Below are 115,343 nucleotides of genomic sequence, written 5' to 3'. Positions count from 1 at the left end.
GCGGTACGGCTCGGCTCCAGGGAGGACCGGCACCTTCGGTCTCCTGTTCGTGAAAAGGGGGCTGGGCACGTCGATTGCAGGTACTTCACCGTACGCGACCCCACCGACACCGGCCAGGGCCGCAGGCCTCTCCACGGGCGGACCGCCCGGGTTAAGGTCTGTGCGACGCATACGGGAGGCACGGGTTGTTGTACGGCGCGATGAAGGTATTCATCGGAGGGTCGCTGAAGCTTGTCTTCAGGCCCTGGGTGGAGGGCCTGGAGAACATTCCCGCCGAGGGTCCCGCGATCCTGGCGAGCAATCATCTGTCGTTCTCGGACTCGTTCTTCCTGCCCGCGGTCCTCGACCGCAAGGTGACCTTCATTGCCAAGGCCGAGTACTTCACCACGCCGGGATTGAAGGGCCGGCTGACCGCCGCGTTCTTCAAGGGCGTCGGCCAGCTCCCGGTGGACCGCTCCGGAGTGCGCGGCGCGGGTGAGGCCGCCATCAGGAGCGGCATCGAGGTGGTGGAGCGGGGCGAACTCTTCGGCATCTATCCGGAGGGCACCCGCTCCCCCGACGGCCGCCTCTACCGGGGCAAGCCCGGCGGTCTGGCGCGGGTGGCGCTCGCCACCGGCGCACCCGTGATCCCGGTCGCCATGATCGACACGGAGAAGATCCAGCCGCCGGGGAAGGTCGTGCCCAAGCTGATGCGCCCGGGCATCCGCATCGGCAAGCCGCTCGACTTCAGCCGCTACCGGGACATGGAGAACGACCGCTTCGTCCTGCGCGCGGTGACCGACGAGGTCATCTACGAGATCATGAAGCTCTCCGGCCAGGAGTACGTCGACATCTACGCGACCGCCGCCAAACGGCAGATCGCGGACGCGGCGAAGGCGGAGAAGGCCGAGCAGCAGGCACAGAAGGCAGCCGGACAGGCGTAGCGGGACGGGGAGGGAACGGGGGCCGGGTTCCCGGGGGACTTCCCGGACCGCCCAGGACCCAGGACGCCTTCCGTCCGACCGGGGTGGGGGACATGGTCAGGCGCGAGCGAGTCATCAGGATGTCGGTGGAGCAGCCGTTGTGGCGTGCGCTCACCGCGTACCGCGTACTGACGCTGCTGTATGCGATCGGGCTCTTCGCCACCGCCTACGAGGCCTTCGACCGGCCCGGCGTGGCGATCGCGTACTACGTCGTGCTGAGCGTGTGGACCCTGGCCACGCTCCCCAGGGTCGCGAACGCCGCGCGCTGCACCCGGCCGTTCCTGGCGGTCGACCTCCTCGTCGCGCTCACGGGCATTCTGCTCACCCCCCTCGCCGACTCCCACGAGCGGATCCTCTCGGGCGGCCCGACCCTGCCGTCGATCTGGACCGCCGGGTCCGTCCTCGCCTTCGCGGTCAAGGGCGGCTGGCGCTGGGCGGCCTTCGCCTCCTCCGCGGTCGCCCTGGCCAACCTGGTCGAACGCGGCGTACCGACCCGCGACACCGTCCACAACGTGGTGCTGGTCTGGGTCGCCGCCATCGCGATCGGTTATGTCGTCGAGGTCGCCCGCGCCTCCGAACGCACCCTCGCCCGCGCCCTGGAGATCGAGGCCGCCACCCGCGAACGGGAGCGGCTGGCCCGGGACATCCACGACGGTGTGCTCCAGGTGCTCGCCATGGTGCAGCGGCGCGGATCCGCCCTCGGCGGCGAGGCGGCCGAACTGGGCCGGCTGGCCGGGGAGCAGGAGGTCGCCCTGCGCACCCTGGTCTCCGGCGGCACCCCGCCCCCGGCACGGGTCCCGGAGGACGCGGCGCTCGGCGCGGTGGTCCGCGCGGCCGAGGAACCGTACGCCGAGGAGGGGCCCCTCGACCTGTGTGTGCTGCTCGCCCCGTACGCCGGTGCCCGGGTCACCCTCTCCGGGCCCGGCTCCCCGGTGCCGCTCGCCCCGGCCGTGGCGCGCGAACTGGCCGCCGCCGTCGGCGCCGCCCTGGACAATGTGCGCAGGCACGCGGGGGACGGGGCGAGCGCGTGGATCCTGGTCGAGGACGAACCGGACGGGATCCTGGTGACCGTGCGGGACGACGGACCCGGCATCCCGGAGGGGCGGCTCGCCCAGGCCGAGAGCGAGGGCCGGCTGGGGGTGGCCCAGTCGATCCGCGGCCGGCTGCGGGACATCGGCGGCACCGCTGAGCTGATCTCGGTGCCGGGCCAGGGCACGGAAGTGGAACTGAAGATTCCGAACGAGGGGAAGGGCCCGAAGGCCCCGAGGCCCTCACGGGGGAAGGCGGAGAGACGATGACGGCGGACCCGATCGAGGGGCGGCAGGACCCGATCAAGGTGATGGTCGTCGACGACCATCCCATGTGGCGGGACGCCGTCGCACGCGATCTGACCGAGTCCGGTTTCGCGGTGGTCGCCACCGCGGGCGACGGCGAGCAGGCGGTGCGCCGCGCCCGGGCCGCCGCACCGGACGTCCTCGTCCTGGACCTGAACCTGCCCCTGAAGCCGGGCGTGCGGGTCTGCAGGGAGCTCGTCGGCGCCGACCCGTCGCTGCGGGTGCTGGTGCTGTCCGCGAGCGGAGAGCACGCGGATGTGCTGGAGGCGGTGAAGTCGGGCGCCACGGGGTATCTGCTGAAGTCGGCCTCCACCGGGGAACTGGTCGACGCGGTGCGCCGCACGGCGGCCGGCGACCCGGTGTTCACCCCCGGTCTCGCGGGCCTGGTCCTCGGCGAGTACCGCCGGCTGGCCTCCGAACCCGCCCCCGCCGCGGGCACCGGCGAGCCGGACGCGCCCCGACTGACCGACCGTGAGACCGAGGTGCTGAGGCTGGTCGCCAAGGGCCTGAGCTACAAGCAGATCGCCGAACGCCTGGTCATCTCGCACCGCACCGTGCAGAACCACGTCCAGAACACCCTGGGCAAGCTCCAGCTGCACAACAGGGTGGAACTGGTGCGGTACGCGATCGAGCGGGGACTCGACGGGGAGTAGGACGGGGTGGCGGAGTGGGCCCGACCGGCGACTTCACACTTTCGAGTGGATTCGCGGTGATCAACTACCCGGCATTTCACCGGAATTGACCTGTCGTGGCATGCCGAAGTGACGTGGGTCACCATTAGCGTGACCCGCATCAGGCAACCGCGGCGAAGGGACATTTCCATGCGGGTCGGAGTATTGACCGGAGGCGGTGACTGCCCCGGGCTCAACGCCGTCATCCGGGGCGTCGTACGCAAGGGCGTGCAGGAGTACGGCTATGACTTCGTCGGTTTCCGGGACGGCTGGCGGGGCCCCCTCGAAGGCGACACCGTCCAGCTCGACATCCCCGCCGTCCGTGGCATCCTGCCGCGCGGCGGCACGATCCTCGGCTCCTCGCGCACCAATCCGCTCAAGCAGGAGAACGGCATCCGGCGCATCAAGGAGAATCTCGCCAAGGAGGAGGTCGACGCGCTGATCGCGATCGGCGGCGAGGACACCCTCGGGGTCGCGGCCCGTCTCGCCGACGAGTACGGCGTCCGGGTCGTGGGGGTGCCCAAGACCATCGACAACGACCTCTCCGCCACGGACTACACCTTCGGCTTCGACACCGCCGTCAACATCGCGACCGAGGCGATCGACCGCCTGCACACCACGGCGGAGTCGCACATGCGGGTGCTGGTCGTCGAGGTGATGGGCCGGCACGCGGGCTGGATCGCCCTCCATGCGGGCCTGGCCGGCGGGGCCAATGTCATCCTCATCCCCGAGCAGCGCTTCGAGGTGGACCGGGTCTGCGCATGGGTGACGTCCCGTTTCAAGGCGTCGTACGCGCCGATCGTGGTGGTGGCCGAGGGCGCGATGCCCAGGGACGGCGACATGGTGCTCAAGGACGGGTCGCTCGACTCGTTCGGGCATGTCCGCCTCTCGGGCGTCGGCGAGTGGCTGGCGAAGGAGATCGAGAGGCGGACCGGCAAGGAGGCCCGGACGACGGTCCTCGGCCATGTCCAGCGCGGCGGCACGCCCAGCGCCTTCGACCGCTGGCTCGCCACCCGCTTCGGTCTGCACGCCATCGAGGCGGTCCGCGACGGCGACTTCGGTAAGATGGTCGCCCTGCGCGGCACCGATGTCGTCCGGGTCCCGATCGCGGAGGCCACGGCCAGGCTGAAGACGGTCGACCCCGCGCTCTACGACGAGGTCGGCGTGTTCTTCGGCTGACCCCGGCCCGGCGTTCCGGCCCGGCTCCCGTTCCTCCCGAGTGCTTCCCGAACGGCCTTGCCCTGGGGGCGCGCACCGGTCCTGCGCGCGCCCCCAGGTATGCACCCGCACGTCGGTTCTAGGAGACCGACTGCTGCTCCGCGACCGGGTCGGTGCCCACCGCGGTGAGCCGGCCGAGCAGTTCCCGTACGACTGCGGCGCCGCCCACCGACAGCACCGACTCCGGGTGGAACTGGACGCCCGCGAACCCCGGTCCGCGCAGCGCGTGCACCTCCCCGTTGCCGGCGCGGCAGACCTCGACGCCCCGGGCGGCCAGTCCGGTCGTCGTTTCGTCGTCGCAGCGCGCCACGAAGCTGTTGTAGAAGCCGACGGTCTCCCGCCGCCCGAACAGATCGATCTCGCTCTGCGCGCCCTGGTGGGGCACCTCCTTGCGCACGATGTCCAGACCCAGTTCGGCCGCGATCAGCTCATGGCCCAGACAGACGCCCAGCACCCCGTGCCGGTGGCCCCGGAGGAGCTCGGCCGTCAGCTCCCGCAGCAGCCGCACCCTGGGGTCCTTCAGCTCCGAGGGATCGCCCGGTCCTGGCCCGAGGACCACCGGCCCCTCATGGGCCGTCACCGCCTCCCGAAGCCCCGGCTCGTCATAGCGGCGCACCGTCACCTCCAGACCCGTGGACCGCAGCACATGCGCCAGCATCGCGGTGAAGGTGTCCTCGCCGTCGACCACCAAGGCATGCCCGGTGAGGTCGCCGGCCCGCTCCTGCATCCGCAGCCAGAACGGCGCGAGTTTCTCCCGCCGCCCGTCCAGCGCCGCCCGCACCCGCGGGTCGTCCGCGAGAACCGGCCGTTCCCGCTCCTCGCGCGGCCGTGCCGGACGCACCCCCAGCGCCGCGAGCACCCCGGCCGCCTTGGCATGGGTCTCCGCGACCTCGCCCGCAGGGTCCGAGCCGCGCACCAGGGTGGCGCCGACCGGTACCCGCAGCCGCCCGTCCGCGTCGATGTCGGCGGTGCGGATGAGGATGGGGGAGTCGAGGGTCTGAGCGCCTCCCGCGTCCCGCCCGAGCAGCGCGAGCGCCCCCGCGTAGTAGCCGCGTCCGCCGGACTCGTGCCGTTCGATCACCCGGCAGGCGTTCTGCACCGGTGAGCCGGTGACGGTCGCCGCGAACATGGTCCGCCTCAGCACCTCGCGCACATCCAGCGTGGACCGGCCGCGCAACTCGTACTCGGTGTGGGCGAGATGGGCCATCTCCTTCAGTCGCGGCCCGATCACCACCCCGCCCATGTCACCGACCGTGCACATCATCTTGAGCTCCTCGTCGACCACCATCGAGAGCTCCTCGGTCTCCTTGGCGTCGGCGAGGAAGGCGAGCAGGTCCTCGGGGGTGGGGCCGCCGGAGGGATAGCGGTACGTCCCGCTGATCGGATTCATCACGACGGTGCCCGCCCCTCGCCCGTCACCGCCCTCGGCCGGGAGCGCCTCGCGCCCGCCCCTACCGCCGGACATCCGTACATGCACCTCGGGGCTGGCCCCCACCAGGGTCCGTCCGGTTCCGGTGTGCACGAGGAAGGTCCAGTAGGCGCCCCGCTCCCCGAACAGCAGCCGCCGGAACAGCGCCAGGGCGTCGGCCCGGCCGAAGCCCGGGATCATGCCCTCATAGGTGCGCCGGATCACGAAGTTCGCGCCTTCGCCCCGCCCGATCTCCTCGCGCAGCACCCGGCCGACGATCCCGGCGTACTCCTCGTCGGTGACGTCGAAGCCGCCGTCCTCGACCCGGACGTCATGCCGTGGCAGCTGCGCCAGGGCCTGCTCGAGGGGAAGCTCGTACGACTCCTCGGGCCGCAGGGCCAGCAGCGGTGTGCCGTCGTCGCGGACGTCGAAACCACGCTCACGGATCTGGCGGTACGGCACCAGGGCCAGCCCCTCGTCGGGGAGGTCGGCGAGACGTTCACAGGGGTGGACCGGGCCGATCAGCACCTCGACGGTGTCCTGGTCCCGCCCGGGAGTACGGCGGCGGAGCAGGGCGAACGGGCGGGGATCGTCCAGCAGGGCGAGCAGATTCATACGACGGGTTCCTTCTCTGCGGAGGAACGGCCGGTCACGAGAACGCCGAAGGCCGCCCCTCGGGCGGCCTTCGCGAAGTGATGCGTACGCGCAGTCAGTGGGCCGCCGGATGAGCGGTCCACCACCAGTTCTGGTTCTGGGTCGAGTGCGCGAACATGGGCGGCACCCTACCGGACACCGGCCGGACCGTGCAGCGGCCCACGCCCGTGCGCCTGGACGCCCGTCCCGGATGGCGAGACACCCGCTCCCGGCCCGCGCGGGGACGGCACCGGGCGCAGGACGCCGCTCCGGACGGGCGCAGGGGCTCCCCACGGCCGCGGGATCCGCCGTGGGCGCGGCGCGTCCCGGCCCACGGCTCGTCTCAGCAGTCGGGCAATGCGGCGGATCACTCGACCCGACCCCGTAGTGTTGACCACGTGACCGTGAACGCTGATTCCCAAGCCGTCGCCGCCAAGGCGACCTGGCGAGACCTGCCCGCGGCGCAGCAGCCCGAGTACCCCGACCCCGAGGCTCTGCGCGCAGTGATCGCGGAGCTCCAGTCGTATCCGCCGCTCGTCTTCGCGGGCGAGTGCGACCAGCTGCGCGCCCGGATGGGAGCCGTCGCCAGGGGCGAGGCGTTCCTGCTCCAGGGCGGCGACTGCGCGGAGTCCTTCGACGCCGTCGGCGCGGATCAGATTCGCGCCAAGCTCAAGACCCTGCTCCAGATGGGCGCCGTGCTCACCTACGCGGCCTCGGTGCCCGTGGTGAAGGTCGGTCGTATCGCCGGCCAGTACTCCAAGCCGCGCTCCAAGCCCATGGAGACCCGCGACGGTGTGACCCTGCCGGTCTACCGGGGCGACTCGGTCAACGGCTTCGCGTTCACCGAGGCGGAGCGGATCCCCGACCCCGAGCGGCTGAAGCGGATGTACCACGCGTCCTCCTCCACGCTCAACCTGGTGCGCGCCTTCACCACCGGCGGCTACGCCGACCTGCGCCAGGTGCACGCCTGGAACCAGGACTTCGTGCGGTCCTCGCCGTCCGGGCAGCGCTACGAGCAGCTGGCCCGGGAGATCGACAACGCGCTGAACTTCATGCGTGCCTGCGGGACCGACCCGGAGGAGTTCAAGACCGTCGAGTTCTTCTCCTCGCACGAGGCGCTGCTGCTCGACTACGAGTCGGCGCTGACCCGGGTCGACTCGCGCACCGGCCGGCTGTACGACGTCTCCGGGCACATGGTGTGGATCGGCGAGCGCACCCGTCAGATGGACGGCGCGCACATCGAGTTCGCCTCCCGGATCAGCAACCCGATCGGCATCAAGCTCGGCCCGACCACCACGGCCGCGGAGGCGCTGCAGTACATCGAGCGGCTCGACCCGGAGCGTGATCCCGGCCGGCTGACCTTCATCGTCCGGATGGGCGCCGACAAGATCCGCGACCGGCTCCCCGAGCTGGTCGAGAAGGTCACGGCGTCGGGTGCGGTGGTGGCCTGGGTGACCGACCCGATGCACGGCAACACCTTCGAGGCGGCCTCCGGCCACAAGACCCGCCGCTTCGACGACGTGCTCGACGAGGTCAAGGGCTTCTTCGAGGTCCACAAGGCGCTGGGCACCCACCCGGGCGGTATCCATGTGGAGCTGACCGGCGACGATGTCACCGAGTGCGTGGGCGGCGGCGACGAGATCTTCGTCGACGATCTGCACCAGCGCTATGAGACGGCGTGCGACCCGCGCCTGAACCGCAGCCAGTCCCTGGACCTGGCCTTCCTGGTCGCCGAGATGTACCGGGACCAGTAGCCGCCGAGGCGGTCGCAGACGCAGCAAGCCGGAATGGGGCGCGGATCACATACGATCCGCGCCCCGTCCCGCTTCCACGGGTTCCCGCGGGAAGGTAAGGTTAGGTTTGCCTTACCGATCATCGGAAGGCTGTGGCCAGGAATCCCGCCGGGAGGTGAACCGCATGTACGTCTGCAGTTGCTTCGGTGTCACGGAGCAGCAGGTCCAGCAGCATGCGGAGAACGGCGCCCGCACCCCCCGGCAGATCGCGTCGGCCTGCAAGGCGGGCACGGACTGCGGCTCCTGTGTGCGGCGGATCCAGGCGCTGCTCGGCCGTGGGGCGTGCCCCCGCCACACCCCGTCCGGTCCGGGAGAGCCGGTGCTCGCCGAGCTGGTTGGCCGGCAGGGCCCGCAGGCGCGAGGTCTGGACGAGGCCGCCTGAGCCCGTTCAGGCCGAGTCCGAGTCGTCCGGCTGCTCGATGAACTGGGCGATGTAGAGCGCCTCGCCGAGCTTGTCCACCAGTTCCAGCTGGGTGTCCAGATAGTCGATGTGGTGCTCCTCGTCCTCCAGGATCCGCTCGAAGATGTTCGCGGACGTGATGTCGCCCTTCTCCCGCATGATCCGGATGCCGCGCCTGAGCCGGTCGATCGCCTCCACCTCGATCTGCCGGTCGGACTCGAACATCTCCTTGAGGCTCTGTCCCACCCGCACATGGAAGAGCCGCTGGTAGTTCGGCAGTCCCTCCAGCAGGAGGATGCGGTCGGTGAGGACCTCGGCGTGCCGCATCTCGTCGAAGGACTCGCGCCGGGTGTACTCGGCGAGCTTGTACCAGCCCCGGTGCTCCTGCATCTTCGCGTGCAGGAAGTACTGGTTGATCGCGGTCAGCTCGCCGGTGAGCTGCTCGTTGAGGAATTCGATGACCTCCGGGTCGCCCTGCATCGCGCGGGCTCCTTCCAGGCGGGGACGGGAGGGTTGCGCCGCATGATCGCACCGGGGTCACACGGTGTCCAGTAAGTCCATGCTTAGTGGGATTTGCCTGATTCGGGTCCGAGCTGGTCATGTGCACCCTCTGTGGTCTGTCAGGATGGGAGTCATGAGTCAGCCGGTGGAGCACGAATCAGGAGAAGCGGCACGGTTCGAGCTCCCGCCGGGACAGCGACTGCAGCGGGGCTGGCCGGTCACGCACTACGGTCCGGTGCCCAAGTTCCGGGCCGAGCGTTGGGAGTTCAGGGTCTTCGGCCTCACCGCGGACGGCGAGAAGCACTGCTGGAACCATGAGGAGTTCACGGCCCTGCCCTATGCCACCGTGGTGGCCGATCTGCACTGTGTGACGAAGTTCAGCATGATCGGGGCGGAATGGGGTGGTATTCCCGCCCGTACGATCCTGGAGATCGCCCCGCCCGCGCCCTCCGCCACGCATGTCATGGTCTGGGCCGAGTACGGCTACAGCGCCAATCTGCGCCTCGCCGACTTCACCTCGGAGCGCACGATCTTCGCCACCCACAGGGACGGCGAACTGCTCACCGCGGAGCACGGTTTTCCGCTGCGCCTGGTCGTCCCCCATCTGTACGCCTGGAAGGGCCCCAAGTGGGTCCGCGGCGTCGAGTACATGACCGCCGACCGCCGTGGCTTCTGGGAGGAGCGCGGCTACCACAACATCGGCGACCCGTGGAAGCAGCAGCGCTACTCCTACCAGGAGGAGCCCGGGGACGGCCCCGAGCTCTGACTCCCGGCGGGCGCGCTCCCGGCGGGCGACGCTCCGCCCTCCGACGCCCCCCGGAGCGCGCCGGTCCGGGCGGTCAGCCGTCGCGGAGTTTCTTCAGCCGTTCCACATCCGCCGTGTGCCCCTCCTTGCCACCGGGTGTCTCGATGACCAGCGGAACGCCCTCGGTCGCCGGATGGGTCATCAGCGCGCGGAACGGGTCCTCCCCGATGTGGCCGGAGCCGATGTTGGCGTGCCGGTCCTTGTGGGCGCCCACCACGTCCTGGGAGTCATTGGCATGGATCAGCTTCAGCCGTCCCGTGCCGACGGTGTCCACCAGCAGATCCAGCGTCCGGTGCATCCCGTTCGGCCCGGTCAGGTCGTGCCCGGCGGCGAAGACATGGCAGGTGTCCAGGCAGACGCCCAGCTTGGGATGCGCGTCCAGGGCCTCGAAGTACGGCCCGAGGTCCGGGACGCGCGAGCACAGGGAGGCGCCCTGCCCCGCCGTCGGCTCCAGCAGCAGATACGGGTCGTCGTCATGCGTCAGCTCGTCCAGCAGCGGGAGCATCCGCTCGCGCACCTGCTCCAGCGCGACGGCCCGCTCCCGCCCGCCGGTGGCGCTGCCGGTGTGCACGACGACGCCCAGCGCCCCGATCGCACGGCCCCGGCGCAGCGAGTGCCGCAGGGACGCCACGGACTTCTCCACGGTCGCCTCGGTGTGCGAACCGAAGTTGATCAGATACGGCGCATGCACATAGGCCGGTACGGCCCCGTCGGCGCACGCCGCGCGGAACGCCTCGTCCTGCCGGGGATCGCCGGCCGGGGTCGCCCAGCCGCGCGGATTGGCCACAAAGACCTGTACGGTCTCGGCGCCGAGGTCATGTGCGTAGGCGAGCCCGACGGAGTTCAGCCCGCCGGCCACGGGCACATGCCCGCCGATGGGATTGCGGGGCACACCGAGGGAGCCGAGAGGGCCACGGGACTGCTGAGTTCTCACCCCTCAAGGGTGTCATGCGCCCCCACGGAGGCGACAGGTCAGCGGATCTTGAGGGTGATGGTCGTCCCCTTCGGCGCCTTCTGCCCGCCCTCGACCGACTGGCTCTTGACCGTGTCGCCGAACAGACCCAGCAGTCCGCGGTCCTCCTCCACCTTGAAGCCCGCCGCCTCCAGGGTCTTCCGGGCCTCGTCGACATTGCGGCCGACCACGTCCGGCACCTCGACCCGCTCGGGGCCCTTGGAGATCGTCAGGGTGACGGTGTCGCCCTTGCCGGTCCGCGCTCCGGCGTCCGGCGACTGCCGGACGACCTGTCCGGCGTCGAGGTCCGAGGTCACCGGGGTGTCGGAGATCTTCACCTGAAGACCCGCGTCCTGGAGTTCCGCCGTGGCGTCGTCGACGGACTCACCGGTCACATCGGGCACCTCCACCGGGCTGCCCTTGCTGACCTTCAGCGCGATCGCCGATCCACCACGGCGCTCGGTGCCGGCCGCCGGGTCCGTGCCGGTCACGGAACCCTTGGGCACGTCCTCGCTGAACTCCTCGGTGACCATGCCGGGGACCAGGCCGCTCTTCTTGAGCAGGTCCTGCGCCTCGGCCAGCGGCCGGCCCTTCACATCGGGCACCGCGACCGTCCGGGGGCCGTCCGAGACGGTCAGCGTCACCGCGTCATGGGTGCGGATCCGCGCGCCCGTCTCCGGGTCGCTGCTGATCACCGTGCCGCGCTTCACGGTGTCGCTGTAGGCGTGCTCGACCTGCTTGACCTCCAGCCCGGCCTTCTTCAGCCGGGTCCGCGCCTCGGCCTCGGTCTTCGCCAGCAGCGGGGGGACCTTGGTGAACTGACCGGTGTTGATGTACCAGACGCCGGCCCCCGCGCCGACCAGCACCAGCGCGGCGACCACCAGGGCGATCAGCCCGCCCCGGGGACGGCGGAAGCGGCCCGCGGGCTCGTCCGGCCGAGTCTCCAGCCGGCTCGTCCGGTTCAGCGCCGGACCGTCGTCCTCATGGACCGGGGCCGCCGGGAGCAGCCGAGGGATCACGCTGGTCCGGTCCTCGGCGTTGTCGTGCTCCTGGGCCACGGCGCCCGGCGGCACGGCGTCCAGCTGCTCCTCGGTGAGCGCGGCACGCACCCGGAGGACCTGGCCGAGCAGCGCCACCGCGTCGTCCGGGCGCAGCTCGGGGTTGCGCGCGGTCGCCGAGGCGACCAGTTCGTCCAGTTCCACGGACAGCCCCGGCGCGGCGGCCGACGGCGCCGGCACGTCCTCGTGCAGATGCTGGTACAGGACCTGGGCGGGCGACTCGCCCGCCCGGGGCTTGGCGCCGGTGAGCATCTCGTAGAGAACGACCCCGCACGCGTACACGTCCACCCGGGGGTCGGCGGTGCCGTTCTCGATCTGCTCCGGCGCGAGATAGGAGACCGTGCCGAGGACCGCACCCGTGGTGTCGGTGACCGTGTTCACGGCCCTGACCAGGCCGAAGTCGGCCACCTTGACCCTGCCGTCGTCCCCTATGAGGACGTTCTCCGGCTTCATGTCGCGGTGCACGAACCCGGCGCGGTGCGCGGCGCCCAGGGCGGCCAGCACCGGCTCCAGGATGTCCAGGGCGGCGCGCGGCTGCAGCGCCCCGCGCTCGCGCAGCACATCGCGCAGGGTGCACCCGGCGATGTACTCCATGGCGAGATAGACGTACGACCTGTCGGTGCCCTGGTCGAAGACCTGCACCACATTCGGGTGGGCGAGGTGTGCGGCCGACTTGGCCTCGCGTATGAAGCGCTCCACGAACGAGCGGTCGGCGGCCAGCGTCGGGTGCATCACCTTGAGCGCGAGGACGCGGTCGAGGCGGGTGTCCACGGCCCGGTAGACCGTGGCCATCCCGCCGGCGGCGATCCGCGCCTCGACGCGGTAGCGGCCGTCGAGCACCTGCCCGACGAGGGGGTCCTGAAGGGTCGTATCCACGCGGTTGAGTCTACGAGGGCACACCGACGGGCCCGGCCCCGACGGCCGCCCCGGCGCGGGACTGCAGCCGAGCTGTGACGCGCCCCGCCCGCGCCGGCGCGCGGGCGGCGTACGCCGGCCCGTCGCGCCGGGGGCTCGCGCCCTGGCACCCGGTGGGCGCGGGCTCAGAAGGCGGGCCGCTCCGGGTCGAGCCGGGCGATGCCCTCCGTGGGGGACGAGGCCTCCGCGAAGTGCCGGCGCGGGATACGCCCCGCCCGCCGCGCGAGCCGGCCCGCCTCCACCGCGTGCCGCATCGCCTCCGCCATCAGCACCGGTTCCTGCGCCCGGGTCACCGCCGAGGCCAGCATCACGCCCGCGCACCCCAGCTCCATCGCGAGGGCCGCGTCCGAGGCCGTGCCCGCGCCGGCGTCCAGGATCACCGGCACCCGCGCATGCTCGACGATCAGCTGGAAGTTGTGCGGGTTGCGGATGCCGAGCCCGGAGCCGATCGGTGAGCCGAGCGGCATGATCGCCGCACAGCCGACGTCCTCCAGCCTGCGCGCGAGGACGGGGTCGTCATTGGTGTACGGCAGCACCGTGAACCCGTCGTCCACCAGGGTCTCGGCCGCGTCCAGCGTCTCGACCGGGTCCGGCAGCAGGGTCCGTTCGTCGGCGATGACCTCCAGTTTGACCAGGGCGGTGCCGAGCGCCTCGCGCGCCAGCCGGGCGGTGAGCACGGCCTCGCCCGCGGTGAAGCAGCCCGCCGTGTTGGGCAGCACCCGGATGCCCAGCCGGTCGAGCACGGACAGCACCGAGCCGTGCACCGAGGCGTCGACGCGCCGCATCGCGACCGTCGTCAGCTCCGTGCCGGAGGCCACCAGGGCCCGCTCCAGCACATCGAGGCTCGGCGCGCCGCCCGTGCCCATGATCAGCCGGGAGGAAAGGGAGATGCCGCCGAGGACGAGGGGATCGTCGGCCATGGTCAGCCTCCCTGGACGGCGGTGAGGATCTCGACACGGTCCCCCTCGGCGAGGGAGGTCGACGACCAACGGGTGCGCGGGACGACGGTCTCGTTGAGGGCGGCGGCCACCCCCGAGGGCGCCGCGGTGAGGGTGCGGACGACGTCGTCGAGCGGGGTGCCGGGAGCCACCTGACGCGGCTCCCCGTTGACCGAGATGTTCATGCTGGTCGCTCCGTGGTGTGCGGACGGGCCGACGGCCGTACGACCCGATGGCCGTACGAGGGGCCCGGCGGTGTTCGGCGGTGTGCCTGCGGGCTGCTCCGTGGTGTTCACGCCGGCTGCTCCGCGAGGGCGGCGGCGGTGAAGCGCCCGGGGGCGAAGGGCCGGGCCTCCTCCGGGAGCTCCCCGGTGGTCAGCACATGTGCCATGACGTCGCCGGTCACCGGGGTGAGCAGCACGCCGTTGCGGTGGTGGCCGGTGGCCAGCAGCAGACCGTCCAGCTCCGTCGGACCGAGCAGCGGCGCGTTGTCCGGGGAGCCCGGGCGCAGCCCGGCGCGGGTCTCGGTGAGCGGCAGTTCGGTGATCCCGGGAACCAGCTCGTGCGCGTCCCGCAGCAGCTCGTACACCCCGCCCGCGGTGACCGTGGTGTCCCAGCCCAGTTCCTCGCTGGTGGCGCCGACCACCAGCTCGCCGTTCTCGCGCGGCACCAGATACAGCTGGCCGCCGCGGACCACGGCGCGCACGGTACGGCTCAGGAACGGCGCGTACCGCTCCGGCACGGCCAGCCGCAGCACCTGTCCCTTCACGGGGCGCACGGGCGGCCGCACCTGCTCCGGGAGGCCCGCGAGGCGCCCGCTGAGGCTGCCCGCGGCGAGGACGACCCGTCCCGCGGCGAGTTCGGTGCCGTCGGCGGTCCGCACCCCGGCGGCCCGCTCCCGCACCACCGTCAGCCGCTCCGCCCACGCCCGGTGGAAGACGACCCCGGCGCGTTCGCACGCGGTGACCAGGGCCGAGGCGAGCCGGCGCGGGTCCACCTGGTGGTCGCCGTCGACACGGAGCCCCCCGCGCACCCCCGGCGCCAGCATCGGCTCCAGCCGGCGGCACTCGCGTCCGCTCAGCCACTGGGAGGCGAGCCCCGACCGCTGTTGCAGGGCGTGCAGCTCCCGCAGATGCGTGCGGTCGTCGGCGTCCAGCGCGACGGCGAGCGTGCCGCACCGGCGGTAGCCGAGGTCCTGGCCGGTGACCTCGGTCAGCTCGGCGGCGAAGTCCGGATAACGCCGCGCCGAACGGAGGTTGAGGCCGAGCAGCGTCTGCTCCCCGTAGTGCAGTTCGGTGACGGCGGCGAGCATCCCGGCGGCCACCCGGGCCGCCCCTCCGCCCGGTTCGGGATCCACCACGGCGGTGGCGAGACCGCGCTGCGCCGCCCGCCAGGCGGTCACCAGTCCGATGACGCCGCCCCCGACGACGAGGACATCTGATGTGGGTGTGGGCGACATGGGCGTCCAGCCCCCTCCCTTCGCCGGCATGACCCGGATCAGGTTCGTACGGTCGGAGGCCGCCAGCCTCCCTCTCAGCCCGGTGCGCCGGGCTCCCGCGAGTGCTTTACGGGGGCCACCCTAGCCCGTCCCGTTCGCCTCGGTAAGGCAGCCTCCGTCCGGAGCGGGACGCCCGGCGGCCCGCTGCTCGCCCCGGCATCGGACCGCAGGAGGACCGCCGCGCAACGCTGTGGAACAGCTCACTCAGCACGCCCGCTGACTGACGAACCGTCAGTTGTCTATGGTGATCAGGTGAGCGAGCAGAGGCAGACACGGGGTGACCGGGCACGGCGCGTCGTCGTGGTGGGCGCGGGCATGGCAGGGGTGCAGACCGCGGTCGCCCTGCGGGAACAGGGCTTCACCGGCGGGGTGACGCTGATCGGCGCGGAGCCGCACCAGCCGTACGACAGACCGCCGCTGTCCAAGGCGGTCCTGCTCGGCAAGGCCGAGGGCTCCGCGCTCGACGTCGACTTCGAGGCGCTGGGCATCGAGCTCCGGCTGGGCCGCGAGGTGCTCCGGGTCCGCCCCGGCGACCATGAGCTGGACACCGCCGAGGGCCCGGTGCCCTACGACGTGCTGGTCGTCGCGACCGGCGCCGAGCCGATCCGGCTGCCGGGCGCCGAGGGCGTGCCCGGGGTGCATCTGCTGCGCACGCTGGACGACGCCGAGCGACTGCGGCCGGTCCTCGCCGAGCAGCACGACATCGTGGTGGTGGGCGCCGGCTGGATCGGCGCCGAGTTCGCCACCGCCGCCCGGGAGGCGGGGTGCGCGGTCACCGTGGTGGAGGCCGCGGACCGGCCGCTCGCCGGGGCGCTGCCCGCGGAGGTGGCCGAACCCATGACGGCCTGGTACGCGGACAGCGGCGCCGAGCTGCGCACCCGGGCACGGGTGGAACGCGTCGAGGCGGGGGCCGTGGTGCTCGACGACGGCACCCGGGTGCGGGCGGACGCGGTGGTCGTGGGCATCGGGGCGCGCCCGGCCACGGCCTGGCTCGCCGGATCGGGCATCGCCCTCGGCGCCCAGAGCGAGGTGCTGGCCGACGACCATCTGCGCGCCTCGGTCCCCGATGTGTACGCGGTCGGGGACTGCGCCTCCTTCCCGTCGGGGCGCTACGAGCAGCGTCTGCTGGTCCACCACTGGGACAACGCCCTCCAGGGGCCGCGCACGGTGGCCGCGAACATCGTCGGGGAGACGCCGGTGGCGTACGACCCGGTGCCGTACTTCTGGTCGGAGCAGTTCGGCCGTTTCGTCCAGTACGTGGGCCACCACGGGGCCGCCGACTCCACGGTGTGGCGCGGTGACCCGGAGGGCGCGGCCTGGTCGGTGTGCTGGCTGCGGTCGGGCCGGCTGGTGGCCCTTCTGGCGGTGGGCCGCCCCCGGGACCTGGCCCAGGGCCGTCGGCTGATCGAGGCGGGCACCCCGATGGACCCGGACCTGCTGTCGGACCCGTCGCGCCCGCTCAAGGAGGCGACGGCCTGACGGCCCGCGGGCGGGCGCGGACGGGGGCCGGGCCACGGCCCTGACGGCGGTCCCGCGTGCTCCGCCGGAGGCAACCCTGACCCCCGGCCGGAGGTGCCCCGCTTCCGACTGTCGGTCCGGGATGGCACGCTTGATCCCGTGACCGAGATTGACACAAAGATCGACGCTCTCGTCCCCGGCTGGCTCACCCTCCCCGACATCGCCGAATCGTTCGGCGTCGAGGTGACTCGCGTGCGGCAGCTGGTCAAGGACGGCCAGCTCATCGCCGTACGCCGTGGTGAGAACCGGGCGCTGCACGTCCCCGCCGCCTTCATCGACGGGGACAAGGTGGTCAAGGGCCTGTCCGGGACCCTGACGCTGCTGCGGGACGACGGCTTCACGGTCGAAGAGATGCTGGAGTGGCTCTTCACCCCCGACCCGACCCTGCCCGGCACCCCTGCACAGGCCCTCAGCGAGAATCGCGGTACGGAGGTGAAGCGCCGCGCGCAGGCGCTCGCCGTCTGATCCGATCCTGAGAACGACCGTCCGGCGTACGGGCCGCGGCCCCCGGGCCACGACCCACGGCCCACCACGGCCCGTACGCCATCGACCACGGGGGACCCCGACGTGCCCGACTCCGCCCGCACCGCCCGTCTCGCGGACGCCCGCCTCTATCTGTGCACGGACGCCCGCAGACGCCAGGGCGACCTCGCCGAGTTCCTCGACGCGGTCCTGGCCGGCGGGGTCGACATCGTGCAGCTGCGGGACAAGGGCATGGAGGCCGCCGAGGAGCTGGAGCACCTCCAGGTCCTCGCCGACGCCTGCGCCCGCCACGGCAAGCTGCTGGCGGTCAACGACCGCGCGGACGTCGCCCACGCCGCCGCCTCGGACGTCCTGCACCTGGGCCAGGGCGACCTCCCCGTTCCCGCGGCCCGCGCCCTTCTCGGCGAGGACGTGCTCATAGGCCGCTCCACGCACTCCGAGGCGGAGGCCGAGGCCGCCGCCGTCCAGGAGGGCGTGGACTACTTCTGCACGGGCCCCTGCTGGCCCACCCCCACCAAGCCCGGCCGCCCCGCCCCCGGTCTCGGCCTGGTCCGGCACACCGCCGCCCTCGGCACCGACCGCCCCTGGTTCGCCATCGGCGGCATCGACCTGGACAACCTCGACCAGGTGCTGGAGGCCGGGGCCCGCCGTGCGGTCGTCGTCCGGGCGATCACCGAGGCGGACGACCCGGGCGCGGCCGCGGCGGAATTCGACCGGCGGCTGCGGTCCGCCGGGGCGCCGCACACGGGGTGATCCGGACGACACTGTCCGACAGGTGGACAAGGAGTCGACAATTCGGGCAAATTCCCTGCGTCCGGTTGGGGGACGGCCGTCCCCTGGCTAACCTGCGACTATGGCCCTCGGAACCGCATCGACCAGGACCGACCGCGCACGGACGGTGCGCGACATCCTGGCCTCCGGCAGGACGACCTACTCCTTCGAGTTCTCGGCGCCGAAGACCCCCAAGGGGGAGCGGAACCTGTGGGGCGCGCTGAGAAGGGTCGAGGCGGTCGCCCCGGACTTCGTCTCCGTGACCTACGGCGCGGGAGGTTCCACCCGCGCGGGCACGGTCAAGGAGACCGAGCAGATCGTCGAGGACACGACGCTCACCCCGGTCGCCCACCTCACCGCGGTCAACCACTCCGTCGCGGAACTGCGCAACATCATCGGCCAGTACGCGGACGCCGGGATCCGCAACATGCTCGCCGTGCGCGGGGACCCGCCCGGCGACCCCATGGGCAGCTGGGTCCCGCACCCCCGGGGTCTGACCTATGCGGCCGAACTCGTCCGGCTCATCAAGGAGTCGGGTGACTTCTGTGTGGGCGTCGCCGCCTTCCCCGAGAGGCACCCGCGTTCCCCCGACTGGGACAGTGACGTCGCGCACTTCGTCGACAAGTGCCGGGCCGGCGCCGACTATGCGATCACCCAGATGTTCTTCCGGCCGGAGTCCTATCTGCGGCTGCGCGACCGGGTCGCCGCCGCGGGTTGCACGACCCCCGTCATCCCCGAGATCATGCCGGTCACCAGCGTCCGCCTGCTGGAGCGGCTGCCTCAGCTCAGCAACGCCGCCATCCCCGCGGATCTGAAAGAGCGGATCCTCGGCGCGAAGGACGATCCGGCGGCTGTACGCTCGGTCGGGATCGAGTTCGCCACGGAGTTCTGCGCGAGACTACTGGCCGAGGGCGTCCCCGGACTGCACTTCATTACACTGAACAACTCCACGGCGACGCTGGAAATCTACGAAAATCTGGGTCTGCACCATTCTCAGCGGACCTAGACCGGCCGCACCGGCGTACGACACACTGCCTAGCGGTCACTGGGAGAGGGGCGTACATGGGCTGGACGGTCCTCTACATCGCGTTCGGCATCGTCGCGTTGTGGCTGCTCGGTGAGGTGCTGCTGCAGTACAAGGCACGTCTGCGCTGGCGACTGCTCGCGTTCGGCGGCTTCCTCGGCGTCGTGTTCGGCGTTCTGATCCCCTCCGTGGTGGTCATCGGGCTGGGCGCGATCGCGTTCGCGGTCGGACAGACCTATGTCACCCTGTCGTTCCGTCAGGGCTTCGCCGCAGGCTGGGCGGTCGGCAACCGCCAGCGCGAGAACGAGGGCGGCGGCAGTAAGCGCCGCCGGGGCGAGGAGGCCCCTCCGGAGGAGGCGGCGCAGGCCGCGCCGGACGTCTCCGCCTTCGAGGCGACCGTCACCGCGGCCTACCACCTGGACGGGACCTACGACGACCACGACGACGTCTTCACCCGGCCCTCCGCCCCGGGCGGGGAGGCCCCCGGGAAGTCCGTGGACGGCATGGAGCACGCGGGGGCCACGGCCGAGGCGACCGCGGTGTACGAACCGCAGCCCCTGCCCGAGGAGACCGGCTCCTACGGCGTCTACACCGACAAGGCGTTCGCCGCCTCCGCCGCCGACGCCGCCGAGGGCTCCTACCCCGGCGCCGGTCAGCCCGCGGACCAGCAGACCGACGCCTCCTACGCCGGAGCCGGCCAGCCTCAGCCCCAGGACCAGGGCGCCTACGCCTACGACGGGTACTCCGGCTACGACCAGCAGCAGTACGGCTATGACAACGGCCAGCAGCAGTACGCCGGTTACTCCGACCCGTACGCCGGCACGCAGAACTACGGCGGCGGCTCCTACGACCCCTCGTACGGGGACCAGCAGCAGTACGGACAACAGCAGTACGGCCAGGACCAGTACGCGGGCGGCGGCTACGGCGAGACCCCGGCCGGCGGTGCCTGGGTCCCTCAGCAGCGCACCGACGAGAACACCTACGGCGGTGAACTGCCGCCGGAGCAGCCGTATCCGTACCAGGACACCGGCGCCTCACAGGGCAACGGGGCAGCGCAGAGCAACGGCGGCGCGCACGGGCACGGTTACGACGAGCAGTACCGCTTCTGAACGGCCGGAAGCTCACGGGGGAAGTCTCGGCGCGTCCCGGTGAGCCCCGGAGTCACTGCGAGCCCCGGAAGTCCGGTCCCTCCACGATCAGCCCGGCCACCAGGGCGCCCGACATGCCGGCATGGGGGAGACCGCCACCGGGGTGGGACCAGCCGCCGACCGTGAACAGTCCCGGTATCCGGGTGCTGTTGGACGGGTGCAGCAGACGGCCGCCGGCCGCGGCCAGGGCCGGAGCCGGGACCGCACCGCCGACCGCACCGGTCTCCTCGGCGACATCGGCCGGGGTGCGCGCCTCGCGCCACAGCACACGCTCCCCGAGGCCCGGCACCGCACGCTCCGCGGCATCGAGGATCCGGTCCACACCGGACGCGGACACGGCCTGTCCCGAGGGCACCGTGACCGTCAGCGTCACGGCCTCGTGTCCGGAGTCGGGCACCAGCGCGGGGTCGTCGGGGCGCAGCACGGTCACCGTGGGGACGGAGGGGATCCCGGGGGCCGGGCCGAAGAGCCGGTCCAGCTCGCCCTCGCGGTCGGTCGTATGGACCACCGTCCGGTGCGCGGTGCCCTCCGGCCGGCCGCCGCGCAGCGCCAGCAGCACCGTCAGCCGGCTGGGCATCGCGCCCTGCGGTGCGACCTCGCCCGCCGCCCGCACGGCCGCCGCGCCCGGGACCAGACGGTCCAGGACGGCGGGCGCGACCCCGGCCACCACATGGTCCGCCGCCATCACCGTGCCCTCGCCGTCGCCCCCGGACAGCTCCACCCCGGCCGCCCGGCCGTCCTTCTCGACGATCCCGGTGACCTCGGCGCCGAAGACGAACTCCACCCTCCGGGCCAGGCACCGCTCATAGAGGGCCCGCGCCAGCTCCCGCATCCCGCCGCGCACGTACCAGGTGCCGAAGGCATGCTCCAGATACGGCAGCACGGCCGCGCTCGCCGGAGTGGTCCGCGGGTCCAGGCCGTGTGCCAGGGCATCGCTCTCCAGCAGCGCCGCCAGACGCGGATCCCGCAGCTCCCAGGCGCCGATCTCGGCGAGCGTGCCGGCCCGCCGCGTGCGCAGCAGCCGCTTGTGCGGCACCGCCGGATAGGGCTCGCGCTCCCCGAGCACGGGCCAGTCGGGCCACAGCGGCTCCTCCAGCAGCGGTCGGCGGGCGCGGTCCCAGGTCTCCCGGGCCCGCACCAGGAAGTCCCCCCAGCGCCCGCCCGCGCCCGCGCCGAGCGCCGCGTCCAGCGCGGAGACGACACCGGCACGTGACGCGTTCGGCAGCGGGGCCTCGGTGCCGTCCGCGAAGAGATGCCGAGCCGACGGGTCCACCTGGACCAGATCGACACAGGCCTCCAGCGGCTCCTTGCCGGTCTTGACGAACAGGTCGCGGTACACCGCGGGCAGCGGCAGCAGGCCCGGTCCCGTGTCGAAGGAGAATCCGTCCCGGGTGAAACGGCGCACCGCGCCGCCATATGTCTCCGTCCGTTCGTACACCACCACCCGGTGGCCCGCGACGGCCAGCCGGGCGGCGGCCGCCATCGCGCCCGTCCCGGCGCCGATCACCGCGATCCGTGCCATGCCGGTGACTTTATCGGCCGCCGCCGACAGCCCGGCGGCGGGCCTGTGACCAGCACGTTCCCGAGGGGCGGCGGGGCGTCGTGGGGGCGGGTGCGCAGACCTGAGTATCCGTACCTAGAGGAGGAGATGAGTAGCTGCGCGGATGGGGCCCGACCTGCGTGGACGAGAGAGTGGGGACACGGGAAGGGGTGCGGCACCGGCACCGCCGGCACGGGGCGGCGGAGCGGGTGCCCTCCCCTGGCCGCTCCTTCCGTCGGCGGGACCGGCGGAAGCGAGGCACGTGGGCCCGGGGGAAGGACCGGACGAGGGGCCTGCGGGGGAAACACGGGGGTACGGGGGTACGGAACGGGGGAACACGGCGAAGCGCCGGTTCGGGCGGCCCGCGGAGACGCGGCCGACCGCGGACCGGCGCTTCCTCCGTCCGCCACCAGGACCGTGACGGACGGCGCGACCGCCGTACGGCCGAGGCGAAAGACCAGGTCGGACCGGATTGTCAGTGGCATGTCCCACGATGGGCGCATACGGCCCCAGTGCCGTCACCCGGACGACAGGAGGTTCGTCATGGCCGGCCACCCCACAGCCGCCGCACGTCGGCGACGCGTCACCGGACCAGCCCCCTACCCCTCATCGACCGGACCGGCGAGCGATGTGCACCCCGTGCCTCGCCGGACCACGGCCCCGCCCGCCGCGCTCGGCCTGCTCGCCCAGGCCCGCGCCGGACTGGACGAGGCGTCCACCCTCGGGACGCCCAACGAGCGCTATGCCACGGCCCATCTGGCGGCCCTGCGCACCGCCGCCGCCGTGCTCGCGGCGCGCGGGCGCCCGGAGCCCACGGCGCGACGCCGCGCCAGGATCCGGAGCGCCTGGGAGGTGCTTCCGGAGATGGCGCCCGAACTCGCCGAGTGGAGTGCCCTGTTCGCCTCCGGTGCCGCCCGCAGGGCCCGCGCCGAGGCCGGCATACCGGGGGCGGCCGGTCCCCGTGACGCCGACGACCTGATCCGCGATGTGGGGATGTTCCTGAGGCTGGTGGAGCGGATGCTGGTGCTCCAGCCGTCGCTGCCGCCCCCGCGGCGGAAGGGGAGCAGGGAGCTGCCGGACACGGGCTGAACCCCGCGCACGGACCGGCCGGGTCCCGGCGGGCGAGTCCGGGGGGAGAAGGCCTCGACCGCTCGCCGGGGCGGCGCGCTGTTCGGCGGGTGGACGGGGCCGCCGGGCATGGTGCGCAGGCAATAGGGTGGAGAGGTCTGAAGCCTTTCGCCCTGGTACCGGGGCGAAAGGCCGTCCGATCGCTCCGCCCGCACCGGGTGGTGCCGCGCCGAGGAGTCAACTGCCGTGTCGGACCCGATGCGCCCCCGCGCCTCTCTCCGTACCGCCGTGGTCTGGGAGGTTCTCAAGGACGCCCTCGACCGCCGCGTCAAGGCCACGGGGCGGGACGTGCTGGACGTCCTCGACACCGGTGGCGGCAGCGGCAACTTCGCCGTGCCCGTCGCCCGCCTCGGTCACCGTGTCACCGTCGTCGACCCCAGCCCCAACGCCCTGTTCGCCCTGGAGCGCCGGGCCGGCGAGGCCGGGGTCGCCGACCGGGTCCAGGGCGTCCAGGGCGACGCCCATGGACTCTTCGACGTGGTCGAGCGCGGCGGCTACGACGCGGTGTTGTGCCACGGCGTCCTGGAGTATGTGGACGAGCCCGCCGAAGGCGTCCGCAACGTGGTCGCCGCGCTGCGCCCCGACGGCGTTCTCAGCCTGCTCGCCGCGGGGCTCGGTGGCGCCGTGCTCGCGCGGGCACTCGCCGGGCACTTCAAGGAGGCCAAGCACGCGCTCCAGGACCCGAACGGCCGCTGGGGACAGAGCGACCCCGTGCCGCACCGCTTCAGCGCCGAGCAGCTCACCGGGCTCGTCGAGGACGCGGGTCTGCGTGTCGCGGCCGTGCACGGCGTCCGGGTCTTCTCGGACCTGGTGCCCGGGGTCCTGGTGGACACCGAACCGGGCGCGCTGGAGGCGCTGCTCAGGCTGGAGGCCGCGGCGGCCGAGGCCCCCGCCTTCCACTCCGTGGCCACCCAGCTCCATGTGCTCGGCGAGCCCCGGGACGCGGCCGGGGCGTGAGCGGCCCGCAGGGTCCCGGGACGCCCCTGCTGATCAGGGGCTTGGCGGCGGATGGAGTACGCCACAGGTCCCCCGATCGGCCGCGTGGCGCCGTATGATCGAGGGAGACCATCCGGCATGACGGGTCGGCCACCGGGGAATGGAAGCCTCAGTGAGCCCGGACGGCCATGGCGGGTTCCGGTTGGCCAATTGGCGTAGAGGGGCGGGTTTCAAGGGGGCGATTCCCTGCCTATCCTGAAGGGGACCCCCGGTCGCCCCGGCGACTGCACGATGAGGAGGACTCCGTGCCGCTCTCGGAGCACGAGCAGCGCATGCTCGAGCAGATGGAGCGAGCGCTGTACGCCGAAGATCCCAAGTTCGCGACAGCGCTTGAGGGAAGCGGGCTGCGTACCTACACCCGACGGCGGGTGTACCAGGCAGCCGTGGGCTTCCTGGTGGGTATTGCGCTGCTCATGGCCGGAATGGTCGCCAAGCAGATCTGGATCAGCGTGGTGGGATTCCTCGTCATGCTGGGGTGTGCGGTCCTCGTCGTGACGGGATGGCGCAAGGCTCCCAAGCCGGGTGAGCAGCCGGCGCCCGGCGCCCAGCCGGGACCTCGTCGACAGGTCCGGCAGCGGCGGTCGATGATGGACCGCATCGAAGAGCGCTGGCAGCGGCGCCGGGACGAACAGGGCCACTAGGGGCTCCACCCGGGTTCCCGCGCCCGAACGCAACGTACAGGGGCGATCACCGTGAGGTGGTCGCCCCTTTGTCGTGCCCCGTGCCCCGTGCCCCCGTGCCCTCGTTTCCCCGGGGCACTGAGGGTCGGCTTCGCGCCGTTCTCGGGACGCACCGCGGGTCTGCCGTCCCCTCGGCGGCCCCGGTGGTCGGGGACGCACGGGAGAGGGCCCCGTCGGCCCCGGAAGCGGGGCCGACGGGGACGGACGTCAGCCTGGGCCGGACGTCAGCCGCCTCGCTGGTCCGACGGTCGTGGTACCAGGCGCCGTACCAGGGCGGCCCGGCGTTCCGACCAGCGAGCCGTGAAGGCCGCCCAGCGCTCTCCGGCGGCCCAGACCGCGCGCAGCGCCGACCGCGGTGCCAGGACCGCGCGCACCCGGGTCCGGCGGTCCGCCGTGGACCGCAGCGCCGCCCGCACCGTGCGGACATCGTCGGCCAGCCGGTCCTGGGCGCGCGGCTGCGGGGCGAACAGCACCTGTTCCACCGCGTCGGCGACCCGGTGCACCGCCGCGGTGGCCGGTGCGTCCAGCCGGCCGAGCCGCGCGATCCGCGCGGCGGCCTTCCGCGGGGTCAGCGCGTCATCGGGTGCGATGCCGTAGTCCCACGCCGTGTCCGTGAGCTCGTGCCACACGGCCAGGGTGTGGTCCACGGCCGCCTCGGTCACCGCGGCCGGGGGAGCCTCGCCCGGCAGGACCGCCATCTCGATCCCGGCGGACCGCCCGCCGTCCCCACGCTCCCGGCGGCGTACCCACGGCTGCGGCGAGGCGGACGGCGCGTGCCGGGCGGAGGACAGCCGTCTCGCCCGGCTCCGCAGCCGCCACAGCATCGGCACCAGGGGCACCGCGACCAGCACCAGCCCCAGCAGGGTCCACCCCAGGGTCTGGTACCAGGGCGGACCGCCGCCCCCGGAGACCGTCAGGGAGTTCGAGGACTGGCTCGGACACGCCTCCAGCTTGCGCGCGACGGCCGAGCAGCTCTCACCCACCGACGGGGCCGCGGACGGTGCCGTGGAGGAGGACCCCGACGGTTCCGTGGCGGCCGGGTTCTCCGTGCTCGGCGTGTCCGACCGGGCGTACGCCGGGGTCGTGCCGCGGTTCGGGGTCGGCTCGAAACGGGTCCAGCCCACACCCTCGAAGTACAGCTCGGGCCAGGCGTGCGCGTCCCGCAGGCCCACCGCCATCGAACCGTCCGCCTGCGGCGAACCCGGGGTGAAGCCCACCGCGACCCGGGCCGGTATGCCGAGGGTTCGCGCCATGGCGGCCATCGCGAAGGAGAAGTGGACGCAGAAGCCCTCCTTGTTCTCCAGGAACCGGCTGATCGCGCTCGGTCCCTTGCCGACCTTCACCTGGGTGCTGTAGGTGAAGCCGCCGTCGAAGGCGAAGTAGTCCTGGAGCCTGACGGCCTGCTCGTAGCGGTTGGAGGCACCCTTCGTCACCTTGCGGGCCGTCCGGGCCACGTCCTCCGGCAGGGACGACGGCACCTTGGTGAACTCGCGCTTCAGCGTCGGCGGCGGCTCCGGAGCCGTGGCCAGCTGCTCCGCGGTCGGCTGCACGATCAGGCTCTTGACGTCGTACTGCAGACCACGGGTGTTCTGCCCGCGGTCGCCCACCAGCGTCCGGCCCACCGGCTCGTACCGCCAGCTGCCCTTGAGCTTCACGCCCGTCGCCGGATACGGCATCGGCAGCCAGTTCTGGGCGTACCAGTCCGCCGCCGAGATCCGCGTCTCGATCTCGGCCCGTCGCACGTCGCCCGCGAGGCCGCTCGGGGTGGGGAACGTGCGGGGCACGCTGGTGACATGACGCTGGGCGGGTTTCCAGGTGGTGCCGTCGAAGTCGTCCAGGGCCACGATCCGCAGATACATGTCCCGGGTGTTGTCCGTGTCGGTGCGGTACACCATGACCTGGCGGTCCTCGTTGACATTGAGGCTGTCGCGCAGCGACACCAGGGGGTTCACCGCCCGGATGGTGCCGCCGTCGCCGATGCCGCCGACGCGGCCCTCGGAGTCCAGCAGGCCGTTCGGGAGCGAGGGCAGGGCGACCGGCACCGCCAGAGCGAGGCCCAGCGCGACCACACCGATGCGCCGCCCGGCGCGGACGGGGGCGACGGCGCCGCCGGATTCCACGCCCGGGGAGCGGGAGGCACCGCCGAAGACCCGGCCCCACTGGGAGAGCCGGTCGCGGCCCTCGGCCAGCAGCAGCATCAGATAGCCGGCCCCGGCGACCAGGAACCACAGCCAGTCCTCGCCGCCGTCCGAGAGGCCCGCGGCCACCGAGTACAGCGCGAGCAGCGGCAGCCCGGCCGGGGCCGCCGCGCGGAACGTCACCGCCAGCGCGTCCACCAGCAGCCCGATCACCAGCACCCCGCCGACGACCATCAGCCGGATCCCCGGTGTCAGCGGCGCCGGGGCCGCATAGTGCCCCACGTCGTCCACGCCCGACTGCAGCAGTTCCCCGAAGCGGGCGAAGGCGTCGGGCCCCGGGACGAACCCGGCGATGGACTCGTCATGGACGAACAGCGCGGTGAGCAGCACCAGGGAGACCAGCGCCTGACATCCGAGGGCCAGCACCCGAGCCGACGGCATCCGCCGGGCCAGTACGCCCACCCCGGACTGCACCGCCACCAGGAAAGCCGCCTGGAGGATCCAGGTCGCGGGGGTCACCAGCGGGATCAGGGCGCACGCCGCCATCAGCGTCGCCGTCGCGGCGCACAGCGCCAGCCGGGCCCGCCCGCTCATGACCACCCCTGCGCACCGCTCAGGGCGCCCGGGCGGGTGCGCTGCCGGTCGGCGGTCCGCCACAGCTCCGTCAACGAGGCGCCCGGGGGCACCGCCAGGGCGGTCCAGCCCGCCTCACGCAGCATCCGCAACCGCTCCTCGCCCGTCTCCGACAACTCCGGCCCCTCGGCCGGTTCACCTCCCCAGGCCCGCGGGTCCAGCACAAAGGCGAGCGCGCCCCCGCTGCGCCTGCTCATCTTCGCGGCCACCGCGGCCTGTTCCTCGTCGAGATCGCCGAAGAAGGCCACCAGCAGCCCCTCGTGCCCGCCGCGCAGCACGTCATAGGCGGGGGACAGGCGCGTGCCGTCCGAGTGGTCGATCACCGCGAGCGTGTCCATCATCAGCCCCGCCGCGTCCGCGGTCTCCTGGCTGGCGCCGGCGAACCCGTCCGAGCCCGCTCCCGGAACCGAACTGCCCGTATCGGTCAACAGTCTTACGGAGAAGCCGCGTTCGAGCATGTGCACCAGCGTGGACGCCGCGCCCGACACCGCCCACTCGAAGGCCGAGTCGGGTCCCGACCCCGGGTAGGCGGTGCCCCGGGCGTCGAGCAGTACCGTGCACCGGGCCCGCTGCGGCTGTTCCTCGCGGCGCACCATCAGCTCGCCGTGGCGCGCGGTGGAGCGCCAGTGCACCCGGCGCAGATCGTCGCCGTGCCGGTAGCCGCGCGGGATCACATCGTCGTCACCGGCCAGTGCCAGCGAGCGTTCCCTCCCGTCGCCGTATCCCCTCGCCTCGCCCGTGAGCCGCACCGGGGGCAACGGCTCCACCCGCGGGACGACCGTCAGGGTGTCGTAGGTGGAGAAGGAACGGGTCAGTTCGCACATGCCGAACGGATCGGTCAGACGCAGCTGGAGCGGGCCCAGCGGGTAGCGGCCGCGCAGATCGGAGCGGACGCGGTAGGACACCTCGCGTCGTCCGCCCGCCTCCATCCGGTCCAGGACGAAACGCGGGCGCGGCCCGAGCACATACGGCACCCGGTCCTGGAGCATCAGCAGCCCGGTGGGCAGCCGCGAGACATTGTCCATCCGCAGATGGACCCGGGCCTCGGAGCCCGCGGGCACATGCGCGGGGGAGAGCCTGCGGCTGCTCGCGACCCGGTAGCGGGTGCGGTGCAGCACCGTGGCGCACACCAGGGGCAGCGCCGCCAGCAGCAGACCGACCCGCAGCAGATCGCTCTGGCCGAGGACATAGGCGCAGATCGCGGCCGCGACACCGGCGGCCAGGAACGAGCGTCCGCGCGTGGTCAGCCCGGCGAGCGTGGTGCGCAGCCCGCCCCCGCCCTCCGCCGGGGCGCGCGCCGTCCCCCCGTGCGTCATCACGGCCTCCGGAACTGCTGCCGGCCGTAACCGCCGCCCACGGCGAGGCCGGACTGCTGTCCGGCGACCGTCGGCACCGGGGTGCCCTGGAGGATCTCCTCCACGACCTGCTCCGCCGTACGGCGGTTGAGCTGGGCCTGGGCGGTGGGCAGCAGACGGTGGGCCAGGATCGCCACGGCCAGGGCCTGCACATCGTCGGGCAGCGCGTACTCCCGGCCGTTCAGCGCGGCGGCGGCCCGGGCCGCGCGCAGCAGGTGCAGCGTGGCACGCGGGGAGGCGCCGAGCCTGAGGTCGGGGTGGGTGCGGGTGGCGGCGACCAGGTCCACCGCATAGCGCCGGACCGACTCCGCGACATGGACGTTCCGGACGGCCTCCACCAGCTTCAGGATGTCGTGGGCGTGCGCCACCGGCTGGAGATCGTCCAGCGGGTTCACCCCGCCGTGGATGTCCAGCATCTGCAGCTCGGCGTCCGCGCTCGGGTAGCCGATGGAGACACGGGCCATGAAACGGTCGCGCTGCGCCTCGGGCAGCGGATAGGTGCCCTCCATCTCCACCGGGTTCTGGGTGGCGACCACCATGAAGGGGCTGGGCAGTTCATAGGTGGTGCCGTCGATGGTGACCTGGCGCTCCTCCAGGGACTCCAGGAGCGCGGACTGGGTCTTGGGCGAGGCGCGGTTGATCTCGTCACCGATCACGATCTGGGCGAAGATCGCGCCGGGCTTGAACTCGAAGTCCCGGCGCTGCTGGTCCCAGATGGAGACGCCGGTGATGTCCGAGGGCAGCAGATCGGGCGTGAACTGGATGCGCCGCACCGAGCAGTCGATGGAGCGGGCCAGCGCCTTGGCGAGCATCGTCTTGCCGACGCCGGGAACATCCTCGATCAGAAGATGTCCCTCGGCGAGCAGCACCGTCAGCGAAAGCCGCACGACCTCGGGTTTGCCCTCGATCACTGCTTCCACCGAACTGCGGACGCGCTCCATGGTGGCGGTCAGATCATCGCCCACCCTCGGCTCCGCTCGAGCGGGGGAATTCCCCAGGCTCGCCCGATCGTCATAGGTCGTCACCGGCCCTCCTCGGCCCGTTTTTGCTCCTGGGCCGACGCTCGACGTCGCGGACCGGCCCACCCCGAAACACGGACACCACGCGAAAGGCTCCGCGTGACGTCACCCCCGCATTCTTGTTGCCGTTACCGGTTCGTGTCACTCGCCTGTGGACAACTGGCGGTGACATGTCGGTCTTGCGGTCTTTCCGGCGGGCGAGAGCTGGGACACATGTCCGAAAGGATGGCTGAGGGCAGTGCGGTGTGCGGCCCGGCGGGCGGGCCGCACAACGTCAGGCGGGGTCGATCTCCCGCAGCAGGCCCGTCTTCACATCGAAGACAAAACCCCGCACATCGCCGGTGTGCAGCAGGAAGGGGGAGGTGCGCACCCGCTGCATCGACTGCCGCACGTCCTGTTCGACGTCGCGGAAGGCCTCGACCGCCCAGGCGGGCCGCTGGCCGACCTCCATCTCCAGGTCGTGCCGGAAATCCTCGGTCAGGGACTCAAGACCGCAGCCGGTGTGGTGGATGAGGACGATGCTGCTGGTGCCCAGCGCCCGCTGGCTGATGGTCAGGGAGCGGATCACGTCGTCGGTGACGACGCCGCCCGCGTTGCGGATGGTGTGGCAGTCGCCCAGCTCGAGGCCGAGCGCGGCGTGCAGGTCGAGCCGGGCGTCCATGCAGGCCACCACAGCGACGCGGAGAACGGGGCGGGCGTCCATCCCGGGATCGCTGAACGCGGCGGCGTACCGCCCGTTGGCCTCCACGAGGCGATCGGTGACGGTGCCGACCACGGCGCTCTCGGTGCCGGCGGGAACGGATGCGGATGTCGTCATACCGATGACGTTACTGGCCGCCGCCGGACCCGGCCTGCTGTGAGAGCGGACAAAGAACGCCACCGCCGCTTGTTGTGACGCACCCCACACGCGCTGTGAAACCTCCGCCCGTACGGGTGAATCCCACGGCCTCGAACCGCGCCCCGGCCCGGGCACGCGACGCGCAGGCCGGTTGATTGACCGCGGGACGGGGTCGACTAAAGTGACGCGAAGCGGGAGGCGAGAAACTTCCCCGCGGACTGTTCACCCGAAGAGCCGGCGGTGCGCCGGTTTCTCCCCACGTGCGCGGCGCGTACGTACGGCTCGGCTTCCTCCCCGCTCCCGGCCGGCTGACGCTTCCGGCGCCGGCAGGCCTCCCCCCGAGAGCAGCGGGGGATCCGGCGGTGCGGACCGGCGTGCCGGATCTGAGAGGCCCCCTTGAGCAAGAGCCGACACGTGCCCGTCATGCTCCAGGCATGTCTGGACATGCTGGCCCCGGCCCTCGCCGAGCCGGGGGCCGTGGTCGTCGACTGCACCCTGGGCCTCGGCGGCCACAGCGAGGCGCTGCTGACCCGCTTCCCCGACGCCCGGCTCGTGGCGCTCGACCGCGACAAGGAAGCGCTGCGGCTGTCCGGCCGGCGGCTCGCCCCTTTCGGGGAGCGCGCCACCCTGGTGCACGCGGTCTACGACGAACTGCCCGCCGTGCTCGACCGGCTGGGCCTGCCACGCGTCCAGGGCGTGCTCTTCGACCTCGGCGTCTCCTCCATGCAACTCGACGAGGCGGACCGGGGTTTCGCCTATGCGCAGGACGCCCCGCTGGACATGCGCATGGACCAGACGACGGGCCTGAGCGCCGCCGAGGTCCTCAACACCTATCCGGCGGGCGAACTCGTGCGGATCCTGCGGGCCTACGGCGAGGAGAAGCAGGCCAAGCGGATCGTGTCCGCGATCGTGCGGGAGCGCGAGAAGGAGCCCTTCACCAACAGCGCGCGGCTCGTGACGCTGATCCGCGACGCGCTGCCGCAGGCGGCCAAGCGCACCGGGGGCAACCCGGCCAAGCGCACCTTCCAGGCGCTGCGCATCGAGGTCAACGGGGAACTCGCCGTCCTGGAAAGGGCGATCCCCGCGGCCGTGAAGGCGCTGGCGGTCGGCGGCCGGATCGCCGTCCTCTCCTATCACTCGCTCGAGGACCGGCTGGTCAAGCAGGTACTCGCGGCCGGTGCCGCGACCACCGCGCCCCCCGGTCTGCCGGTCGTCCCCGAGCGCTATCAGCCCCGGCTCAAGCTTCTGACCCGCGGTGCCGAACTTCCCACCGAGGAGGAGGTCGCCGCGAACCGCCGAGCGGCCCCGGCACGCCTGCGCGGCGCCGAACGCATCCGCGAGGACGCCGAGTGAGTCGGACGAAGGGGGTGGGCGCGTGACCAGAACACCGAAGCTCAGAGGGCGGGCCGCCCGGCTCGCCCGGCTGATCCCCGCCGCCCGCGGCGGCGGCGCCGCCCGCACCCCCTTCGTCCTGCTGGTCGTCCTGTTGCTGGGCGGCGGACTCATCGGGCTCCTCATGCTGAACTCCGCGCTCAGCGAGGGCGCGTTCAAGATCGGTGACCTGCAGCGCGGGACCAAGAGCCTCACCGACGAGGAGCAGGCCCTCCAGCGGGACGTGGACGCCTACTCGGCCCCCGACGCCCTGCAGCGCCGCGCCCATGAACTCGGCATGGTCCCCGGCGGCGACCCCGCCTTCCTCGACCCCGACGGCAGCGTCAAGGGCGTCCCCTCGGCAGCCGCCGAGCCCGCCTCGGACAGCACCGCCGCCGACCCGTCGGCGGCCGGTCCCGCGTCGCTGCGCCCGCCCGAGGTGCCCGGCCCCTCCCCGACCGCGCCGGCGGCGCCGTCACCCGCGGGAGGCGCCGGACCGACGGCCGGCTCCCCGGTCCCGCCCTCCGCCACGCCCTCCGCCACGCACTCCCCGGCGCCCTCCGCCACGCACTCCCCGGCGGCCTCCGCCGCGCCCACGGTCACGCCCTCCCCGAGGGCCCCCGCCGTGCCCAGGACCATCGCCACCACCCCGCCCGTACATCCCTCCACGACCCCCGGCAGGTGACGGAAGTGTCCACCAGGGAACCGCCACGCCGCCGCGTGCCCGGCCCTGCCCGGCCCGCGCGCCCCGACGCCCGGCGCCGCCCGGCCCCCGGCCCCCGTCCATCCGCGCGCCGCCCGGCCCCGCCCCGGGCAGCCGCGGGACGCACCATCCGCCTCGGCAGCCCCCGCCCCCGGCTGCGTCTGGTCAGCCTCGGCCTGACCCTGGTGCTGCTCGCCTTCGTGGTCCGTCTGGTCCAGGTGCAGGGAGTGGACGCGCACGCCTACGCGGCCAAGGCCGACCTGAACCGCTATGTCGGCCGCACCTTGTCGGCCGTACGCGGTGAGATCACGGACCGCAACGGCGTCGAGCTGGCCTCCAGCGTGGACGCCTACGACATCACGGCCGACCCGACGCTGTTCACCCCCGAGGCCACCGAGGTGCGGGACGCGCCCGCGCAGGCCGCCGCGCTGCTCGCCCCGATCATCGGCCAGGACGTCGCCGTGGTCACCCGCCAGCTCAAGACCCCGAACACCCGCTATGTCCTGCTGGCACGCCGGCAGACCCCGCAGGTCTGGAACCAGATCAAGGATCTGAAGAGCACCCTGGCGGCCAAGGCCCTGTCCGACCGGAGCACGGTCAACGTCCTGGCCGGTGTCCTGGCCGAGCCCACCAGCAAGCGGGTCTACCCGAACGGCGACCTCGCCGCCGGCACACTGGGCTGGGTCAACGCCGAGGGGCGGGGCGGCGGCGGCATCGAGCAGCAGCTCGACGAGGCGCTGGCGGGCAAGGACGGCAAGATCCGCTATGCCCAGTCGGGCGGCCGACTGGTGCCCACCGCGGCCTCCACCGAGACGCCCGCCGTGGCCGGCTCGGACGTGGAGCTGACCCTCGACCGCGACATCCAGTGGGCCGCGCAGAGCGCCATCACCGAGCAGGTGAAGAAGTCCCACGCGGACCGCGGATACGTGGTGGTGACGGACACCGGGACCGGTCAGATCCTGGCCATGGCGAACTCGCCCGGCTTCAACCCCAACGACCTCTCCAGGGCCAACCCGGCGGACCTGGGCAACGCGGCCCTCCAGGACGCCTACGAGCCCGGTTCCACCGCCAAGGTCATGTCGATGGCGGCGGTGCTGGAGGAGAACGCCGCCACCCCGATGACGCATGTCACCGTGCCCAACCGGCTGCACCGCGGCGACCGCCTCTTCCAGGACGACGTGGACCACGCCACCTGGTATCTGACACTGAACGGGGTCCTCGCCAAGTCCAGCAACATCGGCACCATCCTGGCGACCGGCCAGCTGGGCAAGACCCAGGCGGAGGCCAACCAGGTCCTCTACTCGTATCTGCGCAAGTTCGGCATCGGCAGTTCCACCGGACTGGGGTTCCCCGGCGAGACCAAGGGCATCCTGGCACCGCCCGACACCTGGTCGACCTCGCAGCAGTACACCATTCCCTTCGGTCAGGGCGTCTCGATCAGCGCGCTGCAGGCCGCGTCCGTCTACTCCACCATCGCCAACGGCGGGGTCCGCGTGGAACCCACCCTGGTGCGCGGCACCAAGGGCCCGGACGGTCGCTTCACACCGGCCCCGAAGCCCGAGCGGACCAGGGTCGTCAGCGAGAAGACGGCCAGGACCCTTGCCGAGATGCTGGAGTCGGTGGTGGACGACGAACAGGGCACCGGCGCCGCGGCACGGATCCCCGGTTACCGGGTCGCGGGCAAGACGGGCACGGCCAACCGCGTGGATCCGGCCACCGGCAAGTACCGCGGCTACACCTCCTCCTTCGCCGGGTTCGCCCCCGCCGACAAGCCCCGGGTCACCGTCTACTGCGCCATCCAGAACGCCACCAAGGGCAGCTACTTCGGCGGACAGATCTGCGGACCCGTCTTCAAGCAGGTCATGGAGTTCGCCCTCAAGACCCTCCAGGTCCCGCCCACCGGGGCCGCCGCCGCGAACCTGCCCGTCACTTTCACGCCATGATCAGCACTACGGGAAAGACCGACCAGGAACACGCTCGTGACAACGATCACTCCCGATCCCGGGAACCAGGCCCAGCCTCCGTCCTCGCCCGCCCGGTCACCCCTGCCGGACCACACAGCCCCCGGGCGCTCTTTTAGCTCCGGCGGGGGTGAGCCCGGTACGCTCACCGCCGTGTCGCACGCTGATCAGTCCCAAACCGCCCGGAAGGGCGCCCCCGTGAACCCTCAGGGGCCGCCGCGACCGGTTCATGTCTCCGCCACACCTCTCGCGGAGCTCGCCGGTCAGCTGGGTGTCGCCGCCCCGCAGGGCACCGCCCGGGTGACGGGCATCACCCATGACTCCCGCGCCGTCCGCCCCGGCGACCTGTACGCCGCGCTGCCCGGCGCCCGACTGCACGGCGCCGACTTCGCCGCCCAGGCCGCCGGCCTCGGCGCCGTCGCCGTGCTCACCGACCCCACCGGTGCCGAGCGCGCCGCCGCCACCGGGCTGCCGGTGCTGGTGGCCGACGACCCGCGCGGGCGGATGGGCGAGCTGGCGGCCGCGATCTACGGTCACCCGGGCCGCGATCTGCTCCAGATCGGCATCACCGGCACCTCCGGCAAGACCACCACCGCCTATCTCGTCGAGGGCGGCCTCAGGGCCGCCCGGAGCGCGGACACCGCTGCCGCCGACGAGGCGGCGCGCGAGGGGCGCGGCGCCGGGTCCGCCGAGCACGGCGGGCCACGGGTGGGACTGATCGGCACCGTCGAGACCCGCATCGGCGACGAGCGCATCAAGTCCGAGCGCACCACTCCCGAAGCCACCGATCTTCAGGCGCTGTTCGCGGTCATGCGGGAGCGCGGGGTCGAGGCGGTGGCCATGGAGGTCTCCAGCCATGCGCTGGTCCTCGGCCGCGTCGACGGCTGCGTCTTCGACATCGCCGTCTTCACCAACCTCAGCCCGGAACACATGGAGTTCCACTCCGACATGGAGGACTACTACCGGGCCAAGGCACAGCTGTTCACCGACCGGCGCAGCAGGCTCGGCGTCGTCAACCACGACGACGAGTACGGACGCAGACTCGCCGCGGAGGCCGGCGTCCCGGTCGTCACCTACTCCGCCGAGGGCGCACCCGACGCCGACTGGCGCGCCGTGGACGTCCGGATCGGCCCGCTGGACTCCACCTTCACCGTGCTCGGCCCCGAGGGCCTGAGGATCTCCGCGAGGTCGCCGCTGCCGGGCTCCTTCAACGTGGCGAACACCCTCGCCGCGATCGTCGCGCTCGCCGCGGCCGGGGCCGACCCTCAGACCGCGGCCGACGGCATCGCCGCCGTGCCGGGCGTCCCGGGCCGGCTGGAGCGCGTGGACGCCGGGCAGCCCTATCTCGCGGTCGTGGACTACGCCCACAAGACCGACGCCGTGGAATCGGTGCTGCGCGCCCTGCGTAAGATCACCAAGGGCAGACTGCACGTCGTGCTCGGCTGCGGCGGGGACCGGGACACCACCAAACGCGCCCCGATGGGCGCCGCCGCGGCCCGGCTCGCCGACACCGCCCTGCTGACCTCCGACAACCCCCGCTCCGAGGACCCCCTCGCGATCCTCGCCACCATGCTCCAGGGTGCGGCCTCCGTGCCCGCGGACCAGCGCGGTGAGGTGCAGGTCTTCGAGGACCGGGCCGCGGCCATCGCCGCGGCCGTCGCTCTCGCGCGGCCCGGGGACACCGTGCTGGTCGCGGGCAAGGGCCACGAACAGGGTCAGGACATCGCCTCGGTGGTCCGTCCCTTCGACGACCGCCAGGTGCTTCGCGAAGCTATCCAGAAAACCCAGGGATGAACTTGTGATCGCCCTCTCCCTCGCCGAGATCGCAGAAGTCGTCGGCGGGCAGACGCATGACATACCGGACCCGTCCGTCCAAGTCACCGGGCCGGTCGTCCGGGACTCCCGAGAGGTGGAGCCCGGCGGCCTCTTCGTCGCCTTCGTCGGCGAACGCGTGGACGGACACGACTTCGCCCCGGCGGTCGTCGAGGCGGGCGCCGTGGCCGTGCTGGCGTCCCGCCCCGTCGGCGTGCCCGCGATCGTCGTGGACGATGTGCAGGCCGCCCTCGGCGCCCTGGCGCGCCATGTCGTCCGGCGGCTCGGGGCGACCCTGGTGGCCCTCACCGGCTCCGCCGGCAAGACCAGCACCAAGGACCTGATCGCCCAGGTGCTCCAGCGCAAGGCGCCCACCGTCTGGACGCCCGGCTCGCTCAACAACGAGATCGGGCTGCCGCTGACCGCCCTCGCCGCCACCGAGCGGACGCGGTTCCTGGTCCTGGAGATGGGCGCGCGTGGCATCGGCCACATCCGCCACCTCACCGGACTGACCCCGCCGAGGATCGGCCTGGTGCTCAATGTCGGCACCGCCCACATCGGCGAGTTCGGCGGCCGGGAGCAGATCGCACAGGCGAAGGGCGAGCTGGTCGAGAGCCTCCCCGGTGGGGACGAGGGCGGCGTCGCGATCCTCAACGCCGACGACCCGTTGGTACGGGCCATGGCGTCCCGAACGAAGGCGAAGGTGCTTCTTTTCGGAGAGTCCGACGAAGCGGACGTACGCGCCGAGAACGTGAGACTCACGGACACCGGACAGCCCGCCTTCAGACTTCACACACCCTCCGGTGCAAGCGATGTGACCATGCGCCTGTACGGTGAGCACCACGTGTCGAACGCGCTCGCCGCGGCCGCCGTCGCCCATGAGCTGGGCATGTCCGCAGACGAGATCGCCCTCGCGCTCTCCGAGGCGGGCACCCTCTCCCGTTGGCGGATGGAGGTCACCGAGCGCCCGGACGGCGTGACGGTCGTCAACGACGCCTACAACGCGAACCCCGAGTCCATGCGAGCCGCCCTGCGCGCGCTCGCGGCGATGGGCGAGGGACGGCGCACGTGGGCGGTGCTCGGCAAGATGGCCGAGCTCGGGGACGAGGCGCTCGCCGAGCACGACGCGGTCGGACGGCTCGCCGTCCGGCTCAACGTCAGCAAGCTCGTCGCGGTCGGGGGCAGGGAAGCGTCCTGGCTGCAACTGGGCGCATATAACGAGGGTTCGTGGGGTGAGGAGTCGGTGCACGTGTCCGACGCACAGGCGGCGATCGACCTGTTGCGCAGCGAGTTGCGCCCGGGAGACGTCGTACTCGTGAAGGCGTCCCGGTCGGTCGGTCTGGAGAGCGTGGCGCAGGCGCTGCTCGAGACCGGTGCCGAGGGTGAGGTTGCCGTCCGATGATGAAACAGATCCTGTTCGCAGGAGTCATTGGTCTGTTCCTCACCCTGATCGGCACCCCGCTGCTGATCAAGCTGCTGGCCCGCAAGGGCTACGGCCAGTACATCCGGGACGACGGTCCCCGTGAGCACGCCAGCAAGCGCGGTACCCCCACCATGGGTGGTATCGCGTTCATCCTGGCGACCATCGCCGCGTACTTCCTGTCCAAGGTGATCACGGGTAAACCGCCGACCTTCTCCGGGCTGCTGGTGCTCGGCCTGATGGGCGGCATGGGCCTGGTCGGCTTCCTGGACGACTACATCAAGATCGTCAAGCGGCGCTCGCTGGGCCTGCGGGCCAAGGCGAAGATGGCCGGCCAGCTGATCGGCGGTATCGCCTTCGCGGTGCTGGCCCTGCAGTTCGCGGATGCCCGGGGCAACACCCCGGCCTCCACCAAGCTCTCCTTCGTGCAGGACTTCGGCTGGACCATCGGCCCGGTGCTGTTCGTGGTCTGGGCGCTGTTCATGATCCTCGCCATGTCGAACGGCGTGAACCTCACCGACGGACTCGACGGCCTCGCCACCGGCGCCTCCGTGCTGGTCTTCGGTGCCTACACGTTCATCGGCGTCTGGCAGTGGCAGGAGTCCTGTGCCAACGCCCAGACCCTGATCAACCCGGCCGCCTGCTACGAGGTGCGAGATCCGCTCGACCTCGCCGTGGTCTCCTCCGCGCTCATGGGCGCCTGCCTCGGCTTCCTGTGGTGGAACACCTCGCCCGCCAAGATCTTCATGGGTGACACCGGCTCGCTGGCCCTGGGCGGCGCGCTCGCGGGTCTGGCCATCTGCTCCCGCACCGAGCTGCTGCTCGCGCTGCTGGGCGGTCTCTTCGTCCTGATCACCATGTCGGTGGTCATCCAGGTCGGCTCGTTCCGCCTCACCGGGAAGCGCGTCTTCCGGATGGCTCCGCTCCAGCACCACTTCGAGCTCAAGGGCTGGTCCGAAGTGCTGGTCGTGGTCCGCTTCTGGATCATTCAGGGCATTTGCGTCATCGTGGGCCTTGGCATCTTCTACGCGGGATGGGCAGCCGAAAAGTGACCGACTGGCAGGGGAAGCACGTCACCGTCGCGGGACTCGGGGTCTCCGGCCTCCCGGCGGCGAAGGCGCTGCACGGGCTCGGCGCCGTCGTGACCGTCGTCAACGACGGTGACGACGAGCGGGCCCGGCAGCAGGCCGCGGAGCTGGAGGCGCTCGGGATCGCCGTCCGCCTCGGTGACACCACCCTGCCCGAAGGCACCGAGCTGATCGTCACCGCACCCGGCTGGAAGCCGGACAAGCCGCTGTTCGCCGCCGCGGCCGAGGCGGGCGTCCCGGTCTGGGGCGACGTCGAACTGGCCTGGCGGCTGCGCGGCCCCGACGCGGCCCCCTGGCTCGCCGTCACGGGGACCAACGGCAAGACCACGACCGTGCAGATGCTCGCCTCGATCCTCGAGGCCGCGGGCCTGCGCACGGCCGCGGTCGGCAACATCGGGGTCTCGCTGCTGGACGTCGTGCTCGGCGAGGAGCGGTACGACGTCCTGGCGGTGGAGCTGTCGAGCTACCAGCTCCACTGGGCTCCCTCGCTGCGCGCCCACTCGGCGGCCGTGCTCAACCTGGCGCCCGATCACCTCGACTGGCACGGCTCCATGGAGGCGTACGCCGCCGACAAGGGCCGTGTCTACGAGGGCAATCGGGTCGCCTGCGTCTACAACGCCGCCGACAAGGCCACCGAGGACCTGGTGCGCGCGGCGGACGTCGAGGAGGGCTGCCGGGCCGTCGGTTTCACGCTCGGCACGCCCGCCCCGTCCCAATTCGGCGTGGTGGACGGCATCCTGGTCGACCGCGCCTTCGTGGCGGACCGGCAGAAGAACGCACAGGAGCTGGCGGAGGTCTCCGACGTCCACCCGCCGGCCCCGCACAACATCGCCAACGCCCTTGCCGCGGCGGCCCTCGCACGAGCCTTCGGGGTGCCCGCCGAGGCCGTACGGGACGGCCTGCGGGCCTTCACCCCGGACGCCCACCGCATCGCGCATGTGGCGGACGTGGACGGCGTCGCCTACATCGACGACTCCAAGGCCACCAACACCCACGCGGCCCAGGCCTCGTTGGCGGCCTACGGGTCGATCGTGTGGATCGCCGGCGGGCTCGCCAAGGGCGCGTCCTTCGACGAGTTGGTCGCGGAGTCGGCCGAGCGGCTCCGGGGCGTGGTGCTGATCGGCGCGGATCGTGCCCTGATCCGCGAAGCCCTTGCGCGACACGCGCCGGAAGTACCCGTCGTCGACCTCGAACGGACCGACACTGGGGCGATGCGTGCGGCTGTACGGGAGGCACAGGGACTCGCACACACCGGGGACACGGTGCTGCTGGCTCCCGCCTGCGCCTCCATGGACATGTTTGCGAACTACAACAAGCGCGGGGACGCGTTCGCGGAGGCCGTCCGCGAACTCGGCTCCGCGGACGCCTGACGGCGCGTCCGGGGCCGTTCCGGGCGCGCCCGGAACCCTTGGGAGGGACGCGTGACAGGGATGTGGTCGGGGTCTCGTCGGCGGTTCTCGGCCGCCGGTACGGCGGCGCGCCGGCCCGTCCTGCCGCCAGGGCCCGCGCCGTGCGGGAGAACGCCCCACGGCGACGGCGGGAGCCGGTGATGGCCGGCAGCGGTACGGTCCGGCGCGCGCCGGGGCGGCGGCCCTCCCGCGTTTCGCGCGACAACCCCGTGATCCGGTTCCAGACGCGGGTGCGACGCGCTCTGGACCGGCCCCTCACCGCCTACTATCTGGTCCTCGGTGCCAGCCCGCTGATCACCGTGCTGGGCCTGGTGATGGTCTACTCGGCCTCGCAGATCACCGCGCTGCAGATGTCGCTGCCCGGCTCCTACTTCTTCCGGAAGCAGTTCCTGGCGGCCTCGATCGGCGCCCTGCTGCTGCTCGTCGCCGCCCGGATTCCCGTGAAGCTCCACCGGGCGTTCGCCTACCCGATCCTGGCCGGATCCGTCGTCCTGCTGGTCCTCGTCCAGGTGCCCGGGATCGGGATCACGGTCAACGGGAACCAGAACTGGATCTCCCTCGGCGGTTCCTTCATGATCCAGCCCAGCGAGTTCGGCAAGCTCGCGCTGGTGCTCTGGGGCGCGGACCTGATCGCCCGCAAGCAGGAGAGGCGGCTGCTCACACAGTGGAAGCACATGCTGGTGCCGCTGGTCCCGATGACCCTCCTGCTGCTCGGGCTGATCATGCTCGGCGGCGACATGGGAACGGCGATCATCCTGACCGCGATCCTGTTCGGGCTGCTGTGGACCGCGGGGGCGCCCACCCGGCTGTTCGCCGGGGTGCTGAGCGTCGCCGTGGTGCTCTCCGCCATCGCCATCAGGACCAGCCCCCACCGGCTGGCGCGCCTGGAGTGCATCGGCGCCACCGATCCCGGTCCCCGTGATCAGTGCTGGCAGGCCGTGCACGGCATCTACGCCCTGGCATCCGGCGGGATCTTCGGGTCCGGACTGGGGGCCAGTGTGGAGAAATGGGGGCAACTCCCCGAAGCCCACACCGACTTCATCTTCGCTGTCACCGGTGAGGAACTGGGCCTTGTGGGGACGCTGTCGGTACTCGCCCTCTTCGCGGCTCTAGGCTATGCGGGTATCCGCGTGGCCGGACGCACGGAGGACCCCTTCGTGAGGTATGCCGCGGGAGGCGTGACGACCTGGATCACCGCTCAGGCGGTGATCAACATCGGTGCGGTGCTCGGCCTGCTGCCGATCGCCGGCGTCCCTCTCCCGCTGTTCTCCTACGGAGGGTCCGCCCTGCTGCCGACCATGTTCGCCATCGGGCTGCTGATCGCTTTCGCGCGTGACGAGCCCGCTGCGCGGGCGGCGCTTGCGATGCGGCAACCCCGCTTTGGTAGAAAGCGGGCGGGAGGCCCTCCGGGACCTCGGAGATGGAACACGATGCGACGGCGTGCCCCAGTGGTGCGTTCGTCCGGAGAGCGGTGAATTTCGGTGCATGTCGTACTCGCCGGTGGGGGGACCGCCGGCCACATCGAGCCCGCGCTCGCCCTCGCGGACGCCCTGCGGCGGCAGGACCCGTCCGTGGGGGTCACGGCACTGGGCACGGAACGCGGCCTGGAGACCCGGCTCGTCCCCGAGCGGGGCTATGAACTGGCTCTGATCCCCGCCGTGCCCCTGCCGCGCAAGCCCACCCCCGAGCTGATCACCGTCCCCGGGCGGCTGCGCGGCACGATCAAGGCGGCCGAGCAGATTCTGGAGCGCACCAAGGCGGACGTCGTCGTCGGCTTCGGCGGCTATGTCGCCCTGCCCGGCTATCTGGCCGCCAAGCGGCTCGGCGTGCCGATCGTCATCCACGAAGCCAACGCGCGCCCCGGGCTGGCCAACAAGATCGGCTCGCGGTACGCCGCCCAGGTGGCCGTCTCCACCCCGGACAGCAAGCTGCGGGGCGCCCGGTACATCGGCATCCCGCTGCGCCGCTCCATCGCCACCCTGGACCGTGCCGCGGTGCGTCCCGAGGCGCGGGCCGCGTTCGGTCTCGACCCGAACCTGCCGACGCTGCTGGTCTCCGGTGGCTCGCAGGGCGCCCGTCGGCTCAACGAGGTGGTGCAGCAGGCCGCTCCCTACCTCCAGCAGTCCGGCGTCCAGATCCTGCACGCGGTCGGCCCGAAGAACGAACTGCCGCAGGTGCACCGGATGCGGGGTATGCCCCCCTACATCCCGGTATCGTATGTGGACCGGATGGACCTCGCGTATGCCGCGGCCGACATGATGCTCTGCCGCGCGGGTGCGATGACCGTCGCCGAGCTCTCCGCCGTCGGACTGCCGGCCGCCTATGTCCCGCTGCCCATCGGCAACGGCGAACAGCGGCTGAACGCCCAGCCGCTGGTCAAGGCCGGCGGTGGACTGCTGGTCGACGACGCGGAGCTGACATTGGAGTGGCTCCAGCAGAACGTGCTGCCCGTGCTCACCGATCAGCACCGGCTGTACGAGATGTCCCGTGCCGCCGCGGAGTTCGGCCGCCGGGACGCCGACGAGCTGCTCGTCGGGATGGTGTACGAGGCGATCGCCTCGCGCCGGCAGTAGGGCCCGACGGCACCAGGTACGCATGACGGAAGGCAGGGAGCGTGGCCGGACCGACGACCGCCGAGCGCGGTGCACGGCAGAAGCCCGAGTCCGGCTCGCTCCGGCCGCCCCGTGCGGCACGGCTGTTCCGTCTCCGTATGCTCATCATCCTTTTCTTGGTGGTGATGGCGACGGGCGGTTCGGTCTGGCTGCTGTACGGCTCCTCATGGTTGCGCCTGACCCGTGTGTCCGTCTCCGGGACGCGGGTCATGACCGACGCTCAGGTGCGCGAGGCCGCCGGTGTGCGGCTCGGAACACCCCTGATCTCTCTGGACACCGATGAGATCGAGGCGCGTCTGCGCCGGGAATTGCCCCGGATCGACTCGGTGGAGGTCGTACGCTCCTGGCCGCACGGAATCGGGCTGAACGTGACTGAACGTACTCCCGTTCTGATTCTCGCAAGCGGTGGGAAGTTCATCGAAGTGGACAAGGGGGGCGTGCGGTACGCCACGATCCCCCAGCGTCCGAAGTCCGTTCCCGCGCTGGAACTGACGGTGACCCGGTCCGCCTCGCTGAGCCGCTTCGGCACCACGCGGCTGGTCCGTGAGGCGGCCCGTGTCACCCGGGACCTTCCCGCCGACGTCGCCCGTGACCTGCGCACCGTCAAGGTCCGTTCCTACGACGCCGTCTCGCTGGAGCTGAGCGGCGGCCGGACCGTCGTCTGGGGCAGCTCCGAGCGGGGCCGGGCGAAGGCGGCCACACTGGCCGCGCTGATGAAAACCGCGCCCCGGGCACGGCACTTCGACGTCAGCGTGCCCACCGCCCCGGCGTCATCGGGCAGTTGACGCACAGTCGCACGAGCTCGTCCCTGGTTGGGCGGGGCCATGGCTGATCACATAGGGTGAAAAGAAAAACGGGAGGTTCGGCGTGTTCGTTGAACGGGCGCCAGGTGTCGACTTAGTGTCCTGTTCGGAAGAGTCCAGGGAACAGACACACTGGTAACTCTAAACTTCAGGGTTAGGGTTCGGGCCGGCGTTCGGACCGTCCCCATCGGCATCTGCCGCCGCACCGCGGGCCACCCGCGGGACGACGGCAACGTAATTCGAGGCGAGAGGCCTTCGACGTGGCAGCACCGCAGAACTACCTCGCAGTCATCAAGGTCATCGGTGTCGGCGGCGGTGGTGTCAATGCCATCAACCGGATGATCGAAGTCGGTCTCAAAGGCGTCGAGTTCATCGCCATCAACACCGACGCGCAAGCTCTGTTGATGAGCGACGCCGACGTCAAGCTGGACGTCGGCCGCGAACTCACCCGCGGACTCGGGGCCGGGGCCAACCCGGCCGTCGGCCGCAAGGCCGCCGAGGACCACCGCGAGGAGATCGAGGAGGTTCTCAAGGGGGCCGACATGGTCTTCGTGACGGCCGGCGAGGGCGGCGGCACCGGCACCGGCGGCGCACCCGTCGTGGCCAACATCGCACGCTCCCTCGGCGCCCTCACCATCGGCGTGGTCACCCGGCCGTTCACCTTCGAGGGGCGGCGCCGCGCCAACCAGGCCGAGGACGGCATCGCCGAGCTCCGCGAAGAGGTCGACACCCTCATCGTCATCCCCAACGACCGGCTGCTGTCGATCTCCGACCGTCAGGTCTCCGTCCTGGACGCCTTCAAGTCGGCCGACCAGGTCCTGCTCTCCGGTGTCCAGGGCATCACGGACCTCATCACCACCCCCGGCCTGATCAACCTGGACTTCGCCGACGTCAAGTCCGTGATGTCCGAGGCCGGTTCGGCCCTCATGGGCATCGGCTCGGCGCGCGGCGACGACCGCGCGGTGGCCGCGGCCGAGATGGCGATCTCCTCACCGCTGCTCGAGGCGTCCATCGACGGCGCCCGCGGAGTGCTGCTGTCCATCTCCGGCGGGTCCGACCTCGGTCTCTTCGAGATCAACGAGGCCGCCCAGCTGGTGAGCGAGGCCGCGCACCCCGAGGCCAACATCATCTTCGGTGCGGTGATCGACGACGCGCTGGGCGACGAGGTGCGGGTCACCGTGATCGCCGCCGGCTTCGACGGCGGCCAGCCCCCGGCCAAGCGGGAGAACGTGCTCGGCTCGTCCGCGGCCAAGCGTGAGGAGCCGGTGGTCAGGCCGGCGGAGAGCCGTCCGACCTTCGGCGCGCTCGGCAGCGTCACACCGAAGGAGGCGCCGGAGCCCGCCCCCGAGCCGGTGGCCGAACTCCCCATCGCCCCGCCGATCCCGCCGTCGCGGACCTACTCGGACAGCGCGGCCGAGGAGCTGGACGTGCCGGACTTCCTCAAGTGATAGGTCAGCTCGACACCGTCAGCGGCGCGCATTTCGCCTTCACCGACCGGTGGGGCGGAGTGAGCGCCGCTCCGTACGAGGAGTTCAATCTCGGCGGCGCGGTCGGGGACGACCCCGACGCGGTCCGTACCAACAGGGAACGGGCGGCGCGGTCGCTGGGGCTCGACCCCGACCTGGTGGTGTGGATGAACCAGGTGCACGGGCCGGATGTGGCCGTGGTCGACGCTCCTTGGGGTGAAAGGCCGGTGCCCGAGGTGGACGCGATCGTCACCGTCCGGCGCGGCCTGGCACTCGCCGTGCTCACCGCCGACTGCACACCTGTTCTGCTCGCCGACCCGGTCGCCGGTGTGGTGGCCGCGGCCCACGCCGGCCGGCCCGGCATGGTCGCCGGGGTCGTGCCCGCCGCCGTGCGAGCGATGATGGAACTGGGCGCCGAGCCGTCCCGTGTGGTCGCGCGCACGGGCCCCGCGGTCTGCGGCCGGTGCTACGAGGTGCCGGAGGCGATGCGCGCCGAGGTGTCCGCCGTCGAGCCGGCGGCGCACTCCGAGACCAGCTGGGGCACCCCGGCGGTCGATGTGACCGCCGGGGTGCATGCCCAGCTCGAACGGCTCGGGGTGCCCGACCGGGAGCAGTCGCCGGTGTGCACGCGTGAGTCGGCCGATCACTTCTCGTACCGCCGCGACCGCACCACCGGGCGGCTCGCGGGTTATGTCTGGCTGGACTGATGAGGCATGAAGGACCGTAAGGAATACATCACCGCGAATCTCGCCGAGGTCGAGGAGCGCATCGTGGCCGCGTGCGCGGCCGCCGGGCGCAGGCGGGAAGAGGTGACCCTGATCGTGGTCACCAAGACCTATCCCGCCGACGATGTGCGGATTCTGTCGGAGCTCGGTGTGCGTCATGTGGCCGAGAACCGCGATCAGGACGCGGCGCCCAAGGCGGCGGCATGTTCGGATCTTTCGCTCACATGGCATTTTGTCGGTCAATTGCAGACCAATAAGGTGCGATCCGTGGTCGGTTACGCGGGTGTGGTGCAGTCGATCGATCGTTCCCGGCTGGTCGCGGCCCTGTCGAAGGAGGCGGTGCGGGCCGGTCGCGAGCTGGGGTGTCTCCTCCAGGTCGCGCTCGACGCGGGCGAAGGCGGGCGGGGAGAGCGCGGAGGTGTGGCCCCCGAGGGGGTCGAAGAGTTGGGCGACCTCGTCGCCGAGGCTCCGGGGCTGAGGCTGGACGGCCTCATGACCGTCGCTCCGCTCGCCGGGGAGTATGCGGGGCGTCAACAGGCGGCCTTCGAGCGGTTGATGGATTTGTCGACCGACCTGCGCCGGGCTCATCCGGCTGCAACCATGGTCTCGGCGGGGATGAGTTCGGACCTCGAACAGGCCGTGGCCGCCGGGGCGACACATGTGCGCGTCGGTACTGCGGTACTCGGAGTCCGCCCCCGGCTCGGGTAACGTCGCCAAGAAGTCGGACCACAGCAGAAAATATGGTCATTGCAGCCGATAGCGGGCGTAACGACCTTGTGGATCGCGGGCACTTGGCGGTCGTCGCGGATCCACCACAGAGCGGAGGACTCAGAGCATGGCCGGCGCGATGCGCAAGATGGCGGTCTACCTCGGCCTCGTGGAGGACGATGGGTACGACGGCCGGGGATTCGACCCCGACGACGACTTCGAGCCCGAACTCGACCCGGAGCCCGAGCGGGATCGCAGACGGCATGAGCCGTCACATCAGTCACACCAGGCACTTCAGTCCCAAAGGGATGAATCGGTGCGCATGGTCCAGCCTCCGGCGCAGCGCGACCCGGTTCCCCAACCCGCTTCGCTCCCGGCGGAATCGGGGCGTCCGGCTCGCATCGCGCCCGTGGCATCCATCACACAAGAACGCCAGAGCCTGGAAAAGAATGCGCCGGTGATCATGCCCAAGGTCGTGTCCGAGCGAGAGCCCTACCGGATCACCACGCTGCACCCGCGGACCTACAACGAGGCCCGTACCATCGGGGAACACTTCCGCGAGGGCACGCCGGTGATCATGAATCTGACCGAGATGGATGACACGGACGCGAAGCGACTTGTCGACTTTGCGGCCGGTTTGGTGTTTGGTCTTCACGGCAGTATCGAACGAGTGACGCAGAAGGTGTTCCTCCTCTCGCCTGCTAACGTCGATGTCACGGCGGAGGACAAGGCCCGCATCGCAGAGGGCGGGTTCTTCAACCAGAGCTGAGACGCATCACCGGAGAGCGCGGGAACAAGGGGAGAGGGAAGCACAGATCATGGGTGTGTTCCTGGAGGTTGTCTACATCGTCCTGATGTGCTTCCTCGTCGTGCTGATTTTCCGGTTGGTCATGGACTATGTGTTCCAGTTCGCCCGCTCATGGCAACCCGGCAAGGCGATGGTGGTCGTTCTGGAGGCCACCTACACTGTCACCGATCCACCGCTGAAGCTTCTGCGGCGGTTCATCCCGCCGCTGCGTCTCGGGGGCGTGGCGCTCGACCTGTCCTTCTTCGTGCTGATGATCATCGTCTACATCCTGCTGTCCATCGTGGGGAATCTCGCGAGGTGAACGTGGACGATACGGTCTTGCCGACTGCCGATGACTACGTTGAGGTGAAGAGATGCCGTTGACCCCCGAGGACGTGCGGAACAAGCAGTTCACGACCGTCCGCCTCCGAGAAGGCTATGACGAGGACGAGGTCGATGCCTTCCTCGACGAGGTCGAAGCCGAACTGACCCGCCTGCTGCGGGAGAACGAGGATCTGCGCGCCAAGCTGGCCGCCGCCACTCGTGCCGCCGCGCAGAACCAGCAGAACATGCGCAAGCCCCCGGAGGGGCAGGACCAGCAGCAGCCGCCGCAGGGTATGCGAGGTCCGGGTGCTCCCGTGCCCGCCGGCATATCGGGCCCGCCGCAGCAGCCGATGGGTGGCCCCATGGGTGGCCCGCCCCAGCTGCCGAGCGGTGCACCGCAGCTGCCTGCCGGCCCCGGCGGCGGTCAGGGCGGTCCGCAGGGACCCGGTCCTATGGGCCAGGGTCCGGGTCCCATGGGTCAGGGACAGGGTCCTATGGGTCAGGGGCAGGGCCCGATGGGTCAGGGGCAGGGCCCGATGGGTCAGGGCCAGGGGCCGATGGGCCAGGGTCAAGGTCCTATGGGCCAGGGCCCCGGTCCTATGGGGCAGGGTCCTATGGGTCAGGGTCCGGGTCCGATGGGACAGGGCCCGATGGGCCAGGGTCCTATGGGTCAGGGCCCGATGGGCCAGGGTCCGATGGGGCAGGGGCCTGGTCCTATGGGTCAGGGTCCCGGCCCGATGGGTCAGCCTCCGATGCAGCAGCCCATGGGTGGCCCCATGGGCGGACCGATGGGTGGCCCCATGGGCGGCCCGGGTGGTCCCGGTGGTCCGGGCATGCCCGGCCAGGGTCCCGGTGGCGACAGCGCCGCGCGTGTCCTCTCGCTGGCCCAGCAGACCGCCGACCAGGCGATCGCCGAGGCCCGCTCCGAGGCCAACAAGATCGTCGGCGAGGCCCGCAGCCGCGCCGAGGGTCTGGAGCGCGACGCCCGGGCCAAGGCCGACGCCCTGGAGCGGGACGCGCAGGAGAAGCACCGTGTCGCGATGGGCTCCCTGGAGTCCGCCCGCGCCACGCTGGAGCGCAAGGTCGAGGACCTGCGCGGCTTCGAGCGCGAGTACCGCACGCGGCTGAAGTCGTACCTGGAGTCGCAGCTGCGTCAGCTGGAGACCCAGGCCGACGACTCGCTGGCCCCGCCGCGCACCCCGGCAGCGCCCTCCCTGCCTTCGCCGGCCACGCCGTCGATGGCTCCGGCAGGTGCGGGTGCCCCGTCGTACGGTGGCGGCCAGCCGATGGGCGGCCCTCCGGCACCGCCCCCGCCGTCCTTCGGCGGTCAGCAGCAGATGTCCCCGGCGATGACCCAGCCGATGGCGCCGGTCCGTCCGCAGGGCCCCTCGCCGATGGGCCAGGCACCCTCGCCGATGCGCGGGTTCCTCATCGACGAGGACGACAACTGACAGCAGTGAGTACGACGTAGGCGTCGGCAGCCTTCAGGGCGGGGCCCCGGATCGATCCGGGGCCCCGCCCTTGTGCTACGCGCGTCCGGAACTCCTGCCTCAGGTGTTCGGGTGGGGGAGCGGGTGTGCGTGCGCACGCAACGCCGAAGGCCCGGGCCGCCGGAGAACATCCGGCGGCCCGGGCCTTCGGTGCGAGCGTCAGGCCTTGTGCAGGCGGAACGTCAGGGTGAGGGACTCGTCGGTGAACGGCTCCCCGTAGGTGCCGTCCGCCTCGCCCTGGGCGAAGTCCGTCGCGAGGACCTCGTCGGCGATCAGACCGGAGTGCTCGCTCAGGGCCGCGATGACCGCCGGGTCCGTCGCGGTCCAGCGGAGCGCGATGCGGTCGGCGACGTCCAGGCCGCTGTTCTTGCGGGCCTCCTGGATCAGCCGGATCGCGTCCCGGGCGAGGCCCGCCTGCCGCAGCTCCTCGGTGATCTCCAGGTCCAGGGCCACCGTGGCCCCCGAGTCGGAGGCCACCGACCAGCCCTCGCGCGGGGTCTCCGTGATGATCACCTCGTCGGGGGCCAGGCTGATCGTCTCGCCGTCGACCTCCACCGATGCCGTGCCCTCGCGCAGCGCCAGGGACAGCGCCGCCGCGTCGGCGCCGGCGACGGCCTTCGCCACGTCCTGGACGCGCTTGCCGAAGCGCTTGCCCAGCGCACGGAAGTTCGCCTTGGCCGTGGTGTCGACGAGCGAGCCGCCGACCTCGGAGAGCGACGCCAGCGAGGAGACGTTCAGCTCCTCGGTGATCTGTGCGTGCAGCTCCGGGTCCAGCGACTCGAAGCCGGCCACCGCGATCAGCGCCCGGGACAGCGGCTGGCGGGTCTTGACGCCCGACTCCGCGCGGGTGGCGCGGCCCAGTTCGACCAGGCGGCGCACCAGCGTCATCTGCTTCGACAGTTCCGGGTCGACGGCGGAGAGGTCCGCCTCCGGCCAGGACGACAGGTGCACCGACTCGGGGGCGCCGGGAGTCACCGGTACGACCAGGTCCTGCCAGACCCGCTCGGTGATGAACGGGGTGATCGGCGCCATCAGCCGGGTGACCGTCTCCAGGACCTCGTGCAGGGTGCGCAGCGCGGCCTTGTCGCCCTGCCAGAAGCGGCGACGAGAGCGGCGGACGTACCAGTTCGACAGGTCGTCGACGAAGGCCGACAGGAGCTTGCCGGCGCGCTGGGTGTCGTAGGCCTCCAGCGCCTCCGTCATCTGGTCGGTGAGCGCGTGCAGCTCGGACAGCAGCCAGCGGTCCAGGACCGGGCGGTCCGCCGGGGCCGGGTCGGCCTCGCTCGGCGCCCAGTGGGAGGTACGGGCGTACAGGGCCTGGAAGGCGACCGTGTTCCAGTAGGTCAGCAGGGTCTTGCGGACGACCTCCTGGATGGTGCCGTGGCCCACCCGGCGGGCCGCCCAGGGGGAGCCGCCGGCCGCCATGAACCAGCGCACCGCGTCGGCGCCGTGCTGGTCCATCAGCGGGATCGGCTGGAGGATGTTGCCCAGGTGCTTGGACATCTTGCGGCCGTCCTCGGCGAGGATGTGGCCCAGACAGACCACGTTCTCGTACGACGACTTGTCGAAGACCAGGGTGCCGACCGCCATCAGTGTGTAGAACCAGCCGCGGGTCTGGTCGATGGCCTCGGAGATGAACTGCGCCGGGTAGCGGCTCTCGAACAGCTCCTTGTTCTTGTACGGGTAGCCCCACTGTGCGAACGGCATCGAACCCGAGTCGTACCAGGCGTCGATGACCTCCGGCACCCGGGTGGCCGTTCCCTCGCACTGCGGGCAGGCGAAGGTGACCTCGTCGATGTAGGGGCGGTGCGGGTCCAGCTGCGACTGGTCGGTGCCGGTCAGCTCGGTCAGCTCCGCGCGGGAGCCGACGCAGGTCAGATGGCCCTCCTCGCAGCGCCAGATCGGCAGCGGGGTGCCCCAGTAGCGGTTGCGGGACAGCGCCCAGTCGATGTTGTTGGTCAGCCAGTCGCCGTACCGGCCGTGCTTGACGGTCTCCGGGAACCAGTTGGTCTTCTCGTTCTCCCGCAGGAGACGGTCCTTGATGGCCGTGGTGCGGATGTACCACGACGGCTGCGCGTAGTAGAGGAGCGCGGTGTGGCAGCGCCAGCAGTGCGGGTAGCTGTGCTCGTAGGGGAGGTGCCTGAAGAGCAGGCCGCGCTGCTGGAGGTCCTCGGTGAGCTTTTCGTCCGCCTTCTTGAAGAAGACGCCCCCGACCAGCGGGACCTCCTCCTCGAAGGTGCCGTCGGGGCGTACCGGGTTGACCACGGGCAGGCCGTAGGCGCGGCACACCTTGAGGTCGTCCTCACCGAAGGCGGGGGACTGGTGGACCAGACCCGTGCCGTCCTCGGTGGTGACGTACTCCGCGTTCACCACGTAGTGGGCGGGCTCCGGGAACGGAACGAGCTCGAACGGGCGCTGATAGGTCCAGCGCTCCATCTCGGCGCCGGTGAAGGTCTCGCCGGTCGGCTCCCAGCCCTCGCCCAGTGCCTTGGCGAGGAGCGGTTCGGCGACGACGAGCTGCTCCGCGCCGTCCGTCGCGACCACATAGGTGACCTCGGGGTGCGCGGCGACCGCGGTGTTGGAGACCAGCGTCCAGGGGGTCGTCGTCCACACCAGGAGCGAGGCCCGGCCGGCCAGCGGACCGGAGGTGAGCGGGAAGCGGACGTAGACCGAGGGGTCCACGACCGTCTCGTAGCCCTGTGCCAGCTCGTGGTCGGAGAGGCCGGTGCCGCAGCGGGGGCACCAGGGGGCGACGCGGTGGTCCTGCACCAGCAGGCCCTTGCCGAAGATCTCCTTGAGCGACCACCAGACCGATTCGACGTACTCGGGGTCCATGGTCCAGTAGGCGTCGTCGAGGTCGACCCAGTAGCCCATGCGGGTCGTCAGCTCGGCGAAGGCGTCGGTGTGGCGGCCCACGGACTCGCGGCACCTGGCGTTGAACTCGGCGATGCCGTACGCCTCGATGTCCTGCTTGCCGTTGAAGCCGAGCTCCTTCTCGACCGCCAGCTCCACCGGGAGGCCGTGGCAGTCCCAGCCGGCCTTGCGGCCCACGTGGTAGCCGCGCATGGTGCGGAAGCGCGGGAAGACGTCCTTGAAGACGCGCGCCTCGATGTGGTGGGCGCCCGGCATGCCGTTGGCGGTGGGCGGGCCCTCGTAGAAGACCCACTCGGGGCGGCCCTCGGACTGCTCCAGGCTCTTGGCGAAGATCTTCTGCTCGCGCCAGAAGTCGAGCACGGCGTGCTCGAGCGCGGGCAGGTCGACCTGGGCGGGCACCTGGCGGTACTGCGGCTCTGTGTTCAACGAGCTTCCTCCGGCGGACGTGCTGCCTTCCGTCGGAGGGACGAGAGCCGGGGGATTCGTGCATTCCCCGCACGCCGTGTGCGGCGCGCTCCCGCGGTACCACCCTCCTTGGCTCCCCGGTGGCGTCGTACGCTCCGGTGAGCCCCCTCATTGGGTTCGCGATGCCGGTTCTACGGCCCCTGGCTCGGTGCTGGGGGCTTTCTTCCGGCGGCTCCGGGGTGATCTTCACATCGCGCTGGCCCCCGGGCTCACACCGTCCCCGGGTCGCTCATGGCTGCGTACGGCGCTACTCGTCCCCATCCACGCTTCTCGCTCCGCCCAGTGTACGGCGCCCCGTGGATCGCGGCGGACCGGTTTTCTTCGTCCAGGTCATCCCGGGGGCGCCGGGCCGGGGTGACCCGAATGGCGCGGTGCCGGTGTCGGCGTCCCTGGAAGCGGGGTGCGACGGATTACCGGGCGGAGAGCTGGGCACAACGGAGGGAGGCTCGCCGTGCGGCACGCGTGTGGCGGGCGAATCGTAGGCGTGCCCCGTTGCCGCGGGCCGGAAGTCGATTTATCGTCCCAGCACGATTCGCGCGCGAGTTCACAGAGGGTGAAGGGGCCGCGGCCATGAGGGCGAAGAAGATCGCCGTACAGCAGTCGGCGTCCGGAGGATCCGCGGGTGCGGGTGCCGCCGGCGGTATGGCGGCCGGAGACGTCAACGGGGCGCGGACGGCCCACGCCGCCGCGCGGCCCACCGTGGGGTCGGTGCGGACGCGGGGCACGGCCTCGGCGACGGCCCGGAAGGGCAGGCCGGGGGCCGCCCGGAAGGGGACGGCCGTGCCGGCTGCCGCACGGCGGAGAAGCGCGAGATCGGAGGCCGCCCCGACGGCAGAGGCGGCCCGCGGGAAGACCTCCGGCACAGGGAAGACGGCGGAGAGGTCTCGCCCCGGCAGGGCGACGGCGAAGAAGGCCTCAGCCACGGCAGCGGAGCGTGAGTCTGCCCTGACAGGGAAGAAGGCCGGCGCCGGGACGGCGAAGAAGGCGGTCGCCGACAGGACGGCGGCGAAGGAGAGCCCCTCCGGGAGCGCGGCAGGAAAGAACGCCCGGAAGGGGAAGACCACGGGCCGGAAGGCCGCTGCCGAGAGGCCGGCGGGCAAGGGTCTCTCGGTGGGGCCAGCCGCTGGGGAAAGGGCTGCCGTCGAGGAGACGACGGTGGGGAACCCTGCCGCCGGGAGGGCGGCGGGGAAGAAGAGCTCCGGCGGGAAGACGGCGGTCGGGAAGCCTCTGCCCGAGAAGCCGACGGCGAAGAAGGCTGTTGCCGAGAAGACGGCCGAGAAGAAGCCTTCCGCCAGGAAGGCCGTGGCCGGGACGGCCTCGCCTCGAAGGGCGTCCGGGAAGAAGACCTCTGCCGAGGAGCCAGTGGCTCGCGAGGCTGCCGCCGGCGCGGCGGGTGTCGAGGCTTCGCCGCGCAAGGCGGCGGGGAAGAAGGCCGTCGGTGAGAAGGCGGTGGCGGGAAAGTCTTCCCCCGGGAAGGTGGCGGCCAAGAAGGTCGCGGCCGGGAAGAAGTCATCTGCCACGGGGACGGTGACTGAGGAGGCCGGGGCGGGGCGGCCTCGTAAGGCGGTCGGGAAGGAGCCTTCTGCCGGGGAGGAAGTGTCTGGCGAGGCTGTCGTCGAGGCGGGTGCTGAGGCTTCGCCGCGCAAGGCGGCCGGGAAGAAGACCTCTGCCGGGGATGCAGTGGCTCGCGGGGCTGTCGCCCGGGCGGCGGGTGCTGAGGCTTCGCCTCGTAAGGCGGCGGGGAAGAAGGCCTCTGGCCGGGAGATAGCGGCGGGGAAGGTTTCGTCGCGCGAGGCGGTGGCGAAGAAGGCGGCGGGGAAGAAGAGTTCCGCCGGGAAGCCGGCTTCGGCCGAGGCGGCTGCCGGACCGAGCGGTGCCGCGAAGGGCGGCACCACGAGAAGCACCCTCACCCAGCGTGCGGCCGGGAAGCGCCCCGCCGAGAAGGCGGGCGCGCGACGGGCCGCGAAAAAGACGGGAGCCACGACGGTGGTTGCGAAGAAGACTCCTGGCACGGCCACGGCGGCGAAGGACTCCGGCACGGTCCCCCAGACACGGCTGGTCGCGGCGGGGCCCGGCGAACTGGCGGTGCGCCCCGGCGAGACCCCCTGGACCCCCGAGGAGGTGTCCGAGGCGCGCGCGGAGCTCCAGTCCGAGGCGACTCGGCTGCGCGGTGAGATCGACGCGTCCGAGCAGGCGCTGGTCGGTCTGATGCGTGACTCCGGGGACGGGGCCGGCGACGACCAGGCCGACACCGGCACCAAGAACATCACGCGCGAGCACGAGATGGCGCTCGCCGCCAATGCGCGCGAGATGCTCGAACAGACCGAACGTGCCCTGGGGCGCCTCGACGCCGGCACCTACGGACTGTGCGAGAGCTGCGGCAATCCCATCGGAAAGGCGCGAATGCAGGCCTTTCCGCGCGCCACCCTGTGCGTGGAGTGCAAACAGAAGCAGGAACGCCGTCAGTGATCCCGTCCTGGACACCGGACAGGGACATGCGGTGTCGTAGTCTCGTCCTCAGTCAGGCACCTAGGTTGAGGGACTCACGTTGACAGAGGCGGAGCGCATCATCGGTACGCCGGATATCCCGGACGCGTCCGGGCCCGGACCGGAGCAGTCCGACGAGCGGGTCCCGGCCGAGGGCCCCGGCGCGGCGGGGACGGGAGCCGTCACCGCCGAGCGCCCCCGGGGCAAGCGCCGGATCGCGGTGCTGTTCGCGGTCGCCGTCTTCGCCTACGCCCTCGACCTGGTCAGCAAGCTGGTCGTGGTGGCGAGGCTGGAGCACCACACGCCGATCCGGATCATCGGGGACTGGCTGAAGCTCGAGGCGATCCGCAACCCGGGTGCGGCCTTCGGCTTCGGAGAGGCCTTCACCGTGATCTTCACGATGATCGCCGCCACCGTGATCGTGGTGATCGCCCGGCTCGCCCGCAAGCTCTACAGTCTGCCCTGGGCGATCGCGCTCGGTCTGCTGCTCGGCGGCGCCCTGGGCAACCTCACCGACCGGATCTTCCGCTCGCCGGGCGTCTTCCAGGGCGCGGTGGTCGACTTCATCGCGCCCAAGGGCTTCGCCGTCTTCAACCTGGCGGACTCGGCGATCGTCTGCGGCGGTGCCCTGATCGTGCTGCTCTCCTTCCGCGGTCTCGACCCGGACGGGACGATCCACAAGGACTGAGGGGCCGGGAGGCTCGTACGGCGCTGTCTCACCCGTCCGGCATACTCGACGGGTGAGCACCCTTCCCGAGATCCGTACCCTGCCCGTGCCCGACGGCCTGGAGGGCGAGCGCGTCGACGCCGCCATCTCCCGCATGTTCGGCTTCTCCCGTACGAAGGCGGCGGAGCTGGCCGCCGCGGGCAAGGTGCTGGTCGACGGCACGGCCGTGGGCAAGTCGGAGCGGGTGCACGGCGGCGCCTGGCTCGAGGTGGAGATGCCGCCGGCGCCCGCCCCGGTGCAGGTGGTCGCCGAGCCGGTCGAGGGCATGGAGATCGTGCACGACGACGAGGACGTGCTCGTGATCGTCAAGCCGGTCGGCGTCGCCGCCCATCCGTCGCCCGGCTGGTCGGGCCCGACCGTGATCGGCGGTCTCGCCGCCGCCGGATACCGCATCTCGACCTCCGGTGCCGCCGAGCGTCAGGGCATCGTGCACCGTCTGGACGTCGGCACCTCGGGACTGATGGTGGTCGCCAAGTCGGAGCGCGCCTACACCTCGCTCAAGCGGCAGTTCAAGGAGCGCACGGTCGACAAGCGCTACCACACCCTGGTCCAGGGTCACCCCGATCCGACCAGCGGCACCATCGACGCGCCCATCGGCCGCCACCCCACCCATGACTACAAGTGGGCGGTCACGGCCGAGGGCAAGCCCTCCGTCACGCACTACGACCTCATCGAGGCGTTCCGTTCGGCCTCCCTGCTCGACGTCAAGTTGGAGACCGGGCGCACCCATCAGATCCGGGTCCATATGGCCGCCCACCGGCACCCCTGCGTCGGCGATCTCACCTATGGCGCGGACCCGACGATCGCCAGGCGGCTCGGCCTGACCCGGCAGTGGCTGCACGCCGTACGGCTGGGCTTCGAGCACCCCGGCGACGCGCAGTGGGTGGAGTTCGAGAGCGCCTACCCCGCCGACCTGCAGAAGGCGCTGGACACGGTGCGTGAGGAGAGCTGGTCATGAGCGCCCCGTACCGCGTGCGGGTCGCGGCGGACCTCGCCGACCGTGAGGCGTGCTTCCGGGTCCGCAAGGAGGTCTTCGTCGGCGAGCAGGGTGTTCCCGAGGACATCGAGTACGACGCCCATGACGCCGACGCCGTGCATGTGCTGGCCCTGCGGGAGGACGGCGTACCGCTCGGCACCGGCCGGCTGCTGTCCGGGGAGGCCGCCGCGGCCAGGAACGGCGGGGACCCCTCCGTGGGCTCCCTGGGCCGGCTCGCGGTGACCCGGGAGGCACGCGGCCTCGGTATCGGCGCGGCGCTCGTACGGGCGATCGAGGACGCGGCACGTGACCAGGGTCTTTCGGCGGTGGACCTGCACGCCCAGACACATGCGCTGGGGTTCTACGAGTGCTTGGGCTACCGGGCGTACGGGCCGGAGTTCCCCGACGCGGGGATACCGCACCGGTCGATGCGCCGCGCTCTGTGACCCGCCCCGGGGCCCTGTGACCGGGAGGGTGACGCTGCCCCGCTCATGACCGGGGCGGAGGCGTTCGCGGTGACCGGAGGCGCCGGAGGCCCGTCGGCGGGGTGGCATGGCAGGCTGGAAACCGCCCGTGTCGAACGCCGAACCCTCCGGAGCGCTGACCGTGGAACAGCTGGCCCTGTTGCTCGTGCTGTTGCTCGGGGCCCTGGTGAGCGTCCCGATCGGGGACCGGTTCGGGGTACCGGCACCGGTGTTGATGACCCTGCTCGGTATCGCGCTGGCCCTGCTCGACTTCGTGCCCCAGGTGAACATCCCACCCGGGCTGATCCTGCCCGCGCTGCTGCCGCCCCTGCTGTACGCCGCGGTGCGCCGCACCTCCTGGCGGCAGTTCACGGCCAACAGACGGCCGATCTTCCTGCTCGCCGTGGCCCTGGTGTTCGTCACCACCGTCTGTGTGGCCGCCGTCGCCCACACCGTGGTGCCGGGACTGACGCTCGCGGCGGCGGTCGCGCTCGGCGCGCTGGTCGCGCCGCCCGACCCGATCGCGGCCACCGCCGTCGCGGGACAGCTCGGGCTGCCCCGGCGGCTGGTGTCGATCCTGGAGGGTGAAGGCCTGTTCAACGATGTGACGGCGATCGTGCTCTACCACATCGCGATCGCCGCCGTGGTCACCGGGACGTTCTCGCTGCCCGGGGCCGTGCTGGAATTCCTGCTCTCCGCGGTCGTCGCCCTGGTCGTCGGGGTCGCGCTCGGCTGGGTCGCCGACAAGCTGATGGACCTGCTCGCCGACGCCACCCTGCAGGTCGGTCTGACGCTGCTGGTGCCCTATGTGTCCTATGTCCTGGCGGAGCGGCTGCACGGCTCCGGGGTGCTGGCGGTGCTCGTCACCGCGCTGTTCCTGGCCGAGTACGCCACCGACCCGGACGATGTGCTGATGCGGCTCGCCGGACACACCTTCTGGGACGTGGTGGACACCCTGGTCACCGGGGTCGCGTTCGGGCTGATCGGGCTGGAACTGCACCATGCGATCCGGACGGCGTCCGGGCGCTGGGGCGAGATGCTCGGCTGGGCCGCCGCGGTCGTGGCCGTCGTGGTGCTCGTCCGGCTGGTGTATCTGCTGCCCGCGACCTGGCTGACCAAGCGGCTGCACGCCCGGCGGGACCACGACGAGGACATCCCGATGACCTGGCGGGAGACCGTCGTGATGTGGTGGTCCGGGATGCGGGGTGTGGCCTCGGTGGCGCTGGTCCTGGCCATCCCGCTCAGGACGCAGGACGGGGCGCCCTTCCCCGACCGGGACGAGATCGTCTTCATCGCGTTCGGGGTGATCATGGCGACCCTGGTGCTCCAGGGCCTGACGCTGCCCTGGCTGGTGAAGCGGCTGGGGGTGCAGGCCGACACGGAGGTCGAGCAGGAATTCGAGCGGGCGCTGGCGATCCGCGCGGCCAGGGCGGCGAAACAGCGGCTGAAGGAGATCGAGGCGGCCGAGGAACTGCCGGAGGAACTGTCCGAGCAGTTGGTGCGGCGGGCCTTCGACATCGGGGTGCGTATCAGCCCCGAACTGGGGGACGAGGAGCGGCGCGAGGCACACCGGCAGCGCGTCACCCGGCTGAAACGGCTCCGCCGGATCCAGGGGGAGATGCTCAGCGCGGCACGGCAGGAGGTGCTGGCCGCGCGCAGCGAGGCGGGGGCGGACCCGGAGATCGTCGACCGGGTGCTGCGCCATCTGGATGTGCGCAGCCTGCGCTGAGCCGCCGTCCCTCCCACAGGCCCGGGAGCCCGCCGGTTCACCCGCTCGGAAAGGCCCGCCGAGCCAACCGTCCCGCCGGCCGCCGCCTTTGTACGATGCGGATCATGGCGCGCAATGTGGTGATCAGCGGCGGCGGTACGGGCATCGGGCTCGCGACGGCGCGGGTCTTCGCCGCGGACGGCGACCGGGTGCTGCTCCTCGGCCGGCGGGCGGAGGTGCTGGAGCGGGCCGAGGTGCCGGGAGCGCTCACCCATGCGGCCGACCTGAGCGATCCGCACGCCGTGCACGGAGTAGCCCGCCATGTGGCCGACACCTTCGGCACCGTGGACGTCCTGGTCAACGCCGCGGGCGGGGCCATGGGTCCGGCACCCGCGACCGGCGCCGAGGACCGGCTGGAAGCCGTCGCCCGGACCTGGACCGCCGCCTTCGGGCGCAACACGCTGACCGCGGCCCTGCTGACGGAGGCGGTGCGCGACCGGCTCGCCTCCCCCGGCGGGCGGGTGCTGTTCCTCAGTTCCGTCGCCGCCCTTCGCGGCTCGGGCAGCGGGGCGTACGGGGCGTCCAAGGCCGCACTGCACCCGTACGCCTTCGACCTGGCCCGGGAGCTGGGCCCGCGCGGGGTCACGGTGAATGTGGTCGCCCCCGGCACTGTCGAGGACACCGGGTTCCCCGGTGCGGGGACGGACCCCGCGCGGCGCGACCGGCCGGCCGCCGAGACCTCGACCGGCCGCGCCGGCACTCCCGGAGACATCGCCCAGACCCTGCACTGGCTGGCCTCCCCGGGAGCCCGACACATCACCGCACAGGTCATCCGGGTCGACGGCGGTGCGGAGCAGGAACGCTGAAGGACCGGCGGCTCAGCCCCGGCCCGCCCGCCGCGGCTGGAACGGCCGGCGGGCCGCGCCGTCGGGCGACAGCTGTCCGTTCCCGTTCCCGTTCACCGGCAGCGCCGCGTCCGCCGTGTTGACCCTCGGCAGCGCATAAGGGTGCTCCTCGGCCAGCCAGCGGATCATCTGCTCGCGGACCGTGACCCGGACCGTCCAGATGTCGCTCGCGTCCTTCGCGGTCACCAGCGCCCGCACCTCCATGGTGCTGGGCGTGGTGTCGGTGACGGCGAGCGTGTAGTCACGGCCGTCCCACGCCGGGCACTCACGCAGGATGTCGCGGAGCTTGTCGCGCATCTCCCCCAGGGGCGCCGAGTGGTCGAGATGGAAGAAGACGGTGCCGCTCATCTGCGGGCTGCCGCGCGACCAGTTCTCGAACGGTTTCGAGGTGAAGTACGACACCGGCATGGTGATCCGGCGCTCGTCCCAGGTCCGTACCGTCAGAAACGTCAGCGTGATCTCCTCGATGGTGCCCCATTCCCCGTCCACCACGACCGTGTCGCCGAGCCGCACCATGTCGCCGAAGGCGATCTGCAGTCCGGCGAAGAGATTGCCGAGGGTGGACTGCGCGGCGACACCGGCGACGATGCCGAGGATGCCGGCCGAGGCCAGCAGCGAGGCGCCGGCCGCCCGCATCGCGGGGAACGTCAGCAGCATGGCGGCCACCGCGACCACGCCGACGACCGCTGCCACCACCCGTGTGATCAGCGAGACCTGGGTGCGCACCCGCCGGACCCGGGCCTGATCGTGATGGGCGCGGGCATAGCGGCTGTACGAGGCCTCGACGACCGCGGAGGCGATATGGATCACCGTCCAGGCGGTGGAGCCGATCAGCACCAGCGTCAGGGCCCGTCCGACGCCGACCCGATGGGCCTCGATCAGCTGGGCCTGGTCGTAGGAGCCTCGCAACAAGCCCGCGCACAGGACGAGTTGATAGGGGACACGGCCACGGCGAAGCAGCTGCCACAGGGGCGTCTCCGGGTCCCGCTGATGCGCCTTGCGCAGCAGGAGGTCCGTGACCCACCCGAGGACCAGGGTGAGCACGACCGAGCCGCCGACGACGATCACCGGGCGCAGGACGTTCTCCATGCCCTCGAACGTAACCGGCTGACGCCGTCATGAACATGTGACCTGGATCCCCCGGGGAACCCGCTGCCCACGGCGCTGTCGGTGCCGGCTGGCACCATGGCCCCATGAACATCATGCTCTTCCACTCGACATACGGACTGCGGCCCGCCGTCCGGGCGGCCGCCGACCGGCTGCGCGCCGCCGGGCACGAGGTGTGGACGCCCGACCTGTTCGACGGCCGCACCTTCGAGACCGTGGAGGAAGGCAGGGCGCTCAAGGAGGAGATCGGGAAGGACGAGATGCTCAGACGGGCCGTTCTGGCCTCCGCGCCGTACTCGGGGCGCGGGCTGGTCTATGCGGGGTTCTCGTTCGGCGCCGCCACCGCGCAGACCCTGGCGCTCGGCGACCGGCACGCGCGCGGACTTCTGCTGCTGCACGGCACCTCGGACCTCGCCTCGAACGCCTCGGTGGACGGGCTGCCGGTCCAGCTGCATGTCGCCGAGCCGGACCCGTTCGAGCCGGACGACTGGCTGAGCGCCTGGTATCTGCAGATGGGCAGAGCGGGCGCGGATGTGGAGGTCTACCGGTACCCGGGAGCCGGGCACCTCTACACCGACCCCGAGCTGCCGGACTACGACGAGGAGGCGGCCGAGGCGACCTGGCGGGTGGCGCTCGGCTTCCTCGACAGCCTGTAGCCGGTCGCACGGATACCGGGCAAGAGCGGGCGAACGCATCCACGTTCGCCCGCTCCGGTGGCCGGTGGCCGATGGCGGGCGGTCGCCTAGGGCGCCCGCCCGCCGGGATCAGGCCTTGAGCGCCGCGTCGATGGCCGCGGTGTACTCGTCCACCGACATCGGTGCGTTCTGGCTGCCGGGCGCGGTCACCTTCTTGCCGTCCATGACCAGGCTCGGGGTGCCCGTGACATCGTCCTTGTTGGTGTCGAAGGCCTTCGACATCGCCATCGCCCAGGCGTCATAGGTGCCGTTCTTCACGTCCTTCTGGAACGAGGCGTTCTTCTTGAGGGCGGGAACCGTGTCGGCGACCTTGATCAGGTAGGCGGTGTCCTTGAAGGTGTCCTCGGTCTCCTCGGGGTGCCACTTGGCCGAGTACAGCGCGCCCTTGTAGTCGAGGAACGCCTCCGGGCTGACGTTCAGCGCGGCGCCCAGGGCGCTCAGCGCCGTCCTGGAGCCCTCGCCCCGGGTGTTGGTGTCGATGAACGTGCCGCCGACGAACTGGAGGTTGAACTTGCCGTCGTCGATGTCCTTCTTCACGCTGGGGCCGACCACCTGCTCGAACTGGGCGCAGATCGGGCAGCGCAGGTCCTCGTAGACCTTGAGGGTCTTCTTGGCGCTGCTCTCGCCGATGACGACGGTGGTGCCGTCCTTGCCCGTGGTGTGGGCCGGGGCGACGACCTTGTCGCTCTTGGCGGCCTCCCAGTGGTCCGGCTTGTTGTTCTGCACGACGGCGTAGCCGATGCCGCCGGCTATGGCGAGGGCGGCCACGACCGAACCGGCGACCACCAGCTGCCGCTTGACCTTGTCGCGCTTGGCCTGCCGCTCGCGTTCCAGACGCAGCCGCTCACGGGCTGCCGTCTTCGAGACCTGGTTGTTCCGCTTGCTCATGGGTGATCTCCATGGGGACGCACGCACACGTGGTGCGCGGGGGTGAAGGGGGTCCGTGCTCAAAGGGCGCGTCTTCGGCCGAAGGCGATCCTCAGCCGAAGGCCGGCGAGCACGGCGGACCCCGCCGCCCCAGGGAGTGCACCAACAGGCGGGTGCGGGAGGCGATGACATGAGGGACCGGGCGCGGGGCCCGGCGCACCGGAGCGATCCGCACCGTCACCGCGGCGACCGCCACCAGCAGCGGCCGGAAGGTGGTCGCGGCCACCGCGCGCAGCAGCTGGGCCAGTGCCCGCTCGCCGCGGCGCAGCCAGGCGGCGGCGAGGAGCCCCACGCTCACATGGGCGGCCAGCAGCAGCCAGGCGGTCGAGGGGCCGGCGTGCGTCAGGAGCACCGCGACCCGGTCGGTGTCGGTGCCGGCGGCCCGGGCGAGCGGGGTGCCCACACCGCCGCCGCTGCACAGGACGTCCAGGCCGACCGAGCGCAGCGGACCGGCCACCGGGCCGCCGGCCGCGCCGTAACAGGCGTGCTGGCCCGTGGTGAACACCGTGTCCGCCGCCAGCTCCAGCGGAACCAGCAGGACGGCGATCCTGCCGAAGCCGCGCTCGCCGTCGGCCAGCGCATAGGCGACGACGAAGACGGCGGCGGCCACCGCGGCCACCGTCCCCATCGGCAGCGGGACCTCGGACAGCAGCACATGCGACGCGGTGCTGAGCGTCACGACCAGCGCCGTGAACAGCGCCGCGCGTACGGCTCTGAGCTGGGTCCCGGATATGTCCATGGCGTGGAGAGTGTCCCATGCGCTCCCGTAAGGGGCCCTTAAAGGGTCGCCAGGTGTGACGGGAACGTTGTGGGAGCGCGGTCGGGGACGGACCGGAGGCCGGGGATCCGTCCGGAACGGAACAGATCCACGAAGATCCGGTGATCGGCGCGCGCCCGGGCCCCGTAGGCGTGGGCGAAGTCCACCAGCACCTCCGCGAAGCCGTCCTCGTCGGCGGCGATCGCCGCGTCGATGGCCCGCTCGGTGGAGAAGGGGACCAGGGACTCGCCGGACCGGTCCTCCGCCGCCGCGTGCATCGCGGCCGTGGCGCGGCCCAGGTCGGCGACGACCGCCGCGATCTCCTCCGGGTCGTCGATGTCGCTCCAGTCCAGGTCGACGGCGTACGGCGAGACCTCGGCCACCAGTTGGCCCGAGCCGTCCAGCTCGGTCCAGCCCAGCCAGGGGTCGGCGTGCGCCTGGAGGGCGCGCTGGGAGACCACCGTGCGGTGGCCCTGGTGCTGGAAGCGGTCGCGGATCGCCGCATCGGTGATGTGCCGGGAGACGGCCGGGGTCCTGGCCCGTCTGATGGAGATCACCACATCGTCCTCCAGGGCGTCGCTGGGACCTTCGAGGAGGATGTCGTACGAGGGCAGGCCCGCGGAGTCGAGAGCGATGCCTCGGCGGCCGACGACGTCCTTGACGCGGTAGGAGTCCGGGCGGGTCAGGGACGACTCGGGCAGCGTCTCCAGATAGCCGTCGAAGGCCGCGAGCACCTTGTAGCGGCCCGCCGCGTCCAGCTCCACGGAGCCGCCGCCCGGGGCGAAGCGGCGTTCGAAGTCACGGATCTCGGTCAGGGAGTCCAGCAGCCCGGAGCGGGTCCCCGAGCGGGCGTCGCGCAGCGTGTCCAGGAGCGGGCCCTGGGCGGTGTCCAGGGTGAAGGGAGGCACCTCGTCGCTCTTGGCGCCGGTCGCCAGCGCATGGATGCGCTCGCGGTACGCCGTCGCATAGAGGCCGACCAGCTCGCCGATCTGTTCGTCGCTGAGCGCCTTCTCGTATCCGAGCAGCGCCAGCGAGGCGGCGAAGCGCTTCAGGTCCCAGGTGAAGGGGCCCACATAGGCCTCGTCGAAGCCGGTCGCCCGGAAGACCAGCCGGCCCGTGGCGTCCATGGAGGTGCCGAAGCTCTCCACATGCAGGTCGCCGTGGATCCACACCCGCGAGGTGCGGTCGTCCAGATAGGGACCGCCGCGCTTCTCGCCGGCCAGGTCGTGGAAGAAGAGGCACGGCGTGCCCCGGTAGAACGCGGAGGCGGAGGCGGCCATCCTGCGGAACGTCACGAGGACCGCGGCCGGGTCGGCGGCGAGCAGTTCGCCGAAGCCGGTGTCGAGGACGGAGAGGATCTCCTGGCCGCGTTGCTCGGCGCTGAGCTGCGGAACCGACATCGCTGGGTGCCTCCAGGTGCAGGTGGTGCGTCAGAGTGGAACGATCTTCCGTGCTGTTCCAACGGACGACGGTACGCGGGAGTGCCCGGGGGGCCCGTACGGAGACACGGGCGCCGGGGGCGTCCCCGGTCCGTCCCTCCGTCACCCGGCCGCTCCTTCCCGGACGTGTCTCAAAGGCATGGTGTCCGGGCGTCCGACCGTGCCGGGGGCATAGACTTCGACGCTGTCCCCCGGGCTGCGCGCAGCCCTCCGGACCCCCCTCGGCGCCCGCCTCTCGAGGAGGCGCCGGGCACCCCGCCCACTCGCCCATGGAGGCCGCAACCGTGTCCAAGCCGCCGTTCACGCACCTGCACGTCCACACCCAGTACTCGCTGCTGGACGGTGCCGCGCGGCTGAAGGACATGTTCAACGCCTGCAACGAGATGGGCATGACGCACATCGCCATGTCCGACCACGGCAACCTGCACGGGGCGTACGACTTCTTCCATACCGCGAAGAAGGCCGGGGTCACCCCGATCATCGGGATCGAGGCGTATGTCGCCCCCGAGTCCCGGCGCAACAAGCGCAAGATCCAGTGGGGCCAGCCGCACCAGAAGCGGGACGACGTCTCCGGTTCCGGCGGTTACACCCACAAGACGATGTGGGCGGTGAACAGCACCGGGCTGCACAACATCTTCCGTCTCTCCTCGGACGCCTACGCCGAGGGCTGGCTCCAGAAGTGGCCCCGGATGGACAAGGAGACGATCGCCCAGTGGTCCGAGGGCATCGTCGCCTCCACCGGCTGCCCGTCCGGGGAGCTCCAGACCCGGCTGCGTCTCGGCCAGTACGACGAGGCCCTGAAGGCGGCCGCCGACTACCAGGACATCTTCGGCAAGGACCGCTACTTCCTGGAGCTGATGGACCACGGCATCGACATCGAGCGCAAGGTCCGCGACGGACTGCTGGAGATCGGCCGGAAGCTGGGCATCCCGCCGCTGGTCACCAATGACTCGCACTACACCTACGCGCACGAGGCGACCGCCCATGACGCCCTGCTGTGCATCCAGACCGGCAAGAACCTCTCCGACCCGGACCGCTTCAAGTTCGACGGCACCGGCTACTACCTGAAGTCCACCGAGGAGATGTACGCCATCGACTCCTCGGACGCCTGGCAGGAGGGCTGCGCCAACACGCTCCTCGTCGCCGAGATGGTCGACACCACGGGCATGTTCGTCGAGAAGAACCTGATGCCGAAGTTCGACATCCCCGACGGCTACACGGAGATCACCTGGTTCAAGGAGGAGGTCCGCCGCGGCATGGAGCGCCGCTTCCCCGGCGGCATCCCCGAGGACCGCCAGAAGCAGGCCGAGTACGAGATGGACGTCATCATCTCGATGGGCTTCCCCGGCTACTTCCTGGTGGTCGCCGACTTCATCATGTGGGCCAAGAACAACGGCATCGCGGTCGGTCCCGGCCGCGGCTCCGCGGCCGGCTCGATCGTCGCCTACGCCATGGGCATCACCGACCTCGATCCGATCCCGCACGGCCTGATCTTCGAGCGGTTCCTCAACCCCGAGCGCATCTCGATGCCCGACGTCGACATCGACTTCGACGAGCGCAGGCGCGTCGAGGTGATCAGGTATGTGACGGAGAAGTACGGCGCCGACAAGGTCGCCATGATCGGCACGTACGGCAAGATCAAGGCCAAGAACGCGATCAAGGACTCCGCGCGTGTGCTGGGCTACCCGTACGCGATGGGCGACCGGCTCACCAAGGCGATGCCCGCCGATGTCCTCGGCAAGGGCATCGATCTGGACGGCATCACCAACCCCTCGCACCCGCGCTACAACGAGGCGGGCGAGATCCGGGGGATGTACGAGAACGAGCCGGACGTGAAGAAGGTCATCGACACCGCCAAGGGCGTCGAGGGCCTGGTCCGGCAGATGGGCGTGCATGCCGCCGGCGTGATCATGTCCAGCGAGACCATCACCGAGCATGTGCCCGTCTGGGTCCGGCACACCGACGGCGTGACCATCACGCAGTGGGACTACCCGAGCTGCGAGTCGCTCGGCCTGCTGAAGATGGACTTCCTCGGCCTGCGCAACCTGACGATCATGGATGACGCCGTCAAGATGGTGAAGTCCAACAAGGGGATCGACATCGATCTCCTCAGCCTCCCGCTGGACGACCCCAAGACCTTCGAACTGCTCCAGCGCGGCGACACACTCGGTGTGTTCCAGTTCGACGGCGGCCCCATGCGCTCGCTGCTGCGCCTGATGAAGCCCGACAACTTCGAAGACATCTCGGCCGTGTCGGCGCTCTACCGTCCCGGCCCGATGGGCATGGACTCGCACACCAACTACGCGCTGCGCAAGAACAAGCTCCAGGAGATCACGCCGATCCACAAGGAGCTCGAGGAGCCCCTCGAGGAGGTCCTCGCGGTCACCTACGGCCTGATCGTCTACCAGGAGCAGGTGCAGAAGGCCGCCCAGATCATCGCGGGCTACTCGCTCGGCGAGGCCGACATCCTCCGCCGCGTGATGGGCAAGAAGAAGCCCGAGGAGCTGGCGAAGAACTTCACCATCTTCCAGGCCGGTGCCCAGAAGAACGGCTACAGCGACGAGGCCATCCAGGCCCTGTGGGACGTGCTGGTCCCCTTCGCCGGCTACGCGTTCAACAAGGCCCACTCGGCCGCGTACGGCCTGGTGTCGTACTGGACCGCCTATCTGAAGGCCAACCACCCCGCCGAGTACATGGCCGGACTGCTCACCTCGGTCAAGGACGACAAGGACAAGTCGGCGGTCTACCTCAACGAGTGCCGCCGCATGGGCATCCGGGTGCTCCCGCCCAACGTCAACGAGTCCCAGTCCAACTTCGCCGCCCAGGGCGACGACGTGATCCTCTTCGGGCTCTCCGCGGTGCGCAACGTCGGTACCAACGTCGTCGAGTCGATCATCAAGTCCCGCAAGGCCAAGGGGAAGTACGCCTCCTTCCCCGACTACCTCGACAAGGTCGAGGCGGTGGTCTGCAACAAGCGCACCACCGAATCGCTGATCAAGGCCGGCGCCTTCGACGAGATGGGGCACACCCGCAAGGGCCTCACCGCGCAGTACGAACCGATGATCGACAATGTGGTCGCGGTCAAGCGCAAGGAGGCCGAGGGGCAGTTCGACCTCTTCGGCGGCATGGGCGAGGAGGAGAACAGCGAGCCCGGCTTCGGCCTCGACGTCGTCTTCACCGACGAGGAGTGGGACAAGACCTATCTGCTCGCCCAGGAGCGGGAGATGCTCGGTCTGTATGTCTCCGACCATCCGCTCTTCGGGCTGGAGCATGTCCTGTCCGACAAGGCCGACGCGGGCATCTCCCAGCTCACCGGCGGTGAGCACGCGGACGGCGCGGTGGTCACCATCGGCGGCATCATCTCGGGCCTCCAGCGCAAGATGACCAAGCAGGGCAACGCCTGGGCGATCGCCACCGTCGAGGACCTCGCGGGCTCGATCGAGTGCATGTTCTTCCCGGCGACCTACCAGTTGGTGTCGACCCAACTCGTCGAGGACGCGGTGGTGTTCGTCAAGGGCCGCCTCGACAAGCGGGAGGACGTGCCGCGGCTGGTCGCCATGGAGCTTCAGGTGCCGGACCTCTCGGCCGCGGGCACCAACGCGCCGGTGGTGCTCACCATCCCGGCGATGAAGGTCACCCCGCCGATGGTGAGCCGTCTCGGTGAGATCCTCAGCCAGCACAAGGGCGACAGCGAGGTGCGGATCAAGCTCCAGGGGCCGAGCAGGACCACCGTGCTCCGGCTGGACCGGCACCGGGTCAAGCCGGACCCCGCGCTCTACGGCGACCTGAAGGTCCTGCTCGGCCCGTCCTGCCTGGCCGGCTGAGCACGCGCGGACGACGATCACGCGAGGGGCGCACCCACCATGCGGGTGCGCCCCTCGGTGCGTACCCGGGCTCAAGGAGCCTGGTACGGGCCTCAGTTGTGGCCGAAACGCTTCTGCTGTCTACGAGCAGCACCGGAAGAGCCGCCCTGGGACTGCGGCATCGGGGACTGGTGCGTCTCCTGTGCGGTCCGCTGCTCCTGCGCCTCTTCGGGCTGCGCGGAGCGGTTCTGCGAGCTGCCCTGCTGCTTGCGGTTCTTGTTCTTGGCCATGGTGATGCCTCCTGTGGGGGATCTAGGGGCCAGGGCCGGGACCAGATTCACATAGGCTGATAAAGAACGCATTTCGTGCAATCACGTTGCGTGACAAAGGCAGTGGGAGGGCTGTACGGTGCCTCGCCACGCCGAAGATCGAGTCCGGGCCGTTAACCTCCCCGCGGTCGGGCAGACTCGAAGGAAGCCCGAAGCAAACCTCCCGGGAAGAGGGTGGATCGCGTGGACCGCTGCATCGTCCTGGTGGACGCCGGGTACCTGCTCGGGGCAGCCGCCAGTCTGCTCGCCGGGGAGCCTTCGCGGTCCCGGATCACCGTCGACCACACCGCCCTCGTCCAGGGGCTGCGCGAGCGCGCCGAGGCGGACACCGAACGGCCGCTGCTGCGCATCTACTGGTTCGACGGCGCCCCCGACCGGGTGCCGCAGCCGGAGCACCGGCGGCTGCGGGTGATGCCCCGGGTGACCGTGCGGCTGGGCGCGCTGACCCGCAGCGACGGGCGGTGGGCGCAGAAGGGCGTCGACGCCGCGATGCACGCCGAACTGACCGAACTGGCCCGCAACCGGGCCTGCTCGGACGTGGTGCTGGTCACCGGGGACGGGGACCTGCTGCCGGGCATGATGGCCGCCAAGGAGCACGGGGTCGCCGTGCATCTGTGGGCCGTGCAGGCCGCGGACGGCGACTACAACCAGTCCGAGGACCTGGTGGCCGAGGCCGACGAGCGGCGGGTGCTGGACCGGACGTGGATCACCCAGGCCGTCCGCGCCAAGGAGCCGGGCGGGGTGTGCGCGCCCCCGCCGGTGCCCCGGCCGGAGATCGCCGCGATCCTGTCGGCGCCGCTGCCCGAGCCGTCGCTCCCGGCCGCGACCGATGTGCCCGCCGCGGAGCCGGAGCAGGTCCCGGGCGCCGTCGCACGGGGTGGGCCCCAGGAGCGGGGGCAGGCCCCCAAGGGCGTACCGACACCGAAGGACGTGGCGGCGCTACGGGCCCCCGGGGCGCAGTCCGTGCACCAGCCCGCCGGGGCGACGCTGCGGTGGTCCTCCGACAAGGGCTGGGTCGACCGGCCCGTCGCGGCCGAGACCACGGAGGCCGCCTCGCTGCCGACGCTGGCGCAGTTGACCACCGCGGAGCAGCGGTGGGCCGACCGGGAGGAGGACATCACCACGGTCGGCGGCGACCCCTACGAGGTGGGGGAGGTGTTCGCACGGCGCTGGACCGGCCGGCTCACCGATCCCGCGCACTTGCAGCGGCTGTCGGGCATGTATCCACGGGTGCCGCACCGCATCGACGGGGAACTGCTGCGTTACGCCGCGCGCTTCGGGCTGCTCGCGCACAAGGACGACCAGATCGACGAGCAGGACCGCTATGCGATCCGGGCCGGATTCTGGCGCGAGATCGACCAGCGGACGGCGACACCGCACACCCCGGTGGGAAACTGACAGCTCGGGCATCGCCCGACCGGGGGACCCCGGTCGGGCGGAAGAGCCCCGCGCGGTGCCGTGGGCCGGCGGGGGCCGGCCGGGCCCCGGGAGCCGCCCGGCGGGCGGCCTCCCGTACCCTCGTCCCTTGTGAATACGCGCACCGCACAGGCACAACCGCAGGGTGGGCGCGTCGTGTGCGCCGTGCGCGGGCTGACCAAGACCTATCCGGCGGTGCGAGGCCGGCGTGGTACGCCCGGGACGCCCGAGGTGCGGGCCACCGACGACGTACGGCTGGACATCCGACGGGGTGAGATCTTCGGGCTGCTGGGCCCCAACGGGGCCGGCAAGTCCACCCTGGTACGCCAGCTCACCGGGCTGATGCGGCCCGACCGGGGCAGCGTGGAGATCCACGGGCACGACATCGTGCGCCATCCCGAACGGGCCGCCCGGATCCTGGCCTATCTGGGGCAGGAGTCCACCGCCCTCGACGAGCTGACCGTCTCCCTCGCCGCAGAGACCACCGGGCGGCTGCGCGGCCTCGGTCTGCGGCAGGCGCGCGAGGAGAGGGACGCCGTCCTCGACGAACTGGGGCTCACCCCGATCGCCGCACGGCCGCTCAGAAGGCTCTCCGGCGGTCAGCGCCGGCTCGCCTGTGTCGCGGCCGCGCTGGTGGGGGAGCGGCCGCTGCTGGTGCTGGACGAGCCGACCACCGGGATGGACCCGGTCGCGCGGCGGGCCGTGTGGGCCGCGGTGGACCGGCGGCGGGCCGAGCGCGGGACGACCGTGCTGCTGGTCACCCACAACGTCATCGAGGCGGAGACCGTCCTCGACCGGGTCGCCGTCCTCGACCGGGGGCGTGTGATCGCCTGTGACACCCCCGCCGGGCTCAAGGAACGGGTCGCGGGCGAGGTACGGGTCGAACTGGTGTGGCGTGAGCGGGCACCGCTGGAGGTCCCCGAGGTCGCGGCGCTGCGCGCCCGGGCCGTGGAGTCCGGGCGCCGCTGGTCGCTGCGGATGGGCCCCGAGGAGGCACGCGCCGCCGTCGCCACCGTGACCGGCGGTGCCGCCTTCGCCGCTCTCGACGACTTCACCCTGGCCACCCCCAGCCTGGAGGACGTCTATCTGGCGCTCGGCGGCAGCACCCAGGGGCTGGTGAAGGCATGACGGCGCGAGGCACCGGGCTTGTGGAGGAGCCCGGGGGCGACGCAGGAGGCGCCGTGTCCGTGCGGGGCGGGCCGACGGCAGGGACGAAGAGGAGCAGCACGACGTGAGTGTCGTACCCGCCGGGGTTCTGCCCGGCGCCGGGGCGGCGGACGACGGTGTGGCGGACCGGGCCGCCCTCGGCCCGAAGGCGCGGCTGTGGCCGTCGCTCGCCGCCGTGTACCGGGCGCAGCTGTCCCGGGCGCGGGTGGCACGGATCCCGCTGCTGTTCGTGGCGACCTTCCAGTCGATCGGCATCATGATCATGATGCGCGGCGTGGTGAGCGGCGGTGCCGACGCCCGGTCCGTGGTGGCCGGCTCGTCCGTCCTGGTGGTCGCCTATGTCGGGCTGAACCTGCTGGCGCAGTACTTCGGCCAGCTGCGCGGCAGTGGCGGGCTCGACCACTACGCCACCCTGCCGGTGCCCGCGGCCGCGGTTGTGCTGGGGGCGGCGGGGGCCTATGCGTCCTTCACCGTGCCCGGGACGGTGGTGACCGCCGTCTTCGGATGTGTGCTGTTCGGGCTGCCGCTCTCCCATCTGTGGGTGCTGGCGGCCGTGATCCCGCTCGCCGGGGCCGCGCTGGCCGGGCTCGGCGCCGCCCTCGGACTGCTCGCGCCGCGGCCCGAACTGGCCACCCTGCTCGGACAGCTGGGCATGTCGGCGGCGCTGCTGCTGGGGGTGCTCCCGGCCCACAGGATGCCGGAGGGCGTGCGGTTCGCCCGGGATCTGCTGCCCTCCACCTATGGTGTCGAGGCGTTCGCGAAGACCTTCGGGGAGCACCCGGACTGGATGTCCGTGCTCGGCGACCTGGGGGTGTGCGCGGCCGTCGGTGCGGCCTCGCTGGCCGTGGCCGCCTGGGCGTACCGACGGGCGGCCGTCCGATGACGCTCTGGACCCGCTCGACTGGCAGGATGTGAAGGTGACCGCTCCGTTGACTCCGCCTCCGCCGCCGCATGAACAGTCGCCGCACTCCTCGCAGGGCGACGCATGGCAGGCTCTCCCCGCTCCCGCGGTGCACGGGCCCGCTCCGCACGGTGCCACCTCCTTGTACGGGGTGGACGGGCCCGGGATGAAGACCGAGGTGCGGGAGGCGGCCCTGGTCATGGTGGGCGTCGCGATCGCCGGAGCGCTGCTCGGGGTGGTGTGGCAGTGGCTGGCGCCGAGGGTGCCGCTGGTGGCGGACGTGGTCGACCAGAACTGGGTCGTCTATCTGAAGGACACCGAGGGTGAGCAGGCCATCGGCGTGGACGGAACGTTCACCCTTCTCGCGCTCGGGTTCGGTGTGCTCAGCGGGCTGGCCGTCTTTCTGCTGCGCAGGCGGGGCGGGGTCCCGCTGGTGCTGGGGCTGCTGCTGGGCGGGCTGCTCGGATCGCTGCTCGCCTGGCGTGTCGGGGTCTGGCTCGGGCCCACACAGAATGTGATCGCGCACGCCCGGGCCGTGGGCAAGGGCGTGACCTTCTCCGCACCCCTGAAGCTGGGGGCGAAGGGGGCGCTGCTGGCCTGGCCGGTGGCCGCGTTGCTGGTGCACCTCGGGCTCACGGCGCTGTTCGGTCCGCGTGACCCGGACCCGTACATCACGGTGTACGAACCGGTCGCGCCGCCGCCGGCGTGAGCCGTCGCGCGCGGGGCGGCCTCTGACCCCGTACGGGTGTGCGGGCGCCGGAGCAGCCGAGGGGCCGTCCGGCGCCGGGATCGAGGCGTGAGGGTCACGCCGGGCGGTGGCCGTGATTGGCACGGCCCTTCTTCTTGCGCCACAGGCGCTTGCGCGTCCTCTTCGACATATTTCCGTACTAACTCAGGACGGAGCGTTCGTCGAGTGGTCAGGCGCGCGCGATCGGCGCCAGCGTCGCCTCCGTGAGACGGGCCAGGTCGCCGGCGGCCAGCTCCACCTCCAGGCCCCGGCGGCCCGCCGAGACACAGATCGTGGGGTGCGAGGACGCCGACGCGTCGAGCACCGTACGGAGCCTCTTGCGCTGGCCCAGGGGCGAGATGCCGCCCCGCACATAGCCGGTGGTGCGCTCCGCCAGCGCCGGGTCCGCCATCGCCGCCCGCTTGCCGCCCACCGCCGTGGCCAGCGCCTTCAGATCCAGCGAGCCCGCGACCGGCACGACCCCGACCACCAGCGCCCCGTCGACGTCCGCCACCAGGGTCTTGAAGACCCGGTCGGGGGAGACGCCCATCGCCTCGGCGGCCTCCTCACCGTAGGAGGGGTGTGACGGATCGTGGTCGTAGGAGTGGACCGTGAACTCCACCCCGGCGCTCGTCAGCGCCACCGTGGCCGGGGTGCCCCCCGACTGCTGCTTCTTCGATTTCTTCGCCATCCGGTCCTGCTCCCCCATGGCTCGTGTGTCAGTTGAGGCTCGTCGGACCCCGCGTCAGGTCCGACGCGGGCAACGACGGCAGACTACGGATGATCGCGGTCTCCGAGCGAAGCAGCGCCAGCTCGTCACGGAGCCGGGAGGAGGTGTCCGGGGCCTGGAGCAGCCGCTGTCTGGTGGGCGTGTCCAGCATCACCGCGGCCGCCACCAGATATGACACCACCGCCGGTTCGTCGGGCAGCTCGGTGCCCGCGGCCAGCGACCGCTCCCGCGCGCCCGCCAGCCGCTTCTGGTACTGGCGGAACGCCCGCAGCACGCCCTCGGCCAGTGCCCCCGCCTCGTCGCCCGGTTCCTCCGGCAACTCCTCCAACTCGGCCGTCAGATACGGACCCGAGGAGTCCACCGAGCGCACCCGGACCCGTGTGGTGCCCGTGGCCAGCACCTCGAACGCGCCGTCGGCCCGCTCCCGGATCGTCGCCGCGTCCGCCACACAGCCCACCCCGTGGAACGCCGTGGCCGGATCGGGGCCGAAGCCCGCGGCGGGGCCCTGCGCGGGCAGCGCCGTCGGGTCCGGCATGCCCGGAGCGCTGGGCGCCACCTCGTGTCCGTCGCGGATCGCGACGACGGCGAACCGGCGCGGTTCGTCCTCGGGGGTCTTCAGGAGATCGCGCATCATGGCGCGATAGCGCTCCTCGAAGATGTTCAGCGGGAGTACGAGCCCCGGGAACAGCACCGAGTTCAGCGGAAAGAGCGGCAGTCGGGCGGTGGTCACGTCCGGCAAGCCTAATAGCCTCCGGAGCGCATGCGTCCGGTGCGCTCGAAGCGAGGCCGCGGCGGACCCGTCGGCGGCAGGCGCCACGCGGACGTCACCTCCCGCCCGATCCGGTCCCGCAGCTCCAGGAATCCGCCGAGGGGATCGTCGCCGGCACGGTCCCAGGGGAACGAGGTGACATAGGGGCCGATCAGGCGCAGTTGGGTGAGCGCGTCCTCCCGGCGCTCCAGTGCGGCCAGCACATAGGCGAGCAGATTGCGCACCTCCGCGGGCCGGGGGTCGGCCGCCGGGTGGCGGGACGACAGCGCGATCGCCCGGTCCGCGGCCGCGTCCAGCCGGTCGCGGCCCACCACGGCCCCGCCACCGTCCGTCAGATACGCGAAGGCCGCGCGCAGCGGCAGCGCCTGCATCAGGGAGCCGTGCGGAGTGTCCTGCGCGGCGGTCTCGGCGAAGTCGAAGCACTCGCGGTGCGAGCCGTGCCAGGCGGAGGAGAGGTAGTGCAGGGCGGCCACATGGCAGCCGTAGTGGTGCGGGGAGCGGCGCACCGCCTCGCCCCACAGCCGCTCGAACACACGGTGGCCCGCGCCGGTGCCGCGGGCCTGGTCGAGCGCCACCCGCCAGGGCACCGGGTCGAGCGGGTCGCCCCCGGTGGCCGCCGCGATCAACGGGGCCGCCCGGTGCAGGAGTTCGGCACGGGCGGGTGACTCCCAGGCGTGGAGGAGAGCCAGCTCCGCCCGCACCAGCAGCGCGTCCGGATCGTCCGGGGCGGCGGCGCACCAGCGCGCGAGCCACTCGTGGCGCGCGCGGGCGAAGGCCGCCAGCCGCGTCACATAGCGGTCGCGGTCCTCCCAGTCGGCCGCCTTCCGGGTGGCCGCGAGCAGCGCGGACGCCGGGCCGTGGTCACCGCGGCCCGCCGCGACCAGGGCGGGGGCGAGAGGCTCGTCGGGCGCGTCGAGCAGGACCTCGTCGTCCGCGGGGAGCCCCGCGGGGAGGTGGAGGGGGTGACGGCTCATCCGTGCCCTGCGGATGAACACGCGCAGCATTGCCATGGTGCCGACCATTGAAAGCCGCTGGTCGGGGACACGCCAGCCGGTATGCCACATCCGTGCTTGGTTGTACCGTCGATGGTCAAGAGTGGGCAAAGTCGGTGTTCTGTGGTCAGCGCCGACGCAGCAGCCGGGTCGCTCCCGCGGCCACCGTGGTCGCCAGGATCCAGCCCACCAGGATCATCGCCGTCGACAGCCACTGCCAGGCGTCGCTCAGCTGCCACTGGCCCGCCTGGCCGAGGTCCACGACCGGCAGCAGCAGGTCCAGGGCGAAGAGGGAGGAGTTCCACTCGGGGTGGCTGTCCTTGTTGACCGGTGGATGGCCGGCATGCGAGAACGCGATCGACGCCGCCGCCCACAGCACCGCCATCCACACCGCCGCGCGCCCCGGCCGATAGCCGTAGGCGACCGTCCAGTCCTGCGCGTACCCCCACAGCTTGGCCGCGAGCGGCAGCGTCTCCCGGCGGCGCCGCTGCTTGGCGAGCAGCACCTCGCGGGCGTCCACGTCCTCACCGGAGTTGCGCAGCACGGTCGCGAGCCGCTCGTACGGCTCCGGGTTGTACTCGGCGGTCGCCGCCGACACCCACTCGAGGCGTCGGGCCAGCGGAAACGCGTCCAGCGGTACGAGGTTCTCGTAGGTGAAGCCGCCCATGTGCAGATTGCCGGGGCCCGGCCAGCTGGTCCACCGGTCGACCAGGATCACGATCCGGGCGCCGGAGAGGACCACCTTGCCGCGCTCGGGCCGTTCGCCCAGGAAGCGCAGCTCGGGGGTCTGGACCCGGCGCAGGGACAGCTCCTGGTCGTCCTCGAGGACGAACCGGGCCTGCTCCAGATCGACCGCGTCCCCGAACCGCCCGTCGTCCAGCCGGATCCCGCCCCGGCACTCGAAGCGCTGCATCCGCGTTCCGCGCGCGGGGGTGACGCCGCTGGTCAGGAGCGGATTGCCGAGGCCCGCCGGGGTCAGATACAGGGTCCGTTCGACCGTCAGCTGCGGGGCGTTGAGCGCCGGCCGGGCGTACGGATTGACCAGCCGGGCGCCGCGCAGGCTCAGCGAGACGCCGACGGTGGCGCTGCGCAGGCTGAGTTCGCCGTACGACTCCAGCATCTCGGCCTGGAGGTCCTGTCCGACGGTCAGCCCGTCGCCCGTGATCGAGCGGCCGCGCCGGTCCTGGTGGACGACGGCCTGGTTGAGCAGCAGATCGGTGCCGATGTGCGCGTCGGTGAGCCGCACCCCGCCGTGGAAGCGGCAGCGCGGCAGATGCAGATCGCCCTCCGTCTGCAGCCGTGCCGCCTCCAGCCGCGGCACCGAGCAGTCCACCAGCCGTACGGTCGTGAAGCGGGCCTCGGGCAGCAGGACCTCCTTCTCGAACCGGCAGCCCTGGAGTTCCACGTAGGGCACGATCGTGCCGCCCGCGAGATCCAGCGTGCCGCTGATCAGCACGCCGGCCAGCTTCAGCGCGGAGACCCGCCCCGGCAGCGCGGGCGGCCCGTCCAGGAGCAGCCAGGCCACGATCCGCGCCCGTACGGTGCGTTCGGGTCCCCAGGCGACGGTGCCGTGCGGATCGTCCACGTCGGCGTCCCCGTCGCGCAGGTCGTAGACGCTGCCGTTGCGGAAGGCCTGCCACATCCCGGCCTCGGCGGCCGTCAGGTCCTCGGGCAGGTTCCCGGTGCGGATGCCGGCACCCTCGGTCACGACACCTCCCTCGCGGGTTCGGTACGTCCCTGATGCCCGCTGCGCAACGGGCCGAACGCCCTCGGTGAACCCGGCCTTCCGCCCACGCCGCACCGAACGACGAAATCCGGCCACCGCACCCCCGGTCACGCCCCGAGCCGACCGTCGCCCGCCCCCCCGCCGGGGAGCCGCCGAGCGGAACCGCCGCCGCCCGTGCCGTCGGGCACGCCGTCACGCCCCGCACCGGCCGCTGCCCGCCCCCGGTCCGACACACCGACACGCCCCGAGCCGACGGAGCCGCCCCGTTGTCGGGGACGCTGTCACGCACCAAGCCGAAACCGCCGCCGCTCGCCCCGGTCGCGCGCCGTCGCGCCCCGAGCCAGCCGCCGCTCGCCCCCCCCAGTCCGTCACGCCGACACGCCCCGAGCTGAAGTGCCGCCGTCCGCCTGGTCGGGCATGCCGTCACGTGCCGAGCCGAAACCGCTGCCGCCCGTCCCGGTCGGGCGTGCTCACGCCCCGAGCCGACGACAACGCCCCCTGTCGGGGACACCGTCGCGCCCGTGCCCCGGCCGCCGGTGGCCGGGGCGACACGCCCGTCCCGGTGCGGTCGTGGCGGCGGCGTCGTGGGTGTCGAGTTCGGCGTGTGGCCCGTGGTCGGCCGGAGACGGGGCAGGCCGGGGTCCGGTGTGGGGTGGCCACGCGATCCGTGCGGCCGCCCACGCTCCGTATCAGTCACTGATACGGCCGCCCGACGAGCCGGCGCCGTCTGAGAGAATTGGCCCCGTGATCTCCCGAATCGATCTGCGCGGCGACGCCCTCCCCGAGGGACTCGCCCTGCGCGGCCTGCTGCCCCGAGCCGACTTCGACGTTGCGGCCGCCCTGGAGAAGGTGCGTCCGATCTGCGAAGCCGTGCATCATCGTGGCGACGCGGCGCTGATCGAGTTCGCCGAGCAGTTCGACGGCGTCCGTCTGGACTCGGTGCGGGTCCCGGCCGAGGCACTGGCCAAGGCACTCGACGGGCTCGACCCGGAGGTGCGCGCGGCCCTGGAGGAGTCCATCCGCCGCGCCCGTCTCGTCCACCGCGAGCAGCGCCGCACCACGCACACCACCCGGGTGGTGCCCGGCGGCTCCGTCACCGAGAAGTGGGTGCCGGTGGAGCGCGTCGGGCTGTACGCGCCCGGCGGACGCTCCGTCTACCCCTCGTCCGTGATCATGAACGTGGTGCCCGCCCAGGAGGCCGGCGTCCAGTCGATCGCCCTCGCCTCCCCGGCCCAGCGCCCCGCCTTCGACGGCGACCCGGCCGGCGGCCTGCCGCACCCGACGATCCTCGCCGCCTGCGTGCTGCTGGGCGTCGACGAGGTGTACTCGGCCGGCGGGGCGAGCGCGGTCGCCATGTTCGCCTACGGCACCGAGTCCTGCGCCCCCGCCACCATGGTCACCGGCCCCGGCAACATCTGGGTCGCCGCGGCCAAGCGCTACTTCACCGGCCGGATCGGCATCGACACCGAGGCGGGACCCACCGAGATCGCGATCCTCGCGGACGACACCGCCGACCCGGTGCATGTCGCCTCGGACCTGATCAGCCAGGCCGAGCACGACCCCCTCGCCGCCGCAGTGCTGGTCACCGACTCCGTCGGGCTGGCCGACGCCGTGCACAAGGAGCTGGAGCCGCAGGTCGCGGCGAGCAAGCACGTCGAGGACCGGATCCGCCCGGCGCTGGCCGGCCGGCAGTCCGCGATCGTGCTGGTCGACGGCCTCGAAGAGGGCCTGAAGGTGGTCGACGCCTATGGCGCCGAGCACCTGGAGATCCAGACCGCCGACGCCGCCGCGGTCGCCGACCGGGTGCGCAACGCGGGCGCGATCTTCGTCGGCCCCTGGGCCCCGGTCTCGCTCGGCGACTACGCGGCCGGCTCCAACCATGTGCTCCCGACCGGCGGCTGCGCCTGCCACTCCTCGGGCCTGTCCGTCCAGTCCTTCCTGCGCGGCATCCACATCGTGGACTACACCGAGGAGGCGCTGGCCGAGGTCGCGCACCATGTGGTGACGCTGGCGGAGGCGGAGGACCTGCCCGCGCACGGAGCCGCGATCAAGGCACGGTTCGGCTGGAAGGTTCCCCGAGGCAAGTGACCCGCATCGACGATCTCCCCGTACGGGACGAGCTGCGCGGCAAGTCCCCCTACGGCGCGCCCCAGCTGGACGTCCCCGTACGGCTGAACACCAATGAGAATCCCTACCCGCTGCCCGAGCCGCTGGTCGAGCGGATCGCCGAGCGGGTGCGCGAGGCCGCCCGCGACCTCAACCGTTACCCGGACCGGGACGCGGTCGAGCTGCGCACCCGGCTCGCCGAGTATCTGACCAGGACCGGCGGGCACCGGGTCGGCCTCGAGAACGTCTGGGCGGCCAACGGCTCCAACGAGGTCATCCAGCAGCTGCTGCAGACCTTCGGCGGGCCGGGCCGCACCGCGATCGGCTTCGAACCCTCGTACTCGATGCATGCGCTGATCGCGCGTGGTACCGGCACGGGCTGGATCCCCGGCCCCCGGAACGAGGACTTCACCATCGACCTCGCCGCCGCGCGGCGGGCGATCGCCGAGCACCGGCCGGACGTCGTCTTCGTCACCACCCCCAACAACCCCACCGGCAACGCCGTGCCCCCCGAGACGGTCCTCGCCCTCTACGAGGCCGCCCAGGCGGCCAAGCCGTCCATGGTGATCGTGGACGAGGCGTACGTCGAGTTCAGCCACGGCGACTCGCTGCTGCCGCTCATCGAGGGCCGCCCGCATCTCGTGGTCTCGCGGACCATGTCCAAGGCGTTCGGCGCCGCCGGCCTGCGCCTGGGCTATCTCGCCGCGCACCCGGCGGTGGTGGACGCCGTCCAGCTCGTCCGGCTGCCGTACCACCTCTCGGCGGTCACCCAGGCGACGGCCCTGGCCGCCCTGGAGCACACCGACACCCTGCTGAAGTACGTCGAGCAGCTGAAGTCCGAGCGGGACCGGCTGGTCGCCGAGCTGCGCGCCACCGGCTACGAGGTGATCGAGTCGGACGCGAACTTCGTGCAGTTCGGACGGTTCGCCGACGCCCATGAGGCCTGGCGGAAGATCCTCGACCGGGGCGTCCTGGTCCGGGACAACGGCGTACCGGGATGGCTGCGGGTGTCCACCGGCACCCCGCAGGAGAACGACGCGTTCCTCGACGCGGTACGTGAACTCGAGTGTTTTGTGGGGGACATCCCCACACCCCCGAAGGAGCAGAGCGCATGAGCCGCGTGGGCCGCGTGGAACGCACCACCAAGGAGACCTCGGTCGTCGTCGAGATCGACCTCGACGGCACCGGCAGAACCGACATCGCGACCGGCGTCGGTTTCTACGACCACATGCTCGACCAGATCGGCCGGCACGGGCTGTTCGACCTGACCGTGAAGACCGAGGGGGATCTGCACATCGACTCCCACCACACCATCGAGGACACGGCCCTCGCGCTCGGCGCCGCCTTCAAACAGGCGCTCGGCGACAAGGTGGGGATCTACCGCTTCGGCAACTGCACCGTCCCGCTGGACGAGTCGCTGGCCCAGGTCACCGTGGACCTGTCCGGCCGCCCCTACCTGGTGCACACCGAGCCGGAGAACATGGCGCCGATGATCGGCGCGTACGACACCACGATGACCCGGCACATCCTGGAGTCCTTCGTCGCCCAGGCCCAGGTCGCCCTACATGTGCATGTGCCCTACGGGCGCAACGCGCACCACATCGTGGAGTGCCAGTTCAAGGCGCTGGCGCGGGCCCTGCGCTATGCGAGCGAGCGGGACCCGCGGGCCGCCGGCATCATCCCGTCCACGAAGGGTGCGCTGTGAACGGCACATCGACCGCTCTGATCGTCGTCGGCCTCTTCTTCGCCGGCGGGATCATTTCCTTCATCAAGCAGAAGATGCCCAAGAGCCTGATCGTGCTGCTCTCGATCGGTGCGGCGATGTGTCTGGTCGCGGGCGTCATGCGGCTGGAGGTGTGGAATTGAGCACCGCCAGGAAGGTCGTGGTCCTCGACTACGGCTTCGGCAACGTCCGCTCCGCCGAGCGGGCCCTCGCCCGCGCCGGCGCCGAGGTGGAGATCACCCGGGACTTCGAGCGGGCCCTGAACGCCGACGGTCTGCTGGTGCCGGGCGTCGGCGCCTTCGCGGCCTGCATGGAGGGACTGCGTGAGGCCCGCGGCGACTGGATCATCGGCCGCCGGCTGGCCGGGGAGCGCCCGGTGCTGGGCATCTGCGTCGGCATGCAGATCCTGTTCAGCCGCGGCATCGAGCACGGGGTCGAGAGCGAGGGCCTGGACGAGTGGCCCGGCACCGTCGAGCCGCTCCAGGCCGACGTCGTGCCCCATATGGGCTGGAACACCGTCGAGGCACCGGCCGGCACCGAGCTGTTCGCCGGTCTCGACGCGGACGCGCGGTACTACTTCGTGCACTCCTACGCCGTCCACGACTGGCGGCTGGAGACGAACAACCCCCTGCTGCACGCGCCCAAGGTGAGCTGGTCGACCCATGGCAAGCCGTTCGTGGCGGCCGTGGAGAACGGCCCCCTGTGGGCCACCCAGTTCCACCCCGAGAAGTCCGGCGACGCCGGAGCCCAGCTGCTCACCAACTGGATCGGAACCCTGTAGACCATGGCCAAGCTCGAACTCCTCCCCGCCGTCGACGTCCGCGACGGCCAGGCCGTCCGCCTGGTGCACGGCGAGTCCGGCACGGAGACCTCCTACGGCTCGCCGCTGGAGGCCGCCCTCGCCTGGCAGCGGTCGGGGGCCGAGTGGCTGCATCTGGTCGACCTGGACGCCGCGTTCGGTACCGGTGACAACCGCGCACTGATCGCCGGGGTCGCCGAGCGCATGGCGGAGCTGAACGTCAAGGTGGAGCTGTCCGGCGGCATCCGGGACGACGACACCCTGGCCGCCGCCCTCGCCACCGGCTGCGCCCGCGTCAACATCGGCACCGCCGCCCTGGAGACCCCCGAGTGGGTCGCCCGGATCATCGCCGGGCACGGCGAGCGGATCGCGGTCGGCCTCGACGTGCGCGGCACCACCCTGCGCGGCCGCGGCTGGACCCGCGACGGCGGGGACCTCTACGAGACGCTGGAGCGCCTCGACAAGGAGGGCTGCGCGCGGTACGTGGTCACCGACATCGCCAAGGACGGCACGCTCCAGGGCCCGAACCTGGAGCTGCTGAAGAACGTCTGCGCTGCCACCGACCGCCCGGTCGTGGCCTCCGGCGGTGTGTCCTCCCTGGACGACCTGCGGGCGATCGCCGGGCTGGTCCCGCTCGGTGTCGAGGGCGCCATCGTCGGGAAGGCCCTGTACGCGAAGGCGTTCACCCTCGAAGAGGCCCTGGAGGCCACCTCGTGAAGGTCATGCGGAAGGACCTGGTGTCATGACGTCCGAGGCCGTGCGGCGGGTGCAGAGCGGAAGTCCCTGGGAGGAGTCCTTCGGTTTCGCGCGCGCCGTCGCGGCGGGCGACCGTGTTCTGGTGGCGGGCACCTCGTCCTTCCGGGGCCGTGTGCTGTACGGCGAGGGTGACCCCTATGAGCAGGCCAGGGTGGCCTTCACCGGCGCCGTCGAGGCGCTCGGCGAGTTCGGGCTCGGCGTCGAATCGGTGATCCGCACCCGGATGTACCTGGCGCATCTGCGGGACGTCGACGAGGTGGGCCGTGCCCACAAGGAACTGTTCGACTCGGTGCGTCCGGCCGCCACCCTGCTGGTGGTGGAGGGGTTCGTCGACCCGCGCATCCTGGTCGAAGTGGAACTCGAAGCCTTCCGGGGCCCGGTCGGGCCGGAAGCACGTGAAGGAGCCGTGGATTCATGACCCTGGCGGTCCGAGTCATTCCCTGCCTGGACGTGGACGGCGGCCGAGTCGTCAAGGGCGTCAACTTCCAGAACCTGCGCGACGCGGGCGACCCCGTCGAGATGGCCAAGGTGTACGACGCCGAGGGCGCCGACGAGCTGACCTTCCTGGACATCACCGCGTCCTCGGGCAACCGTGAGACGACCTACGACGTGGTGCGCCGCACCGCCGAGCAGGTGTTCATCCCGCTGACGGTCGGCGGCGGCGTCCGTACCGCCGAGGACGTGGACCGGCTGCTGCGGGCGGGTGCCGACAAGGTCGGCGTCAACACGGCGGCGATCGCCCGCCCGGAGCTGATCCAGGAGATCGCCGAGCGGTTCGGGCGGCAGGTGCTGGTGCTGTCGGTGGACGCGCGCCGCACCTCGTCCGGGAGCTTCGAGGTGACCACCCACGGTGGGCGGCAGGGGACCGGCATCGACGCGGTCGAGTGGGCGCACCGGGCCGCGGAGCTGGGCGCGGGCGAGATCCTGCTCAACTCGATGGACGCGGACGGCACCAAGGACGGCTACGACCTGGAGATGATCGCGGCGGTGCGCAAGCATGTGACCGTTCCCGTGATCGCGTCCGGGGGAGCCGGCAAGCCGGACGACTTCCCGCCGGCCGTCGCCGCGGGCGCGGACGCGGTGCTGGCGGCCTCCGTGTTCCACTTCGGGGAGCTGCGGATCGGCCAGGTCAAGGAGACCTTGAGGGCCGCCGGCCACCCGGTGCGCTGACCCGGCGTCCGGCACGCCTCGCCCCTCTTTCCCGGCCCCGGTCACCAGATGACCGGGGCCGGGCCCTTTTTCCCCGCGGAGCCAGAAGCGCAAGGCCAGTTGCGCAAAAATAATTGCGCAACTTTTCTTTCTCATCTAGGGTCCAGGTCATGGCTCGCAGGGAGAACCGCCGGATCACCGACCTGGGCACCCTCAAGGCGCTCGCCCATCCGCTCCGTATGCAGCTCTACCGGATGCTGTTCGTGACCGAGGCGGCCACCGCCTCCCAGCTCGCCGGGCAGGTGGACGAGGCCGTCTCGCTGGTCAGCTACCACCTGCGCAAGCTCGCCGAGCACGGGCTGATCGAGGAGGCCGAGCCGCGCAGCGGGGACGGCCGGGAGCGCTGGTGGCAGCCCGCCTCGGAGGGCGTCACCATCCGCGACCAGGACTTCCAGGACGCTCCGGAGAAGGTGGCGGCGCACCTGGCGGCCTCACGGCTGTTCCTGGCGCAGCGCGCCGATCTGTACCGCACCTACCTCGACGAACGCGCCCACTGGGGGGCCGAGTGGAACGAGGCGGCGCACGACGCCGAGTCGCTGTTGCGGCTCACCGCCCCGGAACTGGCCGAGCTGAAGCGGGAGATGCAGGACCTGCTGAAGAAGTACGACGAACAGGGGCGCGCCCGTGAGGCCGCCGGTGACACCGAGGGGCGCGAGAACGTCGCCCTGCATCTGTACGGATTCCCGTTCCGCGTCCAGGAGGCCACCCCGTGACCACCGCGCCCGCGACATCCGTCCGAGGGCCCGTCGAGACCGGCCGCCCCGCCCACCGCGACGGCAACGTCCTGCGCTGGATCGGCGCCTACACCGCGTCGATGATGGGCGACAACGTCTTCTTCCTCGCGCTGTCCTGGGCCGCCGTCCAGTCCGGTACGCCCGCGCAGGCCGGAATGGTCACGGCGGTCAGCGCGATACCCCGGACGCTGCTGATGCTGGGCGGGGGAGTGATCGCGGACCGGTTCGGGCCGCGGCGGGTGGTCATCGGCAGCGACGCCGTGCGGTGCGCGGCCGTGCTCACGGTGGCGGCGGTGCTGTTCCTCGCCGACCCGGGGCTGTGGCTGCTGGCGGTCCTCGCGGTGGTCTTCGGCGCCGTGGACGCCGTGTTCATGCCGGCCGTGGGCGCCCTTCCGGCGCGTATCACCACCCGGGACCAGCTCGCCCGGGTCCAGGGCATGCGCGGCCTCGCGATCCGGCTCGCCAATGTCGTCGGCGCGCCGCTCGGCGGCCTGGGCGTGGCGCTCGGCGGGGCCGCCGCGGCGTTCGCCCTGGCCGGGCTGCTGATCGCGGTCTCCGTGCCGCTGCTGGTCCTCGTCCGCATACGGGATCGGGCCCCGGCACCGGACGAGGGGGCCCCGGCCGGGGGCGGAACACCCTGGCAGGACCTCCGCGACGGCCTGCGCTACGTCCGCGGCCACCGCGTTCTCGCCCCGTTGATGCTCGCGATCGTCCTCGGCGACCTCGGTTTCGTCGGCCCGCTCAACATCGGGCTGACCCTGCTCGCCGACGAGCGCGGCTGGGGCGCCTCCGGGATGGGCTGGGTGCTCGCCGGATTCGGTGTCGGGGCGGGTGTCTCCGCGCTGGTGCTGACCGTACGGGGGCGGCTGCCACACGCCGGCCGGCTGGCGGCGGTCACCATCCTCGCGGGGTCGGCCGCGATCGGCGCCCTCGCCCAGGTGCCGAACCTGCTCGCCGCCGTGGGCACCGCCCTGCTCGTCGGACTGCTCACCGGGCTCAGCGGGGCCCTGTGCGGTTCCCTGCTGCAGACCCAGTCCGACCCCGCCTATCTGGGCCGGGTCAGCGCGGTCGGCGGCGTGGTGAGCCTCGGCCTCGCACCGCTGAGCATGCCGCTGTCCGCCGCCGCCATCGGCGCCTGGGGCACCGGGCCCGTCTTCGTGGTCAGCGCGGCCATCTGCGGCCTCGGCGGCGTCCTGGCCCTCGCCGTCCCCGACCTGCGCCGCGCCGAACTCCCCGGCTGAACGGCACGGCACCACCCGGCTCGACGACACGACGCCGGACGCCACGCCCGGCCGGCCGGGACCCCAGCGGCGGGTGCGCCGCCACCCGGGCCGCACCCCGTCGCGGCGCCGCGACGGGCTCGACGACCACCGCCGTGTCCACCGCCCGGGGCGGGCGGCGTCGCGATCGGTTCTGCGACCGCCGTGTCCACCGCGCGGTCCGCGGCTTCGGAGGGCTCGCGGAGGTGAGGAGCGAGGGGCGTGGTCATCACCGTGGGCCCGGCGGTGTACGCCACGGTGACGGTCGCCGTCCGCGACCGCATCCGCGCGGTGCACCGGGACACCCGGTGCACCGCGGTGGCCGGCGTCGGTCAGAGGCCCAGTTCCTTGGCCTCCCGGACCTTGGCGATCGCGTCCGGGTCGCCCTCCAGCTCCACCTTCGCCTCCCGCTGCCGTCCCAGTGCGAACATCAGCAGCTCGGAGGGCTCGCCGGTGACCGTCACGACCGGTGCGCCCCGGTGCGCCACGGCCGTCTGCCCGTCGGGGCGGCGCAGCACCAGGCCGGTGGGGGCACCCCGGCCGGTCAGCCGGGCCGTCCGCTCCAGCCGGGACCACAGCGCGTCCTGGAAGACCGGGTCCAGCTCGCGCGGCGTCCAGTCGGGCTGTGCCCGCCGGACGTCCTCGGTGTGGACATAGAACTCGACGACGTTCGACATCTCGTCGATCTGCTTGAGCGCGAACGGCGAGAAACGGGGCGGGCCGGTGCGGATGAGCTGGAGCAGTTCCTCGTACGGCTTCCCGGTGAACTCCTCCATCACCCGGTCGAGGCGCGGCGCCAGCTGCTTGATCAGGATGCCCCCGGCGGCATCGGGGCGGCGCTCGCGCACCACGACGTGCGCGGCGAGGTCACGGGTCTTCCAGCCCTCGCACAGAGTGGGGGCGTCCGGGCCCTCCGCCTCCAACAGGTCGGCGAGCAGAAGTCGTTCACGCTTGGCATGGGTCGACATGCAGCCAGCGTACGACTGTGCGGACGGTCCGCCCACCGGACGGCACCCGTGTGTGCCCTCCCGGCGCGGCACAATGGTCCACATGACCGGTACGCCTCCGCCCAGCAGGCCCAGCGGCCTGGCCCCCGAGATCGCGGCGCGCCTCAAGCGCGGCGCCGACGGGCTGTTCCCCGCGATCGCCCAGCAGTACGACACCGGTGAGGTGCTGATGCTCGGCTGGATGGACGACGAGGCGCTGCACCGCACCCTCACCACCGGGCGGTGCACCTACTGGTCGCGCAGCCGCCGGGAGTACTGGGTCAAGGGCGACACCTCCGGTCATGTCCAGCACGTCAGGTCGGTGGCCCTGGACTGCGACGCGGACACCGTGCTGGTCCGGGTCGACCAGGTCGGCGCCGCCTGCCACACCGGGGACCGCACCTGTTTCGACGCCGATGTGCTCCTCGGGGACGCCGTCGCGCCCGGCGGGACCCATGCGGCAGCCGGCCGGGCCGCCGCGGATCAGTAGGGTCTGCCGCCATGGACCTCGAGACGTTCCGCAAGCTGGCCACCGACCGTCGGGTCATCCCGGTCACCCGCAAGCTCCTCGCCGACGGCGACACCCCCGTCGCGCTCTACCGCAAGCTCGCCGGGGAGCGCCCCGGCACCTTTCTGCTGGAGTCCGCGGAGAACGGCCGCTCCTGGTCCCGCTACTCCTTCGTCGGGGTGCGCTCCGCCGCCACCCTGACCGAGCGCGACGGCCGGACCCACTGGCTCGGCACCCCGCCCGTCGGTGTCCCGGTGGACGGCGACCCGCTGGCCGCGCTCAGGGCCACCGTCGAGGCGCTGCACACCCCCCACCAGGAGGGCCTGCCGCCCTTCACCGGCGGCATGGTCGGCTATCTCGGCTACGACATCGTGCGCCGCCTGGAGAAGATCGGCCCCGGCGACCACGACGAGCTGCGCCTCCCCGAGCTGACCATGCTCCTCACCAGCGACCTCGCGGTCATGGACCACTGGGAGGGCTCGGTCCTGCTGATCGCCAACGCGATCAACCACAACGACCTCGACACGGGCGTCGACCAGGCCTACGCGGACGCCGTGGCCCGCCTAGACGCGATGGAGGCCGATCTGTCCCGTTCGGTCGCCCAGCCGCCCGCCGTCCTCCCGCCGTCGGAACTGCCCCCGTACACGGCGCGATGGGGCGGCGCGGACTTCCGGGCGGCCGTCGAGGACGTCAAGGAGCGCATCCGCGCGGGCGAGGCCTTCCAGGTCGTGCCCTCGCAGCGCTTCCGGACGCCGTGCACGGCGAGCGCCCTGGACGTCTACCGGGTGCTGCGGGCCACCAACCCGTCCCCGTACATGTATCTGCTGCGGTTCGACGGCTTCGACGTCGTCGGATCCAGCCCCGAAGCCCTGGTGAAGGTCGAGGACGGCCGGGCCATGGTGCACCCCATCGCGGGCACCCGGCACCGTGGCGCCACCCCCCGCGAGGACCAGGCCCTCGCCGATGAGCTGCTCGCCGACCCCAAGGAACGCGCCGAGCACCTGATGCTCGTCGACCTGGGCCGCAACGACCTGGGACGGGTCTGCGAGCCGGGCTCCGTCGAGGTCGTCGACTTCATGTCCGTGGAGCGGTACTCGCATGTGATGCACATCGTCTCGACCGTGACCGGCCGGGTCGCCGAGGGGCGCACCGCCTTCGACGTGCTGACCGCCTGCTTCCCGGCCGGCACGCTGTCCGGTGCGCCCAAGCCGCGCGCGATGCAGATCATCGACGAACTGGAGCCGTCCCGGCGCGGGTTGTACGGCGGCTGCGTCGGCTACCTCGACTTCGCGGGCGACTCCGACACCGCCATCGCCATCCGCACCGCGCTGCTGCGCGAGGGCACGGCGTACGTCCAGGCCGGAGCGGGCATCGTCGCCGACTCCGACCCGGTCGCCGAGGACCAGGAGTGCCGCAACAAGGCCGCGGCGGTGCTGCGGGCGGTGCACACGGCGAACCGTCTCGGCGGCCCGGGCCAGGGATGACCCGCCGGCCGCCGAGCCGGCCGTTCCAGGGCCCCGGGTGACGGTTCGCCCGGGGTTCGGGCGATAGTGGAGTACGTGACTGCCCTACCTCACCCCCGATCCGAGGCCCCCGTACCCGTCAGGTCCGGCCGCCGCAGCCTCGCCCTCGCCCTGCTGTGCGGGGCCCTCGGTGCGGCCGTGGCGCTGCTCGCCTCCCGTCAGGGCTGGTCGTCGGGGACCGTCGCGGTGGCCGGCGGCGCCTTCCCGCTGACCGCCACGGGCAGCGAGGTCACGGGCGTTCCCGCGGCCCTCGCCATAGTCGGCCTCGCCGCACTGGTCGCCGTCCTCGCGGTCCGCGGGGCCGGACGCCTGCTGGTCGCCGGGCTGCTCGCGCTCTCCGGAGCGGGCACCGTCGCCGCGGCCCTCCTCGGGTCCGGGAACGGCTCGGCGCTCGACGAGAAGGCGGCACGGGCGGCCGGTGACACCGCGGCGACCGCCACCGCGCTCACCCACACCGCCTGGCCCTATGTCGCCGCTCTCGGCGGTGCGCTGATCCTGCTCGCCGGCCTGCTCGCGCTGCGCTACAGCCGGCTGTGGCCGGCGATGTCGGGCCGTTACGAGCGCGACGGCACCCCCCGCCCGCGCAAGGCCAGGCCCGTCGACCCCGACCGGCCCGAGGACCTGTGGAAGGCGCTCGACCGGGGCGAGGACCCCACCGGAGCCTGACCGGGCCCCACCCTCCGGCGGTCGTCGTGAGGACGACCCCGGGCTCAGCGCGTGGGCCCGGGTACGGGACAATGGCCCCGAGCGTCCGGCTCACCCCAGCATTTACAGCCAACGAGGAGCAAGTCATGGCGGGCAACAACCACGGTCACACCCCGGCCGCCTGGACCGGTGTCATCATCGCCTTCATCGGTTTCTGTGTCGCGGGCGCATTCACCGTGATGGCTCAGCCCATCGGCTTCTGGGCGGGCCTGGTGATCATCCTCCTCGGTGGCGTCGTCGGCGGCATCATGAGGCAGATGGGCCTCGGCCAGCCCCGGACGCTGCACGCGACGGAGAGCGCGTCCGCGGACAGCTGAGCGCTCCGCGACCGTCGGGGGGAGGCGGCCCCGGGGCATCGGGCCCCGGCGCCGCCTTTGGTGTGTCCGGGCCGGTGAGCGGGGGCGGCGCGCGGCGGGCAGAATGCCTCGCGTGAACCCCGAATCCTTCGGCGGGACGCCGCCCCGTACGGACGTCCGGGCGGGTGCCGTCCTGCGGCGGACCGCCGTGCCCGCCGGTGTGCTCGCGGCCGTCGTCGCCGCCTTCGCGTACGTCGGTGCGGTGGACCCCAACGAACCCGGCCACTATCCGGCCTGTCCGCTGCTGCGCTTCACCGGTGTCTACTGCCCGGGCTGCGGGGGACTGCGCAGCGCCCACGCCTTTGTGCACGGGGACCTTCTGACGGCGCTTCAGGACAACGCCCTGGCGGCCGTCGGCTATCCGCTCTTCGCGCTGGTGTGGATCCTCTGGACGGTCCGCGCGGTCCGCGGCCGGCCCTTGCGGATCGACCTCGGGCCGGTGCACCTGTGGAGCCTGGGAGCGCTGCTGCTGATCTTCACGGTTGTCCGGAACCTGCCGTTCGGTGGCTGGTTGCATCCTTGATCAACTATTGAATGTCCAGGTAGTGGGACCGGCGTCAACCGGATGCGAGGCCTAAGCCCTCCTCCGGATACCATCACAGTGACCATCGTTTTCCGCCCGTGGAGGCAGTCCGGTGGCCGGGGCCCAATCCCCCCTTGGGCTTCTTGAATCGTCAACCGTCAGGAAGGGGTCGCTCGCGTGAGTGTGCTCGACGAGATCATCGACGGAGTCCGGGCCGACCTCGCGGAGCGGCAGGCGCGCGTCAGCCTCGACGAGCTCAAGGAGCGCGCGGCGAAGGCCCCCGCGGCCAAGGACGGCGTCGCCGCGCTGCGCGGCGACGGGGTCAAGGTGATCTGTGAGGTCAAGCGGTCCAGCCCCTCCAAGGGCGCGCTCGCCGCGATCGCCGACCCGGCCGGGCTCGCCGCGGACTACGAGGCGGGCGGCGCGGCCGTCATCTCCGTACTGACCGAGCGCCGCCGCTTCGGCGGCTCACTGGCCGACCTGGAGGCCGTGCGGGCCCGGGTCGACATCCCGGTGCTGCGCAAGGACTTCATCGTCACCTCCTACCAGCTCTGGGAGGCCCGTGCGTACGGGGCCGACCTCGCGCTGCTGATCGTCGCCGCCCTGGACCAGCCCGCCCTGGAGTCCCTGGTCGAGCGCGCCGAGTCCATCGGCCTCACGCCGCTCGTCGAGGTGCACGACGAGGAGGAGGTGGAGCGCGCGGTCCAGGCCGGTGCCAAGGTGATCGGCGTCAATGCGCGCAACCTCAAGACCCTGGAGGTGGACCGCTCCACCTTCGAGCGGGTCGCCCCCGAGATCCCCGAGCGGATCGTGAAGGTCGCCGAGTCCGGGGTGCGCGGGCCGCACGATCTGATCGCCTATGCCAACACGGGCGCCGACGCGGTGCTGGTGGGCGAGTCGCTGGTCACCGGACGCGACCCGAAGACCGCGGTCGCCGACCTGGTGGCGGCGGGTGCTCACCCGGCGCTGCGGCACGGGCGGGACTGACATGACACCGGGACCGGCCGCCGGGCCCGCGGTGACCGTGTGTCACCCGGACGGCCGTCCCCGGTAGGGTTGCCCGTGATGACGCTTCCGACCACCGTGACGGCCAAGGACCCGTACGCCCGGCTCGCCCGCGGCTGCCGGCCCCGAGGCTGCCGTGCGCCCGCACGGCGGGTGCACGGGCGGCGGGTGCGCTATGTCATCGGTGACGAGCCCGGCCAGGTCAACGGCATGCGATGGCGTCGCCCGCGTGCGCGCCGGTCACCCGGGGCGAGCTGAGCCGGACCCCCGAGGGCCCGGCCGTCCCCCTGTGGTGTGCCCGGGTATCTTCCGTCGCCCGGGGGCGGCGCACGCGATCGACGTCACCCCACAGTCCCACCGACCCCGGGGCTCCGCCCCAGCGAGGTGTCCGCATGCCCAGCGAGTTCTTCCTTCCCGACCCGGAGGGTCAGGTCCCCAGCGCCGAGGGGTACTTCGGCGCGTTCGGCGGCAAGTTCATCCCGGAGGCCCTGGTGGCCGCCGTGGACGAGGTCGCCGTCGAGTACGACAAGGCCAAGGCCGACCCCGAGTTCGCGCGCGAGCTCGATGAACTGCTCGTCCACTACACCGGGCGGCCGAGCGCCCTCACCGAGGTGCCGCGGTTCGCCGAACACGCCGGTGGCGCCCGGGTGTTCCTCAAGCGCGAGGACCTCAACCACACCGGCTCCCACAAGATCAACAATGTGCTCGGCCAGGCCCTTCTCACCCGGCGGATGGGCAAGACGCGGGTCATCGCGGAGACCGGCGCCGGTCAGCACGGCGTCGCCACCGCCACCGCCTGCGCCCTCTTCGGGCTCGACTGCACCATCTACATGGGCGAGGTCGACACCCGGCGTCAGGCCCTCAACGTCGCCCGGATGCGGATGCTCGGCGCCGAGGTCGTGGCCGTGAAGTCCGGCTCCCGCACCCTCAAGGACGCCATCAACGAGGCGTTCCGCGACTGGGTCGCCAATGTCGACCGCACCCACTACCTCTTCGGCACCGTGGCAGGGCCCCACCCCTTCCCGGCCATGGTGCGCGACTTCCACCGGGTGATCGGGGTGGAGGCGCGGCGCCAGCTGCTGGAGCGCGCCGGCCGGCTGCCCGACGCCGCCGTCGCCTGTGTGGGCGGCGGCTCCAACGCCATCGGGCTCTTCCACGCCTTCATTCCCGACGCGTCCGTCCGCCTCATCGGCTGCGAGCCGGCCGGTCACGGCATCGAGACCGGCGAGCACGCCGCCACCCTCACCGCGGGCGAGCCGGGCATCCTGCACGGCTCCCGGTCCTATGTCCTCCAGGACGAGGAGGGGCAGATCACCGAGCCGTACTCGATCTCCGCGGGCCTCGACTACCCGGGGATCGGCCCCGAGCACGCCTACCTCAAGGACAGCGGCCGCGGCGAGTACCGGGCCGTCACCGACGACGCGGCCATGGCGGCCCTGCGCCTGCTGTCCCGCACCGAGGGGATCATCCCGGCCATCGAGAGCGCCCATGCGCTCGCCGGAGCCCTGGAGGTCGGCCGGGAGCTGGGTGAGGACGGGCTGATCGTGGTCAACCTCTCCGGGCGCGGCGACAAGGACATGGACACGGCCGCCCGGTACTTCGGCCTCTACGACACCGACGCGGCCGTCGCCGCGGACGCCGACAGCGACACCGCCGAGATCGAGGGGGACGCCAAGTGAGCGGGAACATCCGACTGCTGTCCGACACCCTCGCCGCCGCCAGGGCCGAGGGGCGTTCGGCGCTCATCGCCTATCTTCCGGCCGGGTTCCCGACCGTCGACGGCGGTATCGCCGCGATCAAGGCCGTCTTCGACGGCGGCGCCGATGTCGTCGAGGTGGGCCTGCCGCACAGCGACCCGGTCCTCGACGGCCCCGTCATCCAGACCGCCGACGACATCGCCCTGCGCGGTGGCGTCAAGATCGCCGATGTGATGCGCACGGTCCGCGAGGCGCACCAGGCGACCGGCAAGCCGGTGCTGGTGATGACCTACTGGAACCCGATCGACCGCTACGGTGTGGAGCGCTTCACCGCCGAGCTGGCCGAGGCGGGCGGCGCGGGCTGCATCCTGCCGGACCTGCCCGTGCAGGAGTCCGCCCTGTGGCGGGAGCACGCCGAGAAGCACGGGCTCGCCACGGTCTTCGTGGTCGCGCCCAGCAGCAAGGACGGGCGGCTCGCCGAGATCACCGCGGCCGGCTCCGGCTTTGTCTACGCGGCCTCGCTGATGGGCGTCACCGGCACCCGCGACTCGGTCGGAGCCCAGGCCAAGGACCTGGTCCGCCGTACCCGGGCGACCACCGAGCTGCCGGTCTGTGTCGGCCTCGGCGTCTCCGACGCCACCCAGGCCGCCGAGGTGGCCGGCTTCGCCGACGGGGTGATCGTCGGCTCGGCCTTCGTGAAGCGGATGCTGGACGCGGAGGACGAGACGGCCGGACTGGAGGCCGTGCGGGCCCTGGCGGGCGAGCTGGCGCGAGGGGTGCGCGGCACGGCGTGACCCGGCGGACACCCGCGGGATCCGACCATGAGTCACCCATGACTCGTCCATAAGGGTGGAAACGACCTCAAGAGCGGATTTCCACTCGAACGGGTGGTCCTGGGGCCGGGGAGGCGCGCAGCGCCTCCCCGGTTCGTTCTGCCGGTTGTGAGCGAGAACAACCGTGATGGAAAGCGCAACGCCCGGGAACGGCTGGCGGCCGAGCGAGAGAAGCGGAGGGCCGCGGACAAGCGCCGCCGGACGCTGATCGTGGGCGCCGCGATCGTCTGCGTCCTGGCCCTGGCGACGGTGGTGGGCGTCCTGGCGGCGAACGCCGGGAAGAGCGGCAAGCAGAGCTCCGCAGGACCCGCCATCGCGCCCTCGGGGGCGATCGGCAAGGACAGCCTCGCGATCCCGGTCGGCATGGACTCGGCCCGGTCGACCCTCACGGTGTGGGAGGACTTCCGCTGCCCGGCCTGCCGGGCCTTCGAGACCGCCTACCGCCCCACGATCCACCAGCTGGTCGACGCCGGACAGCTCAAGGTCGAGTACCACCTGGCCACCCTCATCGACGGCAATCTGGGCGGCAGCGGATCCCGCCGCGCGGCCAATGCGGCCGCCTGCGCCCAGGACGACGGCAGATTCCGGGAGTACCACGATGTGCTCTACGACAACCAGCCCAGCGAGACCCAGGACACCTTCGCCGACAACGACAAGCTCATCGAGCTGGCCGGAAAGGTGAGCGGACTGGACACCCCGGCCTTCCGGAAGTGCGTCAAGGACGGCACCCATGACAGCTGGGTGACGAGGTCGAACGCCGCGTTCGAGAAGAGCGGCTTCACCGGGACCCCGACCGTGCTGTTCGGCGGCAAGAACATCTACGCGGACCAGTCGATGACCCCCGCGAAGCTGAAGCAGATGGTGGAGGCCGCGAACAAGTCCTGAGGCCCATGAGACCAGTGGTGCCCCCGGCGCAGGGCTGCCCGGGGGCCATCTGCGTTATGGACCCGTAAGCCCCGTGGGTTGCCACGCCGCGGGCCCGGCACGGTAGCGTCGTAGTGCCATGGAACTTGCCTATATCCCCAGCCCCTCGCGCGGTGTGCTGTATCTCGGCCCCATTCCGCTGCGCGGCTACGCCTTCTGCATCATCATCGGTGTCTTCGTAGCCGTGTGGCTCGGCAACAAACGCTGGATCGACCGGGGCGGCCGGTCCGGCACGGTGGCCGACATCGCGGTCTGGGCCGTGCCCTTCGGTCTTGTCGGCGGACGGCTGTACCACGTCATCACGGACTACGAGCTGTACTTCAGCGAGGGCCGCGACTGGGTGGACGCCTTCAAGGTCTGGCAGGGCGGCCTCGGCATCTGGGGCGCGGTCGCCCTCGGAGCCGTCGGCGCCTGGATCGGCTGCCGTCGCCGGGGCATCGCCCTGCCCGCCTACGCCGACGCCGTCGCGCCCGGGATCGCCTTCGCCCAGGCGATCGGCCGCTGGGGCAACTGGTTCAACCAGGAGCTCTACGGACGGTCGACGGATCTGCCGTGGGCGTTGCACATCACCTCGTCGGCGGACGGACGGGTGCCGGGGTACTACCACCCGACGTTCCTCTACGAGTCGCTGTGGTGTGTCGGCGTCGGCTTCCTGGTGATCTGGGCGGGCCGCCGCTTCAAGCTCGGCCACGGCCGGACCTTCGCGCTGTATGTGGCCGCGTACTGCGCGGGCCGCGGCTGGATCGAGTACATGCGGGTCGACGACGCGCACCACATCCTGGGCCTGCGGCTGAACGTCTGGACCGCGATGCTGGTGTTCCTGTGCGCCGTGGTCTACCTCGTGGTGTCGTCGCGGCTGCGGCCGGGCCAGGAGGAGATCGTGGAACCGGGCGCCGCCGACGAGGACGGGTCCACGGGCGGCGATGTCTCCGGGGAGCCGGAGAAGAAGACGGAGCCGGTGGACGGCAAGAAGGCCTCGGCGGACGACACCAAGGCCGGCGCCAAGGTCGATGCCAAGACTGGCGCCGAGGCCGGTGCCGAGGTCGACACCAAGACCCGCGCCGAGACGGATGCCGCGGAGGCCCGGGACGACGCCGAGCCGGTGGGCGCCGCCATGTCCGCGGACGACGCCGAGCCTGCCGGAGAGGCCGGAGCGGCCAAGAAGGCCTGAGCGGGCTTCGAGTCCGGGGCCGTACGAGCCACCTGCTTCTGCGGCCCCCGGTGCCGGCAGTCGGCGCCGCGGCGGCCGGAGGCCCCGGACCTGCGGCGGAGAAGGCCTGAGCGGGCTTCGAGTCCGGGTCCGTGGGAGTTGTCGCTTCTGCGGATCATCCGCTGTCGGCAGGCGGCGCCTGTGTGGGCCGGAGGCGCCGGTCCGGCGGCGCAGGAGCAGGGCCGGGCAACGGTCGCAGAACGGGCTGGGGCGCCGTATCCACCGATACGGCGCCCCAGCCCGTTCCTGTTCCCGGCCCTCAGCGCCTCCGGCGGGCCAGGGACAGCGTGCGCCGTGCCTCCCGCACCACCGCCGTGTCGACGAAGCGGCCGTCGGGCAGTGCCTGGGCGCCCGGCTCCCTGGCCGCGGCCTTCACCACCTCCTCCGCCCGGGAGATCTCGTCCGCGGTGGGCGCATAGGCGCGCTCGATGACCGGGAGCTGGCGGGGGTGGATCGCCGCACGCCCCAGAAAGCCCAGCGCACGCCCCCGGGCGCAGGAGGCCGCAAGACCCTCGATGTCCCTGGTGTCCGGATAGACCGACTGGGCCGGGGGAGGCAGCGCCGCGGCCCGCGCGGCCAGCACCACACGGGCCCGTGACCAGTCAAGACCCGCTTCCTCCCGGACGCCCAGGTCCGCCCGCAGATCCGACTCGCCCAGCGCGATGCCCCGTACCGCCGGGTGCGCCGAGGCGATGGTGAACGCCTGCTCCACCCCCAGCGCCGTCTCCAGCAGGGCGTAGAGGGGCAGCGTCCCGCCGGCCGACGGGGCGGCGCGTTCCGCCACGCGGATCACGTCCGAGGGCGACATCACCTTCGGCAGGCGCAGACCGCACAGCCCGGGCAGTGCCGCCAGCGCCGCGAGGTCCGCCCGCGCCCAGGGGCTGTCCAACGCGTTCACCCGGACATGGACCGGCACCGGCGGCCGTCCGGTCAGCCGTTCCGCGGTGGCCGCCCGGGCGTACTCCTTGCGGTCCGGGGCGACCGCGTCCTCCAGGTCGATCAGCACCACATCGGCCCCGGACAGCAGCGCCTTGCCGACCACCTCCGGGCGGTCCCCCGGGGCGTACAGCCAGGTGAGCGGGGCGAAGCCGGGGCTCGCGGTCACAGGGCGCCCTCCGCCCGCAGCGCGGCGATCTCCCCTTCGGACAGGCCCAGCTCGGTCAGCACCGCCTCGGTGTCCGCGCCATGGGGGCGGCCCGCCCAGCGGATCCTGCCGGGGGTGGCGGACAGCCGGAACGGGACGTTCTGCATGCGCAGCCGTCCCAGTTCCGGGTCGTCGGGGATGGTGGTGATCGTGTGCAGCGCCGCGTACTGGGGGTCGGTCATCACCTCCCGTACGTCCTGCACCGGCGCCACCGCGGCCTCCGCCCGCTCGAACTCCGTCAGCACCTCCGCACGCGTACGGCGGGCGATCCACGCGCCGACCGCCTCGTCGAGCACATCCGCGTGCCGGGCCCGGTCCGCGCCCGTCGCGAACCAGGGCTCGTCGATCAGCTCGGGGCGGCCGACCAGCCGCATCACCCGCTCGGCGACGGACTGGGCGGAGGTTGAGACGGCGACCCAGTCGCCGTCCGCGGTGCGATAGGTGTTGCGCGGGGCGTTGTTCGGGGAGCGGTTGCCGGTGCGCTGCTGGACGTGCCCCAGCTGGTCGTACCAGATCGGCTGGGGCCCGAGGACCGTGAGCATCGGCTCCACGATCGCCATGTCCACCACCTGGCCCGTGCCGGTGCGGTCGCGGGCGGCGAGCGCCGTCATCACCGCGTACGCCGTCGCCAGGCCCGCGATCGAGTCGGCGAGGCCGAACGGCGGGAGCGTCGGGGGTGCCTCCGGCTCCCCGGTGATGGCCGCGAACCCGCTCATCGCCTCCGCGAGCGTGCCGAAGCCGGGGCGGTGCGCATAGGGTCCGAACTGGCCGAAGGCGGTCACCCGGGCGAGCACCAGACGGGGGTTGGCGGCCGACAGCTCGTCCCAGCCCAGGCCCCATTTCTCCAGGGTGCCCGGCCGGAAGTTCTCCACGATCACATCGGCGCCGGCCGCGAGCCGCAGCAGCGTGCCGCGGCCGCCGGGCTTCGACAGATCCAGCGTCATCGTGCGTTTGTTGCGGCCCAGCAGCTTCCACCACAGGCCAACCCCGTTCTTCGCGGGGCCGTGTCCGCGGGACGGGTCCGGTTTGGCCGGGTGCTCGACCTTGATGACCTCGGCGCCGAAGTCACCGAGCAGGGTGGCGGCCAGCGGACCGGCGAAGAGGGTGGCGATGTCGAGGACGCGCAGGCCGGTGAGGGGCGCGGTCATGAGCGGTGGATCTCCCGGTGTGTGAGGTGGGCGAGCGCGTCGAAACCGATGCCGTTGAAGTCGCCCACGGAGGTGGACAGCCGGTTCTTGAGGGGGGACGTCCAGCGGTCGGGGAGCGCGCCGGGGCGGCCGGCCAGCAGACCGGCGATGCTGCCCGCCGTCGCCCCGTTGGAGTCGGTGTCCCAGCCCCCGGACACGGCCCGGCAGACGGAGCCGGTGAAGTCCCCGTCGGCATGGGTGAGCGCGGCGGCGATCAGCGCGGTGTTGGGGACGGCATGGACCCAGTGGTACGCCCGGTGCACACGGTGGAGTTCGTCGACGACCCTGTCGAAGTCCCTGGTCTCCCGGGCCAGATGGAGGGCGTGACGCAGGGCGCGGGCCAGACGGGAGGAGGGCGGCACGACGTCGAGGCCGGTGCGCAGACAGTGGTGGACGTCCCGGGCGCCGCCGGCCGCCTCGGCGATGACGGCCGCACTGAACATGGCCGCGTAGACCCCGTTCGCGGTGTGGGTGAGGGTGGCGTCGCGATGGGCCTGTTCCGCCGCGGTGGCCGGGTCGCCGGGGTTGGTCCAGCCGTGCACATCGGCGCGGATCAGGGCGCCGATCCACTCGCGGAAGGGGTTGCGGTGGCGGGCGGTGCGCGGGGGTTCGACGCCGCACAGCAGATTGCGGTAGGCGACGCGTTCGGCGGTGAAGGTACGGCCGGCGGGAAGCTCGTCCAGCCAGAGCCTGGCCACCTCGCCGACGGTGAAGGACTTTCCGTGACGGCCCAGCAACAGCAGATTCAGCAACGGGTAGTTGAGGTCGTCGTCCTCGGGCATGCCGTCGATGTTCTCGGCGAGGGAGGTGGCCGCGGAGCGACGGTTGAAGGGGTGGGCCGCCGCCAGCTCCGGAGGGACTCCCCGGGCCGTGAACCAGTTGTTCAGAGGCCAGTTGCCGGTGGCGCGGGCGAGCCCCCGGATCGCGTCCAGGGGGAGTTTCTCGACGGGCTTGCCGAGCAGACAGCCGGCGGCCCTGCCGAGCCAGGCGGCCTCCAGACGCGCCTCGGCCGGAACCGCCCGCACGGCACCCCCGGCGGGGCCCCGCGCGGGACGGCGGGGCCACTCGGTGCAGAGCGCCTTGATCCTCGCCAGGTCCGTCGGTTCGTGTTCCGCCAGGCTGCTGGGCAGGTCCGCCAGTTCGTCCAGCAGGTCCTCGGCCAGCAGCCGCAGATACGGGGACACGGCCTGCGGCGAGGCGCCCGCGCGCCGTGGCGCGAGCGGGCCCCGCGCCGCCGCCCAGCGCGCCGCGACGGCCGACGGCTCCCGGCCGTCTTGTTCCGCCTGCCGCAGCTCATGGCCGAGCAGATCCTCCGGCTGCACCCAGGTCAGTCGGAGCATCTCAGCCCCCGATCCGGGCGAACGCCGCCTCATGGGCCCGCCGCCGGCGCACATCACGGGCGAAGATCTCCCGCGCCACCTCGGTGAGGGTCCGCGCCGGGGCGTGCAGATCCAGCCGGCTCGCCTCCGCCACCGCCTTCGCCCAGGCCGAGGGGACCTCCGAGCCCAGGGCGCCGGTGAGCGCGCCCGCCATCGTCGCGATGGAGTCGCAGTCCCGGCCGTAGTTCACCGCACCGAGCACCGCATGGCGGAAATCGCCGCGCGCCACGATCATCATGCCCAGCGCCACCGGGAGTTCCTCGATGGTGTGCAGCCGGGAGGGGCGGCGGGCGCCCAGAGACGGATCGCGGTAGTCGGGGCCCACCGTGTCGTACGGCGCCACCGCCTCGCGCAGGGGCCGCAGCGCCGACTCGAAGTCCGTGTAGCGGGAGGCCGCGTCGCACACCGTCTCCAGGGCGGCGCGTGTCCCGTCCTTCGCCAGCGACAGACAGGCGGCCACCACCGAGTCGGGGGTGGCGCCCGGCGCGCACGCCGCGGCCACCGCCGCCGCGAACACCCCGGCCGCCTCCCTGCCGTACGACGACTGGTGCGCCCCCGCCACATCCAGCGCCTCGGCGTAGGCGCCCGCCGGATGGGCCGCGTTGACCAGGCCGACCGGCGCCATGTACATCGCGGCACCGCAGTTGATGATGTTGCCGACGCCGGCCTCGCGCGGGTCGGCGTGTCCGTGGTGCAGCCGGGCCACCAGCCACTTCTCCGCCAGGAAGATCCGCTGGAGGGGAATCGCCTCGGTCTCCAGTTCCGGGATCCAGCGGGGGTTGTCCATCAGGTCGGGCACCAGATGCGCGGCGACCGCGTAGGCGTCGAGATGATCGCGGACGGCCCCGTACACCCGGACCAGCGCATGGGTCATCAAGGTGTCGTCGGTGACATGGCCGTCGCCCTTGTGGTACGGCGCGACGGGGCGGGCCGTGCGCCAGGCGTCGCCGTGCCAGGGTCCGACGATCCCCTGCACCCGGCCGCCGTGCCGCTCGACGATCTGCTCGGGGGAGTAGCCCTCGACGGGCCCGCCGAGGGCGTCGCCGACGGCGGCGCCGACCAGGGCGCCGGTGATGCGTTCGTCGAGAGGGATCGTCTCGTCAGAAGTGGGCGTCATGCCCGAATCATCCACCTGGGGCGGCCAGTTCCGTCGTCTCCAGGAGTTCGGCGAGGTGTACGAGGTCGGTCCCTCTCAGGCGGGGGAGCGCACAGCCGGACAGGGTGCGGCAGGCGTCCCGCCAGGCGGCCGGGATCGCGGCGCCGCCGCCGAGCGCCCCGGTCAGCGCGCCCGCCAGGGCCGGGGCGGAGTCGGCGACCCGCGACAGACAGGCCGCCGCGGGCACGGCCTCGGCGATCCGGCCGCGGGCCGCGGTCGCCAGGGCGAGCGCGACCGGGACGGTCTCCGCGGCCGCGATGCCATAGCTGTAGACATGGTCGACGATCTGGTGTTCCAGCAGCGGGACCACGGCGAAAGCCCCGTCGTCGCCGTCGGCCAGCTTCAGCGCGAGCCGGGCGTTGCGGCCGATCTCGGTGTGCTCGGGAAGCTCGGCCAGCGCGGCCGCCACACAGCGGTCCACCGTCTCCCCGGACAGGGCGAGCGAGAGGGCCGCGGCCATGGCACGGGCGCCGTGCACCCCGTCGCCGTCCTGGGTGTAGCGGGCGTCGAACTCGGCCAGTTCGGCGGCGGGACGGGGCTCCCCCCGATGCGCCACCGCGAGGACACAGGCCCGTACACAGGCCGCGTCGTCGAAGTAGTGCGGGTTGTCGTGACCGGTGGCGGGCGGGCGCAGCCCGGTGGCGAGGTTGCCGAGACCCGCGCGCACCGAGATCCGGGCGCGCAGGGTCAGCCGCGCCGACTCGACCTCGGGGGCCCGGTCGGCCGCGGCGGCGACCTCGCGGGCGACCGCCCGCCAGGAACGGTCGACGGCCGCCCGCGTCCCGCACCGTCGGCCGGGGTCCCCGGGCGCGCCGCGGGCCCCGGCCCGTAGCACGGCCTGAGCGGTGAACACCGCCCACTCGGCGTCGTCCGAGGGGCCCAGCCTCAGCGGCTCCGGGGGCTGGTTGAGGGCGATCGGCACCGGCAGGGTGGTGGTCGCGTTCTGCTCGGCGAAGCTGTCCAGCTCCCGGGTCAGCCGCCGGGTCCACTCCGGCATCCGGGCGGCCCGGTGCCGGGCCGCGGGCCATCCCGCGGCGTCCCCCGCCGCCAGCCCCAGCAGCAGCCCCTCCACCCGCCGGGGACCAGGTCCCGGCACCGGGAGCTCGGTCATGACTCCACCTCCTCCGTGCAGGGACTTTCCGTGGGACCTTCCGTGGGTGTCTCATGGCGCAGGTGCGGCGATCCGTTCCACAGGCCGGCGACCGCCGACCCCCATCTGCCGCCGTCGCCCGGAGTCAGCAGCTCCGCCACGTCCAGCACATGGTGGCCCTCCATGGAGGGCAGACAACGGCCCCGGGCCGGGCCGATCGCCGCCGCCCAGTCGGCCGGGATCGACGCGACCCCGCAGGCCGCACCGGCCAGGGCGCCCGCGACCGCCGCAGTGGTGTCGGCGTCGCGGCCCATGTTGACGGCGGTGAGCACCGCCTCCGTGAACGCGCCGTCCGCCGCCGCATACGCCCCGAACGCCAGGGCCACCGCCTCCGGGGCGAGGTCCGTCCAGGGATAGCCGCCGATCACCACCGCGGAGCGCACCGCCCGTGCGCCCCGGGGGGCCGCGGCGACCGCACGGCGCAGCGAGCGGGCCGTCCAGGAGTCCTCGGGGACGACCGAGAGGGCCGAGGCCACCACGGCGTGGGTGGGAGCCCCCGCCATCGCCGCCGCGACCCCGGCCGCCACCGCCCGGCCGCCGTGGATGCCCTCGCCCTCGTGGCTGACCGAGCCGTCGATCGCCACCAGCCGGGCCGCCTCCCCGGGGCGGCCCGCGGCGAAGACCCCGAAGGGCGCCGCCCGCATGGCGAGACCGTCGCTCCAGGCGTGCCGGTGCTGCGCCGAGATGGGCGCCGCGAGCCCCCGGCGGAGGTTCTCCAGCGTGCCGCGCTCGCTGAAGCCCGCCCCGCGGAACGGCCCCTCGTCCCGGTCCGCGATCCACTGGTGCCAGGCCGCCTCCACATGTGCCACGGTCAGCGCCGAGCCGTGCCGGGCCAGCAGCAGTCCCGAGAAGATCGCGTACTCGGTGTCGTCCGTGCCGGACGGCCGCTCGGCGACGTACCCCGTGATACGGCCCCAGCGGGCGCGGATCTCGGACGGCCGCAGGTTCTCGGCGGGTGCGCCCAGCGCGTCTCCGACGGCGAGGCCGAGCAGCGCGCCGCGGGCCCGCTCGCGCAGCGTGGGGGAGCTCCCGGAAGCCGGGGCCGGGGGAACACACGCGACGGCCATCCGCTGCCACTCCTCTCGGGCGCCCTCCGGTGGGGGCACGACGACCCCCTCAGCGGATCTGTGCCACCCGAGCGGCCGTGCACAGCCTGACCGGCCTCAGCATCACCCGTCCGACAGCTGTGCGCGGCTCTCCACGGATGAGCGATCAAGGGTAAAAGCGCAGGTTAGCCCAGCCTTTCCTTGCTGGCGGGGCGGCGGCGCGCGGCGTACCTTGGGTCTTGTCGAAAAGTAGAAGAAGTCCAATTGAGGCTCAGGGGAGTCGGGTATGGCCATCATCGAGACCGAGGCGACGCTGCACGAGGCGCATCGGGACAACCACACCCACCGCGATGTCAACGGCGGCTGGCTGCGCCCGGCCGTCTTCGGCGCGATGGACGGACTGGTGTCCAACCTGGCACTGATGACGGGCGTCGCCGGCGGGGCCATCAGCCGTCAGGGCATCATCCTCACCGGGCTCGCGGGCCTGGCGGCCGGGGCCTTCTCGATGGCCGCCGGCGAGTACACCTCCGTCGCCTCCCAGCGTGAGCTGGTCGAGGCCGAGCTCGACGTCGAACGGCGCGAGCTGAGGAAGCACCCGGAGGACGAGGAGCGGGAGCTGGCCGCGCTCTACGAGGCCCGTGGCGTCGAGCCCGCCCTGGCCCGCGAGGTCGCCCGGCAGCTCTCCCGCGACCCCGAGCAGGCCCTGGAGATACACGCGCGCGAAGAACTCGGTGTGGACCCCGGCGATCTGCCCTCCCCGATGGTGGCCGCCGTCTCCAGCTTCGGAGCGTTCGCGCTCGGCGCTCTGCTGCCCCTGCTGCCGTATCTGCTCGGCGGCCGCGTCCTGTGGCCCGCCGTCCTGGTCGCCCTCGTCGGGCTCTTCCTGTGCGGCGCCGTCGTCGCCAGGGTGACGGCGCGCACCTGGTGGTTCAGCGGGCTGCGGCAGCTCGCCCTCGGCGGCGCGGCGGCGGCAGTGACCTACGCTCTCGGCAATCTGTTCGGTATCGCCGTAGGATGACCCAGGGCCGATGGTGCGATGAACCGTACACTCGGCTGTTACACGACGGTTTCGAACGCCCGGTCACCGGGCATGAGCCGTAAGCACCGCGGGCAACGACGCCTGCTCCGTATATGTCGCGGAGGGCGAGGAAGCCCGCCGCACCCGGGCCGGCGGCCACCGATCTGTCCGCTCGAAGCCCCGATTCCCCCGCCGCACCGTGAACCCCAGCCGGTGACCCGGCGATGTTCGCATGGTGGAACGGCCTGTTCAATTGTCCGAAAACCGCTCCATCATGTGACGTGCGTGAAATCTCGCACTCACGCAGAGGGCCGACGTCGTCCCTCGGCACCTGCCCCATGCCAGATGACGACGACGGGAGAGCCGATGCGTATGCCGCGCCAGCCGTCCCAGCACTCCATGAACGGCCGGAACCGGTCGTTCATGGATGCTCGCCCTGCCGCGCAGGGCTTGTACGACCCCCGCGACGAGCACGACGCCTGCGGCGTCGGTTTTGTGGCCACCCTCACCGGCGAGGCGAGCCACACGCTGGTCGAGCAGGCGCTGACCGTCCTGCGGAACCTCGAGCACCGCGGCGCCACCGGTTCCGAGCCCGACTCGGGTGACGGCGCCGGCATCCTCTCCCAGGTCCCCGACGCCTTCTTCCGAGAGGTGGCCGGATTCCCGCTGCCCGAGGCGGGCGCCTACGCCGTCGGCATCGCCTTCCTGCCCCAGGACCGCACCGCCGAGGCCGTCTCCCGGATCGAGAGCATCGCCGCGGAGGAGGGCCTGGACGTCCTCGGCTGGCGCGAGGTCCCCGTCGCCCCCGAGCTGCTGGGCACCACCGCCCGCTCGACCATGCCCGCCTTCCGCCAGCTCTTCGTGGCCGGAACCGGGCCGGACACGGACCCCGTCCGGGGCATCGACCTGGACCGCAGGGCCTATGCGCTGCGCCGGCGCGCCGAGCACGAGGCCGAGGTGTACTTCCCCTCGCTGTCCGCGCGCACCGTCGTCTACAAGGGCATGCTGACCACCGGCCAGCTGGAGCCCTTCTTCCCGGACCTGTCCGACCGCCGCTTCGCCACCGCCATCGCGCTGGTCCACTCGCGTTTCTCCACGAACACCTTCCCCAGCTGGCCGCTCGCCCACCCGTACCGCTTCATCGCCCACAACGGTGAGATCAACACGGTCCAGGGCAACCGCAACTGGATGCGCGCCCGTGAGTCCCGGCTGGTCACCGATCTGTTCGGCCCCCAGGACAAGCTGGCGCGGATCTTCCCGGTGTGCACCCCGGACGCCTCCGACTCCGCCTCCTTCGACGAGGTCCTCGAACTGCTCCACCTCGGCGGCCGCTCCCTGCCGCACTCCGTGCTGATGATGATCCCCGAGGCATGGGAGAACCACGCCTCCATGGACCCGGCCCGCCGCGCCTTCTACCGCTACCACTCCACGATGATGGAGCCCTGGGACGGCCCCGCCTGCGTCAGCTTCACCGACGGCACCCAGGTCGGCGCCGTGCTCGACCGCAACGGTCTGCGCCCCGGCCGCTACTGGGTCACCGACGACGGCCTCGTCGTCCTCGGCTCCGAGGTCGGCGTCCTCGACATCGACCCGGCCCGGGTCGTGCGCAAGGGCCGGCTCCAGCCCGGCCGTATGTTCCTCGTCGACACCGCCGAGCACCGCATCATCGAGGACGACGAGATCAAGGCCGCCCTCGCCGCCGAGCAGCCGTACCAGGAGTGGCTCCAGGCCGGCGAGATCGAGCTGGGCGACCTGCCCGAGCGCGAGCACATCGTGCACACCCACGCCTCGGTCACCCGCCGCCAGCAGACCTTCGGCTACACCGAGGAGGAGCTGCGCGTCCTGCTCGCCCCCATGGCCAGGACCGGGGCCGAACCGATCGGCTCCATGGGCACCGACGCGCCGATCGCCGTGCTCTCCGAGCGCCCGCGGCTGCTGTTCGACTACTTCACCCAGCTGTTCGCGCAGGTCACCAACCCGCCGCTGGACGCGATCCGGGAGGAGCTGGTCACCTCCCTGCGCTCCTCGCTGGGCCCCCAGGGCAATCTGCTGAAGCCGACCGCGGCCTCCTGCCGCAGCGTGGTGCTGCCCTTCCCGGTGATCGACAACGATGAGCTGGCCAAGCTCATCCACATCAACGCCGACGGCGACATGCCCGGCATGAAGGCCGCGACCCTCTCCGGCCTGTACCGGGTCTCCGGCGGCGGCGACGCCCTCGCCGCACGCCTGGCGGAGATCCGTGCCGAGGCCGACACCGCCATCGACAACGGCGCCCGCCTGATCGTCCTGTCCGACCGGCACTCCGACGCCGAGCACGCGCCGATCCCGTCGCTGCTGCTCACCGCGGCCGTCCACCACCACCTCATCCGCACCCGGCAGCGCACCCATGTGGGCCTGCTGGTCGAGGCCGGCGACGTCCGCGAGGTCCACCATGCCGCCCTGCTCATCGGCTACGGCGCCGCCGCCGTCAACCCCTATCTGGCCATGGAGTCCGTCGAGGACCTGGTCCGCGCGGGAACGTTCCTGCCGGCCGGTGAGCCCGACGAGGCCATCCGCAACCTGATCCACGCGCTCGGCAAGGGCGTCCTGAAGGTCATGTCCAAGATGGGCATCTCCACCGTCGCCTCCTACCGCGGCGCACAGGTCTTCGAGGCCGTCGGCCTCGACGAGGCCTTCGTCGACGAGTACTTCCACGGCACCGCCACCAAGATCGGCGGCGTCGGCCTCGACGTGATCGCCGAGGAGGTCGCCGCCCGCCACGCCAAGGCCTACCCCGCCTCCGGCATCGCCCCCGCCCACCGCACCCTGGAGATCGGCGGCGAGTACCAGTGGCGCCGCGAGGGCGAACCGCACCTGTTCGACCCGGAGACGGTCTTCCGCCTCCAGCACTCCACGCGCACCGGCCGCTACGACATCTTCAAGAAGTACACGGCCCGGGTGAACGAGCAGTCCGAGCGCCTGATGACCCTGCGCGGCCTGTTCGGCTTCACCGACGACCGGGCCCCGGTCCCCCTCGACGAGGTCGAGCCGGTCTCCGAGATCGTCAGGCGCTTCTCCACCGGCGCCATGTCCTACGGCTCCATCTCCCGGGAGGCGCACGAGACCCTCGCCGTCGCCATGAACCGCCTCGGCGCCAAGTCCAACACCGGCGAGGGCGGCGAGGACCCGGACCGCCTCCACGACCCGGCACGCCGCTCGGCGATCAAGCAGGTGGCCTCCGGACGGTTCGGCGTGACCTCGGAATACCTGGTCAACGCGGACGACATCCAGATCAAGATGGCCCAGGGCGCCAAGCCCGGCGAGGGCGGCCAGCTCCCCGGCCACAAGGTCTACCCCTGGATCGCCGGCACCCGGCACTCCACCCCGGGCGTCGGCCTGATCTCCCCGCCGCCGCACCACGACATCTACTCCATCGAGGACCTCGCCCAGCTGATCCACGACCTCAAGAACGCCAACCCCGCCGCCCGCATCCATGTGAAGCTGGTGTCCGAGGTCGGCGTGGGCACGGTCGCCGCGGGCGTCTCCAAGGCGCACGCGGACGTCGTCCTGATCTCCGGTCACGACGGCGGCACCGGCGCCTCCCCGCTGACCTCGCTCAAGCACGCCGGCGGCCCCTGGGAACTCGGCCTCGCCGAGACCCAGCAGACCCTGCTGCTCAACGGACTGCGCGACCGCATCGTCGTCCAGACCGACGGCCAGCTGAAGACCGGCCGTGACGTCGTCGTCGCCGCCCTGCTCGGCGCCGAGGAGTTCGGCTTCGCCACCGCCCCGCTGGTCGTCTCCGGCTGCATCATGATGCGCGTCTGCCACCTGGACACCTGTCCGGTCGGCATCGCCACCCAGAACCCGGTGCTGCGGGAACGCTTCGCCGGCCGGCCCGAGTTCGTGGTGAACTTCTTCCAGTTCATCGCCGAGGAGGTCCGCGAACTCCTCGCGGAGCTGGGCTTCCGCTCCCTCGAGGAGGCCGTCGGCCACTCCGAGCTGCTCGATGTGACCCGGGCCGTCGACCACTGGAAGGCCCAGGGCCTCGACCTCGAACCGCTGCTCCATGTGCCGGAGCTGTCCGAGGGCGCGGTCCGCCACCGGGTCGTCGCCCAGGACCACGGACTGGAGAAGGCCCTCGACAACGAACTGATCAGGCTCGCCGCCGACGCGCTCGCCGCGCACGCGGCCGAGGACGCCCAGCCGGTGCGCGCCCAGGTCGCCATCCGCAACATCAACCGCACCGTCGGCACCATGCTCGGCCACGAGGTGACCAAGAGGTTCGGCGGCGCGGGACTGCCCGACGACACCATCGACATCACCTTCACCGGGTCGGCGGGCCAGTCCTTCGGCGCCTTCCTGCCGCACGGCGTCACGCTGCGCCTGGAGGGCGACGCCAACGACTATGTCGCCAAGGGCCTCTCCGGCGGCCGGGTCGTGGTGCGCCCGGACCGCGCCGCCGAGCATCTCGCCGAGTACTCCGTGATCGCAGGCAACACCATCGCCTACGGCGCCACCGGCGGCGAACTGTTTCTGCGCGGCCGTACCGGCGAACGGTTCTGCGTGCGCAACTCCGGCGCCCTGGTGGTCTCCGAGGGCGTGGGCGACCACGGCTGCGAGTACATGACCGGCGGGCACGCGGTGGTGCTCGGTGAGACCGGGCGCAACTTCGCGGCCGGCATGTCCGGCGGCATCGCCTATGTCGTCGACCTGGACCGCGACCACGTCAATCCCGGCAACCACGGGTCCGTCGAGCCGCTGGACGACGCCGACCAGCAGTGGCTGCACGATGTGGTGCGCCGCCACGCCGAGGAGACCGGCTCCACGGTCGCCGCGCGGCTGCTCGTCGAGTGGCCCGTCTCCGTGCGGCGCTTCAGCAAGATCATCCCCGCCACCTACAAGGCAGTGCTCGCCGCCAAGGACGCCGCCGAGCGGGCCGGTCTCTCCGAGACCGAGATCACCGAGAAGATGATGGAGGCGGCGACCCATGGCTGATCCGAAGGGCTTCCTGACCCACGGCCGCGAGGTCGCCCGCTCCCGCCCGGTGGGCGAGCGCGTCAGGGACTGGAACGAGGTCCTGGTCCCCGGCTCGCTGCTGCCGATCATCAGCGAGCAGGCCGGCCGCTGCATGGACTGCGGCATCCCGTTCTGCCACAACGGCTGCCCGCTGGGGAACCTGATCCCCGAGTGGAACGACTACGCCTATCGCGACCGCTGGGCCGAGGCCTCGGAGCGGCTGCACGCCACCAACAACTTCCCGGAGTTCACCGGCCGGCTGTGCCCCGCCCCCTGCGAGTCGGCCTGTGTGCTCGGCATCAACCAGTCCCCGGTCACCATCAAGAACGTCGAGGTCACCATCATCGACAAGGCCTGGGACAACGGCACGGTCAAGCCGCGGCCCCCGGAGCGGCTGTCCGGCAGGACCGTCGCGGTCATCGGTTCGGGACCGGCCGGACTGGCCGCCGCCCAGCAGCTGACCCGGGCCGGCCACACGGTCGCCGTGTACGAGCGCGCGGACCGTGTCGGCGGTCTGCTCCGCTATGGCATCCCCGAGTTCAAGATGGAGAAGCGGCACATCAACCGCCGTATCGAACAGATGCGCGCGGAGGGCACCCGCTTCCGTACCGGGGTCGAGATCGGCCGCGACCTCACGGCCACGGACCTGCGTAAGCGGTACGACGCCGTCGTCATCGCGGCCGGCGCGACCACCGCCCGCGACCTGCCGGTGCCCGGCCGCGAACTCAACGGCGTCCACCAGGCCATGGAGTATCTGCCGCTGGCCAACAAGGTGCAGGAGGGCGACCATGTCACCCCTCCGATCTCGGCCGAGGGCAAGCATGTCATCGTGATCGGCGGCGGCGACACGGGCGCGGACTGCGTGGGCACCGCCCACCGCCAGGGCGCGGCCTCCGTCACCCAGCTGGAGATCATGCCCCGCCCCGGCGACGACCGGAACCCGGTCGCCCAGCCCTGGCCGACCTTCCCCCTGCTGTACAAGGTGACCTCCGCGCACGAGGAGGGCGGCCGGCGGGTGTACTCGGTCTCGACGACCCACTTCGAGGGCGACGAGGACGGCAACGTACAGTGGCTGCACCTCGTCGAGGTCGAGTTCGCCGACGGCCGGCTCAACCGGAAGCCCGGCACCGAGCGGAGGATCCCGGCCCAGCTGGTGACCCTTGCGATGGGCTTCACCGGCACCGACCGGGACAACGGACTGGTCGAACAGTTCGGTCTCGAACTCGACGAGCGCGGCAACATCGCCCGCGACGCCGACTTCCGGACCAATGTGCCGGGGGTGTTCGTGGCGGGCGACGCGGGCCGCGGCCAGTCCCTGATCGTATGGGCGATCGCCGAGGGCCGCTCAGCGGCTCATGCGGTCGACCGCCACCTCACGGGCGCCAGCGACCTGCCGGCCCCGATCCGGCCGACGGACCGTTCCCTGACGGTCTGAGGCCCGACGTGACCTGACGGTCACCGTGCACGTCCCGTACAACGGCGTACGGAACGCAGACGGCGCCTGCCCGCCAGTCCCCGACCGGACGATGGGCGGGCGCCGTCGCCTTTCCTCATGCCAGTTGCGTGACCTTGCCCACCGCAAGCAGTACCAGCAGCACCAGGAGGCCCGCACAGACGGCCGCGTGCAGCAGACCGCGGCGCGGGCCCCGGGGGACATACGCATACGCCAGCGTCACCAGCCCGCCCGCGAGCAGACCGCCGAGGTGACCCTGCCAGGAGGTGAGGCCCGCGGAGATCAGCAGCCACAGCAGCAGGCCCGCCATGAAACGGTTGACGGCGCTCATATCGGCGCCGAGACGGCGGGCCATGACGTAGTACGCGGCGCCCAGTCCGAAGATCGCACCGGACGCGCCGACCGTCTGGGCGTCGGGATCGATCAGCAGCACGAGCACCGAGCCGCCGAGGGCAGACAGCAGATAGAGCGCGAGATAGCGGACGCGGCCCAGCTGCGACTCCACCACCCGGCCGATGTTCCACAGCGACACCATGTTCATCATGATGTGCAGGATCCCGAACGTCCCCGCGGTGGGCGGCAGATGCAGGAACGCGCCGGTCAGCAGCCGCTCCCACTCCCCGCCGACGACCCCCTCCGCGTGCAGCACCGACGGATACGGGTACTCCCACAGATAGTGCTCGCCGCCCGGCCCCCGCAGCCCGGCACCCAGCATCGCGAACCGGTCCACGATCGCCGGGCGCACCAACTCGCCCAGGTACACGAGGACGTTGAGGCCGATCAGCAGATAGGTCAGCACCGGCGCCGTCGTGATCCGGCCGCCGAACGCCGTACGGGCCTGGCGTATCGACCGCGCACCCTCCTTGACGCACTCCACGCACTGGTGGCCGACCGCGGCCTCGCGCATGCAGTCGGGGCAGATATAGCGCTCGCAGCGGGTGCAGCGGACGTGGGACTCCACTTTGGGATGGCGGTAGCAGGTGGTGACGGCGGACTGCGGCTCCACGGCCGGCTCCTTGGCAGGTCGACAGGGGGAAGAGGGGGCCGGTGGGGGACGGCGCCGAACAAAATAGCGAATATAAGGGAACGGTGATCACCCAGGTGCCCCGGACGCGGCCTCCAACAGGCCGACGATCACGGAGTGTCCGTCCTGCCGAGAGTTCCCCGCCCCCGGCCGGCCCTCGCGCCACAGCGTGACCTCGACGGTCATCGCGCCGGGCTCCTCCTCCCGGCGGCGGACGACGTACTCGTGTCCGGGGCCGTACGCCTCCTCGAGACCCGCGCGGAGCTCGGCCGCGATGTCCACCGCCAGCAGGCGCCGCGCCTCCGCGTGCGCCTCCTGTCGCCCCCGCGCACCATGGGCCAGCAACGCCCGCACACACCCCGGCGAGCCACGACGAGCCGCCGCCACCAACGGCAGTTCACCCCCGGGACCGGGCAGACCGGGATGCGCGCCCGCTGCCAGCAACGCCTCGACGACCTCCACCTGGCCGCCCCGCACCGCCCAGGTCAGCGCCCGGAACCCGGACTCCTCCTCCAGATCCGGTACCGCACCGGCCGCCAGCAGCGCCCGCACCACCTCCGTGTGCCCCCAGCAGGCCGCCCCGCACAACGGCGCCTCGGCACCTTCGCTCAGCCGGTCGGGGTCGGCACCGGCCGCCAGCAGCAGCCGCACCACACCGACCGCGCCGCCGACCGCCGCCAGATACAGGGCACTCCGCCCATCCTCGTCCACCGACTCGGCACTCGCCCCGCCGCGCAGCAGCCGCCCGACCGCGTCCTCGTCCCACTCGTCCACCGCGGTGCACAACTCCGCCGACTGCCGCCTGTCCATGCCCCGACCCTGAAGCCTCCGCGGCGACGGCGCAAAGCAATAAGAGCTCCGAACAAAAGTGGGGTCCGATCAGCGTGCGTGCCGGGCGCCGCCCGCCGGGCCCCACTTTTGTTCGGAGCTCTAAGCAGACCGCCCTCAGGTGTCGCACTCCAGCACCGTCCGGCACAGCCCGCAGCGGGCCCGCACCCGGCCCCGGACGGGCACCCGGATCCGCTGGTGACAGACCGGGCACGGAAAGGAGACCCGCAGCGCACCACCGCCCGCCGGGGTGAACGCATAGCGGACCCCCGGCTGCGGCCCGGGCACGGAGTGGTCCTGGGCGTAACGGCGGTCCTTGGCATAGCGGTGCCGCCCCGACCAGCCCGCCGCCGTCAGCGGCGGCTGCCGCCCGTCACGGCGGGCCTGCGCCATGCCCTTGGTGTACGCCGTGTACGCCTGGGGGCTGGTGAACCAGACCGCAGGATCCTCCCCGAACAGCAACGCCCGCTTGGCCAGGACATAACCGAACTCCTCCGGAGTCAGATAACCCAGCTTCTGCGAGGACACCCCGTCCTCACGGAACGCGTCCAGCAGCAGCCAGCCCGCCCCCAGATAGGCCGCCGCCGTGTCGGTGAGGATCTCGTTGTCGCGCGTACCCGGGAAGGACAGCCCGAGGCGGTGCAGATACACATGCATCACCTCATGCGCCAGCGCCGCGCCGATATCCCGGCGATGCGTGCGGAACCGGTCGTTCAGCTCGATGAAATACTCGGGACCCGCGGCGAGTTCGACATTCGCCGCATGCGTCATCTCACGGAAACTGATGATCATCCGGGCGTCCGGCAGCCGGTAGTGCCGCACCAGCTCATGCGCCACCCGCTGCGCGCCCAGATGCAGATCGTCCTGGTCCAAGAAGGCCACATCGGCGGGAACCACACTGGTCGCGAACGTGGCGACGGTGTCACAGGAGAGCCGCCGGTACAGCGCGGTGATCGCCTCCCGCACCGTGTCCAGATGGGGAAAACCGTGCTCGACCGGTCCGCCGTTCGCCACGTCCGCAACCCCCTGAAGGCGCCAGCACTGCACTCCACTGTAGGCATCCTTCCCCTCGGCGCCGGGGTGCCCGCGGGCGCGGGAAGATCGCGCCGCGCGGGCGCCCGCCCCGTAGGGTGGACGACCATGACCAGCCGCCACACCCCCACCACCGACATCGACCCCGCCGTCCGCGGCGAACTCGCCCGGCTGCGCGACAGCATCGACAACATCGACGCCGCCGTCGTCCATATGCTCGCCGAGCGCTTCAAATGCACCCAGCAGGTCGGCCACCTCAAGGCCGAGCACCAGCTGCCGCCCGCCGACCCCGCCCGCGAGGCCGACCAGATCGCCCGGCTGCGCCGCCTCGCCGAGAACGCCAAGCTCGACCCCGCATTCGCGGAAAAACTTCTCAATTTCATTATCGCCGAGGTCATCCGCCACCATGAGCGGATCGCCGAGGACACCACCGCCACCCCCGGCGACCCGGAGGCATAAGAGGTCGCGCGGACAGGTGGGGCGGCGGACATACGGGGAGTAACGGACCGCCCCCCGACCGCCCCTGTGCCCCACCCCGCGCATCGGGCAGCATGTCCCCCATGTCCGTACTGACGCGCGACGAAGCGCAGACCCGTGCCCGGCTCCTCGACGTCCACCACTACGAGATCACCCTCGACCTGACCGGCGGCGACGAGACCTTCGACTCCCGTACCGTCATCCGCTTCACCGCGCGCGAGGACCGTGACACCTCGGACACCTTCGTCGAGCTCAAGCCCGCCGAGCTGCGCTCCGCCACCCTGGACGGACACCCCCTCGACCCCGCCACCCTCACCGAGAACCGGCTGCCCCTCACCGGCCTCACCCCCGGCACACACGAACTCCGCATCGACGCCGCCATGCGCTACTCACGCACCGGCGAAGGCATGCACCGCTTCACCGACCCCACCGACGGCGAGACCTACGTCTACACCCAGCTGTTCCTCGACGACGTCCAGCGCGTCTACGCCGCCTTCGACCAGCCCGACCTCAAAGCCGTCTTCGACCTCACCGTCACGGCACCCGAAGGCTGGACCGTCCTCGCCAACGGCATCACCACCCGCCAGGACGACGGCACCTGGCGCGCCGCCACCACCCCCCTCATCTCCACCTACCTCCTCGCCGTCGCCGCCGGACCCTGGCACTCCGTCCGCACCGAACACCGCGGACTCCCCTTCGGCATCCACTGCCGCCGCTCCCTCGCCCCCCACCTCGACACCGACGCGGACGAACTCCTCGAGATCACCCGCCAGTGCTTCGACCGCTACCACGAGAAGTTCGAGGAGCCCTACCCCTTCGACTCCTACGACCAGGCGTTCGTCCCCGAATTCAACGCCGGCGCCATGGAGAACCCCGGACTCGTCACCTTCCGCGACGAATTCGTCTACCGCTCCGCCGTCACCGACACCCAGCGCCAGACCCGCGCCATGGTCATCGCCCACGAGATGGCCCACATGTGGTTCGGCGACCTCGTCACCCTCCGCTGGTGGGACGACATCTGGCTCAACGAGTCCTTCGCCGAGTACATGGGCTACCAGACCCTCACCGAAGCCACCCGCTTCACCGACACCTGGACCGACTTCGGCGTCACCCGCAAAGCCTGGGGCTACGACGCCGACCAGCGGCCCTCCACCCACCCCGTCGCCCCCGAAGCCGTCGACGACACCGCCGCCGCCCTCCTCAACTTCGACGGCATCTCCTACGCCAAGGGCGCCTCCGCGCTCCGGCAGCTCGTCGCCTGGCTCGGCGAGAAGGACTTCCTCGCCGGCATCAACACCCACTTCGCCCGCCACCGCTTCGGCAACGCCACCCTCGCCGACTTCATCGACTCCCTCGCCGCCGCCACCGACCGCGACGTCCACGCCTGGGCCGACTCCTGGCTGCGCACCACCGGAGTCGACACCCTCACCCCCCGCCTCACCCAGGCCGACGACGGCACCTGCACCCT

Annotated in this window: 104 protein-coding genes and 1 riboswitch (2 of these 105 only partly in view); of the genes, 69 read left to right on the top strand and 35 right to left on the bottom strand. The window is 72.0% G+C overall.

Going from position 1 to position 115,343, the window contains the following annotated elements:
- Positions 1-33, bottom strand: partial view of an alpha/beta hydrolase gene (locus CP978_RS10285; RefSeq protein ID WP_150478190.1) — the 5' portion only. Its footprint begins 747 nt before the window's first position; 33 of the gene's 780 nt are visible here — the first part of the coding sequence; its start codon is at positions 31-33; its stop codon lies beyond the left edge, outside the window.
- A 167-nt stretch (positions 34-200) separates the two neighbouring features.
- Between CP978_RS10285 and CP978_RS10280 the strand changes: the two genes are divergently transcribed.
- From CP978_RS10280 to CP978_RS10265, 4 genes are all read left to right on the top strand, one after another.
- Positions 201-923, top strand: coding sequence for a lysophospholipid acyltransferase family protein (locus CP978_RS10280; RefSeq protein ID WP_311775013.1), 723 nt, complete (start codon positions 201-203; stop codon positions 921-923).
- A 92-nt stretch (positions 924-1,015) separates the two neighbouring features.
- Positions 1,016-2,260, top strand: coding sequence for a MacS family sensor histidine kinase (gene macS / locus CP978_RS10275; protein WP_043439636.1), 1,245 nt, complete (start codon positions 1,016-1,018; stop codon positions 2,258-2,260).
- A complete protein-coding gene (locus tag CP978_RS10270) occupies positions 2,257-2,949 on the top strand; it encodes a response regulator (RefSeq protein ID WP_063839049.1) in 693 nt (230 codons plus the stop codon). Before macS ends, CP978_RS10270 begins: the two co-directional genes overlap by 4 nt.
- A 168-nt stretch (positions 2,950-3,117) precedes the next feature.
- The gene (locus CP978_RS10265; protein WP_043439634.1) at positions 3,118-4,146 is read left to right on the top strand and encodes a 6-phosphofructokinase; all 1,029 of its coding nucleotides are present in this window, start codon (positions 3,118-3,120) and stop codon (positions 4,144-4,146) included.
- Positions 4,147-4,264: 118 nt separating this feature from the next.
- Here CP978_RS10265 and CP978_RS10260 read toward each other — a convergent pair whose 3' ends face one another.
- Together CP978_RS10260 and CP978_RS36375 are read right to left on the bottom strand one after the other, a co-directional pair.
- Complete coding sequence (locus tag CP978_RS10260; protein ID WP_043439632.1) at positions 4,265-6,208, bottom strand: anthranilate synthase family protein; 1,944 nt, start codon at positions 6,206-6,208, stop codon at positions 4,265-4,267.
- 94 nt (positions 6,209-6,302) lie between these two features.
- Entirely contained in the window at positions 6,303-6,365 is a 63-nt protein-coding gene (locus CP978_RS36375; RefSeq protein WP_152788727.1) for a trp operon leader peptide, read from the bottom strand.
- A gap of 259 nt (positions 6,366-6,624) precedes the next feature.
- Here CP978_RS36375 and CP978_RS10250 point away from each other — a divergent pair, with 259 nt between their 5' ends.
- Together CP978_RS10250 and CP978_RS10245 are read left to right on the top strand one after the other, a co-directional pair.
- Positions 6,625-7,980 carry a class II 3-deoxy-7-phosphoheptulonate synthase gene (locus CP978_RS10250; protein WP_043439630.1) on the top strand — a complete coding sequence of 452 codons (1,356 nt, stop codon included), beginning with the start codon at positions 6,625-6,627 and terminating at the stop codon, positions 7,978-7,980.
- A gap of 163 nt (positions 7,981-8,143) precedes the next feature.
- Positions 8,144-8,401, top strand: coding sequence for a (2Fe-2S)-binding protein (locus CP978_RS10245; RefSeq protein ID WP_107070519.1), 258 nt, complete (start codon positions 8,144-8,146; stop codon positions 8,399-8,401).
- 6 nt (positions 8,402-8,407) lie between these two features.
- On the opposite strand, the gene bfr is transcribed toward CP978_RS10245, so the two are convergent.
- Positions 8,408-8,899: a bacterioferritin gene (gene bfr, locus CP978_RS10240; protein ID WP_043439627.1), complete on the bottom strand. Its 492-nt coding sequence runs from the start codon at positions 8,897-8,899 to the stop codon at positions 8,408-8,410.
- 154 nt (positions 8,900-9,053) lie between these two features.
- On the opposite strand from bfr, the gene CP978_RS10235 reads away from it, so the two are divergent.
- Positions 9,054-9,686, top strand: a complete 633-nt coding sequence (locus CP978_RS10235) for a sulfite oxidase-like oxidoreductase (protein WP_043439625.1) — start codon at positions 9,054-9,056, stop codon at positions 9,684-9,686.
- 73 nt (positions 9,687-9,759) lie between these two features.
- On the opposite strand, the gene CP978_RS10230 is transcribed toward CP978_RS10235, so the two are convergent.
- From CP978_RS10230 to thiO, 5 genes are all read right to left on the bottom strand, one after another.
- Positions 9,760-10,659, bottom strand: a complete 900-nt coding sequence (locus tag CP978_RS10230) for a deoxyribonuclease IV (RefSeq protein WP_063839048.1) — start codon at positions 10,657-10,659, stop codon at positions 9,760-9,762.
- 38 nt (positions 10,660-10,697) lie between these two features.
- On the bottom strand, positions 10,698-12,611 hold the full coding sequence (gene pknB, locus CP978_RS10225) for a Stk1 family PASTA domain-containing Ser/Thr kinase (RefSeq protein WP_043439622.1): 1,914 nt from the start codon (positions 12,609-12,611) through the stop codon (positions 10,698-10,700).
- A gap of 164 nt (positions 12,612-12,775) precedes the next feature.
- Positions 12,776-13,570 carry a thiazole synthase gene (locus CP978_RS10220; protein WP_043439619.1) on the bottom strand — a complete coding sequence of 265 codons (795 nt, stop codon included), beginning with the start codon at positions 13,568-13,570 and terminating at the stop codon, positions 12,776-12,778.
- Between the two features lie 2 nt (positions 13,571-13,572).
- A complete protein-coding gene (gene thiS / locus CP978_RS10215) occupies positions 13,573-13,773 on the bottom strand; it encodes a sulfur carrier protein ThiS (RefSeq protein WP_043439617.1) in 201 nt (66 codons plus the stop codon).
- Positions 13,774-13,880: 107 nt separating this feature from the next.
- A complete protein-coding gene (thiO, locus tag CP978_RS10210; protein WP_043439614.1) occupies positions 13,881-15,047 on the bottom strand; it encodes a glycine oxidase ThiO in 1,167 nt (388 codons plus the stop codon).
- Positions 15,046-15,156: riboswitch (TPP riboswitch) on the bottom strand. Its footprint overlaps the gene before it by 2 nt.
- A 182-nt stretch (positions 15,157-15,338) precedes the next feature.
- Between thiO and CP978_RS10205 the strand changes: the two genes are divergently transcribed.
- The 5 genes from CP978_RS10205 (at position 15,339) to CP978_RS10185 (ending at position 19,991) form a co-directional block, all read left to right on the top strand.
- Positions 15,339-16,565, top strand: a complete 1,227-nt coding sequence (locus CP978_RS10205) for an NAD(P)/FAD-dependent oxidoreductase (protein ID WP_043439613.1) — start codon at positions 15,339-15,341, stop codon at positions 16,563-16,565.
- Positions 16,566-16,703: 138 nt separating this feature from the next.
- Positions 16,704-17,069 (top strand): Rv2175c family DNA-binding protein, encoded by a 366-nt coding sequence (locus CP978_RS10200; RefSeq protein ID WP_043439611.1) that lies wholly within the window; start codon positions 16,704-16,706, stop codon positions 17,067-17,069.
- A gap of 102 nt (positions 17,070-17,171) precedes the next feature.
- The gene (gene thiE / locus CP978_RS10195; RefSeq protein ID WP_043439609.1) at positions 17,172-17,840 is read left to right on the top strand and encodes a thiamine phosphate synthase; all 669 of its coding nucleotides are present in this window, start codon (positions 17,172-17,174) and stop codon (positions 17,838-17,840) included.
- Between the two features lie 100 nt (positions 17,841-17,940).
- Complete coding sequence (metF, locus tag CP978_RS10190) at positions 17,941-18,864, top strand: methylenetetrahydrofolate reductase [NAD(P)H] (protein WP_043439607.1); 924 nt, start codon at positions 17,941-17,943, stop codon at positions 18,862-18,864.
- 56 nt (positions 18,865-18,920) lie between these two features.
- Positions 18,921-19,991, top strand: coding sequence for an SCO2102 family sporulation regulator (locus tag CP978_RS10185; RefSeq protein ID WP_043439604.1), 1,071 nt, complete (start codon positions 18,921-18,923; stop codon positions 19,989-19,991).
- A gap of 52 nt (positions 19,992-20,043) precedes the next feature.
- Here CP978_RS10185 and CP978_RS10180 read toward each other — a convergent pair whose 3' ends face one another.
- The gene (locus CP978_RS10180) at positions 20,044-21,552 is read right to left on the bottom strand and encodes a phytoene desaturase family protein (RefSeq protein ID WP_043439601.1); all 1,509 of its coding nucleotides are present in this window, start codon (positions 21,550-21,552) and stop codon (positions 20,044-20,046) included.
- A 561-nt stretch (positions 21,553-22,113) separates the two neighbouring features.
- On the opposite strand from CP978_RS10180, the gene CP978_RS10175 reads away from it, so the two are divergent.
- The 3 genes from CP978_RS10175 (at position 22,114) to CP978_RS10165 (ending at position 24,335) form a co-directional block, all read left to right on the top strand.
- Positions 22,114-22,659, top strand: a complete 546-nt coding sequence (locus CP978_RS10175; RefSeq protein WP_043439598.1) for an SAV_6107 family HEPN domain-containing protein — start codon at positions 22,114-22,116, stop codon at positions 22,657-22,659.
- A gap of 225 nt (positions 22,660-22,884) precedes the next feature.
- A complete protein-coding gene (locus tag CP978_RS10170) occupies positions 22,885-23,655 on the top strand; it encodes a methyltransferase (RefSeq protein ID WP_043439595.1) in 771 nt (256 codons plus the stop codon).
- A gap of 284 nt (positions 23,656-23,939) precedes the next feature.
- Positions 23,940-24,335 (top strand): DUF3040 domain-containing protein, encoded by a 396-nt coding sequence (locus CP978_RS10165; RefSeq protein ID WP_043439592.1) that lies wholly within the window; start codon positions 23,940-23,942, stop codon positions 24,333-24,335.
- 263 nt (positions 24,336-24,598) lie between these two features.
- Here CP978_RS10165 and CP978_RS10160 read toward each other — a convergent pair whose 3' ends face one another.
- The 4 genes from CP978_RS10160 to CP978_RS10145 form a co-directional block, all read right to left on the bottom strand.
- On the bottom strand, positions 24,599-27,106 hold the full coding sequence (locus tag CP978_RS10160; protein ID WP_043448367.1) for a transglutaminase TgpA family protein: 2,508 nt from the start codon (positions 27,104-27,106) through the stop codon (positions 24,599-24,601).
- A complete protein-coding gene (locus tag CP978_RS10155) occupies positions 27,103-28,461 on the bottom strand; it encodes a DUF58 domain-containing protein (protein ID WP_043439589.1) in 1,359 nt (452 codons plus the stop codon). The genes CP978_RS10160 and CP978_RS10155 overlap by 4 nt, the downstream gene beginning before the upstream one ends.
- Positions 28,461-29,525, bottom strand: a complete 1,065-nt coding sequence (locus tag CP978_RS10150) for an AAA family ATPase (protein WP_079162077.1) — start codon at positions 29,523-29,525, stop codon at positions 28,461-28,463. Before CP978_RS10150 ends, CP978_RS10155 begins: the two co-directional genes overlap by 1 nt.
- Positions 29,526-29,793: 268 nt before the next feature.
- Positions 29,794-30,336, bottom strand: coding sequence for a beta-class carbonic anhydrase (locus CP978_RS10145; RefSeq protein ID WP_043439584.1), 543 nt, complete (start codon positions 30,334-30,336; stop codon positions 29,794-29,796).
- A 417-nt stretch (positions 30,337-30,753) separates the two neighbouring features.
- Between CP978_RS10145 and rsmH the strand changes: the two genes are divergently transcribed.
- The 16 genes from rsmH to CP978_RS10065 all read left to right on the top strand — a co-directional run bounded on the left by rsmH (position 30,754) and on the right by CP978_RS10065 (position 48,997).
- Positions 30,754-31,710, top strand: a complete 957-nt coding sequence (gene rsmH / locus CP978_RS10140; protein WP_079162076.1) for a 16S rRNA (cytosine(1402)-N(4))-methyltransferase RsmH — start codon at positions 30,754-30,756, stop codon at positions 31,708-31,710.
- 22 nt (positions 31,711-31,732) lie between these two features.
- Complete coding sequence (gene ftsL / locus CP978_RS10135) at positions 31,733-32,413, top strand: cell division protein FtsL (RefSeq protein WP_150478188.1); 681 nt, start codon at positions 31,733-31,735, stop codon at positions 32,411-32,413.
- Positions 32,414-32,418: 5 nt separating this feature from the next.
- Entirely contained in the window at positions 32,419-34,374 is a 1,956-nt protein-coding gene (locus CP978_RS10130) for a peptidoglycan D,D-transpeptidase FtsI family protein (RefSeq protein WP_278190174.1), read from the top strand.
- Between the two features lie 216 nt (positions 34,375-34,590).
- Positions 34,591-36,186, top strand: coding sequence for a UDP-N-acetylmuramoyl-L-alanyl-D-glutamate--2,6-diaminopimelate ligase (locus tag CP978_RS10125; RefSeq protein ID WP_043439581.1), 1,596 nt, complete (start codon positions 34,591-34,593; stop codon positions 36,184-36,186).
- A gap of 4 nt (positions 36,187-36,190) precedes the next feature.
- Positions 36,191-37,606: a UDP-N-acetylmuramoyl-tripeptide--D-alanyl-D-alanine ligase gene (locus tag CP978_RS10120; protein ID WP_043439579.1), complete on the top strand. Its 1,416-nt coding sequence runs from the start codon at positions 36,191-36,193 to the stop codon at positions 37,604-37,606.
- On the top strand, positions 37,603-38,676 hold the full coding sequence (gene mraY, locus CP978_RS10115; RefSeq protein ID WP_043439576.1) for a phospho-N-acetylmuramoyl-pentapeptide-transferase: 1,074 nt from the start codon (positions 37,603-37,605) through the stop codon (positions 38,674-38,676). The genes CP978_RS10120 and mraY overlap by 4 nt, the downstream gene beginning before the upstream one ends.
- Positions 38,658-40,082 carry a UDP-N-acetylmuramoyl-L-alanine--D-glutamate ligase gene (murD, locus tag CP978_RS10110; protein ID WP_150478186.1) on the top strand — a complete coding sequence of 475 codons (1,425 nt, stop codon included), beginning with the start codon at positions 38,658-38,660 and terminating at the stop codon, positions 40,080-40,082. Before mraY ends, murD begins: the two co-directional genes overlap by 19 nt.
- 179 nt (positions 40,083-40,261) lie before the next feature.
- Positions 40,262-41,596 carry a putative lipid II flippase FtsW gene (ftsW, locus tag CP978_RS10105; protein WP_043439573.1) on the top strand — a complete coding sequence of 445 codons (1,335 nt, stop codon included), beginning with the start codon at positions 40,262-40,264 and terminating at the stop codon, positions 41,594-41,596.
- Positions 41,597-41,602: 6 nt separating this feature from the next.
- The gene (gene murG / locus CP978_RS10100) at positions 41,603-42,694 is read left to right on the top strand and encodes an undecaprenyldiphospho-muramoylpentapeptide beta-N-acetylglucosaminyltransferase (RefSeq protein WP_043439570.1); all 1,092 of its coding nucleotides are present in this window, start codon (positions 41,603-41,605) and stop codon (positions 42,692-42,694) included.
- Between the two features lie 41 nt (positions 42,695-42,735).
- Positions 42,736-43,518, top strand: coding sequence for a cell division protein FtsQ/DivIB (locus CP978_RS10095; RefSeq protein ID WP_043439567.1), 783 nt, complete (start codon positions 42,736-42,738; stop codon positions 43,516-43,518).
- A 278-nt stretch (positions 43,519-43,796) separates the two neighbouring features.
- The gene (ftsZ, locus tag CP978_RS10090) at positions 43,797-44,984 is read left to right on the top strand and encodes a cell division protein FtsZ (protein ID WP_043439564.1); all 1,188 of its coding nucleotides are present in this window, start codon (positions 43,797-43,799) and stop codon (positions 44,982-44,984) included.
- Positions 44,981-45,709 carry a peptidoglycan editing factor PgeF gene (gene pgeF, locus CP978_RS10085; protein ID WP_043439561.1) on the top strand — a complete coding sequence of 243 codons (729 nt, stop codon included), beginning with the start codon at positions 44,981-44,983 and terminating at the stop codon, positions 45,707-45,709. The genes ftsZ and pgeF overlap by 4 nt, the downstream gene beginning before the upstream one ends.
- A 6-nt stretch (positions 45,710-45,715) precedes the next feature.
- The gene (locus CP978_RS10080) at positions 45,716-46,435 is read left to right on the top strand and encodes a YggS family pyridoxal phosphate-dependent enzyme (protein WP_043439559.1); all 720 of its coding nucleotides are present in this window, start codon (positions 45,716-45,718) and stop codon (positions 46,433-46,435) included.
- Positions 46,436-46,562: 127 nt separating this feature from the next.
- Complete coding sequence (locus tag CP978_RS10075; RefSeq protein ID WP_043439555.1) at positions 46,563-47,204, top strand: cell division protein SepF; 642 nt, start codon at positions 46,563-46,565, stop codon at positions 47,202-47,204.
- 49 nt (positions 47,205-47,253) lie between these two features.
- The gene (locus CP978_RS10070) at positions 47,254-47,544 is read left to right on the top strand and encodes a YggT family protein (RefSeq protein WP_043439553.1); all 291 of its coding nucleotides are present in this window, start codon (positions 47,254-47,256) and stop codon (positions 47,542-47,544) included.
- 52 nt (positions 47,545-47,596) lie between these two features.
- A complete protein-coding gene (locus CP978_RS10065) occupies positions 47,597-48,997 on the top strand; it encodes a DivIVA domain-containing protein (protein ID WP_043439551.1) in 1,401 nt (466 codons plus the stop codon).
- 198 nt (positions 48,998-49,195) lie between these two features.
- On the opposite strand, the gene ileS is transcribed toward CP978_RS10065, so the two are convergent.
- Positions 49,196-52,336, bottom strand: coding sequence for an isoleucine--tRNA ligase (gene ileS, locus CP978_RS10060; RefSeq protein WP_174498618.1), 3,141 nt, complete (start codon positions 52,334-52,336; stop codon positions 49,196-49,198).
- Positions 52,337-52,945: 609 nt separating this feature from the next.
- Between ileS and CP978_RS36210 the strand changes: the two genes are divergently transcribed.
- The 6 genes from CP978_RS36210 to CP978_RS10025 all read left to right on the top strand — a co-directional run bounded on the left by CP978_RS36210 (position 52,946) and on the right by CP978_RS10025 (position 59,603).
- Complete coding sequence (locus tag CP978_RS36210; RefSeq protein WP_311775012.1) at positions 52,946-54,844, top strand: TraR/DksA C4-type zinc finger protein; 1,899 nt, start codon at positions 52,946-52,948, stop codon at positions 54,842-54,844.
- Between the two features lie 79 nt (positions 54,845-54,923).
- Positions 54,924-55,550, top strand: coding sequence for a signal peptidase II (lspA, locus tag CP978_RS10045; RefSeq protein ID WP_043439547.1), 627 nt, complete (start codon positions 54,924-54,926; stop codon positions 55,548-55,550).
- A 52-nt stretch (positions 55,551-55,602) separates the two neighbouring features.
- Entirely contained in the window at positions 55,603-56,547 is a 945-nt protein-coding gene (locus CP978_RS10040) for an RluA family pseudouridine synthase (protein ID WP_043439544.1), read from the top strand.
- Positions 56,544-57,011, top strand: coding sequence for a GNAT family N-acetyltransferase (locus CP978_RS10035; protein WP_043439542.1), 468 nt, complete (start codon positions 56,544-56,546; stop codon positions 57,009-57,011). The genes CP978_RS10040 and CP978_RS10035 overlap by 4 nt, the downstream gene beginning before the upstream one ends.
- A 160-nt stretch (positions 57,012-57,171) precedes the next feature.
- Entirely contained in the window at positions 57,172-58,758 is a 1,587-nt protein-coding gene (locus CP978_RS10030) for a Na+/H+ antiporter (protein WP_043448357.1), read from the top strand.
- Positions 58,759-58,862: 104 nt separating this feature from the next.
- Positions 58,863-59,603, top strand: a complete 741-nt coding sequence (locus CP978_RS10025; protein WP_043448355.1) for an SDR family NAD(P)-dependent oxidoreductase — start codon at positions 58,863-58,865, stop codon at positions 59,601-59,603.
- Positions 59,604-59,615: 12 nt separating this feature from the next.
- On the opposite strand, the gene CP978_RS10020 is transcribed toward CP978_RS10025, so the two are convergent.
- Complete coding sequence (locus tag CP978_RS10020) at positions 59,616-60,731, bottom strand: mechanosensitive ion channel family protein (RefSeq protein WP_043439541.1); 1,116 nt, start codon at positions 60,729-60,731, stop codon at positions 59,616-59,618.
- Positions 60,732-60,835: 104 nt separating this feature from the next.
- Between CP978_RS10020 and CP978_RS10015 the strand changes: the two genes are divergently transcribed.
- The gene (locus CP978_RS10015; RefSeq protein WP_043439540.1) at positions 60,836-61,405 is read left to right on the top strand and encodes a dienelactone hydrolase family protein; all 570 of its coding nucleotides are present in this window, start codon (positions 60,836-60,838) and stop codon (positions 61,403-61,405) included.
- A 108-nt stretch (positions 61,406-61,513) separates the two neighbouring features.
- On the opposite strand, the gene CP978_RS10010 is transcribed toward CP978_RS10015, so the two are convergent.
- From CP978_RS10010 to CP978_RS10000, 3 genes are all read right to left on the bottom strand, one after another.
- Positions 61,514-62,332 (bottom strand): thioredoxin domain-containing protein, encoded by an 819-nt coding sequence (locus tag CP978_RS10010; RefSeq protein WP_043439539.1) that lies wholly within the window; start codon positions 62,330-62,332, stop codon positions 61,514-61,516.
- 91 nt (positions 62,333-62,423) lie between these two features.
- Positions 62,424-63,110, bottom strand: coding sequence for a hypothetical protein (locus tag CP978_RS10005; protein ID WP_043439537.1), 687 nt, complete (start codon positions 63,108-63,110; stop codon positions 62,424-62,426).
- Positions 63,111-63,148: 38 nt separating this feature from the next.
- Positions 63,149-64,528 carry a DUF2252 domain-containing protein gene (locus tag CP978_RS10000; RefSeq protein ID WP_052454070.1) on the bottom strand — a complete coding sequence of 460 codons (1,380 nt, stop codon included), beginning with the start codon at positions 64,526-64,528 and terminating at the stop codon, positions 63,149-63,151.
- Between the two features lie 323 nt (positions 64,529-64,851).
- Between CP978_RS10000 and dnaE the strand changes: the two genes are divergently transcribed.
- A complete protein-coding gene (gene dnaE / locus CP978_RS09995; RefSeq protein ID WP_043448351.1) occupies positions 64,852-68,391 on the top strand; it encodes a DNA polymerase III subunit alpha in 3,540 nt (1,179 codons plus the stop codon).
- 92 nt (positions 68,392-68,483) lie between these two features.
- On the opposite strand, the gene CP978_RS09990 is transcribed toward dnaE, so the two are convergent.
- The gene (locus CP978_RS09990; RefSeq protein WP_167748029.1) at positions 68,484-68,660 is read right to left on the bottom strand and encodes a hypothetical protein; all 177 of its coding nucleotides are present in this window, start codon (positions 68,658-68,660) and stop codon (positions 68,484-68,486) included.
- Positions 68,661-68,882: 222 nt separating this feature from the next.
- Between CP978_RS09990 and CP978_RS09985 the strand changes: the two genes are divergently transcribed.
- The 4 genes from CP978_RS09985 to CP978_RS09970 all read left to right on the top strand — a co-directional run bounded on the left by CP978_RS09985 (position 68,883) and on the right by CP978_RS09970 (position 72,892).
- A complete protein-coding gene (locus tag CP978_RS09985; RefSeq protein WP_043448349.1) occupies positions 68,883-70,097 on the top strand; it encodes an NYN domain-containing protein in 1,215 nt (404 codons plus the stop codon).
- A gap of 174 nt (positions 70,098-70,271) precedes the next feature.
- Positions 70,272-71,243 carry an ABC transporter ATP-binding protein gene (locus CP978_RS09980; RefSeq protein WP_043439534.1) on the top strand — a complete coding sequence of 324 codons (972 nt, stop codon included), beginning with the start codon at positions 70,272-70,274 and terminating at the stop codon, positions 71,241-71,243.
- 103 nt (positions 71,244-71,346) lie between these two features.
- Complete coding sequence (locus tag CP978_RS09975; RefSeq protein WP_043439531.1) at positions 71,347-72,165, top strand: ABC transporter permease; 819 nt, start codon at positions 71,347-71,349, stop codon at positions 72,163-72,165.
- A gap of 34 nt (positions 72,166-72,199) precedes the next feature.
- Positions 72,200-72,892, top strand: a complete 693-nt coding sequence (locus tag CP978_RS09970) for an AAA family ATPase (protein WP_079162504.1) — start codon at positions 72,200-72,202, stop codon at positions 72,890-72,892.
- Positions 72,893-72,986: 94 nt separating this feature from the next.
- On the opposite strand, the gene CP978_RS36515 is transcribed toward CP978_RS09970, so the two are convergent.
- The 5 genes from CP978_RS36515 to CP978_RS09950 all read right to left on the bottom strand — a co-directional run bounded on the left by CP978_RS36515 (position 72,987) and on the right by CP978_RS09950 (position 77,109).
- Entirely contained in the window at positions 72,987-73,061 is a 75-nt protein-coding gene (locus CP978_RS36515) for a hypothetical protein (protein ID WP_479725624.1), read from the bottom strand.
- A 39-nt stretch (positions 73,062-73,100) separates the two neighbouring features.
- On the bottom strand, positions 73,101-73,601 hold the full coding sequence (gene ybaK, locus CP978_RS09965) for a Cys-tRNA(Pro) deacylase (protein WP_043448348.1): 501 nt from the start codon (positions 73,599-73,601) through the stop codon (positions 73,101-73,103).
- A 28-nt stretch (positions 73,602-73,629) separates the two neighbouring features.
- Positions 73,630-74,370, bottom strand: a complete 741-nt coding sequence (locus tag CP978_RS09960) for an LON peptidase substrate-binding domain-containing protein (RefSeq protein WP_043448346.1) — start codon at positions 74,368-74,370, stop codon at positions 73,630-73,632.
- An 11-nt stretch (positions 74,371-74,381) separates the two neighbouring features.
- Positions 74,382-75,419 (bottom strand): hypothetical protein, encoded by a 1,038-nt coding sequence (locus CP978_RS09955; protein WP_052454545.1) that lies wholly within the window; start codon positions 75,417-75,419, stop codon positions 74,382-74,384.
- 109 nt (positions 75,420-75,528) lie between these two features.
- On the bottom strand, positions 75,529-77,109 hold the full coding sequence (locus CP978_RS09950) for a hypothetical protein (protein WP_043439527.1): 1,581 nt from the start codon (positions 77,107-77,109) through the stop codon (positions 75,529-75,531).
- Positions 77,110-77,871: 762 nt separating this feature from the next.
- Here CP978_RS09950 and hisD point away from each other — a divergent pair.
- From hisD to CP978_RS09905, 10 genes are all read left to right on the top strand, one after another.
- Positions 77,872-79,215, top strand: coding sequence for a histidinol dehydrogenase (hisD, locus tag CP978_RS09945; RefSeq protein WP_043439525.1), 1,344 nt, complete (start codon positions 77,872-77,874; stop codon positions 79,213-79,215).
- Positions 79,212-80,348, top strand: coding sequence for a histidinol-phosphate transaminase (locus tag CP978_RS09940; protein WP_043439524.1), 1,137 nt, complete (start codon positions 79,212-79,214; stop codon positions 80,346-80,348). The genes hisD and CP978_RS09940 overlap by 4 nt, the downstream gene beginning before the upstream one ends.
- Positions 80,345-80,938: an imidazoleglycerol-phosphate dehydratase HisB gene (gene hisB, locus CP978_RS09935; RefSeq protein ID WP_043439522.1), complete on the top strand. Its 594-nt coding sequence runs from the start codon at positions 80,345-80,347 to the stop codon at positions 80,936-80,938. The genes CP978_RS09940 and hisB overlap by 4 nt, the downstream gene beginning before the upstream one ends.
- Positions 80,935-81,099, top strand: coding sequence for a hypothetical protein (locus tag CP978_RS34810; RefSeq protein WP_043439521.1), 165 nt, complete (start codon positions 80,935-80,937; stop codon positions 81,097-81,099). The genes hisB and CP978_RS34810 overlap by 4 nt, the downstream gene beginning before the upstream one ends.
- Complete coding sequence (gene hisH / locus CP978_RS09930) at positions 81,090-81,737, top strand: imidazole glycerol phosphate synthase subunit HisH (protein ID WP_043439520.1); 648 nt, start codon at positions 81,090-81,092, stop codon at positions 81,735-81,737. The genes CP978_RS34810 and hisH overlap by 10 nt, the downstream gene beginning before the upstream one ends.
- 3 nt (positions 81,738-81,740) lie before the next feature.
- Positions 81,741-82,472, top strand: coding sequence for a bifunctional 1-(5-phosphoribosyl)-5-((5-phosphoribosylamino)methylideneamino)imidazole-4-carboxamide isomerase/phosphoribosylanthranilate isomerase PriA (gene priA / locus CP978_RS09925; RefSeq protein ID WP_043439519.1), 732 nt, complete (start codon positions 81,741-81,743; stop codon positions 82,470-82,472).
- 25 nt (positions 82,473-82,497) lie between these two features.
- Positions 82,498-82,929 carry a RidA family protein gene (locus CP978_RS09920; RefSeq protein ID WP_043439517.1) on the top strand — a complete coding sequence of 144 codons (432 nt, stop codon included), beginning with the start codon at positions 82,498-82,500 and terminating at the stop codon, positions 82,927-82,929.
- Entirely contained in the window at positions 82,926-83,681 is a 756-nt protein-coding gene (gene hisF / locus CP978_RS09915; RefSeq protein WP_043439514.1) for an imidazole glycerol phosphate synthase subunit HisF, read from the top strand. Before CP978_RS09920 ends, hisF begins: the two co-directional genes overlap by 4 nt.
- Before the next feature lie 149 nt (positions 83,682-83,830).
- Positions 83,831-84,433 carry an ArsR/SmtB family transcription factor gene (locus CP978_RS09910; protein ID WP_043439512.1) on the top strand — a complete coding sequence of 201 codons (603 nt, stop codon included), beginning with the start codon at positions 83,831-83,833 and terminating at the stop codon, positions 84,431-84,433.
- Positions 84,430-85,695 (top strand): MFS transporter, encoded by a 1,266-nt coding sequence (locus tag CP978_RS09905; protein WP_043439509.1) that lies wholly within the window; start codon positions 84,430-84,432, stop codon positions 85,693-85,695. The genes CP978_RS09910 and CP978_RS09905 overlap by 4 nt, the downstream gene beginning before the upstream one ends.
- A 350-nt stretch (positions 85,696-86,045) precedes the next feature.
- On the opposite strand, the gene CP978_RS09900 is transcribed toward CP978_RS09905, so the two are convergent.
- Positions 86,046-86,681, bottom strand: coding sequence for a TIGR03085 family metal-binding protein (locus tag CP978_RS09900; protein WP_043439507.1), 636 nt, complete (start codon positions 86,679-86,681; stop codon positions 86,046-86,048).
- An 82-nt stretch (positions 86,682-86,763) separates the two neighbouring features.
- On the opposite strand from CP978_RS09900, the gene hisI reads away from it, so the two are divergent.
- The 11 genes from hisI (at position 86,764) to lgt (ending at position 95,944) form a co-directional block, all read left to right on the top strand.
- Positions 86,764-87,189 (top strand): phosphoribosyl-AMP cyclohydrolase, encoded by a 426-nt coding sequence (hisI, locus tag CP978_RS09895; RefSeq protein ID WP_043448342.1) that lies wholly within the window; start codon positions 86,764-86,766, stop codon positions 87,187-87,189.
- An 11-nt stretch (positions 87,190-87,200) separates the two neighbouring features.
- On the top strand, positions 87,201-88,691 hold the full coding sequence (locus CP978_RS09890; RefSeq protein ID WP_043439506.1) for an anthranilate synthase component I: 1,491 nt from the start codon (positions 87,201-87,203) through the stop codon (positions 88,689-88,691).
- Between the two features lie 66 nt (positions 88,692-88,757).
- A complete protein-coding gene (locus CP978_RS09885; RefSeq protein WP_043439504.1) occupies positions 88,758-89,396 on the top strand; it encodes a TIGR02234 family membrane protein in 639 nt (212 codons plus the stop codon).
- A gap of 125 nt (positions 89,397-89,521) precedes the next feature.
- Positions 89,522-89,752: an HGxxPAAW family protein gene (locus tag CP978_RS09880; RefSeq protein WP_043439502.1), complete on the top strand. Its 231-nt coding sequence runs from the start codon at positions 89,522-89,524 to the stop codon at positions 89,750-89,752.
- A gap of 103 nt (positions 89,753-89,855) precedes the next feature.
- A complete protein-coding gene (locus tag CP978_RS09875; protein ID WP_043439500.1) occupies positions 89,856-90,314 on the top strand; it encodes a DUF2752 domain-containing protein in 459 nt (152 codons plus the stop codon).
- Positions 90,315-90,491: 177 nt separating this feature from the next.
- Positions 90,492-91,301 (top strand): indole-3-glycerol phosphate synthase TrpC, encoded by an 810-nt coding sequence (gene trpC, locus CP978_RS09870; protein WP_043439499.1) that lies wholly within the window; start codon positions 90,492-90,494, stop codon positions 91,299-91,301.
- Between the two features lie 78 nt (positions 91,302-91,379).
- Positions 91,380-91,577: a tryptophan biosynthesis modulator TrpM gene (gene trpM / locus CP978_RS09865; protein WP_079162074.1), complete on the top strand. Its 198-nt coding sequence runs from the start codon at positions 91,380-91,382 to the stop codon at positions 91,575-91,577.
- A gap of 134 nt (positions 91,578-91,711) precedes the next feature.
- Positions 91,712-92,998 carry a tryptophan synthase subunit beta gene (gene trpB / locus CP978_RS09860; RefSeq protein ID WP_043439498.1) on the top strand — a complete coding sequence of 429 codons (1,287 nt, stop codon included), beginning with the start codon at positions 91,712-91,714 and terminating at the stop codon, positions 92,996-92,998.
- A complete protein-coding gene (trpA, locus tag CP978_RS09855) occupies positions 92,995-93,810 on the top strand; it encodes a tryptophan synthase subunit alpha (protein ID WP_043439495.1) in 816 nt (271 codons plus the stop codon). The genes trpB and trpA overlap by 4 nt, the downstream gene beginning before the upstream one ends.
- Before the next feature lie 147 nt (positions 93,811-93,957).
- A complete protein-coding gene (locus CP978_RS09850; RefSeq protein WP_043439494.1) occupies positions 93,958-94,734 on the top strand; it encodes a DsbA family protein in 777 nt (258 codons plus the stop codon).
- Between the two features lie 118 nt (positions 94,735-94,852).
- Positions 94,853-95,944 carry a prolipoprotein diacylglyceryl transferase gene (gene lgt / locus CP978_RS09845; RefSeq protein WP_079162073.1) on the top strand — a complete coding sequence of 364 codons (1,092 nt, stop codon included), beginning with the start codon at positions 94,853-94,855 and terminating at the stop codon, positions 95,942-95,944.
- Positions 95,945-96,242: 298 nt separating this feature from the next.
- Here lgt and CP978_RS09840 read toward each other — a convergent pair whose 3' ends face one another.
- Genes CP978_RS09840 through CP978_RS09815 form a run of 6 tightly spaced genes read right to left on the bottom strand, consistent with a single transcriptional unit; the run spans position 96,243 to position 103,066 of the window.
- Positions 96,243-97,088, bottom strand: a complete 846-nt coding sequence (locus CP978_RS09840) for an HpcH/HpaI aldolase/citrate lyase family protein (protein ID WP_043439492.1) — start codon at positions 97,086-97,088, stop codon at positions 96,243-96,245.
- Positions 97,085-98,275: a CaiB/BaiF CoA transferase family protein gene (locus tag CP978_RS09835; RefSeq protein ID WP_043439489.1), complete on the bottom strand. Its 1,191-nt coding sequence runs from the start codon at positions 98,273-98,275 to the stop codon at positions 97,085-97,087. Before CP978_RS09835 ends, CP978_RS09840 begins: the two co-directional genes overlap by 4 nt.
- The gene (locus CP978_RS09830) at positions 98,272-99,654 is read right to left on the bottom strand and encodes an ADP-ribosylglycohydrolase family protein (RefSeq protein ID WP_043439486.1); all 1,383 of its coding nucleotides are present in this window, start codon (positions 99,652-99,654) and stop codon (positions 98,272-98,274) included. Before CP978_RS09830 ends, CP978_RS09835 begins: the two co-directional genes overlap by 4 nt.
- Before the next feature lies 1 nt (position 99,655).
- Positions 99,656-100,810, bottom strand: a complete 1,155-nt coding sequence (locus tag CP978_RS09825; RefSeq protein ID WP_043439485.1) for an ADP-ribosylglycohydrolase family protein — start codon at positions 100,808-100,810, stop codon at positions 99,656-99,658.
- 7 nt (positions 100,811-100,817) lie between these two features.
- Entirely contained in the window at positions 100,818-101,960 is a 1,143-nt protein-coding gene (locus tag CP978_RS09820) for an ADP-ribosylglycohydrolase family protein (protein WP_150478185.1), read from the bottom strand.
- Positions 101,957-103,066: an ADP-ribosylglycohydrolase family protein gene (locus CP978_RS09815; protein ID WP_079162072.1), complete on the bottom strand. Its 1,110-nt coding sequence runs from the start codon at positions 103,064-103,066 to the stop codon at positions 101,957-101,959. Before CP978_RS09815 ends, CP978_RS09820 begins: the two co-directional genes overlap by 4 nt.
- A gap of 265 nt (positions 103,067-103,331) precedes the next feature.
- Here CP978_RS09815 and CP978_RS09810 point away from each other — a divergent pair, with 265 nt between their 5' ends.
- From CP978_RS09810 to CP978_RS09800, 3 genes are all read left to right on the top strand, one after another.
- Positions 103,332-104,063 (top strand): VIT1/CCC1 transporter family protein, encoded by a 732-nt coding sequence (locus CP978_RS09810; protein WP_043439482.1) that lies wholly within the window; start codon positions 103,332-103,334, stop codon positions 104,061-104,063.
- Positions 104,064-104,429: 366 nt separating this feature from the next.
- A complete protein-coding gene (gene gltB, locus CP978_RS09805) occupies positions 104,430-109,040 on the top strand; it encodes a glutamate synthase large subunit (protein ID WP_043439480.1) in 4,611 nt (1,536 codons plus the stop codon).
- Complete coding sequence (locus tag CP978_RS09800) at positions 109,033-110,496, top strand: glutamate synthase subunit beta (RefSeq protein WP_043439479.1); 1,464 nt, start codon at positions 109,033-109,035, stop codon at positions 110,494-110,496. Before gltB ends, CP978_RS09800 begins: the two co-directional genes overlap by 8 nt.
- 115 nt (positions 110,497-110,611) lie before the next feature.
- Here the strand turns inward: CP978_RS09800 and CP978_RS09795 are convergent, their stop codons facing one another.
- The 3 genes from CP978_RS09795 to CP978_RS09785 form a co-directional block, all read right to left on the bottom strand.
- A complete protein-coding gene (locus CP978_RS09795) occupies positions 110,612-111,520 on the bottom strand; it encodes a rhomboid family intramembrane serine protease (protein WP_043439478.1) in 909 nt (302 codons plus the stop codon).
- 87 nt (positions 111,521-111,607) lie between these two features.
- Entirely contained in the window at positions 111,608-112,348 is a 741-nt protein-coding gene (locus tag CP978_RS09790) for an ankyrin repeat domain-containing protein (RefSeq protein WP_043439477.1), read from the bottom strand.
- Between the two features lie 135 nt (positions 112,349-112,483).
- Positions 112,484-113,380: a hypothetical protein gene (locus CP978_RS09785; RefSeq protein ID WP_043439476.1), complete on the bottom strand. Its 897-nt coding sequence runs from the start codon at positions 113,378-113,380 to the stop codon at positions 112,484-112,486.
- 126 nt (positions 113,381-113,506) lie between these two features.
- Between CP978_RS09785 and CP978_RS09780 the strand changes: the two genes are divergently transcribed.
- Positions 113,507-113,857, top strand: a complete 351-nt coding sequence (locus tag CP978_RS09780) for a chorismate mutase (RefSeq protein ID WP_043439469.1) — start codon at positions 113,507-113,509, stop codon at positions 113,855-113,857.
- 92 nt (positions 113,858-113,949) lie between these two features.
- Positions 113,950-115,343: the 5' portion of an aminopeptidase N gene (gene pepN / locus CP978_RS09775; protein WP_043439466.1), read on the top strand. Its footprint extends 1,147 nt past the window's final position; only the first 1,394 of its 2,541 coding nucleotides appear in the window; it begins with the start codon at positions 113,950-113,952; its stop codon lies off the right edge, out of view.

The sequence above is a fragment of the Streptomyces nodosus genome (assembly GCF_008704995.1).
Taxonomy (GTDB): Bacteria; Actinomycetota; Actinomycetes; order Streptomycetales; family Streptomycetaceae; genus Streptomyces; species Streptomyces nodosus.
This window is presented reverse-complemented; position numbering and strand designations above follow the sequence as displayed.

Excerpts from the sequence above, each read along its gene's own strand:
- CP978_RS10280 (WP_311775013.1), top strand. The coding sequence starts at position 201 with ATGAAGGTATTCATCGGAGGGTCGCTGAAGCTTGTCTTCAGGCCCTGG.
- macS (WP_043439636.1), top strand. The coding sequence starts at position 1,016 with ATGGTCAGGCGCGAGCGAGTCATCAGGATGTCGGTGGAGCAGCCGTTG.
- CP978_RS10270 (WP_063839049.1), top strand. The coding sequence starts at position 2,257 with ATGACGGCGGACCCGATCGAGGGGCGGCAGGACCCGATCAAGGTGATG.
- CP978_RS10265 (WP_043439634.1), top strand. The coding sequence starts at position 3,118 with ATGCGGGTCGGAGTATTGACCGGAGGCGGTGACTGCCCCGGGCTCAAC.
- CP978_RS10260 (WP_043439632.1), bottom strand. The coding sequence starts at position 6,208 with ATGAATCTGCTCGCCCTGCTGGACGATCCCCGCCCGTTCGCCCTGCTC.
- CP978_RS10245 (WP_107070519.1), top strand. The coding sequence starts at position 8,144 with ATGTACGTCTGCAGTTGCTTCGGTGTCACGGAGCAGCAGGTCCAGCAG.
- bfr (WP_043439627.1), bottom strand. The coding sequence starts at position 8,899 with ATGCAGGGCGACCCGGAGGTCATCGAATTCCTCAACGAGCAGCTCACC.
- CP978_RS10235 (WP_043439625.1), top strand. The coding sequence starts at position 9,054 with ATGAGTCAGCCGGTGGAGCACGAATCAGGAGAAGCGGCACGGTTCGAG.
- CP978_RS10220 (WP_043439619.1), bottom strand. The coding sequence starts at position 13,570 with ATGGCCGACGATCCCCTCGTCCTCGGCGGCATCTCCCTTTCCTCCCGG.
- thiS (WP_043439617.1), bottom strand. The coding sequence starts at position 13,773 with ATGAACATCTCGGTCAACGGGGAGCCGCGTCAGGTGGCTCCCGGCACC.
- thiO (WP_043439614.1), bottom strand. The coding sequence starts at position 15,047 with ATGTCGCCCACACCCACATCAGATGTCCTCGTCGTCGGGGGCGGCGTC.
- metF (WP_043439607.1), top strand. The coding sequence starts at position 17,941 with ATGGCCCTCGGAACCGCATCGACCAGGACCGACCGCGCACGGACGGTG.
- CP978_RS10185 (WP_043439604.1), top strand. The coding sequence starts at position 18,921 with ATGGGCTGGACGGTCCTCTACATCGCGTTCGGCATCGTCGCGTTGTGG.
- CP978_RS10180 (WP_043439601.1), bottom strand. The coding sequence starts at position 21,552 with ATGGCACGGATCGCGGTGATCGGCGCCGGGACGGGCGCGATGGCGGCC.
- CP978_RS10175 (WP_043439598.1), top strand. The coding sequence starts at position 22,114 with ATGGCCGGCCACCCCACAGCCGCCGCACGTCGGCGACGCGTCACCGGA.
- CP978_RS10160 (WP_043448367.1), bottom strand. The coding sequence starts at position 27,106 with ATGAGCGGGCGGGCCCGGCTGGCGCTGTGCGCCGCGACGGCGACGCTG.
- CP978_RS10155 (WP_043439589.1), bottom strand. The coding sequence starts at position 28,461 with ATGACGCACGGGGGGACGGCGCGCGCCCCGGCGGAGGGCGGGGGCGGG.
- CP978_RS10145 (WP_043439584.1), bottom strand. The coding sequence starts at position 30,336 with ATGACGACATCCGCATCCGTTCCCGCCGGCACCGAGAGCGCCGTGGTC.
- mraY (WP_043439576.1), top strand. The coding sequence starts at position 37,603 with ATGATGAAACAGATCCTGTTCGCAGGAGTCATTGGTCTGTTCCTCACC.
- murD (WP_150478186.1), top strand. The coding sequence starts at position 38,658 with ATGGGCAGCCGAAAAGTGACCGACTGGCAGGGGAAGCACGTCACCGTC.
- ftsW (WP_043439573.1), top strand. The coding sequence starts at position 40,262 with ATGGCCGGCAGCGGTACGGTCCGGCGCGCGCCGGGGCGGCGGCCCTCC.
- CP978_RS10080 (WP_043439559.1), top strand. The coding sequence starts at position 45,716 with ATGAAGGACCGTAAGGAATACATCACCGCGAATCTCGCCGAGGTCGAG.
- CP978_RS10075 (WP_043439555.1), top strand. The coding sequence starts at position 46,563 with ATGGCCGGCGCGATGCGCAAGATGGCGGTCTACCTCGGCCTCGTGGAG.
- CP978_RS10070 (WP_043439553.1), top strand. The coding sequence starts at position 47,254 with ATGGGTGTGTTCCTGGAGGTTGTCTACATCGTCCTGATGTGCTTCCTC.
- CP978_RS10065 (WP_043439551.1), top strand. The coding sequence starts at position 47,597 with ATGCCGTTGACCCCCGAGGACGTGCGGAACAAGCAGTTCACGACCGTC.
- CP978_RS36210 (WP_311775012.1), top strand. The coding sequence starts at position 52,946 with ATGAGGGCGAAGAAGATCGCCGTACAGCAGTCGGCGTCCGGAGGATCC.
- CP978_RS10035 (WP_043439542.1), top strand. The coding sequence starts at position 56,544 with ATGAGCGCCCCGTACCGCGTGCGGGTCGCGGCGGACCTCGCCGACCGT.
- CP978_RS10025 (WP_043448355.1), top strand. The coding sequence starts at position 58,863 with ATGGCGCGCAATGTGGTGATCAGCGGCGGCGGTACGGGCATCGGGCTC.
- CP978_RS10020 (WP_043439541.1), bottom strand. The coding sequence starts at position 60,731 with ATGGAGAACGTCCTGCGCCCGGTGATCGTCGTCGGCGGCTCGGTCGTG.
- CP978_RS10015 (WP_043439540.1), top strand. The coding sequence starts at position 60,836 with ATGAACATCATGCTCTTCCACTCGACATACGGACTGCGGCCCGCCGTC.
- CP978_RS10010 (WP_043439539.1), bottom strand. The coding sequence starts at position 62,332 with ATGAGCAAGCGGAACAACCAGGTCTCGAAGACGGCAGCCCGTGAGCGG.
- CP978_RS10005 (WP_043439537.1), bottom strand. The coding sequence starts at position 63,110 with ATGGACATATCCGGGACCCAGCTCAGAGCCGTACGCGCGGCGCTGTTC.
- CP978_RS10000 (WP_052454070.1), bottom strand. The coding sequence starts at position 64,528 with ATGTCGGTTCCGCAGCTCAGCGCCGAGCAACGCGGCCAGGAGATCCTC.
- CP978_RS09990 (WP_167748029.1), bottom strand. The coding sequence starts at position 68,660 with ATGGCCAAGAACAAGAACCGCAAGCAGCAGGGCAGCTCGCAGAACCGC.
- ybaK (WP_043448348.1), bottom strand. The coding sequence starts at position 73,601 with ATGGCGAAGAAATCGAAGAAGCAGCAGTCGGGGGGCACCCCGGCCACG.
- CP978_RS09955 (WP_052454545.1), bottom strand. The coding sequence starts at position 75,419 with ATGGCAATGCTGCGCGTGTTCATCCGCAGGGCACGGATGAGCCGTCAC.
- hisB (WP_043439522.1), top strand. The coding sequence starts at position 80,345 with ATGAGCCGCGTGGGCCGCGTGGAACGCACCACCAAGGAGACCTCGGTC.
- priA (WP_043439519.1), top strand. The coding sequence starts at position 81,741 with ATGGCCAAGCTCGAACTCCTCCCCGCCGTCGACGTCCGCGACGGCCAG.
- CP978_RS09920 (WP_043439517.1), top strand. The coding sequence starts at position 82,498 with ATGACGTCCGAGGCCGTGCGGCGGGTGCAGAGCGGAAGTCCCTGGGAG.
- hisF (WP_043439514.1), top strand. The coding sequence starts at position 82,926 with ATGACCCTGGCGGTCCGAGTCATTCCCTGCCTGGACGTGGACGGCGGC.
- CP978_RS09910 (WP_043439512.1), top strand. The coding sequence starts at position 83,831 with ATGGCTCGCAGGGAGAACCGCCGGATCACCGACCTGGGCACCCTCAAG.
- CP978_RS09900 (WP_043439507.1), bottom strand. The coding sequence starts at position 86,681 with ATGTCGACCCATGCCAAGCGTGAACGACTTCTGCTCGCCGACCTGTTG.
- hisI (WP_043448342.1), top strand. The coding sequence starts at position 86,764 with ATGACCGGTACGCCTCCGCCCAGCAGGCCCAGCGGCCTGGCCCCCGAG.
- CP978_RS09890 (WP_043439506.1), top strand. The coding sequence starts at position 87,201 with ATGGACCTCGAGACGTTCCGCAAGCTGGCCACCGACCGTCGGGTCATC.
- CP978_RS09880 (WP_043439502.1), top strand. The coding sequence starts at position 89,522 with ATGGCGGGCAACAACCACGGTCACACCCCGGCCGCCTGGACCGGTGTC.
- CP978_RS09875 (WP_043439500.1), top strand. The coding sequence starts at position 89,856 with ATGCCTCGCGTGAACCCCGAATCCTTCGGCGGGACGCCGCCCCGTACG.
- trpM (WP_079162074.1), top strand. The coding sequence starts at position 91,380 with ATGACGCTTCCGACCACCGTGACGGCCAAGGACCCGTACGCCCGGCTC.
- trpB (WP_043439498.1), top strand. The coding sequence starts at position 91,712 with ATGCCCAGCGAGTTCTTCCTTCCCGACCCGGAGGGTCAGGTCCCCAGC.
- lgt (WP_079162073.1), top strand. The coding sequence starts at position 94,853 with ATGGAACTTGCCTATATCCCCAGCCCCTCGCGCGGTGTGCTGTATCTC.
- CP978_RS09835 (WP_043439489.1), bottom strand. The coding sequence starts at position 98,275 with ATGACCGCGCCCCTCACCGGCCTGCGCGTCCTCGACATCGCCACCCTC.
- CP978_RS09830 (WP_043439486.1), bottom strand. The coding sequence starts at position 99,654 with ATGCTCCGACTGACCTGGGTGCAGCCGGAGGATCTGCTCGGCCATGAG.
- CP978_RS09825 (WP_043439485.1), bottom strand. The coding sequence starts at position 100,810 with ATGACGCCCACTTCTGACGAGACGATCCCTCTCGACGAACGCATCACC.
- CP978_RS09820 (WP_150478185.1), bottom strand. The coding sequence starts at position 101,960 with ATGACCGAGCTCCCGGTGCCGGGACCTGGTCCCCGGCGGGTGGAGGGG.
- CP978_RS09815 (WP_079162072.1), bottom strand. The coding sequence starts at position 103,066 with ATGGCCGTCGCGTGTGTTCCCCCGGCCCCGGCTTCCGGGAGCTCCCCC.
- CP978_RS09810 (WP_043439482.1), top strand. The coding sequence starts at position 103,332 with ATGGCCATCATCGAGACCGAGGCGACGCTGCACGAGGCGCATCGGGAC.
- gltB (WP_043439480.1), top strand. The coding sequence starts at position 104,430 with ATGCGTATGCCGCGCCAGCCGTCCCAGCACTCCATGAACGGCCGGAAC.
- CP978_RS09800 (WP_043439479.1), top strand. The coding sequence starts at position 109,033 with ATGGCTGATCCGAAGGGCTTCCTGACCCACGGCCGCGAGGTCGCCCGC.
- CP978_RS09790 (WP_043439477.1), bottom strand. The coding sequence starts at position 112,348 with ATGGACAGGCGGCAGTCGGCGGAGTTGTGCACCGCGGTGGACGAGTGG.
- CP978_RS09780 (WP_043439469.1), top strand. The coding sequence starts at position 113,507 with ATGACCAGCCGCCACACCCCCACCACCGACATCGACCCCGCCGTCCGC.